General features: G+C 65.3%; 112 protein-coding genes and 1 tRNA gene (1 of these 113 running past the window's edge). 86 read left to right on the top strand and 27 right to left on the bottom strand.

The window, feature by feature from the left end:
* On the bottom strand, nucleotides 1-445 hold the beginning of the coding sequence (locus ACFC25_RS14655) for a multidrug effflux MFS transporter (protein ID WP_376046329.1). 812 nt of this gene lie to the left of the window's left edge; 445 of the gene's 1,257 nt are visible here — the first part of the coding sequence; it begins with the start codon at nucleotides 443-445; its stop codon lies off the left edge, out of view.
* A 145-nt stretch (nucleotides 446-590) separates the two neighbouring features.
* On the opposite strand from ACFC25_RS14655, the gene ACFC25_RS14650 reads away from it, so the two are divergent.
* From ACFC25_RS14650 to ACFC25_RS14620, 7 genes are all read left to right on the top strand, one after another.
* Nucleotides 591-1,445, top strand: coding sequence for a phage holin family protein (locus ACFC25_RS14650; RefSeq protein WP_376046326.1), 855 nt, complete (start codon nucleotides 591-593; stop codon nucleotides 1,443-1,445).
* 45 nt (nucleotides 1,446-1,490) lie between these two features.
* Nucleotides 1,491-2,114, top strand: a complete 624-nt coding sequence (locus tag ACFC25_RS14645; RefSeq protein ID WP_337347544.1) for a CDP-alcohol phosphatidyltransferase family protein — start codon at nucleotides 1,491-1,493, stop codon at nucleotides 2,112-2,114.
* Complete coding sequence (locus ACFC25_RS14640) at nucleotides 2,114-3,022, top strand: DMT family transporter (RefSeq protein WP_337347545.1); 909 nt, start codon at nucleotides 2,114-2,116, stop codon at nucleotides 3,020-3,022. The genes ACFC25_RS14645 and ACFC25_RS14640 overlap by 1 nt, the downstream gene beginning before the upstream one ends.
* Nucleotides 3,023-3,118: 96 nt before the next feature.
* Nucleotides 3,119-4,315, top strand: a complete 1,197-nt coding sequence (locus ACFC25_RS14635) for a glycosyltransferase (RefSeq protein WP_337347546.1) — start codon at nucleotides 3,119-3,121, stop codon at nucleotides 4,313-4,315.
* A 79-nt stretch (nucleotides 4,316-4,394) separates the two neighbouring features.
* Nucleotides 4,395-4,471, top strand: a tRNA-Ile gene (locus ACFC25_RS14630).
* A 312-nt stretch (nucleotides 4,472-4,783) separates the two neighbouring features.
* Entirely contained in the window at nucleotides 4,784-5,677 is an 894-nt protein-coding gene (locus ACFC25_RS14625) for a hypothetical protein (RefSeq protein WP_376046321.1), read from the top strand.
* Between the two features lie 115 nt (nucleotides 5,678-5,792).
* Nucleotides 5,793-6,023: a hypothetical protein gene (locus tag ACFC25_RS14620; protein WP_337347554.1), complete on the top strand. Its 231-nt coding sequence runs from the start codon at nucleotides 5,793-5,795 to the stop codon at nucleotides 6,021-6,023.
* Between the two features lie 301 nt (nucleotides 6,024-6,324).
* Here the strand turns inward: ACFC25_RS14620 and ACFC25_RS14615 are convergent, their stop codons facing one another.
* The gene (locus ACFC25_RS14615) at nucleotides 6,325-6,771 is read right to left on the bottom strand and encodes a hypothetical protein (RefSeq protein ID WP_376046318.1); all 447 of its coding nucleotides are present in this window, start codon (nucleotides 6,769-6,771) and stop codon (nucleotides 6,325-6,327) included.
* A 511-nt stretch (nucleotides 6,772-7,282) separates the two neighbouring features.
* Between ACFC25_RS14615 and ACFC25_RS14610 the strand changes: the two genes are divergently transcribed.
* On the top strand, nucleotides 7,283-8,473 hold the full coding sequence (locus ACFC25_RS14610) for an acyl-CoA dehydrogenase family protein (protein WP_376046315.1): 1,191 nt from the start codon (nucleotides 7,283-7,285) through the stop codon (nucleotides 8,471-8,473).
* A gap of 39 nt (nucleotides 8,474-8,512) precedes the next feature.
* On the opposite strand, the gene ACFC25_RS14605 is transcribed toward ACFC25_RS14610, so the two are convergent.
* Nucleotides 8,513-9,322, bottom strand: a complete 810-nt coding sequence (locus ACFC25_RS14605) for an alpha/beta fold hydrolase (protein WP_376046313.1) — start codon at nucleotides 9,320-9,322, stop codon at nucleotides 8,513-8,515.
* A gap of 100 nt (nucleotides 9,323-9,422) precedes the next feature.
* Between ACFC25_RS14605 and ACFC25_RS14600 the strand changes: the two genes are divergently transcribed.
* The gene (locus ACFC25_RS14600) at nucleotides 9,423-10,160 is read left to right on the top strand and encodes a VOC family protein (RefSeq protein WP_376046310.1); all 738 of its coding nucleotides are present in this window, start codon (nucleotides 9,423-9,425) and stop codon (nucleotides 10,158-10,160) included.
* A 38-nt stretch (nucleotides 10,161-10,198) separates the two neighbouring features.
* Here the strand turns inward: ACFC25_RS14600 and ACFC25_RS14595 are convergent, their stop codons facing one another.
* Nucleotides 10,199-10,774 (bottom strand): M23 family metallopeptidase, encoded by a 576-nt coding sequence (locus ACFC25_RS14595; protein WP_376046307.1) that lies wholly within the window; start codon nucleotides 10,772-10,774, stop codon nucleotides 10,199-10,201.
* 435 nt (nucleotides 10,775-11,209) lie between these two features.
* Here ACFC25_RS14595 and rpsB point away from each other — a divergent pair, with 435 nt between their 5' ends.
* The 6 genes from rpsB (at nucleotide 11,210) to ACFC25_RS14565 (ending at nucleotide 16,211) form a co-directional block, all read left to right on the top strand.
* Nucleotides 11,210-12,091 carry a 30S ribosomal protein S2 gene (rpsB, locus tag ACFC25_RS14590; protein WP_337347560.1) on the top strand — a complete coding sequence of 294 codons (882 nt, stop codon included), beginning with the start codon at nucleotides 11,210-11,212 and terminating at the stop codon, nucleotides 12,089-12,091.
* 129 nt (nucleotides 12,092-12,220) lie between these two features.
* The gene (gene tsf / locus ACFC25_RS14585; protein ID WP_337347561.1) at nucleotides 12,221-13,057 is read left to right on the top strand and encodes a translation elongation factor Ts; all 837 of its coding nucleotides are present in this window, start codon (nucleotides 12,221-12,223) and stop codon (nucleotides 13,055-13,057) included.
* A gap of 129 nt (nucleotides 13,058-13,186) precedes the next feature.
* Nucleotides 13,187-13,924 (top strand): UMP kinase, encoded by a 738-nt coding sequence (gene pyrH, locus ACFC25_RS14580; RefSeq protein WP_337347562.1) that lies wholly within the window; start codon nucleotides 13,187-13,189, stop codon nucleotides 13,922-13,924.
* Between the two features lie 127 nt (nucleotides 13,925-14,051).
* Nucleotides 14,052-14,609 (top strand): ribosome recycling factor, encoded by a 558-nt coding sequence (gene frr / locus ACFC25_RS14575; protein ID WP_337347563.1) that lies wholly within the window; start codon nucleotides 14,052-14,054, stop codon nucleotides 14,607-14,609.
* Nucleotides 14,609-15,532 (top strand): phosphatidate cytidylyltransferase, encoded by a 924-nt coding sequence (locus tag ACFC25_RS14570; RefSeq protein WP_337347564.1) that lies wholly within the window; start codon nucleotides 14,609-14,611, stop codon nucleotides 15,530-15,532. The genes frr and ACFC25_RS14570 overlap by 1 nt, the downstream gene beginning before the upstream one ends.
* A 94-nt stretch (nucleotides 15,533-15,626) precedes the next feature.
* Complete coding sequence (locus ACFC25_RS14565; RefSeq protein ID WP_337347565.1) at nucleotides 15,627-16,211, top strand: DivIVA domain-containing protein; 585 nt, start codon at nucleotides 15,627-15,629, stop codon at nucleotides 16,209-16,211.
* A 25-nt stretch (nucleotides 16,212-16,236) separates the two neighbouring features.
* Here the strand turns inward: ACFC25_RS14565 and ACFC25_RS14560 are convergent, their stop codons facing one another.
* The 5 genes from ACFC25_RS14560 to ACFC25_RS14540 are packed head-to-tail and all read right to left on the bottom strand — an operon-like array spanning nucleotide 16,237 to nucleotide 20,756.
* Nucleotides 16,237-16,926 (bottom strand): hypothetical protein, encoded by a 690-nt coding sequence (locus ACFC25_RS14560; RefSeq protein ID WP_337352587.1) that lies wholly within the window; start codon nucleotides 16,924-16,926, stop codon nucleotides 16,237-16,239.
* A gap of 49 nt (nucleotides 16,927-16,975) precedes the next feature.
* The gene (locus tag ACFC25_RS14555) at nucleotides 16,976-18,442 is read right to left on the bottom strand and encodes a cation acetate symporter (protein WP_376046299.1); all 1,467 of its coding nucleotides are present in this window, start codon (nucleotides 18,440-18,442) and stop codon (nucleotides 16,976-16,978) included.
* Between the two features lie 7 nt (nucleotides 18,443-18,449).
* Nucleotides 18,450-18,800: a DUF485 domain-containing protein gene (locus ACFC25_RS14550; protein WP_337347568.1), complete on the bottom strand. Its 351-nt coding sequence runs from the start codon at nucleotides 18,798-18,800 to the stop codon at nucleotides 18,450-18,452.
* Entirely contained in the window at nucleotides 18,797-19,519 is a 723-nt protein-coding gene (locus tag ACFC25_RS14545; protein WP_337347569.1) for a LytTR family DNA-binding domain-containing protein, read from the bottom strand. The genes ACFC25_RS14550 and ACFC25_RS14545 overlap by 4 nt, the downstream gene beginning before the upstream one ends.
* A 46-nt stretch (nucleotides 19,520-19,565) precedes the next feature.
* On the bottom strand, nucleotides 19,566-20,756 hold the full coding sequence (locus tag ACFC25_RS14540; protein ID WP_376046294.1) for a sensor histidine kinase: 1,191 nt from the start codon (nucleotides 20,754-20,756) through the stop codon (nucleotides 19,566-19,568).
* 178 nt (nucleotides 20,757-20,934) lie between these two features.
* Between ACFC25_RS14540 and ACFC25_RS14535 the strand changes: the two genes are divergently transcribed.
* Complete coding sequence (locus tag ACFC25_RS14535; protein WP_337347571.1) at nucleotides 20,935-21,315, top strand: DUF485 domain-containing protein; 381 nt, start codon at nucleotides 20,935-20,937, stop codon at nucleotides 21,313-21,315.
* A complete protein-coding gene (locus ACFC25_RS14530; RefSeq protein ID WP_337347572.1) occupies nucleotides 21,312-22,928 on the top strand; it encodes a cation acetate symporter in 1,617 nt (538 codons plus the stop codon). The genes ACFC25_RS14535 and ACFC25_RS14530 overlap by 4 nt, the downstream gene beginning before the upstream one ends.
* A 77-nt stretch (nucleotides 22,929-23,005) precedes the next feature.
* Here ACFC25_RS14530 and ACFC25_RS14525 read toward each other — a convergent pair whose 3' ends face one another.
* Both ACFC25_RS14525 and ACFC25_RS14520 read right to left on the bottom strand, forming a co-directional pair.
* Nucleotides 23,006-23,650 carry a hypothetical protein gene (locus tag ACFC25_RS14525; protein ID WP_376046290.1) on the bottom strand — a complete coding sequence of 215 codons (645 nt, stop codon included), beginning with the start codon at nucleotides 23,648-23,650 and terminating at the stop codon, nucleotides 23,006-23,008.
* Between the two features lie 158 nt (nucleotides 23,651-23,808).
* Nucleotides 23,809-24,282, bottom strand: a complete 474-nt coding sequence (locus tag ACFC25_RS14520) for an Lrp/AsnC family transcriptional regulator (RefSeq protein WP_337347574.1) — start codon at nucleotides 24,280-24,282, stop codon at nucleotides 23,809-23,811.
* Nucleotides 24,283-24,478: 196 nt separating this feature from the next.
* Here ACFC25_RS14520 and pdhA point away from each other — a divergent pair, with 196 nt between their 5' ends.
* From pdhA to ACFC25_RS14505, 3 genes are read left to right on the top strand one after another with little or no spacing between them, the layout of a single operon-like run.
* Nucleotides 24,479-25,654 (top strand): pyruvate dehydrogenase (acetyl-transferring) E1 component subunit alpha, encoded by a 1,176-nt coding sequence (gene pdhA, locus ACFC25_RS14515; protein ID WP_376046287.1) that lies wholly within the window; start codon nucleotides 24,479-24,481, stop codon nucleotides 25,652-25,654.
* A complete protein-coding gene (locus tag ACFC25_RS14510; RefSeq protein ID WP_376046284.1) occupies nucleotides 25,654-26,664 on the top strand; it encodes an alpha-ketoacid dehydrogenase subunit beta in 1,011 nt (336 codons plus the stop codon). The genes pdhA and ACFC25_RS14510 overlap by 1 nt, the downstream gene beginning before the upstream one ends.
* A gap of 8 nt (nucleotides 26,665-26,672) precedes the next feature.
* Nucleotides 26,673-28,088: a dihydrolipoamide acetyltransferase family protein gene (locus tag ACFC25_RS14505; RefSeq protein WP_376046281.1), complete on the top strand. Its 1,416-nt coding sequence runs from the start codon at nucleotides 26,673-26,675 to the stop codon at nucleotides 28,086-28,088.
* A gap of 66 nt (nucleotides 28,089-28,154) precedes the next feature.
* On the opposite strand, the gene ACFC25_RS14500 is transcribed toward ACFC25_RS14505, so the two are convergent.
* Nucleotides 28,155-28,781: a TetR/AcrR family transcriptional regulator gene (locus ACFC25_RS14500; protein ID WP_376046279.1), complete on the bottom strand. Its 627-nt coding sequence runs from the start codon at nucleotides 28,779-28,781 to the stop codon at nucleotides 28,155-28,157.
* A gap of 302 nt (nucleotides 28,782-29,083) precedes the next feature.
* Between ACFC25_RS14500 and ACFC25_RS14495 the strand changes: the two genes are divergently transcribed.
* The 7 genes from ACFC25_RS14495 to ACFC25_RS14465 are packed head-to-tail and all read left to right on the top strand — an operon-like array spanning nucleotide 29,084 to nucleotide 37,086.
* The gene (locus tag ACFC25_RS14495) at nucleotides 29,084-30,691 is read left to right on the top strand and encodes a carboxyl transferase domain-containing protein (RefSeq protein ID WP_376046276.1); all 1,608 of its coding nucleotides are present in this window, start codon (nucleotides 29,084-29,086) and stop codon (nucleotides 30,689-30,691) included.
* 7 nt (nucleotides 30,692-30,698) lie between these two features.
* The gene (locus ACFC25_RS14490; protein WP_376046273.1) at nucleotides 30,699-32,954 is read left to right on the top strand and encodes a biotin carboxylase N-terminal domain-containing protein; all 2,256 of its coding nucleotides are present in this window, start codon (nucleotides 30,699-30,701) and stop codon (nucleotides 32,952-32,954) included.
* A 2-nt stretch (nucleotides 32,955-32,956) separates the two neighbouring features.
* Nucleotides 32,957-34,120, top strand: a complete 1,164-nt coding sequence (locus tag ACFC25_RS14485; RefSeq protein WP_376046270.1) for an acyl-CoA dehydrogenase family protein — start codon at nucleotides 32,957-32,959, stop codon at nucleotides 34,118-34,120.
* 23 nt (nucleotides 34,121-34,143) lie between these two features.
* Nucleotides 34,144-34,926, top strand: a complete 783-nt coding sequence (locus ACFC25_RS14480; RefSeq protein WP_337352251.1) for a CoA transferase subunit A — start codon at nucleotides 34,144-34,146, stop codon at nucleotides 34,924-34,926.
* A 2-nt stretch (nucleotides 34,927-34,928) separates the two neighbouring features.
* On the top strand, nucleotides 34,929-35,696 hold the full coding sequence (locus tag ACFC25_RS14475) for a CoA transferase subunit B (RefSeq protein ID WP_337347583.1): 768 nt from the start codon (nucleotides 34,929-34,931) through the stop codon (nucleotides 35,694-35,696).
* Nucleotides 35,693-36,250 (top strand): MaoC family dehydratase, encoded by a 558-nt coding sequence (locus tag ACFC25_RS14470; protein ID WP_337347584.1) that lies wholly within the window; start codon nucleotides 35,693-35,695, stop codon nucleotides 36,248-36,250. Before ACFC25_RS14475 ends, ACFC25_RS14470 begins: the two co-directional genes overlap by 4 nt.
* On the top strand, nucleotides 36,247-37,086 hold the full coding sequence (locus ACFC25_RS14465) for a CoA ester lyase (RefSeq protein ID WP_337352249.1): 840 nt from the start codon (nucleotides 36,247-36,249) through the stop codon (nucleotides 37,084-37,086). Before ACFC25_RS14470 ends, ACFC25_RS14465 begins: the two co-directional genes overlap by 4 nt.
* Nucleotides 37,087-37,105: 19 nt before the next feature.
* Here the strand turns inward: ACFC25_RS14465 and ACFC25_RS14460 are convergent, their stop codons facing one another.
* A complete protein-coding gene (locus ACFC25_RS14460) occupies nucleotides 37,106-38,581 on the bottom strand; it encodes a lipase maturation factor family protein (protein WP_376046266.1) in 1,476 nt (491 codons plus the stop codon).
* A gap of 46 nt (nucleotides 38,582-38,627) precedes the next feature.
* Here ACFC25_RS14460 and ACFC25_RS14455 point away from each other — a divergent pair, with 46 nt between their 5' ends.
* From ACFC25_RS14455 to ACFC25_RS14420, 8 genes are all read left to right on the top strand, one after another.
* Nucleotides 38,628-39,374 carry a sulfite exporter TauE/SafE family protein gene (locus tag ACFC25_RS14455; RefSeq protein WP_337347587.1) on the top strand — a complete coding sequence of 249 codons (747 nt, stop codon included), beginning with the start codon at nucleotides 38,628-38,630 and terminating at the stop codon, nucleotides 39,372-39,374.
* A 35-nt stretch (nucleotides 39,375-39,409) separates the two neighbouring features.
* A complete protein-coding gene (gene dxr, locus ACFC25_RS14450) occupies nucleotides 39,410-40,594 on the top strand; it encodes a 1-deoxy-D-xylulose-5-phosphate reductoisomerase (protein ID WP_376046263.1) in 1,185 nt (394 codons plus the stop codon).
* An 18-nt stretch (nucleotides 40,595-40,612) separates the two neighbouring features.
* The gene (locus ACFC25_RS14445) at nucleotides 40,613-41,944 is read left to right on the top strand and encodes a site-2 protease family protein (protein WP_337347589.1); all 1,332 of its coding nucleotides are present in this window, start codon (nucleotides 40,613-40,615) and stop codon (nucleotides 41,942-41,944) included.
* Between the two features lie 102 nt (nucleotides 41,945-42,046).
* Entirely contained in the window at nucleotides 42,047-42,712 is a 666-nt protein-coding gene (locus ACFC25_RS14440) for a MarR family transcriptional regulator (protein ID WP_376046260.1), read from the top strand.
* Nucleotides 42,709-43,227, top strand: a complete 519-nt coding sequence (locus ACFC25_RS14435; protein WP_337347591.1) for a hypothetical protein — start codon at nucleotides 42,709-42,711, stop codon at nucleotides 43,225-43,227. Before ACFC25_RS14440 ends, ACFC25_RS14435 begins: the two co-directional genes overlap by 4 nt.
* A gap of 77 nt (nucleotides 43,228-43,304) precedes the next feature.
* Entirely contained in the window at nucleotides 43,305-43,598 is a 294-nt protein-coding gene (locus tag ACFC25_RS14430; RefSeq protein WP_337347592.1) for a YciI family protein, read from the top strand.
* A 46-nt stretch (nucleotides 43,599-43,644) separates the two neighbouring features.
* Complete coding sequence (ispG, locus tag ACFC25_RS14425) at nucleotides 43,645-44,811, top strand: flavodoxin-dependent (E)-4-hydroxy-3-methylbut-2-enyl-diphosphate synthase (RefSeq protein ID WP_310166360.1); 1,167 nt, start codon at nucleotides 43,645-43,647, stop codon at nucleotides 44,809-44,811.
* Nucleotides 44,774-45,664, top strand: a complete 891-nt coding sequence (locus ACFC25_RS14420; protein ID WP_376046426.1) for a GNAT family N-acetyltransferase — start codon at nucleotides 44,774-44,776, stop codon at nucleotides 45,662-45,664. The genes ispG and ACFC25_RS14420 overlap by 38 nt, the downstream gene beginning before the upstream one ends.
* A gap of 40 nt (nucleotides 45,665-45,704) precedes the next feature.
* Here ACFC25_RS14420 and ACFC25_RS14415 read toward each other — a convergent pair whose 3' ends face one another.
* From ACFC25_RS14415 to ACFC25_RS14405, 3 genes are read right to left on the bottom strand one after another with little or no spacing between them, the layout of a single operon-like run.
* Nucleotides 45,705-46,340, bottom strand: a complete 636-nt coding sequence (locus tag ACFC25_RS14415; protein WP_376046255.1) for a TetR family transcriptional regulator — start codon at nucleotides 46,338-46,340, stop codon at nucleotides 45,705-45,707.
* Nucleotides 46,337-47,080, bottom strand: a complete 744-nt coding sequence (locus ACFC25_RS14410; protein WP_337347690.1) for an ABC transporter permease — start codon at nucleotides 47,078-47,080, stop codon at nucleotides 46,337-46,339. Before ACFC25_RS14410 ends, ACFC25_RS14415 begins: the two co-directional genes overlap by 4 nt.
* Before the next feature lie 8 nt (nucleotides 47,081-47,088).
* A complete protein-coding gene (locus tag ACFC25_RS14405; RefSeq protein ID WP_376046253.1) occupies nucleotides 47,089-47,925 on the bottom strand; it encodes an ABC transporter ATP-binding protein in 837 nt (278 codons plus the stop codon).
* A gap of 425 nt (nucleotides 47,926-48,350) precedes the next feature.
* On the opposite strand from ACFC25_RS14405, the gene ACFC25_RS14400 reads away from it, so the two are divergent.
* Genes ACFC25_RS14400 through ACFC25_RS14390 form a run of 3 tightly spaced genes read left to right on the top strand, consistent with a single transcriptional unit; the run spans nucleotide 48,351 to nucleotide 52,382 of the window.
* On the top strand, nucleotides 48,351-50,162 hold the full coding sequence (locus ACFC25_RS14400; protein ID WP_376046250.1) for a proline--tRNA ligase: 1,812 nt from the start codon (nucleotides 48,351-48,353) through the stop codon (nucleotides 50,160-50,162).
* 9 nt (nucleotides 50,163-50,171) lie between these two features.
* Nucleotides 50,172-50,972 carry a sulfite exporter TauE/SafE family protein gene (locus ACFC25_RS14395; protein ID WP_376046247.1) on the top strand — a complete coding sequence of 267 codons (801 nt, stop codon included), beginning with the start codon at nucleotides 50,172-50,174 and terminating at the stop codon, nucleotides 50,970-50,972.
* A 9-nt stretch (nucleotides 50,973-50,981) separates the two neighbouring features.
* A complete protein-coding gene (locus tag ACFC25_RS14390) occupies nucleotides 50,982-52,382 on the top strand; it encodes a pyridoxal phosphate-dependent decarboxylase family protein (RefSeq protein WP_376046244.1) in 1,401 nt (466 codons plus the stop codon).
* Between the two features lie 58 nt (nucleotides 52,383-52,440).
* Here the strand turns inward: ACFC25_RS14390 and ACFC25_RS14385 are convergent, their stop codons facing one another.
* From ACFC25_RS14385 to ACFC25_RS14375, 3 genes are all read right to left on the bottom strand, one after another.
* Nucleotides 52,441-53,481: an aminoglycoside phosphotransferase family protein gene (locus tag ACFC25_RS14385; protein ID WP_376046241.1), complete on the bottom strand. Its 1,041-nt coding sequence runs from the start codon at nucleotides 53,479-53,481 to the stop codon at nucleotides 52,441-52,443.
* An 84-nt stretch (nucleotides 53,482-53,565) separates the two neighbouring features.
* Complete coding sequence (locus tag ACFC25_RS14380; RefSeq protein WP_337347598.1) at nucleotides 53,566-54,324, bottom strand: VIT family protein; 759 nt, start codon at nucleotides 54,322-54,324, stop codon at nucleotides 53,566-53,568.
* Between the two features lie 45 nt (nucleotides 54,325-54,369).
* On the bottom strand, nucleotides 54,370-55,536 hold the full coding sequence (locus ACFC25_RS14375; RefSeq protein WP_376046238.1) for a DUF4439 domain-containing protein: 1,167 nt from the start codon (nucleotides 55,534-55,536) through the stop codon (nucleotides 54,370-54,372).
* A 106-nt stretch (nucleotides 55,537-55,642) separates the two neighbouring features.
* On the opposite strand from ACFC25_RS14375, the gene rimP reads away from it, so the two are divergent.
* The 7 genes from rimP to trxA all read left to right on the top strand — a co-directional run bounded on the left by rimP (nucleotide 55,643) and on the right by trxA (nucleotide 62,640).
* Complete coding sequence (rimP, locus tag ACFC25_RS14370) at nucleotides 55,643-56,257, top strand: ribosome maturation factor RimP (RefSeq protein ID WP_376046235.1); 615 nt, start codon at nucleotides 55,643-55,645, stop codon at nucleotides 56,255-56,257.
* Nucleotides 56,257-57,237, top strand: coding sequence for a transcription termination factor NusA (gene nusA, locus ACFC25_RS14365; RefSeq protein ID WP_337347601.1), 981 nt, complete (start codon nucleotides 56,257-56,259; stop codon nucleotides 57,235-57,237). The genes rimP and nusA overlap by 1 nt, the downstream gene beginning before the upstream one ends.
* A gap of 188 nt (nucleotides 57,238-57,425) precedes the next feature.
* Nucleotides 57,426-57,788, top strand: a complete 363-nt coding sequence (locus ACFC25_RS14360; protein ID WP_337347602.1) for a YlxR family protein — start codon at nucleotides 57,426-57,428, stop codon at nucleotides 57,786-57,788.
* 152 nt (nucleotides 57,789-57,940) lie between these two features.
* On the top strand, nucleotides 57,941-60,835 hold the full coding sequence (infB, locus tag ACFC25_RS14355; protein WP_376046231.1) for a translation initiation factor IF-2: 2,895 nt from the start codon (nucleotides 57,941-57,943) through the stop codon (nucleotides 60,833-60,835).
* Nucleotides 60,836-61,080: 245 nt separating this feature from the next.
* Nucleotides 61,081-61,590 (top strand): 30S ribosome-binding factor RbfA, encoded by a 510-nt coding sequence (gene rbfA, locus ACFC25_RS14350; protein WP_337347604.1) that lies wholly within the window; start codon nucleotides 61,081-61,083, stop codon nucleotides 61,588-61,590.
* A gap of 91 nt (nucleotides 61,591-61,681) precedes the next feature.
* Complete coding sequence (locus ACFC25_RS14345; RefSeq protein ID WP_376046227.1) at nucleotides 61,682-62,167, top strand: nucleoside deaminase; 486 nt, start codon at nucleotides 61,682-61,684, stop codon at nucleotides 62,165-62,167.
* Between the two features lie 20 nt (nucleotides 62,168-62,187).
* Nucleotides 62,188-62,640: a thioredoxin gene (trxA, locus tag ACFC25_RS14340; protein WP_337347606.1), complete on the top strand. Its 453-nt coding sequence runs from the start codon at nucleotides 62,188-62,190 to the stop codon at nucleotides 62,638-62,640.
* Nucleotides 62,641-62,650: 10 nt separating this feature from the next.
* On the opposite strand, the gene ACFC25_RS14335 is transcribed toward trxA, so the two are convergent.
* Nucleotides 62,651-63,805, bottom strand: a complete 1,155-nt coding sequence (locus ACFC25_RS14335) for a pyridoxal phosphate-dependent aminotransferase (RefSeq protein WP_376046223.1) — start codon at nucleotides 63,803-63,805, stop codon at nucleotides 62,651-62,653.
* Nucleotides 63,806-63,902: 97 nt separating this feature from the next.
* On the opposite strand from ACFC25_RS14335, the gene truB reads away from it, so the two are divergent.
* From truB to ACFC25_RS14285, 10 genes are all read left to right on the top strand, one after another.
* Nucleotides 63,903-64,838: a tRNA pseudouridine(55) synthase TruB gene (gene truB / locus ACFC25_RS14330; protein WP_376046221.1), complete on the top strand. Its 936-nt coding sequence runs from the start codon at nucleotides 63,903-63,905 to the stop codon at nucleotides 64,836-64,838.
* A gap of 2 nt (nucleotides 64,839-64,840) precedes the next feature.
* Complete coding sequence (locus tag ACFC25_RS14325; protein WP_376046219.1) at nucleotides 64,841-65,194, top strand: hypothetical protein; 354 nt, start codon at nucleotides 64,841-64,843, stop codon at nucleotides 65,192-65,194.
* Nucleotides 65,195-65,213: 19 nt separating this feature from the next.
* On the top strand, nucleotides 65,214-65,672 hold the full coding sequence (locus tag ACFC25_RS14320) for a hypothetical protein (RefSeq protein WP_337347610.1): 459 nt from the start codon (nucleotides 65,214-65,216) through the stop codon (nucleotides 65,670-65,672).
* Nucleotides 65,673-65,815: 143 nt separating this feature from the next.
* Nucleotides 65,816-66,799, top strand: a complete 984-nt coding sequence (locus ACFC25_RS14315; protein ID WP_337347611.1) for a bifunctional riboflavin kinase/FAD synthetase — start codon at nucleotides 65,816-65,818, stop codon at nucleotides 66,797-66,799.
* A gap of 30 nt (nucleotides 66,800-66,829) precedes the next feature.
* Complete coding sequence (kynA, locus tag ACFC25_RS14310) at nucleotides 66,830-67,684, top strand: tryptophan 2,3-dioxygenase (RefSeq protein WP_337347612.1); 855 nt, start codon at nucleotides 66,830-66,832, stop codon at nucleotides 67,682-67,684.
* A gap of 2 nt (nucleotides 67,685-67,686) precedes the next feature.
* Nucleotides 67,687-68,991, top strand: a complete 1,305-nt coding sequence (gene kynU / locus ACFC25_RS14305; RefSeq protein ID WP_376046423.1) for a kynureninase — start codon at nucleotides 67,687-67,689, stop codon at nucleotides 68,989-68,991.
* 140 nt (nucleotides 68,992-69,131) lie between these two features.
* A complete protein-coding gene (gene rpsO / locus ACFC25_RS14300) occupies nucleotides 69,132-69,401 on the top strand; it encodes a 30S ribosomal protein S15 (protein ID WP_310166300.1) in 270 nt (89 codons plus the stop codon).
* Nucleotides 69,402-69,649: 248 nt separating this feature from the next.
* The gene (locus ACFC25_RS14295; RefSeq protein ID WP_337347693.1) at nucleotides 69,650-71,914 is read left to right on the top strand and encodes a polyribonucleotide nucleotidyltransferase; all 2,265 of its coding nucleotides are present in this window, start codon (nucleotides 69,650-69,652) and stop codon (nucleotides 71,912-71,914) included.
* A 109-nt stretch (nucleotides 71,915-72,023) separates the two neighbouring features.
* On the top strand, nucleotides 72,024-73,367 hold the full coding sequence (locus ACFC25_RS14290) for a pitrilysin family protein (protein WP_337347613.1): 1,344 nt from the start codon (nucleotides 72,024-72,026) through the stop codon (nucleotides 73,365-73,367).
* A 34-nt stretch (nucleotides 73,368-73,401) separates the two neighbouring features.
* The gene (locus tag ACFC25_RS14285) at nucleotides 73,402-73,863 is read left to right on the top strand and encodes a DUF1579 domain-containing protein (RefSeq protein WP_376046214.1); all 462 of its coding nucleotides are present in this window, start codon (nucleotides 73,402-73,404) and stop codon (nucleotides 73,861-73,863) included.
* A 155-nt stretch (nucleotides 73,864-74,018) separates the two neighbouring features.
* Here ACFC25_RS14285 and ACFC25_RS14280 read toward each other — a convergent pair whose 3' ends face one another.
* The 3 genes from ACFC25_RS14280 to moaA form a co-directional block, all read right to left on the bottom strand.
* On the bottom strand, nucleotides 74,019-75,698 hold the full coding sequence (locus ACFC25_RS14280) for a DUF222 domain-containing protein (RefSeq protein ID WP_376046211.1): 1,680 nt from the start codon (nucleotides 75,696-75,698) through the stop codon (nucleotides 74,019-74,021).
* A gap of 171 nt (nucleotides 75,699-75,869) precedes the next feature.
* Nucleotides 75,870-76,136 (bottom strand): MoaD/ThiS family protein, encoded by a 267-nt coding sequence (locus ACFC25_RS14275; protein ID WP_337347615.1) that lies wholly within the window; start codon nucleotides 76,134-76,136, stop codon nucleotides 75,870-75,872.
* A 4-nt stretch (nucleotides 76,137-76,140) separates the two neighbouring features.
* A complete protein-coding gene (moaA, locus tag ACFC25_RS14270; RefSeq protein ID WP_376046208.1) occupies nucleotides 76,141-77,268 on the bottom strand; it encodes a GTP 3',8-cyclase MoaA in 1,128 nt (375 codons plus the stop codon).
* A gap of 328 nt (nucleotides 77,269-77,596) precedes the next feature.
* On the opposite strand from moaA, the gene ACFC25_RS14265 reads away from it, so the two are divergent.
* From ACFC25_RS14265 to ACFC25_RS14235, 7 genes are all read left to right on the top strand, one after another.
* Nucleotides 77,597-79,024, top strand: coding sequence for a molybdopterin-dependent oxidoreductase (locus tag ACFC25_RS14265; protein WP_376046420.1), 1,428 nt, complete (start codon nucleotides 77,597-77,599; stop codon nucleotides 79,022-79,024).
* A gap of 24 nt (nucleotides 79,025-79,048) precedes the next feature.
* Nucleotides 79,049-80,338 carry a gephyrin-like molybdotransferase Glp gene (gene glp, locus ACFC25_RS14260; protein WP_376046205.1) on the top strand — a complete coding sequence of 430 codons (1,290 nt, stop codon included), beginning with the start codon at nucleotides 79,049-79,051 and terminating at the stop codon, nucleotides 80,336-80,338.
* On the top strand, nucleotides 80,326-80,820 hold the full coding sequence (gene moaC / locus ACFC25_RS14255; RefSeq protein ID WP_337347618.1) for a cyclic pyranopterin monophosphate synthase MoaC: 495 nt from the start codon (nucleotides 80,326-80,328) through the stop codon (nucleotides 80,818-80,820). The genes glp and moaC overlap by 13 nt, the downstream gene beginning before the upstream one ends.
* Nucleotides 80,817-81,344, top strand: a complete 528-nt coding sequence (locus ACFC25_RS14250; RefSeq protein ID WP_376046201.1) for a MogA/MoaB family molybdenum cofactor biosynthesis protein — start codon at nucleotides 80,817-80,819, stop codon at nucleotides 81,342-81,344. The genes moaC and ACFC25_RS14250 overlap by 4 nt, the downstream gene beginning before the upstream one ends.
* A complete protein-coding gene (locus ACFC25_RS14245) occupies nucleotides 81,334-81,795 on the top strand; it encodes a molybdenum cofactor biosynthesis protein MoaE (RefSeq protein WP_337347620.1) in 462 nt (153 codons plus the stop codon). The genes ACFC25_RS14250 and ACFC25_RS14245 overlap by 11 nt, the downstream gene beginning before the upstream one ends.
* Before the next feature lie 94 nt (nucleotides 81,796-81,889).
* Nucleotides 81,890-82,660 carry a 4-hydroxy-tetrahydrodipicolinate reductase gene (gene dapB, locus ACFC25_RS14240; protein WP_376046198.1) on the top strand — a complete coding sequence of 257 codons (771 nt, stop codon included), beginning with the start codon at nucleotides 81,890-81,892 and terminating at the stop codon, nucleotides 82,658-82,660.
* A 3-nt stretch (nucleotides 82,661-82,663) separates the two neighbouring features.
* Nucleotides 82,664-83,143 carry a hypothetical protein gene (locus ACFC25_RS14235; RefSeq protein ID WP_376046195.1) on the top strand — a complete coding sequence of 160 codons (480 nt, stop codon included), beginning with the start codon at nucleotides 82,664-82,666 and terminating at the stop codon, nucleotides 83,141-83,143.
* 13 nt (nucleotides 83,144-83,156) lie between these two features.
* Here the strand turns inward: ACFC25_RS14235 and ACFC25_RS14230 are convergent, their stop codons facing one another.
* Entirely contained in the window at nucleotides 83,157-84,392 is a 1,236-nt protein-coding gene (locus ACFC25_RS14230) for a heparan-alpha-glucosaminide N-acetyltransferase domain-containing protein (RefSeq protein WP_337352232.1), read from the bottom strand.
* Nucleotides 84,393-84,515: 123 nt separating this feature from the next.
* Between ACFC25_RS14230 and ACFC25_RS14225 the strand changes: the two genes are divergently transcribed.
* The 8 genes from ACFC25_RS14225 to ACFC25_RS14190 all read left to right on the top strand — a co-directional run bounded on the left by ACFC25_RS14225 (nucleotide 84,516) and on the right by ACFC25_RS14190 (nucleotide 93,271).
* The gene (locus ACFC25_RS14225; RefSeq protein ID WP_376046192.1) at nucleotides 84,516-84,938 is read left to right on the top strand and encodes a hypothetical protein; all 423 of its coding nucleotides are present in this window, start codon (nucleotides 84,516-84,518) and stop codon (nucleotides 84,936-84,938) included.
* Nucleotides 84,939-84,986: 48 nt separating this feature from the next.
* Nucleotides 84,987-85,733 (top strand): carbon-nitrogen hydrolase family protein, encoded by a 747-nt coding sequence (locus tag ACFC25_RS14220; protein WP_376046190.1) that lies wholly within the window; start codon nucleotides 84,987-84,989, stop codon nucleotides 85,731-85,733.
* 100 nt (nucleotides 85,734-85,833) lie between these two features.
* The gene (gene dapA, locus ACFC25_RS14215) at nucleotides 85,834-86,742 is read left to right on the top strand and encodes a 4-hydroxy-tetrahydrodipicolinate synthase (RefSeq protein ID WP_337347626.1); all 909 of its coding nucleotides are present in this window, start codon (nucleotides 85,834-85,836) and stop codon (nucleotides 86,740-86,742) included.
* Nucleotides 86,743-86,782: 40 nt separating this feature from the next.
* On the top strand, nucleotides 86,783-88,474 hold the full coding sequence (locus ACFC25_RS14210) for a ribonuclease J (RefSeq protein ID WP_337347627.1): 1,692 nt from the start codon (nucleotides 86,783-86,785) through the stop codon (nucleotides 88,472-88,474).
* Nucleotides 88,475-88,608: 134 nt separating this feature from the next.
* On the top strand, nucleotides 88,609-91,512 hold the full coding sequence (locus ACFC25_RS14205; RefSeq protein WP_376046185.1) for a DNA translocase FtsK: 2,904 nt from the start codon (nucleotides 88,609-88,611) through the stop codon (nucleotides 91,510-91,512).
* A 9-nt stretch (nucleotides 91,513-91,521) separates the two neighbouring features.
* Nucleotides 91,522-92,145 (top strand): CDP-diacylglycerol--glycerol-3-phosphate 3-phosphatidyltransferase, encoded by a 624-nt coding sequence (gene pgsA, locus ACFC25_RS14200; protein WP_337347629.1) that lies wholly within the window; start codon nucleotides 91,522-91,524, stop codon nucleotides 92,143-92,145.
* A 42-nt stretch (nucleotides 92,146-92,187) separates the two neighbouring features.
* Nucleotides 92,188-92,667, top strand: a complete 480-nt coding sequence (locus ACFC25_RS14195; protein ID WP_376046181.1) for a CinA family protein — start codon at nucleotides 92,188-92,190, stop codon at nucleotides 92,665-92,667.
* Between the two features lie 151 nt (nucleotides 92,668-92,818).
* Nucleotides 92,819-93,271 carry a helix-turn-helix transcriptional regulator gene (locus ACFC25_RS14190; RefSeq protein WP_337347631.1) on the top strand — a complete coding sequence of 151 codons (453 nt, stop codon included), beginning with the start codon at nucleotides 92,819-92,821 and terminating at the stop codon, nucleotides 93,269-93,271.
* Nucleotides 93,272-93,324: 53 nt separating this feature from the next.
* On the opposite strand, the gene ACFC25_RS14185 is transcribed toward ACFC25_RS14190, so the two are convergent.
* The gene (locus ACFC25_RS14185; protein WP_376046178.1) at nucleotides 93,325-93,873 is read right to left on the bottom strand and encodes a MarR family winged helix-turn-helix transcriptional regulator; all 549 of its coding nucleotides are present in this window, start codon (nucleotides 93,871-93,873) and stop codon (nucleotides 93,325-93,327) included.
* Nucleotides 93,874-93,914: 41 nt separating this feature from the next.
* On the opposite strand from ACFC25_RS14185, the gene ACFC25_RS14180 reads away from it, so the two are divergent.
* From ACFC25_RS14180 to dapF, 6 genes are all read left to right on the top strand, one after another.
* Nucleotides 93,915-94,139: a DUF3046 domain-containing protein gene (locus ACFC25_RS14180; protein WP_337347633.1), complete on the top strand. Its 225-nt coding sequence runs from the start codon at nucleotides 93,915-93,917 to the stop codon at nucleotides 94,137-94,139.
* A gap of 191 nt (nucleotides 94,140-94,330) precedes the next feature.
* Nucleotides 94,331-95,386, top strand: coding sequence for a recombinase RecA (recA, locus tag ACFC25_RS14175; protein ID WP_337347634.1), 1,056 nt, complete (start codon nucleotides 94,331-94,333; stop codon nucleotides 95,384-95,386).
* A 169-nt stretch (nucleotides 95,387-95,555) separates the two neighbouring features.
* Nucleotides 95,556-96,053 (top strand): regulatory protein RecX, encoded by a 498-nt coding sequence (locus ACFC25_RS14170; protein WP_376046418.1) that lies wholly within the window; start codon nucleotides 95,556-95,558, stop codon nucleotides 96,051-96,053.
* A 92-nt stretch (nucleotides 96,054-96,145) separates the two neighbouring features.
* The gene (miaB, locus tag ACFC25_RS14165) at nucleotides 96,146-97,693 is read left to right on the top strand and encodes a tRNA (N6-isopentenyl adenosine(37)-C2)-methylthiotransferase MiaB (protein ID WP_337347635.1); all 1,548 of its coding nucleotides are present in this window, start codon (nucleotides 96,146-96,148) and stop codon (nucleotides 97,691-97,693) included.
* A gap of 3 nt (nucleotides 97,694-97,696) precedes the next feature.
* Nucleotides 97,697-98,593, top strand: a complete 897-nt coding sequence (gene miaA / locus ACFC25_RS14160; RefSeq protein ID WP_376046173.1) for a tRNA (adenosine(37)-N6)-dimethylallyltransferase MiaA — start codon at nucleotides 97,697-97,699, stop codon at nucleotides 98,591-98,593.
* Between the two features lie 66 nt (nucleotides 98,594-98,659).
* Nucleotides 98,660-99,604, top strand: coding sequence for a diaminopimelate epimerase (dapF, locus tag ACFC25_RS14155; RefSeq protein WP_337352221.1), 945 nt, complete (start codon nucleotides 98,660-98,662; stop codon nucleotides 99,602-99,604).
* Here dapF and ACFC25_RS14150 read toward each other — a convergent pair.
* Nucleotides 99,585-100,199, bottom strand: coding sequence for a class I SAM-dependent methyltransferase (locus ACFC25_RS14150; RefSeq protein ID WP_376046170.1), 615 nt, complete (start codon nucleotides 100,197-100,199; stop codon nucleotides 99,585-99,587). The genes dapF and ACFC25_RS14150 overlap by 20 nt on opposite strands.
* 429 nt (nucleotides 100,200-100,628) lie before the next feature.
* Between ACFC25_RS14150 and hflX the strand changes: the two genes are divergently transcribed.
* Nucleotides 100,629-102,197: a GTPase HflX gene (hflX, locus tag ACFC25_RS14145; RefSeq protein ID WP_376046167.1), complete on the top strand. Its 1,569-nt coding sequence runs from the start codon at nucleotides 100,629-100,631 to the stop codon at nucleotides 102,195-102,197.
* Nucleotides 102,190-104,247, top strand: a complete 2,058-nt coding sequence (locus tag ACFC25_RS14140; RefSeq protein WP_376046164.1) for an ATP-dependent DNA helicase — start codon at nucleotides 102,190-102,192, stop codon at nucleotides 104,245-104,247. The genes hflX and ACFC25_RS14140 overlap by 8 nt, the downstream gene beginning before the upstream one ends.
* Nucleotides 104,248-104,321: 74 nt before the next feature.
* Here ACFC25_RS14140 and lexA read toward each other — a convergent pair whose 3' ends face one another.
* Nucleotides 104,322-105,068 carry a transcriptional repressor LexA gene (lexA, locus tag ACFC25_RS14135; protein ID WP_376046161.1) on the bottom strand — a complete coding sequence of 249 codons (747 nt, stop codon included), beginning with the start codon at nucleotides 105,066-105,068 and terminating at the stop codon, nucleotides 104,322-104,324.
* A gap of 347 nt (nucleotides 105,069-105,415) precedes the next feature.
* On the opposite strand from lexA, the gene ACFC25_RS14130 reads away from it, so the two are divergent.
* From ACFC25_RS14130 to ACFC25_RS14095, 8 genes are all read left to right on the top strand, one after another.
* Nucleotides 105,416-105,826 carry a LysM peptidoglycan-binding domain-containing protein gene (locus tag ACFC25_RS14130; RefSeq protein ID WP_376046158.1) on the top strand — a complete coding sequence of 137 codons (411 nt, stop codon included), beginning with the start codon at nucleotides 105,416-105,418 and terminating at the stop codon, nucleotides 105,824-105,826.
* A gap of 56 nt (nucleotides 105,827-105,882) precedes the next feature.
* Complete coding sequence (locus ACFC25_RS14125; RefSeq protein ID WP_376046155.1) at nucleotides 105,883-107,001, top strand: histidinol-phosphate transaminase; 1,119 nt, start codon at nucleotides 105,883-105,885, stop codon at nucleotides 106,999-107,001.
* 62 nt (nucleotides 107,002-107,063) lie between these two features.
* Complete coding sequence (gene hisB, locus ACFC25_RS14120; RefSeq protein WP_337347644.1) at nucleotides 107,064-107,690, top strand: imidazoleglycerol-phosphate dehydratase HisB; 627 nt, start codon at nucleotides 107,064-107,066, stop codon at nucleotides 107,688-107,690.
* The gene (hisH, locus tag ACFC25_RS14115) at nucleotides 107,687-108,421 is read left to right on the top strand and encodes an imidazole glycerol phosphate synthase subunit HisH (protein ID WP_337347645.1); all 735 of its coding nucleotides are present in this window, start codon (nucleotides 107,687-107,689) and stop codon (nucleotides 108,419-108,421) included. Before hisB ends, hisH begins: the two co-directional genes overlap by 4 nt.
* Entirely contained in the window at nucleotides 108,422-108,580 is a 159-nt protein-coding gene (locus tag ACFC25_RS14110) for a hypothetical protein (protein WP_337347646.1), read from the top strand.
* A 54-nt stretch (nucleotides 108,581-108,634) separates the two neighbouring features.
* A complete protein-coding gene (priA, locus tag ACFC25_RS14105) occupies nucleotides 108,635-109,381 on the top strand; it encodes a bifunctional 1-(5-phosphoribosyl)-5-((5-phosphoribosylamino)methylideneamino)imidazole-4-carboxamide isomerase/phosphoribosylanthranilate isomerase PriA (RefSeq protein ID WP_066285946.1) in 747 nt (248 codons plus the stop codon).
* Between the two features lie 20 nt (nucleotides 109,382-109,401).
* Nucleotides 109,402-110,325: an SseB family protein gene (locus ACFC25_RS14100; RefSeq protein WP_376046150.1), complete on the top strand. Its 924-nt coding sequence runs from the start codon at nucleotides 109,402-109,404 to the stop codon at nucleotides 110,323-110,325.
* 56 nt (nucleotides 110,326-110,381) lie between these two features.
* Nucleotides 110,382-111,674 (top strand): MFS transporter, encoded by a 1,293-nt coding sequence (locus tag ACFC25_RS14095; RefSeq protein ID WP_337347649.1) that lies wholly within the window; start codon nucleotides 110,382-110,384, stop codon nucleotides 111,672-111,674.
* The last annotated feature ends 63 nt before the right edge of the window (nucleotides 111,675-111,737 follow it).

Genomic DNA, 111,737 nt, shown 5'->3' with positions numbered 1-111,737 from the left:
AGCCCGAGAACAGGTCCCGGACCATAGCCATGGCTACCACCCCGCCACCCGCAGCGCCGACCCCCATCAGTACCCGGAAAATTCCCAGTGTGGTGATGTCCGTGGAGAGTGCTGCCCCCACCGAGGCGGCGATGTGCAGGGCAGTGGCGAGAATCAGTGGAAGACGCCGTCCAAACCTGTCGCTGAAGGGACCCACCACCAACTGGCCCAAGGCAAAGCCCACGGTGGTTCCGGCAAGGGTCAGCTGGACCTGCGCCTCAGTGACACCCAGGCTGGCCTCGAGCGCGGGGAAAGCCGGCAAGTACAGGTCTATGGTGAAGGGTCCCAGGGCGGTCAGAGCACCGAGCAGGAGGATGTACAGGAGTTTCCGGCGGCGGGTCAGCAGATCGCCCGGATTGGCGGTTATGGTCACGGAGACCAATCCTAGGCCCGAAGCGTCGTACATTTACAGCGTTGCAGGGCACGCCGCTCCGCATGCCCCGAAGTTCGTCCTGAACCTGAATGATAGTTTTGTGGGCGGGACTGTGCACTTGCACTCTCCGGCAGTACACGGAAGCCGAATCGACCATGCAACCAGTTAGGCGGAACCGATGAGCGGACGTCACAGCGGGCGGACCAGCCAGGGCCTGCGCATCACCGCGCTGCCCAAGACGCTAAAACTCCTTTTCCGTTTGGCCCCCCGCCAGCTTAATGACGAGATCGCCCTCGCCAAGATTGAGATCAAGCGCAAGGGCATCCAGCTGGGAGTCGCCGCAGCGTTCTTCGCCATTGCGTTGATTTTTGTGGCATTCCTCGTGGTGGGACTGATCGTTGCAGCCATCATGGGGCTGGCCACCATCATGCCTGCGTGGCTTGCGGCACTTCTCGTCAGCGCCGCGTTCCTGCTGATCGCCCTGGTGGGCGGCCTGGTGGGGCTCCAGAAGTTCAAGAAGGCCATGCCACTGGTACCGGAGGAAACCATCCGGGGGATCAAGCATGACCTTGGCGTTGCCAAGGAGGGCTCGGACTTCAACGCCGCGCTGCTCGATCCGGCGAGCCCGGAGGCAAAAGCCGCCAAGGCTGCCAAGGCCGAAGCTGCTGCGAAGGCCAAGGCCGAGAAGGAAGCCAAGGCCGAGACGCACGAGAAGGAATTCCCGCACGCGTCCGAACCCGAGCTGCACCGCCGGCTGGACCAGCGCCGTCGCCACCTCACCGAGGTCCGCGACGAGTTGGACACCGAACTGGACATCAAGCCCCAGGTACGCTTCCTCGTGGGCGCCGCCCAACAGAAGCTGCGGGAGGGCCAGGCGCTGATGAACCACGGCCGGGACGTCGCCGCGCAGAAGATTTCCGGTTTGTCAGAAGGCACCGGCGGAACGGCCCTTCGGTGGAAGCCGCTGGCCGCCTTTGCCGGCGCGGCGGCCGTGTTTGTGGTGCTGCTGCGCAAACTGCTGAAAGAACCGTAACCGACACGCTCTGCTGCACATCATGCTTTAGGAAAGGGGGACGGGATGAGGTTCATCGGTGCTGGCTCCCGTCCGGGCCGCCCCCAGGTTGACCACGACCTTGTTTTTACCGTGCCCAACGCCCTCACGGTCCTGCGGTTCATGGGCGTCCCGCTCTTCATTTGGCTGGTCCTCGCGCAGAAAGAGTATGGGTGGGCTGTCCTGGTCCTTGTGGTCATGGCGGGCACCGACTGGGTGGATGGCTATGTGGCACGCCGCTTCGACCAGGCATCCAGGCTGGGCCGGGTCATGGACCCGATCGCAGACAGGCTGGCGCTGATCGCCGTCGCAGTCACACTGGTGATCGCCGGCGTCGTGCACTGGCTCTACCTCGCCGCGCTGGTCATTCCCGACGCCGTCCTGCTCGTCCTGACGCTTTCCTTTTTCGGCGGCCATCCGGACCTTCCGGTGAGCCGGATCGGCAAGATCCGCACCGGGCTGCTGCTCCTCGGCACCCCGATGCTGGTCATGTCGCGGCTGGACGTCCCGCTGGCCGGTGCCCTGCATATTGCTGCCTGGGTGGTGCTGGGACTCGGCCTGGCCGGGCACTGGATTGCCGCCTATAACTACTTCTGGGCCATCCTGCGGAAGGGCAGAATGCAGTCACATCACGACGGCGGCACCACCTGATGGTGTGGGTGGCCGTTCTGCTCGCGGTACTTGGAGCATTCTTCCTGGCCATCGGTGCCCAGAAGCAGGGAAGCGCCGTCAAGGCCGATACCGGCGGGCTGGCACTGAGTTCCAACGGCTTCCTCCGGCTCCTTCGCAACCCGCGCTGGGTGCTCGGGCTGCTCCTGCTCTGCGCCGGGATGGGCATGAACGCTGTTGCCCTGGTTTCCGCACCGCTGACCGTGGTGCAGCCGATCGGGGCTATTGCGCTGGTGATTACTACAGTGGTCAACGCCCGGGACCAGGACCTGACCATCAACAGGGCAACCTGGGTGGCCATCGCTGCCTGTGTCACCGGGTCGGCGCTGTTTGTCCTCCTTGCCGTCAACGTCACGCAGGAGAACCATCACGTCAGTTACGACGACGAGCTCACCATCGTGCTGTTGCTGACCCTCGCGGTGGGCGTTTTCGGTACGCTGGCCGCCATGTTCCGGCACCGGATGAGCGCGTTCGTGTACATCCTGGGTGCCGGTGTCCTGTTCGGCTTCGTGGCCGTCCTGACGCGGATCATCGGCAAGCACCTGCTGGATCCCAACGGGCTGGTCCTGCTCAATGTGCAGTGGTATTCCGTCGTGGCGATCGCGGCTGCCGGTGGATTGGGTTCCTACTTTGTCCAGAACGCCTATTCCGGCGGACCACCTGACCTGGTCATCGCTGGACTGACTGTCATCGACCCGATTGTGGGGATCGCGATCGGCATCGTCATCCTTGGTGAACTCCGCCCGGACGTCCACGCCGTGATGGCGATTGCCATGGGTACGGCTGCTTCCCTTGCTATCGTTGGGGTGATCGCCCTTTCCAGGCACCACCCCGAGGTCACCAAGCGCAAGAAGGATGCGCGGAAGGCCGCGGGTCGGGCGTCCCACTAGATCATTTTCACTAAGAGGCCCGGCACCACCGTGCCAGCGGCCAACCGGTGCTGTCAGCCTCAGCTGCCGGCACCGAGACCATCAGGAGCTCTCCACGTGACAACGCCCGCTGACCAGCCTCCCCTGACCATCCTGATCGCCGCGGACACGTATCCGCCCCACATCAACGGTGCCGCCACTTTCGGCTACCGCCTGGCCAAGGGAATGACCGGACGGGGCCATGACGTGCATGTCCTGGCGTGCCGGGCGGACAACGGGAAGAGCTTCACGGAATTCCGCTCTGAAGCTACGGTGCACCGGCTCCGCTCGCACGGTGTGTGGACCCACGAGTACTTCCGCATCTGCTTTCCGTGGGAAATCAAAAAGGAAATCAGTCTCTTGTTCGATCGGGTGAAGCCCGATGTAGTGCACATCCAGAGCCACTACATGATCGGCGAGCACGTCCTGTACGAAGCCGTGAAGCGCGGCGTGAGGGTTGTGGCAACCAACCACTTCATGCCGGAAAACCTCAATCCCTTCCTGCCGTTCCCGCAGTGGTTCAAGGACATCATTGGCAAGATCTCCTGGAAGGACATGGGCAAGGTCATGGGCCAGGCCGACGTCATCACCACGCCCACGCCGCTGGCCGCCAAGGCGATGCACCAGCATGCCTTCCTCCGCAAGGTGCTGCCGCTCTCCAATGGCATCGATTCGTCGGCTTATGAGCTGCAGCCGGGGGAAGTCATCGAACGCCACGAGCACCCCACGTTGCTGTTCGTGGGGCGGCTGGCCGAGGAAAAACACGTGGACGTGCTGATTGATGCCGTGTCCAAGACACCGGCGGAAATGAACGTCCATCTGGAGGTCATTGGCGGCGGTGAAGTACGTCCCGCGTTGGAGGCACAGGTGGAACGGCTGGGACTGGGGGACCGGGTGAAGTTCCTGGGCCTGGCCAGCGACGAAGATCTCCGTGAGGCGTACATCAAGGCTGACCTGTTCTGCATGCCCGGCACTGCTGAACTGCAGTCGCTCGTCACCCTGGAAGCCATGTCGGCATCCACGCCGGTCTTGCTTGCCGATGCCATGGCTTTGCCGCACCTGGTGCGGGATGGCGAGAACGGGTATCTCTTCACGCCCAACGACAGCGACGACCTCGCTGCGAAGATCAAGCGGGTCCTTCAGCTGCCGGCAGACCAGTTGGCTGAAATGGGCCGGGCCAGCCGTCGAATGGTGGAGCCGCACAGCATGCAGGGAACGCTGCAGACCTTTGAAGATCTCTACCGGGGAGCCGGCTTCGAAGACAAGGTGGTCTAAAGGCATTCCGTGGATTTGCTAGAGTGTTTTTGCCCCGCGGGATCCGAAGTCCGCACGGACGCGGATCCGCGGGGCGCACGGGGCTATAGCTCAGCTGGTTAGAGCGCGGGACTCATAATCCTAAGGTCCTCGGTTCAAGTCCGAGTAGCCCTACCAACCTTAAAGGCCTCCTTCCCTTGCAATAAAGGGAAGGAGGCCTGTTCTGCGCAGGTGGTCAAAAGGGGCTTGACGGCGCACGGCCGCAACTGCCTATCTAAGGCCCTCAGTGGGCGGCCGTACATCCGCCGCCAGCAGGAGCGCCGGCAGGCTATCAGCAGGCCGCGTGTGGCTCATGTGGGGGTAGCCCCTCGATCTTGCGCGAAGCTCTCCCCGGGCGTCACAGCGGCTTTTGTGCTCGGCCCATGGGGGCCGCGCTGGGGCTGGTTCGAGTGGGAGCTAGGGGCTATCCCTCTTCGCTATGGTTGTCGAGTGACCGCGACTGATCGAATCCGGGCAGCGCTCGCCATCGCCGTCCTCGGCGTCCTCGCCTGGGTGTTTGTATCCGACAAGCCCAAGGAGGCCTCGGTGGCCGTGCCGGCTCCTACAGCCGTCGCGACCGAGGGACCCGCTGGTCCTGCTGGTTCGGCGCCGAGCGGCCCGGTTGCCGTGCCGATAACGACTGGCCTTCCCGCAAACGCCGATGGCGAACGGACCGTCATGGCGAGGTTGAACGGCCAGACCGTCCGCATTGACCTGCCGACAGGCGGCGTCCCCGCTGGTACTGCACTGTGGTTCCACGGCCAGGGTGGCGACGCCAACGGCCGTATGAACTCCTCATGGCTGAACTCGATCCGGGCGCAGGGCTGGGCCATCGCATCTTCGGATTACCACCGCAACGCATGGGGCAACGCCGCCGCCGTGCAGGACACGAAAGAGCTGATGGCGTGGGCCCAAGAGAAGTCCGGGCAGCCTGTCAGATTGTTCATCGCGGCGTCGATGGGTTCCACGACGTCACTCAACACCCTGATCGATGGCGCCTCGCCGTCGTGCTGGTACGGCGTTGACCCTGTCGTTGATCTCAGTGCCGTTGGATCCGTGCAGAATTCGGCTAAGCAGATCGCGGAAGCCTACGCGGGGGCGCTGCTATCGTCTGGCAACCCGGCCGCCCACTTAGCGGCCCTACCTAAGAACACTCAGTACCGGATCGTCGCATCGCCCGGTGACACCATGGTCCCCGCCGCCTCGAACGCCAACTCTCTGGCGGCATACCTCTCGACAGCCGGCTTCACCGTTTCATCGATGACTGTCAGCGGAGAACACGGCGACGCCTCCCACTTCAACGGACGCGACCTGGCAGCCTTCGCCGTCGGCTGCACGGCCTAACCAAACAACCAAAGGCGCCCGTCCCATAGAAGTGAAAAGGGCGCGCGCGCGTTCTACCTGCTTTGTTACGTGACGGTCAAGTCAATAATGTCCATCGCGTGGATATACTTCGCTCGTGAGCGTCATGAAACCTGGCCGCCACGTCCCTGGGACGCCTTGGCGGACGGGCTTGGTCGGCGATACAGCCACCAGCCCAACCGAACTGCCTGTGGTCCATCGCATTGCGCGCTGGTTCGAGCAGCGCGGTTCGCTTTGCCTCTACTGCCGGCACATGCCACGACTCGACGGCGGCTTCTGCTCCGAGACTTGCGAGGAGAAGGCCACCGAACGGCAGGCCTTCGGGTAGGTCGTTGACCAGCGGACGCCGTCCAGGGACCGCGGCGTGATGCCACCTTCGGAGACGGCGGTCACGGTTACGGGCCTGCCGCCTGCACCCATGCCTGGCACGGCTCCCGCAGCACTGGGCGAACCCAGACCTCAAAGATTGGCTCTGCTGCCACGGTATTCCAGCACAGAAAGACTGTCGAGCCGTAGGACGCAAACCAGGAAGCAATCGACGCGCAGGTCTGCACGCCAGCGATGCCGCCGTCCAGTAGAGGTGGGGTGGGGTAAGGCTAAAGCAGGCGCGTGCGCACCCAGGGCGAGGCCTACTGTTCCGTCTGCGCCGTTTTCGTCTTCTGGCGCCACATGTAAATTGTTCCGGCTAGGGCCGCAAGGCCAAGAAGCGCAAAAGCGCCCTGGCCAAAAGCGTCGGTATCCTCGTATTTCAGCCAGTCTGAGAACACTATCGCCCCGGCGAACCACAGGCCCACAGCTCCCGCGACCCACAGAACTGGATACATGACGGAGTCACCCTCGCTCTTTTCTTCGCCTACCATCAGCTTGGCGATCATAAGGAGAATGGCAGCGACGATTATCGCCATAAAGGCGCCGAAGTAAATGATCACCGCAGTGGCTCCCACGTAGAAGCCGGCCTTCTGCAGGCTGAAATCGTCACCGGTCGAGATGGACAGGAGCGTCTTGATCGTCCCCAAGACTGCGATGGCTGCACCTATAAGGCCCCAGATGAGACCGGCATGCTCCTTCATTTTCATGACGTCGCACCGAGCCATATTGAGCTTGGGATGACAAAAGTGTCCCGGACTATCATGGCGGCTCCCGCTCGGTGGTGTCTTCGTACTATTGCACTCCTCCCGGGTGGTCAGGGCAATACCTGAACCAGGGCCAGAGTGAACAGCTTTCCCCAGGTTGACTGGACGGCCACCTCGCGCCGCTCTAAAGGGCTTGCCTACCTTGACGCCGCATGACCTCCTGCCCACTGCTGTTAGCCTGCATGTCCGCGTAGGCTCAAATGTGGACGTTGTGCAGCGGATAGCGGGCCATGCCACAGCAGTTCTTACGCTGGATACTTACGCGGGGCTCTTTGATGATGATCTACATGAGAGCGCGGCATGGCTGGATGCAGCCGAAGGGCCGTGGCCACATCAGGCCGCGGTTTCTTTTGTTTAAGGCCGACAATGCGGTATGTTACTCACCAGTAACTTACTCCGGGGACATCCATCCCTAAGAGCCCTTCCGCCAGCACTGATCCCCAGCGAGGAAAACATGTCCAGGAAATCCATTGACATCAACGACCTTCCCTACGCCGACGGTGACTTTTTCGCTTTTGAACAGCTCCTCACCGGCAAGGAGCAGGACCGGCTCGCGGAAGTGCGGGACTTCCTGGCCCGCGAAGTCCGCCCGATCGCCGTGGACTGCTGGAACAGGGGCGAATTCCCGATGGAACTCATTCCCAGGCTGGCCGAGATCGACTTGGTCAGCCCGGTCAGGCGCCAAGGGCACTCCAATCTCTTCGCTGGCCTGATGCACGCGGAAGTCACCCGGGCCGACACCTCCATCTCGACGTTTATGGGAGTCCACGATGGCCTCTTCACCGGTTCCATTGAGGCGCTGGCCTCTCAGGAACAGCAGGATGCCTGGCTTCCCGACATCTATTCGCTGAAGAAGATCGGGGCCTTCGGCCTGACTGAGCCGCTGGGTGGTTCGGACGTGGCCGGAGGGACCCGCACCACAGCCCGGCGCGAAGGCGACTCGTGGATCCTCAATGGCGCCAAGCGGTGGATCGGCAACGCTACTTTTTCGGACTGGGTTGTCATCTACGCACGGGACCTCGCCGACAACCAGGTCAAGGGCTTCCTGGTGGATACAAAGCTCCCCGGCTTCACTGCCACCAAGATCGAAAACAAGATCTCGCTGCGCACCGTCCAGAACGCCGACATCAGCCTGGACAGCGTGGTGGTGCCGGACTTCTTCAAGCTCGCCAACGCCAACAGCTTCCGTGACACCAACAAGGTCCTCAAGGTCACCCGCCTCGGTGTTGCCTGGCAGGCCGTTGGCCAGCAGTTGGCCGCTTTTGACGTAGCCCGCCGCTACGCCGTGGAGCGCCACCAGTTCGGCCGCCCCCTGGCATCGTTCCAGCTGGTCCAGAGCCAGCTGGTGCAGATCCTGGGGAACGCCGTCAGCTCCCTGGGCATGATGGTCCGGCTCTCCCAGCTCGAGGACGCCGGCCAGGCCAAGGACGAGCAGTCGGCGCTGGCCAAGGCCTTTACGACGGCCAGGATGCGCGAAAGCGTAGGGATCGGGCGGAGCCTCCTGGGCGGAAACGGGATCGTCACTGACTTCGAGATGGCCAAGATCTTCGCAGACGCGGAGGCCATCTACTCGTACGAGGGCACGCATGAGGTCAATACCCTGGTAACCGGACGCGCCATCACGGGCATTTCCGCAATCGTCTAGGCTCCGGCCAGGCAAAGCCTGAAGCAGGCTGGCTGCCGGTCAAAGCCTGGTGGGCCCGCTGAGCGAACGAAGGAACGTCCTTACCGCGAGGTTGAAGGCGTCGGCGGCCTCTATGTTGCTCAGGTGCCCGACGCCGGGGAGTACGACGAACTGCGATGCGGGGATCTTCGTGTGCAGTTCTTTCCCGACAGCCAGCGGCGATCGCTCGTCGAGTTCGCCATGAAGCACCAGCGTCGGGACATCAATGGCAGGGAGTATGCCTCGAAGATCGGCATCCGCCATGGCTCGGAGCATCGTCAGACTGGCACGCGGATGGATATCGGACATCAGCGCGAGTGTCTGTTCGGCCATTTCTCGAGGGGCAGACGCGGTGAGCATGCCCGGCAGGTACTTCGGCAGCCATTCCTCGGGTGGCTGGGCAACTTCCTCGCTGATCCGCTGGACTCGCCGCTGCACCTCGTCAGGCGGCAGGGAGCCGGCCCACCCGGCGTACGCCCCGGCCAGGATCAGGCTCCTGGGCAGGGCGGGATGTCGCGCATAGAGGGCCAGGGCGAGCGCGCCACCGAACGAAAGGCCAAGGACGTGCGGGCGTGTCAGGCCGATCGCCCTCACGAACTCGGCAAGGCTGTCCGCGTAGTGATCCATGGAGAAGGACTCAGGCGGATCCGCGGATCCTCCACAGCCCGGAGCGTCCCAAGCGATGACGTCAAACTCGTCATCGAGGCCGTCGAGCTGCGGGCCCCAGGATCGGCTGTCGAATCCAAAGCCGCCATGGAGAAGGATGAGTGGTTCCCCTGATCCTGCTCGCTGGTAGGTAATCTCGAGGCCCGTCACCGTAACTGCGCCCACCTACGCATTGTGGCATCCGCTCAACAGGCCGGCAACGCTCGGCGGCAGTCAAGGGTGCCAGAAACTGGGCCAGGTTGCCTCGGTACTAGGATCGGGAGTTATGGCACTGCGACTTGTTCAGGTGAATTTCAAGGCTCGGGATGATTCGTCCCTCGGCCGGTTTTGGGCGGAGGCGCTTGGCTGGGGTGTTTCCAGCGAGGGGCCCGGCGTGACCAATGTGGAGCCTGTGGGCTTCGCCTGGCCGGACCCCGCCGCGGTCTGTGTCGATGTGGTCACAGTCCCGGACCCTGAGACGGTGAGGTACCGCACTCACATCGATCTCGCCACCACCTCGGTGGCGCATCAGAAGGAGCTTGTCTCGCGCCTGCTTGAACTCGGCGCAACGCCTGCGGATATTGGTCAGGGTGATGTGCCGTGGAAGGTCCTGGCCGACCCGGAGGGCAATGTGTTCTGCGTGCTGGAGCCTCGGGAGCTCTACCGGGACACCGGGCCGATCGCCACGGTGGTGGTCAACTGCGCGGATCCGCGGGCCATGGCCCGGTTTTGGAGAGAAGCTACGGACTGGACCCTGCACGAAGTAAACGACGACCACGCGAGGCTGCGTTCGGCCGAGGGTGTGGGGCCGTACTTGGAGTTGCTTCGTACGACCGGCGAGGAGACGGTGTGGAACCGTGTTCATCTCGACCTGATGCCGTACTCCGGTGACGATCAAGCGGCGGAGGTGGCCCGGCTGAGGGCCCTGGGTGCCACCGAGGCCGACCTCGGCCAGGGCGATGTGCCCTGGGTCTGCCTCGCCGACCCGGAGGGCAACGAGTTCTGCGTCCTCACCCCGGGCTAAGGCAAAGCCCCGACTCCTGACCACGCGGCCCAGGCTCCTCAAGGCGTTCCTTGGCCAGGGGCCAGGGGAAGCAGGACGGATGGCCTGAGGTCCACAACGAAGCGAAGTGGATTGAGGTATTCCTCCCCGCGCCGGACGCCCCAATGGACACACGGCCGGGTGCCACAGTGTCCCGGCAGCAGGGTGCCGATCGTGTCCCCTTTGGCCACCGCGTCTCCGGCCCGCAGCGAGCTGTCCACGGGTTCGAAACTGCTGCGGAGTCCGTTCCCGTGATCTATGGTGACCACCGGCCGGTCCACCACCACGCCCACAAAACTGACGGTGCCCGACTCGGGCGTGGTGACCGGAACGCCGTCGTGCGCGGCTCCGAGGTCCACCCCGCGATGCCCGCTCATCCATGGCTTGTCCGGAGGATCAAACGCGCGCAGCACCCGGGGCCTTGGCGCGAGGGGCCACTCCCAGGCCGGCTCGGCCGGCATTCGTCCGGCAGATGCCGGAAGAACCGGAAACCGGCCTCCCGGAATGGAGGCCGGGCCTGCGGTGAGAACCTCTCCGGATGGCGCGATGGATGCCGGAAGCAGCAGGACCGCGGCGAGCAATGCTGGAGCTTTCATCCGCCCAGCATGCCGCTGCATTTCAACCTACGGCAGGGACCGCTTTGGCTATGTGGAAAACGCTCTGCGGTGGCCTCCACGATGTCCGGAGGATCGGGGTGCCTGTAGTACACTTGGTGGAGCAGTTTGCTGTGCCCTCAACGTTTGTCGTGTCAGCGGGAAATCCGTGTGTCCGCTATGCGTCAGCACGTCTCATTCAGAGGTGCGGGGGAGCAGCAGCTGACTACGCGCATCCAGCCCTCCTCATCTGTCGCCCCCGGCTTCGTGTGAGGAGGCTTGTGCCTCCCGCGGTCAGGGCCCCATGGTCCTGATGGGAAGTGCAAGGGATGCCAGGAGCACGGTCCGTCCCGGACTACGCTAACAACCGTCAACTATTGGCAGGGTAAGAGGGCTTCAGGGCCTTCTCATGAATGACCTGCCGGAAGGAGCGCCGGCATGCCCGTCGTAACTATGCGCCAGCTGCTTGACAGCGGCGTCCACTTTGGACACCAGACCCGCCGTTGGAACCCGAAGATGAAGCGATTCATCTTCACGGAACGCAATGGCATCTACATCATTGACCTCCAGCAGTCGCTGTCCTACATCGACCGCGCCTACGAGTTCGTCAAGGCCACCGTTGCACACGGCGGCACCGTACTCTTCGTCGGCACCAAGAAGCAGGCCCAGGAAGCAATTGCTGAGCAGGCTACGCGCGTTGGCCAGCCCTACGTGAACCAGCGCTGGCTCGGCGGTATGCTGACCAACTTCCAGACCGTCTCCAAGCGCATCCAGCGCATGAAGGAACTGGAAGAGATCGACTTCGACGACGTCGCCGGCTCTGCATACACCAAGAAGGAACTGCTGCTCCTTCGCCGCGAACTCACCAAGCTTGAGACCAACCTCGGCGGTATCCGCAACCTGACCAAGGCACCCTCCGTGCTCTGGATCGTGGACACCAAGAAGGAACACCTTGCTGTTGACGAAGCCAAGAAGCTGAACATCCCGGTTGTGGCCATCCTGGACACCAACTGCGACCCGGACGAAGTCGACTTCCCGATCCCGGGCAACGACGACGCCATCCGCTCCGTGAACCTGCTGACCCGCGTTGTCGCCGACGCCGTTGCTGAGGGCCTCATCGCCCGCAACCAGCGCGCCACCGGCACCACGGAGGCTCCGGAAGAGCCGCTGGCTGAGTGGGAGCGCGAACTCCTCGAAGGCAGCAAGGCTGAAGAGGCTGCCGCTCCGGCCGCCCCGGAAGCACCGGCAACTGCCGAGGCTCCCGCAGCTGAGGAAGCACCGGCCGCTGCCGAGGCTCCCGCCGCCGACGCCGACAAGTAACACAAGTAAATCCGGATTACCGGCGCTGCCAGCAGCACCGGAACTGCTGACAGGACGGCGGCCCACTCTCGTGGGCTGCTGTCCTGTCGGTCCGTACACCACATACATTTTCTAGACAGAGGGGTTCACATGGCGAACTACACTGCCGCTGATATCAAGGCTCTGCGCGAGCGCACCGGCGCCGGCATGATGGATGTCAAGAAGGCTCTTGACGAAGCCAACGGTGACGCCGAGAAGGCCATCGAGATCATCCGCATCAAGGGCCTCAAGGGCGCGACCAAGCGTGAAGGCCGCTCCACCGCTGAAGGCCTGGTTGCCGCGAAGGTCACCAACGGCGTCGGCGTAATGATCGAGGTCAACTGCGAGACCGACTTCGTTGCCAAGGCTGACAAGTTCATCCAGCTTGCCGACAAGGTCCTGGCCGTGGCTGTGGAGTCCGGCGCAGCCGACCTCGACACCCTGCTGGCCACCGACGTCGATGGCAAGCCGCTGTCCGAGGTCGTCGTCGAAGAAGGCGCTGTCCTGGGCGAAAAGGTTGTTGTCCGCCGCATCTCCCGCATCGAGGGCGCAACGGTCGACGCGTACCTGCACAAGACGTCCAAGGACCTCCCGGCCCAGGTCGGCGTCCTGTTCGCTGTCGACGGTGAAGGCGAAGCCGCCACCACCGCCGCACACGACGTCGCTGTCCACGTTGCCGCCATGGCCCCGAACTACCTGACCCGCGAGGACGTTCCGTCCGAGCTGGTTGAGTCCGAGCGCCGCATCGCCGAAGAGACTGCCAAGGCTGAAGGCAAGCCTGAAGCTGCCCTCACCAAGATTGTCGAAGGCCGCGTTACGGGCTTCTACAAGGGCGAGGTCCTGGTTGACCAGGCATTCGCCAAGGATGCCAAGAAGTCCGTGGCACAGGTCCTCGAAGAGGCCGGCGTCAAGGCTACTGCCTTCACGCGTTTCCGCGTCGGCTCCTAGTCGAACCTGCAAGGGGGTGGCCACTTCGGTGGCCGCCCCTTTTGCATGCGCCGGGCCAAACGCCGGATGAGACCTTTGGCCGCCCGGCAGGATAACCTTTTTTCAGAGTTCACGAACGGGAAGGCACCCATGGAAGCCGTCAAAACGTCCAACGAGTCGGAGAAGAGCAGGCGCCGCGTCCTCCTGAAGCTCTCAGGTGAGGTCTTCGGCGGCGGAAAGCTGGGCGTTGATCCCGAAACCGTCCGCGACGTCGCCAAGCAGATCGCAGCGGCGGTCCCTGACGTGGAAGTAGCCATCGTCGTCGGCGGCGGTAACTTCTTCCGCGGCGCGGAACTGTCCCAAAGCGGCATGGACCGATCGCGGGCCGACTACATGGGCATGCTCGGCACGGTCATGAACTGCCTGGCCCTGCAGGACTTCCTGGAGCAGGCCGGCGTTGAGACGCGCGTCCAAAGCGCCATCACCATGGGCCAGGTGGCTGAGGCCTATATTCCCCGCCGCGCCATCCGGCACATGGAAAAGGGCCGCGTGGTCATTTTCGGTGCGGGCGCAGGCCTCCCTTACTTCTCCACCGATACGGTGGCGGCCCAGCGGGCACTCGAAGTCCATGCGGATGTGGTGCTGATGGCCAAGAGCGGGGTGGATGCCGTCTACACCGCCGACCCCAAGAAGGACCCCGCGGCCGAGCGCCTGGAGACCTTGAGCTACGACGACGCCCTGCGCCGCGACATCAGGGTCATGGACCAGACGGCCATGACCATGTGCAAGGACAATAACCTCTCCATGGTGGTCTTTGGTATGGAAGGCGAAGGCAACGTCACGCGCGCCATCCTCGGCGAAAAGCTGGGCACCCTGGTGACCGCCTAGCAACGGCTAGGATGTTTTCAGGACAGATCCATCCCCGCTGGCGGGACCCACGATGGAACCAGCAGCACTGAACCAAGCTTGTGCAGGAAACCGGCACCCGGACTGCACTGATTTCTGAGGAGAGACCGTGATCGAAGAAACCTTGCTCGAAGCCGAAGAGAAAATGGACAAGGCCGTTGAGGTAGCCAAGGAAGACTTCGCCTCGATCCGCACCGGCAGGGCAAACCCCGGCCTCTACAACAAGGTCCTGGTGGACTACTACGGCTCACCCACGCCGCTGCAACAGCTCGCCTCCTTCGCGATCCCGGACGCGCGCACCATCCTCATCACCCCGTTCGACAAAACCGCACTCCGGGACATCGAACGCGCACTGAGCGACTCCGAGGTGGGCGCCAACCCGTCCAACGACGGCAACGTCATCCGCATCACCATCCCGGACCTGACACAGGAGCGCCGCAAGGAATACGTCAAGATCGTCAAAACCAAGGGCGAGGACGCCAAGGTTTCCATTCGCAACATCCGCCGCAAGGCCAAGGAAACCCTGGACAAGCTGGTCAAGGACGGCGAGGCCGGCGAAGACGAAGGCACCCGCGCCGAGAAGGAACTCGACGCCCTGACCAAGGCCCACGTTGACGGCATCGACGAGCTGCTCAAGCGCAAGGAAGCAGAGCTGCTCGAAGTCTGATGGGCCAGGCAGAGCAGGCTCCCGCACAACGGGCGCACATGAAAGGCAGGCTTGCCCGGGCCAACCCCACCCCCAAAGCCGGGCGGAACCTCCCGGCAGCCACGGCTGTGGGGCTGGCCATGCTGATTGCCGTCCTGGGCGGGCTGCTCTTTCTTCCCTTGGGGTTCGTGGCGGTAACCACTACGTTCGCGATCTTCGGAGTGTGGGAGATCTTCCGCGCCCTCGAGGCCAACGGCACCAGGATGCCCATTGTTCCGGTCATGACGGGGACGGTGGCCATGCCTTTTGTCGCCTACTTCGGTGGACTCGAGAGCCTGCTCTTTGCCATGCTCCTGAGCTGTATCGCCGTGCTGCTGTGGCGTTCGATCGAAAGTGCTGCCGGCTCGGCCAACAGCATCTTCGCCGGCGTCTTCACCCTCGGCTGGGTGCCGTTTTTCATCAGCTTTGCCGCGTTGCCGCTGCACGCTGCTGGCGGTGTGACGCCCCTGGGGCTGTGGCCCGGTGGCACGGTTCCCCAAGGCGCCTGGCAGGTGGCCGTCATGCTGCTTCTGGTGGTCTCCAACGACACGTTCGGCTACTTGGTGGGGGCATCACTGGGCAAACATCCCATGGCCCCGAAAATCAGCCCCAAGAAGTCGTGGGAGGGTTTTGCCGGCTCCATTGCGGGCGCCATGCTGATCGGTGTGCTGGCCAGCATCTTCCTGCTGGACAAACCGTGGTGGGTGGGCCTTGTCCTGGCGGTGGGCGTGGTGGCTGCCTCGACGGCAGGGGACCTCGCCGAATCCATGGTCAAACGCGAGCTGGGCATCAAGGACATGAGCAGCATCCTTCCTGGCCACGGCGGTGTTATGGATCGCCTTGATTCCATAGTCTTTGCATGTCCCCTGGCTTTCGTCCTGTACGTCCTGGTGGCAGGCGCCTGACCGGGAATCCCCAATTCGAAAAACCATGCCGGCCCGGAGGCGCCCTTAGACTGGTACCCAACCGATCCGGCTGAACAGCATTGAAGGAAACATAGTGGCATTGGACTTTCACCGGCACATCCCCGCGTCCTTTGAACGCGTGCCGCGCAGCGAATACGGGTACAACGCCAAGCAGGTGGACCAGTTCCTCCAGCGGGCGCGCGTGTCACTGGAAACGCCGAAGGCCGCCACCCACGTCGTCAAAAGCGGAGACGTCCGCGCCGTGTCCTTCGACCCCGTCAAGGGCGGTTACTCTGCCGCCGTGGTGGATGCCGCATTGGACAGGCTCGAAGATGCGTTTGCCCGTCGTGAACGGGATGAACTGATTGCCGCCAGCGGCGAAGAAGCCTGGCTGCGCGAGATCGGGAACCTGTCCGGAATCCTCCGCGGCCGCCTGCACAGGCCCGACGGCGAGCGGTTCCGCCGGCCGTCCAAAAACAAGGCCCGCAGCTACAGCACGGTGGATGTGGATCGGCTCTGCCGTGAGCTGATCGGTTACCTGGAAGAGGACAAGCCGCTCAGCGTGGACAACGTCCGCCGCGCAGTCTTCCGTCCCGCCGTCGGCAAGGACGGCTACGAAGAAAGCCAGGTGGACGCCTTCCTGGACCGGGTGGTTGAACTGATGGCCGCCATCGACTGAATCCGTCCGGGCTGACTGCCTGGCTTCAGTCGCCGCCCGGTGGAGTGGGGGACAGCGGCGTGAACGCCGGCCACACGTCGCGGTACTGCCGGTAGCCGTACACCATTGAAGCCCCGGCAAAGACGAGTCCGCTGGCCGACCCCAGCAGGACCGCCGTCGGTGTTGGCCAGCCCAGAAGGGTGACGGACGTGCCCAGCAGGATGGCCGTCAGGGCGGCGTTGGCCATGATGATAAAGACCATGCTGCTCCCGGCAACGTGGCTCCACGTACTCCGGCCGCTGAGGAAGTAATAGGTCCGGTCCATGCCCGGTTGGTCGTCGTGTGTGCCCGCCAGCATATATTTCGCAATGCCGGGATCCAGGTCCACGTAGGCCGCCCTCAGCCGGTTCATGGCCAGGACATACATCAGGTCCTCCATGGCAACGTTCAGGACACGGACCTGCGTGAGGAGGCCGATCAGCAGATCGGTGGACAGGACGATCATGGCCAGCATGACAAACGTGTCCGAGAACCTGGTTGCCTGGCCCACGAGCGCAAGGCTGACCAGGCTCGCGGAGGTGAACATCAGGAACATGCTGATCCGGGTCAGCACTTCACCCTGGGTGGTGCTCCGGGAAGCCAGCAGGCTCCAGTGTTCGGTGGCGAGCAGCTGCGCCCGGACCGACGGCGGGACACCTTCGGACTCGGCGGGTGTTCGTTCGTCCTGCGTGGACATGCCGTAATTGTCCACCCTGGGCAGTTCCCGCGCGAGGGGCAGCCGGTTTTCAGCGTTCGGTGACCAATGGCCTTTCCGGGGTGTGCAGCCGGGTCATGAGCCGTGACATGGTCCGTGGCACGCGCCCTTTGGTGGCGCGCGAGACGAGCACCATCACGGCGAACGCGGCCGGAACCGTCCAGGCCGCCGGCTGGGCCAGCCAGAAAGGGGTGCCCGCGGCGCCCAGGACGGAACCGGACACCATGGCGCCGCCGCAGAGAAGGCCGCCGGTCACCATCCCGGCAATGGCGCCGGTGTCGGTAAGGCCCCGCCACCAGATGCCCAGGAGGAGGACAGGACAGACCGTGGACGCGGTGAAGGCGAACACCAGGCCCACGCTGCCTGCCAGGGCCAGGGAGTCGGTGGCTAAGGCAAAGCCCAAGGGGACCAGCGACGAGATGACGGCGGCAAGCCTGAAACCGCGGACACTGCCGCCCAGGACGTCCTGGCTGATCACACCGGCGAGCGAGACCACCAGTCCTGATGTAGTGGAGAGGAAAGCCGCAAACGCTCCGGCCACCACCAGGGCCGAGAGCAGGTCTCCCGCTGTTCCGCCGATCAGCTGCCCCGGCAGGAGCAGTACCACCGCATCTGCCTGTCCTGAGCGCGCGAGCTCGGGCCTGAACATCCGTCCCAGCAGCCCGTACGCGGTGGGAAACAGGTAAAACACCGAAAGCAGCCCGAGCACGATCAGCGTGGTCCGGCGCGCTGAGTGCCCATCAGGGTTGGTGTAGAAGCGGACCAGGACGTGGGGCAGGCCCAGGGTGCCGAACAGCAGTGCCACCAGCAATGAAATGTTCTGGTACGGGCCGGCGGGAGCAAGCCCGGTGGGGTTCACGACGGCGGGAGCAACGGCGGTGCTTCCGTTGCCCAGGAGGGTGAACACGATGAAGAGGACAGGGACGGCAAGTGCAGTGAGCTTTAGCCAGTATTGGAAGGCCTGGACAAAGGTAATGGACCGCATCCCGCCGGCCACCACAGTCAGGCACACCACGATCACCACGCACACGGATCCCACCCAGCCCGGAAGCCCGGTGGTGATCCTGATGGTCAGTGCCGCACCATGGAGTTGCGGCACGATGTACAGCCACCCCACCACAACCACCACAACGCTGGTCACGCGCCGGACTGCCCGTGAATCCAGCCGGGCTTCCGTGAAGTCCGGGATGGTGTACGCGCCCGAGCGGCGCAGCGGGGCGGCCACGAAGAGCAACAGCATCAGGTACCCGGCCGTGTAGCCCACCGGAAACCACAGGGCGTCCGTCCCCGAGAGGAGGATCAGGCCGGCCACGCCCAGGAAGCTCGCCGCGGACAGGTACTCGCCCCCGATCGCCGAGGCGTTCCACCACGGACGGACCGTCCGGGAGGCAACATAGAAATCGCCCGTCGTGCGGGAGATCCGGAGGCCATAGAACCCGATGACCGCAGTGGCCACGGAAACTACCACAAGGGCCACCAGTCCGACGGCGGGACTCACGGGAGGATCACTTGTCCTCGGCCAGGTCGCGGTACCGGGACTCGTTCCGGGCCGCGCTGCGGATGTACAGCCACGCGCTGAGCCCGGTCACCGGGTAGATGCCGGCGCCCAACAGCAGCCAGTCGAAAGGGATGCCGGCCACCCGGATCTCGGCCAGGCCCGGTGCGGCCGCCAGCAGCAACGGAAACGAGCACAGGACCAGCAGGAATCCGCCGGCCACTACCAGCGCCAGCCGGAGCTGGGTGCGGATCAGTGACCTGACAAAAAGCTGCCCCACCTCCGATTCCTCGGCGGCCTCCCGCGACTGCATCGCCGGCCTGGCTGCGGAGTGCGGGGCCGTGACCCGGACCCGCGTCATGATTGCGGCCGTATGCGGGTGGCTTCCAGCTTCTCCCGGACAGTGGGCAGGTGCCGGCGGCTGATGGGGAGGTTGGCCCCGGCGACTGTGACGCTTGGTCCGTCCGCGGCCAGCTTCATCGAGGCCACGTGCTTCAGGGCCACCAGGTAGGACCGGTGCGTACGGATAAATCCCGCAGCCGCCCATTGCTGCTCCAAGTCGGCCAGGGGAACCCTGATCAGGTAGCTCGCATCAACTGTGTGAAGCCGTGCGTAGTCTCCCTGGGCCTGGACGTACGTGACGTCGTCGCGCCTGATCATCCGGGTGGTGCCGCCCTGGTCCACGGTGATCATCTCCGGAGCCGGGCCGCCGCCCTCGCGCAGCAGTTCGCTGATCCGTCCCACTGACCGGGACAGCCGTTCGGCGCGGACCGGCTTCAGCAGGTAGTCCACGGCGGCCAGCTCGAATGCCTCCAGGGCGCAGTCCTCGTCCGCAGTGACAAAGACCACCGCCGGCGGATGGCTGCTGCGCGCGATGGCCCTGGCAATGTCCAGCCCGGACACTGCCGGCATGTGGATGTCCAGGAAGACAGCGTCCACGGATTGAGTGGTGAGGGCCCTCAGCGCTTCTGAGCCGGAGGTGGCGCGGTGGATGGTGCCGATCCGGTCGTCACGGCCCAGGAGGTAGGCCAGTTCTTCCACTGCGGGCAGCTCGTCATCGGCGACGAGGACATTAATCATGGTCCTACATTATCCGCCGGGGGCGGCTGGAATCAGATTGGGTGGCTCAGGCGTCGTGGTCGGGCTGGGACTTGGGCACGCGCATGGTGATCAGGGTCCCCTCCCCGGGCGCCGTCTCGATCACGAGGCCGTGGTCATCGCCATAGACCTGCCGGAGGCGGGCATCGACGTTGCGCAGCCCCACGTGTTCGCCGTCGGTGTGGCCGGCAAGCATCGACTGGAGCTGGGCAGGGTCCATGCCCACGCCGTCGTCCTCGATGGTGACCTCCGCGAAAGCGCCGGAATCATTGGCGGTGATGCTGATGTGCCCCGGCCCTTCCTTGGCCTCAAGCCCGTGCCGCACCGCGTTCTCCACGAGGGGCTGCAAGCTCAGGAACGGGATCACGGTGCCCAGCACTTCCGGGGCTATTCGGAGGCTGACCTGAACCCGTTCGCCGAAGCGGGCACGTTCAAGGAGCAGGTACCTGTCGATGCAGCGGAGTTCCTCGGCGAGGGTTGTGAAATCGCCGTGGCGGCGAAAGGAGTACCGGGTGAAGTCCGCGAACTCCACCACCAGTTCGCGGGCCCGCGCCGGGTCGGTATTGATGAACGACGCGATCGCGTTGAGCGAGTTGTAGATAAAGTGCGGGCTGATCTGCGCCCGCAGTGCACGAACCTCCGCTTCCATCAGCAGCGTCCGGGAAGCATCCAGCTCGGCCAGTTCCACCTGGACCGCCACCCAGTCCGCCACTTCACTGGTGGCGCGGACCAGCCCGGCCCCTGCAAGGGGGGCAAAGGCGGCCACCACCCCCACCACCCGTGATCCGGCACGCACCGGCGCGATGACGGCGGCGAGGTTGCCAGCGGCAGGATCCGCAGCCAGGTCACGCGCCTGGAGCACAGTAGTCCGGCCGCCGATCAGGACGTCTGCGGCCAGGTCCATCAAGCGGGGTTTCAGTTCCTCGGCGACACCGTCCCAGGCGAGCACGCCGGCAGTATCGGTGATCGCCAGCGCACTGCAGCCCAGGAGGGTCCGCAACTGCCGGCACGCCTTCGCGGCGCCCGCCGGATTGAGCCCGGTGCGCAGGTGCTGCCCGGCACGGGACGCGGCGTGGAGGGTGTTGTAGGTGGCACGCTCGGCGTCGGTGCCGAGTTCACGGAAGGACCGCAGCACTTTAGCTCCCACGCCGACGACGACGGCGATCGCCAAAACAATCACCGCAACTGCTGCGGCGGTCAGGAGAGGGGAGTCCGGCATGGTGCCCAGCGTAGCGGCGGGTGCCGTTTGTCGCAGCATCGCGACCGTTGAGCGAGCGTTCCGCCGCTGCCCCTGTTGTGCCGTGCCGCCACGGCGCAGAGTGATTGCAGTCACATCAGCGGAATGGTGCTGGGGCGCCCGCCGGTGTGAACCAGGCAAGACTCAAGGAGGAGGAACGATGGGTAACGATGCCCACACTCCGGACGCAGCGGCGTCCGTGGACTTCGAACAGGTCCAGTCGACGGAGCGGTTCCAGGAACTGCGCAAACGTCACCGCAGCTTTGTATTCCCGATGGCCGTCGCTTTTCTGCTGTGGTACTTCGCGTATGTCCTGCTGGCTGACTACGCCGTCGAGTTTATGTCCACCAAGGTGTGGGGCAACATCAACGTCGGCCTGATCCTAGGCCTGTTGCAGTTTGTCTCCACGTTCGCCATCACCGGCTGGTATGTCAGCTACTCCAACCGGAGGCTGGATCCCATCGCTGCGGAGATCCGCCACGAAATCGAAGGCCATGAGTTTGATAAAGACGGCAACGTCGTGAGCGGAGTAGCCAAATGATCGGGATTGCCACGGCGGTCGACGTCGCCGACCTCAAGGAAACCACGCTGCTCAACATGGGCATCTTCGGCCTGTTTGTGGCCGTGACCATGGTGATCGTGCTGCGGGCCAGCCGGAACAACAAGACCGCGGCCGACTACTACGCTGCGGGCCGGTCGTTCACCGGGTCCCAGAACGGAACGGCCATCGCCGGCGATTACCTGTCGGCCGCCTCGTTCCTGGGGATCACCGGCGCAATTGCCATCAACGGCTACGACGGCTTTATGTACTCGATCGGCTTCCTCGTGGCCTGGCTGGTTGCCCTGCTGCTGGTGGCGGAGCTGCTCCGGAATACCGGGAAGTTCACCATGGCGGACGTCCTTTCCTTCAGGCTCAAGCAGCGTCCGGTCCGGATCGCGGCTGCCATTTCCACCCTGGCCGTCTGCTTCTTCTACCTGCTGGCGCAGATGGCAGGCGCCGGCAGCCTGATCTCCCTGCTGCTCGGTATCAGCGACTGGGGCGGACAGGCCCTGGTGATCATCGTCGTCGGCGCCTTGATGATCATGTATGTACTGATCGGCGGGATGAAGGGCACCACCTGGGTCCAGATCATCAAGGCCATCCTGCTGATCGCCGGCGCGGCCGTGATGACCTTCTGGGTCCTGGCCATCTACGGCTTCAACCTCTCCAGCCTGCTCGGCGCGGCCGTGGAGACCTCCAACAACCCGGCGGTACTGAACCCGGGCCTGCAGTACGGCAAGACCGAGACCTCGAAGCTGGACTTCATGTCATTGGGCCTGGCCCTGGTCCTGGGCACCGCAGCCCTGCCGCACGTCCTGATGCGCTTCTACACCGTGCCCACGGCCAAGGAAGCCCGCAAGTCCGTGGTTTGGTCCATCTGGCTGATCGGCCTGTTCTATCTGTTCACCCTCGTGCTGGGTTACGGCGCAGCAGCCCTCGTGGGTGCCGAAACCATTAAAACCGCACCGGGTGGCGTGAACTCAGCTGCACCCCTGCTGGCCTTCCACCTGGGCGGACCATTGCTGCTGGGCTTCATCTCGGCGGTGGCGTTCGCCACCATCCTGGCGGTAGTGGCAGGCCTGACCATCACAGCCGCGGCGTCCTTCGCCCACGACATCTACGCGAGCGTCATCTCCAAGGGCAAGGCCGACGCCGACACCGAGGTCAAGGTTGCGCGGCGGACCGTAGTGGTCATCGGTGTTATGGCCATCCTGGGTGGCATCTTCGCCAACGGCCAGAATGTGGCCTTCCTGGTGGCGCTCGCCTTCGCCGTCGCGGCGTCGGCGAACCTCCCGACGATCGTCTACTCGCTGTTCTGGCGCAGGTTCACCACACAGGGCGCAGTGTGGAGCATGTACGGCGGCCTGGGCTCGGCCATCATCCTGATCATCTTCTCCCCGGTGGTTTCCGGGGCCAAGACGTCCATGATTCCCGGCGCCAACTTTGCCTTCTTCCCGCTGAGCAATCCGGGCATTGTGTCCATTCCACTGGCCTTCCTGCTGGGCTGGCTGGGCACGGTCCTGGACAAGAAGCGTGAAGACAGCGCCAAGCAGGCCGAAATGGAAGTCCGCTCGCTCACCGGCGTCGGCGCCGAGAAGGCCGTGGACCACTGACGGCAGCCAACACACAACACCCTTAACGTGAAGAGCCCCGTGCCAGCAGCACGGGGCTCTTCGCGTGGGCAGTCCGGTTATGCCTTCGGCCGGAGCTTAATGTTGGTCATTTTCAGCTCGTCAGTGCCTTCGAAACGGTAGGCCAGGTCAACCTGCCGTCCGTCGCAGGTGATCACGCCTGCGATGTCGGCGGCGTTGTTGCCGTTTTCCGAACTGACCTTCAGATCGTTGTAGGCCGGCTCGCAGGTCTCGTCCATTTCCAGGCTTTCGACGCCGGCGATGAAGTCTTCCTTCGACAGCTGTTCCTGGAGTGCGGGGTCAAGGTAGTCGTCGTAGGCCTGGGAGGAGTCACCGGCAATGACCAGCTTGGTGAAGCCGTCCGCGAGTCCACGGGCCTGGTTGGTGGCACCGCCGAGGACATTGAACAGGACGATGATGCCGACGATGGCCAGTAGCACCACGCCACCGACGATGCCAAGGATGATCCACAGCTTCTTCCGGTCCTTGGCAGGCGGCTGGCCCGGAAGGCCGAAGGGCGTGGGATCCGGGTACTGCCCGGGCGCGCCAAACTGCCCCGGGTACTGCCCGGGCTGCTGCCCGGGCGCACCAAACTGCCCGGCGTACTGCCCGGGCTGCTGCGCAGGTGGCTGCCGCGGCGGGGCAGCCGGCCGCGCGCCGGCGTCGGCATGACCCGGCTGGTACGGTTCCTGAGGATTGCTCAAGATGGAGCCTTTCCGGCAGTGTGCAGCCTGCACTGGGACTGCCTCGTTGCGGGAGCCGGTGACCGGCACCCCATTCGATTCAACTTCGACCAGCCTATAGCCCGGCCTGTCCCGCCCCGGCATCCGCAGGACCGAAAGACGAAGCGAACGCTCGGATCCTAGGCCTCCGCCGGGCCGCGTTCGAGCAGCGGCTGGATGCGGAAGGGAATCAGCTCACCCATAGCCAACGCGGTATCCGTGCGCTCCACTCCGTCGCAGGCCAGGATCTTGCCGTTGATCCTGAACAGGTCCTCGGCGTCCAGGGCCACCACGCGCAGCAGGAGGTCAGCGGATCCGGTGAGGCCGTAGCCCTCCAGGATCTCCGGGATGCTGGCCAGGTCATGGGCCAACTGCCCCAGCTTTTGCTGCTGCACGTGGACGGAGATGAAGGCCATCAGCGGATAGCCCAAAGATGCCGGATTGATCCGCCGTTCAAAGGACAGGAAGACGTGCTTCTTCTCCAGTTGGGCCATCCGGGCCTGAACCGTGTTGCGCGACAGGCCCAGCTTCTGGGCAAGGGCCACCACCGTCCGGCGGGGGTCCTTGGCCATGGCCGAAAGCAGCCGGGTGTCGGTGCCATCCAAAGCTTGCATAATGCGCAACGCTAGCACGGTCCGGTGCTCCCAGACAGGGCATTATGCTCAGTTATTTGCGCGGTGGTTGTACCCATTGAGCATTGTGAGTAGGGTCACAATTATCCGGGGCAACGGCGCCCGGGAGGCCGGACGGCGGCAGGACCACGAGTCCCTAAGCCCCGGTCAAACGACGTGAGAAGGTTGCGGGGCGATCGTGTCTACAGACGAAACGGGCCATGGCGGAACAACCCCGGAAGGCCCGGGCAACAGTGCAGGAATCCCTGGATCCGGGCGGTACCTGATCCAGCTGATCAATCCCGCGGGGGAGCGGATCAGTCATCCGGAATTCGATCCATGGGTGCAGGACATCACCGATGAGCGGTTGTGTTCCCTCTACGAGGACATGGCCGTGGTGCGGCGGATCGACGTCGAAGCCACAGCTCTCCAGCGCCAGGGCGAACTGGCCCTGTGGCCGCCGCTGCTGGGGCAGGAAGCCTCGCAGGTCGGCGCGGGCAGGGCACTGCGGGACGACGATTTTGTGTTCTCCAGTTACCGCGAAAACGGTGTCGCCTATTGCCGTGGCGTGGACCTGACGGGCATCATCCGGGTATGGCGGGGAAATGCGTCAGCGGGCTGGGATCCGTACACGATCAACATGGCCACACCGCAAATCATCATCGGCGCACAGACGCTTCACGCCACCGGGTACGCCATGGGCATCCAGAACGACGGCGCCGACTCCGTAGCGGTGACATTCTTCGGCGACGGTGCCACGAGTGAAGGCGACGTCAACGAAGCCATGGTGTTCGCCGCCAGCTTCCAGGCGCCCGTGGTCTTCTTCTGCCAGAACAACCACTGGGCCATCTCGGAACCGGTCAGGCTGCAGTCCCACATCCACCTGGCGGACAGGGCCACCGGTTTTGGCATCCCCAGCCTCCGGGTTGACGGCAATGACGTCCTCGCCGTGATGGCAGCCACCCGGGTCGCCCTGGACAGGGCGCGGAATGGTGGCGGACCCACCTTCATCGAAGCCGTCACATACCGCATGGGCCCGCACACGACAGCGGATGACCCCACACGGTATCGGGACCCCAACGAACTGGAGGACTGGGCCGCGAAGGATCCCCTCGACAGGGTCAAGTCGCTTTTGGACCGCAAGGGACTCCTGACCAGTGACCTGCAGCAGCATGTCAAGGACAAGGCCGACGCCGTGGCACGCGAGATGCGTGCCGGCTGCACCAACATGCCCGACCCCGAGCCCCTGGACATCTTCAAGCACGTCTACAGCTCGCCCAACTCCTGGCTTGACCGTCAGCAGGACCACTACTCCCGCTACCTGGCTTCCTTCGGTGATCCCGCCGGAGCCACTTCCCAAGAAGGTGCACGCTGATGACCCAGATGACCTTTGCCCGCGCCATCAACGCAGGCTTGCGCAAATCCCTCGAGAACGACCCCAAAGTCATCCTCATGGGGGAGGACATCGGAACCCTCGGCGGCGTCTTCCGGGTGACGGACGGCCTGCAGAAGGACTTCGGCAAACACCGGGTCGTGGACACGCCGCTCGCCGAATCCGGCATCATGGGCACCGCCGTCGGCCTGGCCTACCGCGGTTACCGGCCAGTGGTGGAGATACAGTTCGACGGCTTCATCTACCCCGCGTTCGACCAGATCGTGAGCCAGGTGGCCAAGCTGCACTACCGCACGCAGGGTGCCGTCAAGATGCCCATCACCGTCCGTGTGCCTTTCGGCGGCGGCATCGGCTCACCCGAGCACCATTCGGAATCACCCGAGGCCTATTTCACCCACACCTCCGGGCTCCGCGTGGTGACGGTGTCCAACCCGCAGGATGCCCACACCGTCATCCAGCAGGCAATTGCCAGCGATGACCCCGTCCTGTATTTCGAACCCAAGCGCCGCTACCACGACAAAGGCGAAGTGGACGAGGCCGTCGACCTCTCCACAGCCCTGCCCATGGACCGCGCCCGTGTAGTCACAGAGGGGACCGACGTAACGCTCGTGGCCTACGGGCCGCTGGCTAAGACGGCACGCGATGCCGCCACTGCGGCGTCAGATGAAGGCGTGTCCATCGAAGTCATCGACCTGCGCTCGCTGGCGCCGGTGGACTACGCGACGGTGGAGGCGTCCGTCCGCAAGACCGGGCGGCTGGTGATCACCCATGAGGCGGGCCAGTCCTGCGGACTGGGCGCAGAGGTCGCGGCGAGCATCACCGAGCGGTGCTTCTACCACCTAGAGGCCGCCCCGGTCCGGATCACTGGCTTCGATATTCCGTACCCGTATTCCAAGCTGGAGATGCACCATTTGCCTGGCCTGGACAGGATCCTCGACGGCGTTGACCGGGCCCTGGGCCGGCCGAACTCCCTGAGCGGGCTGGAAGGATGAGCGCCACCATGATCAAGGAATTCAGGCTCCCGGACCTCGGCGAAGGACTGACCGAGTCCGAAATCCTCAGTTGGAAGGTCGGGGTGGGGGACACCGTAGCCCTCAACCAGGTCATTGCCGAGGTGGAAACCGCCAAGGCCGTGGTGGAACTGCCTTCACCTTTCGCCGGCGTCATCAAGGAGCTTCACGAGCAGCCAGGCACGATTGTCGAGGTGGGCAAGCCGATCGTCTCCTTCGAAGTACCGGACGACGGCGGCGCGGCGCCATCGGTGGACACATCCACCGGCGGTGCCCCGGAGGCAATTGATGCCGGCAGCGCGGCGGCCGCGGGCAAAAGGGAACCGAACCTCGTGGGGTACGGCGCCGTCGTCGAAAGTTCCGGCCGCCCAGCCCGCCGTCAACGCAACCTGGCGTTGGTCGAGAATCCCGCGGAGCCGCCGGCTGAGCCGGCGGCCGCGGCCGCAGGGTTCCCTGGCCGGCCCCGCGAGGCCAGGGAGCGGGTGGTGACTTCCGAACGCCCCCGCTCCACGCCGCCCGTGCGGAAACTCGCCAAGGACCTTGGCGTCGACCTGGCGGAGGTTGCCGGCACGGGCCCCGGGGGGCTGATTAGCCGTGACGACGTCCGCAACTTCGTGGGAGGCGGGGACCTCCCGGCGGCCGCCCAGCATCTGCAGGCAGTGCCTGATGACCGGCATGGCGAGCCCTCCGGGGCCAGCCAGCCCGAACGCGAGACACGTACGCCGATCAAGGGGGTCCGGAAGTTCACGGCCGCCGCGATGGTGGCCAGCGCTTTTACCGCCCCGCACGTGACCGAATTCCTGACGGTTGATGTCACCCCCACCATGGACCTGCTCGCAAGGCTGAAGGCCAACCGGGCTTTTGCCGGGTACAAACTCACGCCGCTGACGATCGTGGCCAAGGCTGTCCTCATTGCGCTGCGGCGGAACCCGTCGCTGAACTCCCGCTGGGACGAAGCCAGCCAGGAGATTGTCCAGTTCAATTACGTCAACCTTGGCATCGCGGCAGCTACACCGCGCGGCCTCACGGTGCCGAACATCAAGGATGCGGACACGTTGTCCCTCACCGGGCTGTCCGAAGCGCTGACGGCTCTGACTGAGTCGGCCCGGGCCGGAAAGACCACGCCGGCCGAGTTGAGCGGCGGCACTATCTCCATCACCAATATCGGGGTCTTCGGTATTGACGCCGGCACACCGATCCTTAATCCCGGCGAGGCTGCGATCCTGGCCGTGGGGGCTGTCCGGAACATGCCGTGGGAGTACCAAGGGGAGGTGGCCCTGCGCCAGGTCATGACGTTGAGCCTGTCCTTCGACCATCGCGTGGTGGACGGGGAACAGGGCTCCCGGTTCCTTGCCGACGTCGGCGCGATCCTGGCCGAACCCGGCATGGTGCTGGCTATGGTCTAAAGCAGGAGCCGTGCGACTCCCCGCACAAGCGGCCCTGACCCGTAAACCGTTGCTGGCCCGCACGGGTCAAGCGGGCTGGGGCCGCTCTTGGGGTGCTGTCTGGGAAGTGTCCACGGTCAGGGCAGCCAAGGCCATGCCCTCCAGCAGGGGGCGGGCGGACTTCACGGCGATCTTCCGGCCATGGCTGCGTACCGAGTGCGGGGTGGAGTTGATCAGGCCAAAAGTTGCGTGGGCCCGCATCCGCAGTTCGGCGGCATCGGTGTCAGGATGCAGCCGGGTGAGGACGTCCACCCAAAGCTCAACGTAGTTCCGCTGCAGCGTACGCACCTCGGACTGGTCTTTCTCCGTGAGGTTGCTGAAGTCGCGGTCCTGCACGCGGATCACGTCAGGCTTGCCCAGGGCGAAATCAACCTGGAACGCCACGAGCCGGCGCAGCGCCGCGAATGGATCAGTGGTTTCAGCCACCACCCTGAGTCCGCCGTCCAGGAGTTCCCGGCTGACGGTGAGCAACAAATCGCCCAGGACGGCCTGTTTACCGCGGAAATGGCGGTAGACGGCCGGGCCGCTCACTCCTGCGGCGGCGCCCAGGTCCTCCAGGGACACCCGGTTGAACCCGTTCTTGGCGAACAGCGAGGCAGCAGCGGTCAGCAAGGCCTGGCGTCTCAACTCTTTAGCCTGGCTGCGCTGGGTCACGGGAGCTGCCTGGCTTCCTGTAGCAGTCTGGGCTGCTGGAACTGGCCTAGCTGCAGGACTTCCGTTGATGGCAGAGCCGCTGGTTGCTGGAACGGATGGGGTTGACAGGGCCTGCTGGGTTGGCTGCACCGGCCGGGTAGTGGGCACATTTCCTCCTCGGACCAGCAAATTCTAGCAACGCCTCCATATGTTGGACATCACAGTTAATAAAGACTAACCTAATCTCAGTTACACAGCACTAACCGAGTTGGCCTTTGCGGTCTATGAAGCTGGCTCTTAACAGAACAGGAACGGACCAGTCGATGGAGACTCTCGCCACCCGGCTTGATACCGGAAGCGATGCCTTTGCCGCCAATAACTCGGCGCAGCTTGCGCTCGCCGCCGAACTCCGGTCCAGGCTCGCTGAGGCCGCCCTGGGTGGTCCGGAAAAATCCCGCGAACGCCATGTGGCCAGGGGGAAGCTCCTCCCGCGCGAACGCATCGACCAGCTGCTGGATGACGGCAGCCCGTTCCTGGAGATCGCTCCGCTCGCCGCCAACGGCATGTACAACGATGAGTCGCCCGGCGCCGGGGTCATCGCCGGCATCGGCCTGGTCCATGGCCGGCAGGTCCTGGTGATCTCCAACGACGCCACCGTCAAGGGCGGCACCTACTATCCCATGACGGTCAAGAAGCACCTCCGGGCCCAGGAAATCGCCCTCGAAAACCGGCTGCCCTGCATCTATCTGGTGGACTCGGGCGGGGCCTTCCTGCCGAAACAGGACGAGGTGTTCCCGGACAAGGAGCACTTCGGCAGGATTTTCTACAACCAGGCCCGGCTGTCCGCCGCCAAGATCCCGCAGATAGCGTCCGTCATGGGCTCATGCACCGCCGGCGGCGCCTACGTCCCAGCCATGAGCGACGAAACGGTGATCGTCAGGAACCAGGGAACCATCTTCCTGGGCGGCCCGCCCCTGGTGAAAGCGGCCATCGGCGAGATCGTCACCGCCGAGGAGCTCGGCGGTGGCGATGTCCACTCGAGGATTTCCGGCGTCACCGACCACCTGGCCGAGAACGACGAACACGCCCTGCAGATCATCCGCGACATCGTGGCCACCCTTTCCAGGCCGGCGGCCCCCGCATGGGACGTGGACACCGCCGTCGAACCCGTTGCGGACCCCGCAGGGCTCTATGGTGCTGTGCCAACTGACGTCAACGCCCAGTATGACGTCCACGAGGTGATAGCGCGGCTGGTTGACGGGAGCCGGTTCCATGAGTTCAAGAAGGAATACGGCGCTACCCTGGTCACCGGCTTCGCGAGGCTGCACGGACACCCGGTGGGAATCGTAGCCAACAACGGCGTGCTGTTCAGCGAGTCCTCGCTCAAGGGCGCACACTTCATCGAGCTGTGCGACCAGCGCGGAATTCCCCTGGTCTTCCTGCAGAACATTTCCGGCTTCATGGTGGGCAAGGACTCCGAGCAGGGCGGCATCGCCAAGAACGGCGCCAAGATGGTCACGGCGGTGGCCACGGCGCGCGTGCCCAAGCTGACCGTGGTGATCGGCGGGTCCTTCGGTGCAGGGAACTACTCCATGTGCGGCCGGGCGTACTCACCGCGCTTCCTCTGGATGTGGCCGGCTAGCCGGATTTCCGTCATGGGCGGAAACCAGGCCTCCAGCGTGCTTGCCACCGTGAAACGGGACCAGTACGAGGCCGCCGGGCAGGAATGGTCCGCCGAGGACGAGGAAGCGTTCAAGGCCCCCATCAAGGCACAGTACGAGGACCAGGGCAGCCCTTACTATTCCACCGCCCGCCTCTGGGATGACGGCGTGATCGACCCCGCGGACACCCGCACCGTCCTGGGACTGGCGCTCGACGTCGTCTCCCGTAGCCCGCTGCCGGAGACGTCCTTCGGCCTCTTTCGGATGTGAGCCAGCAATGACCGTCCCTTCCCCACCCACTGCTCCCTCTCAGAGCACCACGTCGGGCCCCCGGAGACCCCTCTTTGGTATCGTGCTCGTTGCCAACCGCGGTGAGATCGCCTGCCGGGTGATCCGTACCCTGCGTGCCTTGGGCATCCGTTCGGTGGCCGTCTACAGCGATGCCGACGCCGGCGCCCGGCATGTGCGCGAAGCGGACCGTGCCGTGCGGATCGGCCCGGCAGCCGCAGCGGAGAGCTACCTGAACATCGAAGCCATCATCCAGGCCTGCCGGGACACCGGCGCCGAGGCGGTCCACCCCGGGTACGGCTTCCTGAGCGAAAATGTGGACTTTGCCCGTGCCCTCGAGGCCGCAGGGATCACCTTTATCGGCCCGGGTGTCGAGTCCCTGAACGTCATGGGCGACAAGATCCGGTCCAAGAATCACGTCGCGGGCTATGGGGTTCCCGTGGTGCCGGGGATTGCCGAGCCTGGCATGACGGACGGCCAGCTCATCGAGGCGGCAGCCGCCGTCGGCTTCCCGCTGCTCATCAAACCTTCCGCCGGCGGCGGCGGGAAGGGCATGCACATCGTGGAGGGCCCGGAGGAGCTCGCGGCTACGCTGGCCACGGCCCGCCGTGTTGCCGCGAGCGCCTTTGGCGACGACACCCTTTTCCTGGAGCGGCTGGTCCGCACGCCCCGCCACATCGAGGTCCAGGTCCTGGCCGACCACTATGGCAACGTCATCCATCTGGGGGAGCGCGAGTGCTCCCTTCAGCGCCGCCACCAGAAAGTCATCGAAGAAGCACCGTCGCCACTGCTGGATTCGCTGGACGACGGCGGCGCCACCCGGGTGCGCATTGGTGAGGCCGCCTGCCAGGCAGCCCGCAGCGTCCACTACAGCGGCGCGGGCACCGTGGAATTCCTCGTTTCCGACGAAGCCCCGGACGAGTTCTTCTTTATGGAGATGAACACCCGCCTCCAGGTGGAGCACCCGGTCACCGAAATGGTCACCGGCGTGGACCTCGTCGAATGGCAGGTGCGGATCGCCGCCGGTGAGGAACTGACCGTCCGCCAGGCCGACGTCGAACTCACCGGCCATGCCGTCGAAGCCCGCGTCTACGCGGAAATCCCGGAGCGCAATTTCCTTCCCTCTACGGGAACGGTCCTGCTGCTCGACGAACTTCCAGGGCCAGCCCCGCGGCCAAGCGCCCCTCCCCGCGGCGAAGTGGCTGCAAGCCACGGCCGCGTCCGGGTCGATTCCTCCCTGCGCGAGGGGCTTGAACTCTCCTCGAATTACGACCCCATGATGTCCAAGGTCATTGCCTGGGGCCAGGACCGCAGGGCCGCCCTGGACACGCTCGATGAAGCGCTCGCCGGGTACACCGCCCTTGGGCTGGACACCAACGTGGAGTACCTTCGGCTGCTGATCAACGACGACGACGTCCGCGCCGGGCGCCTCGACACCGGCCTGATCGAGCGGAAGCTGCCGGGCTTTGCCTTCCGGCGCGTGGAGGATGCCGAATTGGTTGCCGCAGCGCTGTACGCCTCGGCCGACGCGGAACGAAACCACCCTGTCCCGGCCTCCGGTCCGTGGCAGGCCCGCGACGGCTGGCGCCTCGGCGAACCCGCGCCGCGCCGGATCAGCCTGGGAACACCCGACGGCGGCATCGCAACAGTGCAGGTGTCCGGCCGTACCAGCGACGGGCCTGTTCTTGTCAGCATCAACGGCGGACACCAACAGACGGCGTCGCTGGAATGGCGCTCGCCGAGGGCGGCTGTTCTGTCCCTCGACGGCGAAGACACACACTATTCCATCGCGCCGGTGTACACCGGTCCCGTCACGCCCACCTGGGACAATCCCACCCCCGCCGTGCCCACGGAACTCTTCCTGGGAAACGGCGGCTGGTCCTGCCGGCTGGAGGTACTCACGCGTGAGTCCAGGCTCGCCCGGGTGCTGGCCGCCGTCGAGCGGGAGGAAGGGACGGCAGACCCTGAGGTCCGTTCGCCCATGCCGGGCACGGTGGTTTCGGTGGCCGTCAGCAGCGGCGACGCCGTTGTGGCCGGCCAGGTTCTCCTCGCGGTGGAAGCCATGAAGATGGAACACCAACTGCTGGCGGAGGTGGCGGGCACAGTCCATCTCACCGTCACGCCCGGTCAGCCCGTCAGGGCCGGCCAGGTGCTGGCCACTATCCATGCCAACGCCCACACAGAAGGCCCGGCACAGCCGGGGCACAACATCGAAGACACACTCAACACAGGCGAGGGAGCCTAGCCATGCCGGATTTTGAACTCAGTGAGGAATACCAGGACCTCAGCGACACCGTACGGGACTTCGCGGACCACGCGGTGGCCCCCGTGTCGGCCAAGCACGACGAGGAGCACAGTTTCCCGTACGAAATCGTTAAGCAAATGGCCGACATGGGCCTGTTCGGGCTGCCCTTCCCAGAGGAGTACGGCGGGATGGGCGGCGACTATTTCGCCCTGGCGCTGGCCCTCGAACAGCTGGGCCGGGTGGACCAGTCCGTGGCCATCACCCTGGAGGCAGGGGTCTCCCTTGGCGCCATGCCGGTCTACCGGTTCGGCACCGACGCGCAGAAGGAGGAATGGCTGCCCGTCCTGGCCTCTGGTGAGGCGCTCGCCGGCTTCGGCCTCACGGAGCCGGAAGCCGGTTCGGATGCCGGCGGCACCAAGACCCACGCCCGGCGAGAGGGTGGCGAGTGGGTCATCAACGGCAATAAGGAGTTCATCACCAACTCCGGAACGGACATCACCCGCCTGGTCACGGTCACTGCCGTCACAGGCCAGAAGGAACGCAAGGACGGGAGCATCAAGAAGGAGATTTCCACCATCCTGGTCCCCACCAACACGCCCGGGTTCACGGCTGAAAAGGCGTACAACAAGGTGGGCTGGAACGCCTCCGACACGCATCCGCTGACTCTGAAGGACGTCCGGGTGCCGGAGGAAAACCTGCTGGGTGCAGAGGGTCGCGGTTACGCAAACTTCCTCTCCATCCTCGACGAAGGCCGGATCGCCATCGCCGCACTGGCCACGGGGGCGGCGCAGGGCTGCGTGGACCTGTCGGTGAAGTACGCCAAGGAGCGCAGCGCGTTTGGCCACTACATCGGCAAGCACCAGGCCATCGCGTTCAAGATCGCCCGCATGCAGGCCCGCGCGCATACTGCACGGCTGGCCTACTACGACGCCGCCGCCCGGATGCTCGCAGGCAAGCCATTCAAGACGCAGGCAGCCATCGCTAAGATGGTCGCAGGCGAGGCGGCCATGGACAACGCGCGGGATGCCACCCAGGTATTCGGCGGCTATGGCTTCATCAACGAATTCACTGTGGCACGCCACTACCGCGACTCCAAGATCCTTGAAGTGGGGGAGGGCACCACGGAGGTCCAGCTGATGCTGATCGCCCGCGAACTCGGACTGTAATAGCCGGCCGGAGAGGATCACTGATGATTAACAAGGTTGTTGCCAGCGCCGAGGAAGCCATAGCGGACATCCCCGACGGCGCCTCCCTCGCGGTGGGAGGGTTCGGCCTGTGCGGAATCCCCGTGGCCCTGATCGACGCCTTGCACCGGCATGGCACCACGGACCTGGAGACCGTCAGTAACAACTGCGGCGTGGACGATTGGGGGCTGGGCGTCCTGCTCCGCGACGGCCGGATCCGTCGGACCATCAGTTCCTACGTTGGAGAAAACAAGGAGTTCGCGCGCCAGTACCTCTCCGGTGAACTGGAAGTTGTGCTGACGCCGCAGGGGACCCTCGCGGAGAAACTCCGGGCCGGCGGCGCCGGTATCCCTGCCTTTTACACCAAGGCGGGGGTAGGCACGCAGGTGTCCGACGGCGGCCTGCCGCAAAAATACGACGCCGACGGTGGCATCCTCATCGCCTCCGCCGCGAAGGAGGTCCGTCCCTTCAACGGGGTCGATTACGTCCTCGAGGAGTCCCTGACTCCGGACTACGGCCTGGTCCACGCCTGGAAGGGCGACCGCCACGGCAACCTGGTCTTCCACGCAACGGCCATGAACTTCAACCCGCTCTGCGCCATGGCCGGCAGGATCACCATCGCTGAGGTGGAGGAGCTGGTGGAACCGGGGGAACTCGATCCGGAGCATGTCCACACCCCAGGTATCTTCGTCCAGCGGGTGGTGGTTGTTCCGGCCGGCGAGAAACGGATCGAAAAGCGGACCGTGGCCCTCAACCGGCCGGCGGCCACGGAACAGGCAGGAGTGTAGCCATGGAGTCCAACCGACCGCAGGGAGCGCCTCCCCGCCCCGAAGCCGTGCGCCCGGAATACCGGCGCGCCGCCGTCGGCCACCCGGACGCCGCGAACCCGGAGACCAAAGGGTGGACACGCAATGAACTGGCCGCCCGGGTGGCCCAGGAACTCAGCAATGGGCAGTACGTGAACTTGGGCATCGGCATGCCGACGCTCATCCCCAACTACATCCCGGCCGGTGTGGAAGTTGTGCTGCATTCTGAGAACGGGATCCTGGGCGTGGGACCGTATCCCACCGAGGATGCCGTGGACCCCGACCTCATCAACGCAGGGAAGGAGACCGTCACGGTCAACAAGGGTGCGGCGTTCTTCGATTCAGCCTCGTCCTTTGGGATGATCCGCGGTGGACACGTCGACGTGGCCGTGCTCGGCGCGATGGAAGTGGCCCAAAACGGCGACCTCGCCAACTGGATGATCCCGGGCAAGATGGTCAAGGGGATGGGTGGAGCCATGGACCTGGTCTTTGGCGCCAAGAAGGTGATTGTGATGATGGAGCACGTGGACCGCAACGGCCGCCCCAAAATCGTGGAGCAGTGCACTCTGCCCCTAACCGGTAAAGCCTGCGTTGACCGGATCATCACCGACCTCGCCGTGATCGACGTCGTCACCGAAGGGGGGTCCTCACGGCTGGTGCTGCGCGAGTTGGCCCCCAACGTGTCGGTCGAGGAAGTGGCTGCGGCCACCGGCGCCGAACTCTTCGAAGAGGACCAGGAACTTACCGTATGACGGCGGACAATCCCCCTGCCGTTGAACAGCCTGCCGTTGAACCGCGCGTCGTTGAACAGCGCGGCCTGTACTTCGACGAACTGGAGGAGGGCGTCCTGTATGCGCACAGGCCGGGCCGCACCGTAACGGAAACGGACAATGTCCTGTTCACTACCCTCACCATGAACACCCAGGCGCTGCACCTTGACGCAGCGTGGAGCGCCGGCCAGCCGTTCGGCCAGCGGCTGGTCAACTCCATGTTCACGCTGTCCACTGTGGTGGGGCAGTCGGTGTCGCAGCTGACCCAGGGCACCATCGTCGCCCAGCTGGGCCTGACCGATGTGTCCTTTCCCCACCCGCTGTATCACGGCGACACGCTGTATACCGAGACCGTGATCACCGGGAAGCGGCTCTCGGGCTCCCGGCCCGGACAGGGGATTGTGACCATGCAGCACACCGGCCGCAACCAGGACGGCACCGTGGTGGCGTTGGCCACGAGGAGTTGCCTGATGTGGACGCGGGAGGCTCATGCCGGGCAGCAAACCGGGGGCCAAAAGGGGACAATGGCTGTATGACCTTTGTGATGGGGCCAGCCCTCCTCTTTTGCCCTGCAGACCGGCCCGAGCGGTACCAGAAAGCCTCCGACCGTGCAGACGCCGTCATCCTCGACCTCGAGGATGCGGTGGCGCCCGCGGACAAGCAAAGGGCCCGCGGCGCGATCCTCGCCCAGCTGGGCGCCGGCGGCGAAGTACCCGAACTGGACCCGAGCCGGACCATCGTCCGGATCAATCCTGCCGGCACCGAAGAGTTCGAGAAGGACCTGCACTGCCTGGCGCACACGCCGTACAAGACGGTCATGTTGGCCAAAGCGGAGAGTGCCGAACAGCTCAGACAGCTTGAGGACTTCCATGTGATTGCCCTCTGCGAGACAGCGGCCGGCGTCCTGAATGCCCCCGCGATCGCCGCTGAGCCGAACGTGGTGGCGCTGATGTGGGGTGCCGAAGACCTGTTGGCATCCCTGGGCGGCACGTCCAGCAGGAAGGACGACGGCGGATACCGCGCCGTAGCCCTGCACGCCCGCTCAAGCGTTCTCCTGGCCGCCGGCGCCTTCGGAAAGGCCGCGGTAGACGCCGTGTACGTCAACATCCCGGACCTGGAGGGTCTTGCCGTGGAGGCCGCCGATGCCGTCGCATCCGGGTTCAGCTCCAAGGCCTGCATCCATCCCACCCAGGCGGCCGTTGTCCGTGGCGCCTATGCCCCGTCCGAGGCCGATGTTTCTGCCGCGACGGAGCTGCTGCAGGCGGCAGCCTCCGCTGGGTCAGGCGTCTTCCAATACAACGGCAGGATGATCGACGGCCCCATCCTCAAGCATGCCGAATCCACCATCCGCCGGGCGGGCATCCACAGCTAGCGATCCCTCGCCCGATCGCTCAGCTTGTCGGCCGACGTCCCGGAGTCCGGCGGAGGGATAGAGGCGGAATGGCCTCATACAGTGGCGTCCGGACCCACCGTTCGCCGGTGTCACGGAACTCAGCCCGGGTGGCGAACCGGTACAGGTAGCTGCGGGCGCGCACCCACCGCGGGCGGCCGCCGTCGAACGGGTCGTGGCGGAGCAGCCGCAGCACCTGGCGGTCGGCTTCGAGCAGCTTGGCGAGGAAGGCATAGAACCATTCCTCATGGACTGTCCGGAGCGGGAGGAACCACATCAGCCAGTCCAGCCGGAGGTGGTAGGGGGCCCACTGGCGCGGCAGCCGGCGCACGTCCCCGGGCTTTCCCTTGAAGCCGTACTCCCGCCAATCGGCGGATTCGTCCGGATCCTCATCCAGGGTGCCCTCGACAACGATCTCGATCCGCTGTTTGGTGACCGTGCCGAACGCGCCGTAGGTATTGACGAGCTGCCAGCGGTTGAAGCTAGCGTTCATCAGCTGCCGCTTGGAGAACAGGTTGCGCACCGGCCAATAGCTCAGCACCACAAGGAGCAGGGTCGCGGCGAGGGTGATGGCGAGCCACCACACCGGTGTCTCCCCGCCGCCTGCCGAGCCTTCGTGCCACTCCAGCGGCAGGAAGGGCAGAACGGCGTGGGCGACGGGGTCGCTCACGGCGGCGAAGGCCAGCACAATGGCGATCCAGTTCAGCCACGCGAAGTTGCCGCTGGCCACAAGCCACAACTGGGTGAAGATGATGATACCGGCGGCGGCACTGGCCACGGGCTGCGGCGCGAAGAGGAAGAACGGCACCACAAGCTGCGCGAAGTGGTTCCCCAGGACCTCCAGCCGATGGAACGGCCTGGGCAGCAAATGCGCCTGCCGGCTCAGGGGTCCGGGCATCGGCTGCGTTTCGTGGTGGTAGTAGAGCGCAGTCAGGTCGCGCCATTCCCGGCCGCCCCGGATCTTGATCATCCCTGCCCCGAATTCCAGGCGGAACACCAGCCAGGCCACCAGGATCAGGATGGTGCGCGGCGGGTCAGTCTGGTCCGATCCGAGGAAAGCCACGGTGAACCCGGCCTCCAGGAGCAGCATCTCCCAGCCGAAGCCATAGAACGTTTGGCCCACGTTGACGATGGACATGTACAGCAGCCACAGGGCCAGGAAGGCGATCAGGGGCAGCCACGGCGGCCCGAGCTGGGGAAGGCCTGCCACCAGGAGCGCCGCGATTGCCATCCCGGCGACGCACACTGCGCGCAGCAGCCGGTCCGAATACCGCCAGCGGAACAGGGTGGGCCGCCTCATAGCTCTGAATCCCTCAAGATAGTCGGACACCGGCAGCAGCCCGCGCGCACCCAGCAGTGCCGGGAACTGGTTGAAGGAGGAGAGGAATGCAATAAGGAAGAGTGCTGCGACGCCGCGTTGCAGCACCTGCCGGGCGAATTCGTACTCCGGCGCATCGAACCAGGAAACCCAGTCCACGGTGTCCACGTTACGCCCGCCCCCAGGTTCCGCGCACTAGGATCGGATGGTGTTTGCACTGGTGCTGATTGCCGTCATTGCGGGGGCACTGGCCCAGCGGCTGGCCGGCCTCGGATTCGGCCTCCTCGTTTCCCCGGTCCTGGTGGTACTCCTGGGGCCGTTCGACGGCGTGATGATCATCAACCTCTGCGGGGCCGCTTCGTCGCTGCTGATCCTGTCCAGGGTGTGGCGGCACGTTCAGTGGCGACGCTACTTCGGCCTGGCGCTCGCCGCCGTGGCAGGGGTTTTGCCGGGCGCCTGGCTGGCCAGCAACGTGCCGGAAGCACCGCTGGAAATCTGTATCGGCGTCCTGCTCATCGTCGCCTTGCTTGCTTCGCAGCGGCTGACCCGCAGCTCATGGCGCGCCAGCGGTCCGGTCCCCATGGCATCACTCGGCTTTTCCAGCGGACTGATGAATGCGGCCGCCGGCGTGGGCGGCCCTGCCATTACCGCCTACGCCATCGCCACCCGCTGGGACCAAAAGAGCTTCGGCGCCACACTGCAGCCGTATTTCGTGACCACGGGGCTGACGTCCCTGGTGAGCAAATATGTTCTCTCCGGCGGGCACCTTCCCGGCCTGGAGGGATGGCAGTGGCTCAGCATTCTGGCTGCCATGGTGGTCGGAATCGTTGCCGGCGACTTGCTGTCCGGCAAGGTCAAGCCTGCCTCCGTCCGGCGGATCGTGGTGGCCATCGCCTACCTCGGAGCCGCGTCCACACTGACCAAGGGTTTCGTGGAACTGGCTTTTGGGTGAGCGGGCACAGCCTGCCGGTGCGGGATACTTAAGCAATGCAGCCTCGCAGAATCGTCATCCTCGGATCCACCGGTTCCATCGGCACCCAGGCGATTGACGTCGTCGACGGCGCCCCGCACCTTTTTGAAGTGGTGGCGCTCAGCGCCGGGGGCGGAAACCTGGAACTGCTGGCCCGCCAGGCCGTCCACACGGGGGCCGCCGCCGTCGGCATCGCGTCCGGGGATCCGCGGCAGCTGCAAAACCTGATCAACGACGCCGCCCGCCAATCAGGACGGCAAGACTACCGGCCGGAGATTATCTCCGGCCCCGACGCCTCCACCCGGATTGCCGAAATCCCCGCCGACGTGGTGCTCAACGGAATTACCGGCTCGATCGGACTCGCCCCGACGCTGGCGGCCCTGAAATCCGGGGCCTTATTGGCTTTGGCCAATAAGGAGTCCCTCATTGTTGGTGGAGAGCTGGTCAAGGCAGCCGCCCGGGAGGGGCAGATTGTGCCTGTGGACTCCGAACATTCCGCCATCGCCCAGTGCCTGCGCTCCGGCTCCGCCAACGAAGTGGACAAACTGATCCTGACGGCCTCCGGCGGACCCTTCCGCGGCCGGACCAGGGAGCAGTTGCACAACGTTTCGCCCCGGGAAGCGCTGGCACACCCCACGTGGGATATGGGGCTGATGGTCACCACCAATTCGGCCACCCTGGTCAACAAGGGCCTTGAGGTCATCGAAGCCCACCTGCTCTTCGACATCCCGCTGGACCGGATCGACGTTGTGGTCCACCCGCAATCCGTGGTGCACTCCATGGTCCAGTTTGTCGACGGGTCCATCATCGCCCAGGCTTCGCCGCCGGACATGCGCCTGCCCATTGCGCTGGGGCTGGGCTGGCCCGACAGGGTGCCCAAGGCTGCGTCCCCCTGCGACTGGACCCAAGCCACCAGTTGGACGTTCGAACCGCTGGACTCGCAGGCCTTCCCGGCTGTGGAGCTCGCCAAGGACGCAGCCAAGCAGGGAAGCACCTTTCCTGCGGTGTTCAACGCCGCCAACGAGGAAGCCGTCACAGCCTTCCACGAAGGGTCCATCCGCTTCACCGACATCGTGGACACCGTGGCTGCCGTACTCAGCGAACACCCAGGATCCTCCGGGCTGACAGTGGAGTCCGTGCTGGAAGCTGAAAGCTGGGCACGGGCGCGGGCCCACGAACGTTTAGCAGTCAGCAGTCTCTAGGAAGCAGTCAATCCACCCATGAGTCCCGTACTCCTCTTTATCCTCGGTGTCGTGTTTGTGGCGATCGGCATTGCCGTGTCCATTGCGCTGCACGAAGTCGGCCACCTGGTGCCCGCCAAGCTGTTCAAGGTCCGTGTCACCAAGTACATGATCGGTTTCGGCCCCACCCTGTGGTCAAAGCGCAAGGGCGAAACCGAATATGGGGTCAAGGCCATCCCCCTGGGCGGCTACGTCTCCATGATCGGCATGTATCCGCCGAACAAGGACGACGGAACAGTCAGGCCATCGAGCACCGGCATGTTCCAGACCCTGGCCACGGAAGCGCGGTCCCTTGCCCACGAGGAGGTGGGTCCGGATGACAAGGACCGGGTGTTCTACCGGCTCCCGGTGTGGAAGAAAGTCATTGTGATGCTCGGCGGCCCGGCGATGAACCTGCTTATCGGCCTGGCCCTTACGGCGGTCCTCCTCATGGGCTTCGGCATTTCCACGCCCACCACCACCATCGCCGATGTTTCCAAGTGCCAGGTCGCCGCCGGCGAGACCGTGGATCCTGATTCTGCAGACTGCGAACTGACGCCAGCGGCCGCCGCCGGCCTCCTGCCCAATGACCGGGTCACCTCCTTTGATGGGAAGGCAGTGACCAGTTGGGACCAGCTGACGGAGTGGATCCGTACGTCCGCCGGGAAGGAAGTCAGCATCACCGTAGAGCGCGACGGCGGCACGGTCACCACCACCGTGACTCCTGTGCTGTCCGCCCGCCCTGTTGTCGGTGTCGACGGACGCCAGGCCAAGGATGACGCCGGCAACCTCCTGTACCAGGACGTCGGCTTCCTGGGCATTGGTGCACAGAGTGAACTGGTGCCACAGCCGGCGTCGACTGTCCTGCCTATGGCGGGGGAGAACATCCGGCAAGTGGCCGGTGTTGTCCTCAACCTTCCGGCGCGTGTAGTCGGGGTTGCGCAGGCGGCCTTCAGCGAGGAGCCCCGTGATCCCAACGGACCCATCAGCGTAGTGGGTGTGGGGCGCGTGGCCGGAGAGATATCGGCCATGGAGGAGGTGCCGCTCCAGTCAAGGCTGGGGGCCCTGGTTGGGCTGCTCGCCGGGCTGAACTTCGCCTTGGCCGTTTTCAACCTGGTTCCGCTGCTGCCGCTCGATGGCGGCCATATCGCCGGTGCACTGTATGAAGGGGTCCGGCGCCGGGTGGCGAAGCTCTTCGGCAGGCCCGACCCCGGCGCCTTCGATATCGCCAAGCTCTTGCCCGCGACGTACGTCGTGGCCGCCCTGCTGATGGGGATGAGCGCGCTGTTGATCTATGCGGACATCGTAAAGCCCATCAACCTGTTCGGCTAAGCCGCTTTCGGCTGATATTCGAGAATCAGCCATATTAGGCTTATTTTGTATAATCAGCTGCAAACGATTGATTATCTGAAATCAGCCACCTACGGTTAAGCCATGTACATCCTCACCATCGACCAGCGCGGCAGCAGCGAGGACGTCGACCGGGTTCCGGAGCTGATCTCCGAACTGGCCGGCCTTACTTCGGGGGCGTTCGAGCGCTCTGTGGGCGACGAACTCCAAGGACTCGTAGCCGACCCGGCCGAGGTAGTGGACATTGCCCTGCACGCGCTGCGCAGTGGCCACTGGTACGTGGGGATCGGCATCGGCTCAGTGGTGCTCGCTCCCGGGGCCAGCCCCCGGGAAGGTACCGGAACGGGCTTCGTGGCCGCCCGTAAGGCCGTTGATCTCGCCAAGACCGCAGCCGGACAGGTCCCGTTGTCGGTGGTGTCCGGCAGTATCGGACGGACAGCGGAAGTACCGCAGCATGCCCGGGAAGGAGCCGTGGCCTGCGCCCATGCCGAGGCGGTGCTCCGCCTGATCGGCCGCCTGGTTCAGGAACGGACTCCAGCCCAATGGCGGGTGGTGGACCGGCTCCGGCTCCTGCAGGGCGGTGGCGGCCGGCATGGCAGCCAGAAGGAGGTGGCCAAGGAGTTGGGAATTACGGAACAGTCGGTGAGCCGTGCCGTGCTCAGGTCCGGCTGGCAGGAAGAATGGGCGGCTAGGCCCGCCGCGGCAATGCTCCTGGCGCACGCTCATTCCCAGATAGAAGGAGACCGGTGAACGCACTCTGGATAACCGCGGCCCTGCTGGTGGCCGGATTCGCCGGCTGGCCAGTGACCGCGCTGGTCTTTCGGCTGGCCAGGACCATCGATGACAAGGCGGATGCGGCCAGTGCAGCGGACCGGGCGCTCGAGGACCCGTCAGCCGACGTTACGGTGGACACCTTTCCCGCAGTCCCGCAGCCCCGCCCAGGACAATCCGTGGACGGCGAGCTGACAGCGGACGGCGGGAGGCCGTCGTCGGACGTTCCCTCTCCGGCGCCACCCGCTGCGGCCCAGCGGATCCTGCGTGGTGGGGCGATCATCGGCGTGCTGGAGCGCCTTGCGGTTTGCCTGGCCATCCTGGCCGGCCAGCCGGTGGCCATCGCGTACGTGGTGGCGATCAAAGGACTGGGAAGGTTCGCCGAGCTGAAGGAAACACCCGTGGCCGCGGAGCGGTTCATTATCGGGACCCTCACCTCCATGCTGTGGGCCGCCGGGATTGCGGCTATCGTCAAAGTGCTGTTTCTGTCCTAAGCCACCGGCCCGGCATGTGGGGTTTTGCGGCATTGCCCGGATCGGCGAAGGCCCGCCGCGGGGGATAGGGTGTCCTTATGACTGTTTTTGCTGTTGAGTACGTTTACGCTGCCAATTCCTCTGCCGCCCGCGATGAGAGCCGTCCCGCACACCGTGCCTGGCTGTCCACCCTTGCCGAGGACGGCCGGCTCCTGACCAGCGGACCCTATGGCGACGGCGCCGGTGCCCTGCTGATCTTCAAGGTCCAGGACGAGGCGGAGTTGAACGAACTGCTCAAGCAGGATCCCTTCGCGCTGGCAGGCACCATCGCCGGGATCCGAACCACCGAATGGACCCCCGTGATCGGCATCCTGGCCGCCCACGCGTCCTGATATCTGACCTCCCTCCTCTTTCGATCCACCTACCCAAGGAGTCCACGTGACCTCGGTCAGCCTGGGAATGCCGTCAGCACCGCCGCCCGTTCTTGCCCCGCGCCGGAAGACGCGCCAGATCAAGGTCGGATCCGTGGGGGTCGGCTCGGACAGCCCCATCAGCGTGCAGTCCATGACCACCACACCCACCACGGACATCAACGCCACCCTGCAGCAGATCGCCGAGCTCACGGCGTCCGGCTGCGACATCGTTCGGGTGGCCTGCCCGTCCGCGGACGACGCCGAGGCGCTGCCCATCATTGCCCGCAAGTCCCAAATTCCGGTCATCGCGGACATCCACTTCCAGCCCAAGTACGTTTTCGCGGCCATCGAGGCAGGCTGCGCCGCGGTCCGCGTGAACCCGGGGAACATCCGCAAGTTCGATGACCAGGTCAAAGAAATCGCGAAGGCGGCCAAGGACCACGGCACGTCCATCCGGATCGGCGTCAACGCGGGCTCCCTGGAGCCGGGCATCATGAAGAAATACGGGAAAGCCACCCCTGAGGCACTCGTGGAATCGGCAGTCTGGGAAGCGTCCCTGTTCGAGGAGCACGGCTTCCATGATTTCAAGATTTCGGTTAAGCACAACGATCCCGTGATCATGGTGGCGGCCTACGAGATGCTGGCCGAAAAGGGAGACTGGCCCCTCCACCTCGGCGTCACGGAGGCCGGGCCGGCCTTCCAGGGAACCATCAAGTCCGCCACCGCCTTCGGCGCACTGCTGTCCAGGGGCATCGGCGACACCATCCGGGTCTCACTTTCCGCCCCGCCGGTGGAGGAAATCAAGGTCGGCAACCAGATCCTGCAATCCCTCAACCTGCGCCCGCGCAAACTGGAGATCGTCTCCTGCCCGTCCTGCGGCCGCGCGCAGGTGGATGTCTACACCCTGGCCGAACAGGTCACCGCAGGCCTGGAAGGCATGGAAATCCCGCTGCGCGTGGCAGTGATGGGCTGTGTCGTCAACGGACCTGGCGAGGCCCGTGAGGCTGACCTCGGCGTGGCATCGGGCAACGGCAAAGGCCAGATCTTTGTGAAGGGTGAAGTCATTAAGACTGTCCCCGAGGACCAGATTGTTGAGACACTGATCGAAGAGGCCATGCGTATCGCCGAAGAGATGGGGGAGGCCGATGGCGAAGATGCTGTCAAGGGTAGCCCCGTGGTTAGCGTCTCATAAGGACGGCACCGCGCCGGCAGGGATCTCCGTTCGAACCCTGACCGGTGCGGACACGTCGGCACTGCGGCGCCTGGCCCAGCAGGATCCGGTAGCCAACGTCTTCATCCTTGCCCACTTGCGCTCGGCCGGGACCGCCGCACCCACCACGGGTGGCGCATCGGTCCTTGGCGTGTTCGACGACGGCATGCTGGTGGGTGCCTGCTGGACGGGAGCCAACCTGGTTCCGGTTGAGCTGGATCCCGCCTATGCCGGGCTGGTTGCCGCGGCGGCCAACCGTTCGGGCCGCCGGTATGCCTCGGCTTTTGGCCCCGCGGAACCCGTCCTCGCCCTGCATGCTGAGCTGGAGCTGTTGGGCCACACGGCCCACGAGGTGCGCTCCGAGCAGCCGCTCCTGACCCTCGCGGGCCCGCCTTCGGTGGAACCAAACACGGAACTCACCCTGGGCAGGCTCGCGGACTTTGACCGCATCCTCCCTGCCTGCGCCGCCATGTTTGAGGAAGAAGTGGGCTATTCGCCTTTCCTGGGGGGCCGCGAGTTCTACAGCCGGCGGGTGGAAGGGCTGATCCGGCAAGGACATTCGCTGGTACACCTCAACCCCGCCGGCGACGTCGTCTTCAAGGCCGAACTTGGAGCCGTGACAGCGGAGGTAACGCAGGTGCAGGGTGTGTGGATGAACCCTCAATATCGGGGCCAGGGCCTCAGCGCGGGCTACATGGCCGCCGTTGTCGACCACGCCCGGAAGATCGCACCGGTCACCAGCCTGTACGTGAATGGCTTCAATTCCCGCGCCAGATCCACGTATGAGCGCGTCGGGTTCACCCAGCGGGGAACCTTTGCCACTGTGCTGTTCTAAGCCAGTATCTTGAGGGGGCCGTGCTTTTCATGGGCGCGTGTCAGTTGTCCAGTCCGTCCAGTTCTCCCGTGAGGTAATGCTGGACGTTCGGAGCCAGCAGCCGAACCACATCCTCAGGTGAGGCAGAGGCAAGCGGCTCCAACTTGACCACGTAGCGGACCAGCATGAGGCCCACCATCTGCGTGGCTACCAGGTTGCCTCGCAAGGCCACTTCCTCGGGTGGGCCGGGAATGCCGGCCATGATGCGGCTGATGATCGTCCGGGTCACCACCTCCCGCAGCAACAACGTCTTGGACTTGGAGCCAATGGTGCCCCGGATGAACGCCACCAGGCTGTGCTGGGCCGGGCTCTCCCACAGCCGCAGTACCGCCCGCACAATTGCTTCCGCCCGATGCTCGGGGTCGTGCTGGTCCACGCCCTCCAGGACCTGTGCCGGGTCGGCCGGGAGTGCCACGCTCAGCGCGAAGAGCTCATCCTTTCCCTTGAAGAAATGATGGATCATGGCGGGGTCAACACCGGCCTCCCGTGCCACCTGCCGAAGGCTTGTGCCCTCGAAGCCATGCTCGGCGAAGAGGTGGCGGGCCGAGGCCAGGATGTGTTCCCGGGACTCGCTTGCTCCTTCGCGCCGCCCCCTCCTGCCCGATCCTGGCTTTCGGACCTCCTGCGTGCCGCTCATGCAGTCTGCCGCCGGAGCGTGAGGGACGCCAGTACCAGGACCCCCAGGACGATGGCCAGCATGGTGGTGGCATCCGACCACAGTTGGTCCGTGGCCTCGGTGTTCGCAGCGATCTCCTGCAGGGCATCCACCGAAAATGTGAGGGGCAGGACGTTCGAGATGGATTCGAGGACCTCGTTCATCCGGTCACGGGCAACGAACAATCCGCACAGCAGAATCTGGGGCACCACCACAACCGGCATGAACTGGACGGCCTGGAATTCGGTCCGGGCGAACGCAGAGCAGAGCAGTCCCAGGGCCACACCCAGTACGGCGTTGATCACCGCAATCATGACCACCAGGCCGGGGCTGCCCTTGATATCCAGGTCGAAGATCCAGTAGGCGACGGCCGTGGCAACCAATGACTGCAGGGCGGCCATGATGGAAAACGCGAGCCCGTAACCGAACAGCAGATCGGCCTTGTGGATGGGCGTGGTCAGGAGCCGCTCCAGCGTCCCGGACGTCCGTTCCCGCAGCATGGTGATGGAGGTGACCAGGAACATGACCACAAACGGGAAAATGGCCAGCATCATCAGGCCCACCCGGTCGAACGTCCTGGGCATCCCCGGCGGGAGCGTCTCATTCTCGAAAAGGAAATACACCGCCGTCAGCAGCAGCGCCGGGACCACCAGGATCAGGGCGACGCTGCGGTGGTCGTGCCGCAATTGGTCCAGGACCCTTCGGGTTGTGGCCAGCATCATCAACAGGTTCATGACCGCACCGTCCTTTTCGGGGTTGTGCTGCTTTCCGGGGAGGGTGTGCCGTCGCGGGTGACGGCGACTTCGGTTGCCGCCGTTCCTTCCGCTTCCCGGATCATATGCAGGAACGCCCTCTCAAGGTCTGTGCTGTGACCGCGCCTGCTGAGTTCGGCCGGCGTCAGCTGGGCCAGGAGCCTGCCTTCGCGCAGCAGCAGCAGGGAACCGCAGTGGCTTGCCTCCTCCATCACATGGCTGGAGACCAGGAGCGTGGTCCCCGCCTCCGCCATGGACCGGAAGCGGTCCCAGAGGTCGGCCCGAAGAACAGGGTCAAGGCCCACTGTGGGCTCGTCGAGGACCAGCAGGCGGGGACGGGCAACCAAGGCGCACGCCAGCGAAACCCGGCTGAGCTGGCCGCCGGAGAGGTCGGCTGTTTTTTGCCGTGACTGCTGTTCAAGCCCGACGGCGGCAATTGCCTCGGCGGCATCGCGTCGCCCTTTCCGGTGCATCGCTCCGAAATAGCGGACATTGGCTTCCACGGTCAGGTCCGGGTAGACGCTGGGGGACTGGGTTACGTAGCCCACCCGGTGCCGTAGTGACGGATGGCCGGCCGGAAGGCCCAGTACCGTCACGGATCCCGAGCTCAGCCGCTGTACTCCGACGATGGCCCTCATCAGGGTGGTCTTTCCGCTCCCTGACGGGCCCAGCAGGCCGGTGATCCTTCCGGCCGGGATGGCAAAATCCAGGCCCTGAAGGACGGGAATCTTTCCCCGGACCACATGCAGGGACCTGGTGGCCACCGCGACGTCATCTCCGGGCCTGGCCAGGGCCGCTGCTGCTGAGTGGGACATGAGTGCCTCCGGGTGATGGTGACTGTACGCTGGCAAAAATCTATAAATTCACCACTTGATGAATTAAAAATAGACCCCCATTGGAGGCTCGTCAACAACTTCGAATGGAACAAACCCTTGTCAAGGTGTCGGCGATCACATAAGTTCGATCTAGCTGCGCTGGAGTGTGGGTGGGCGGTCTCACCAGTCCTCACCAGTACCAAGCGTCAACGCCGTGGAGCCACGCCCGGATGCAATGACCAGCCGTTTACGGCCAGGGGCTTTGCATCGCCGGGCGTGGCTCTATCGCGTCCTGGCCGATGACCTGAGTGGCCCGCAAGGAGTCCTGCCGCAGGGGAAGGGCAGGCTTTGCCGGTAGATTAGTACCCAGACGAATTGCCCGGCCCTGCATCCAGCAGCCATTCCCCAGAAACGGATACCGCCCCGTGGTCACAAGACTGTCCCAGCTTTTCCTGCGCACCCTGCGTGAAGATCCCGTCGACGCCGAGGTGGCCAGCCACCGGCTTCTGGTCCGGGCCGGCTACATCCGGCGCGCGGCGCCCGGCATCTACACCTGGCTGCCGCTCGGGCTCAGTGTGCTGCGCAAGGTCGAAGCCGTCATCCGCGAGGAAATGGCGTCGATCGGGGCCCAGGAAGTTCACTTTCCGGCGCTGCTGCCGCGGGAACCCTACGAGGCCACCAACCGCTGGACCGAATACGGTGAGGGCCTGTTCCGGCTCCAGGACCGCAAGGGCGCGGATTACCTGCTGGCACCCACGCACGAGGAAATGTTCACGCTCCTGGTCAAGGACCTGTACTCCTCGTACAAGGACCTTCCCCTAAGCCTCTACCAGATCCAGAACAAGTACCGCGACGAGGCGCGCCCCCGCGCGGGCCTGCTGCGCGGACGCGAGTTCATCATGAAGGACTCCTACTCCTTCGACGTGGACGACGCCGGCCTGGACGCGAGCTACATGGCCCACCGTGGCGCCTACCTCAGGATCTTCGAGCGCCTGGGCCTGGAGGTTGTTCCGGTTGCGGCCACCGCGGGCGCCATGGGCGGATCCAAGAGCGAGGAATTCCTGCACCCCACCGAGATCGGCGAGGACACGTTTGTGCGCTCCGCCGGCGGTTACGCGGCAAACGTGGAGGCAGTCACCACCGTGGTCCCTGAGGACATTGATTTCACGGATGCCCCGGCCGCGGAAGTCCTGGACACTCCGAACACCCCCACGATCGACACGCTGGTTGCCGCCTCCAACGAGCTTGCTCCCCGCAGCGAGGCCGACGGCGGCCCCTGGACGGCCGCCGACACCCTCAAGAACGTTGTCCTGGCAGTCACCCTGCCCACCGGAGAACGCCAGCTTGTGGTTATCGGCCTGCCCGGTGACCGCGGCGTTGACCTGAAGCGCGTGGAAGCCAACATTGGTTCGTTCCTGCCCATCGCAGGCGAGATCGGACTGGAAGCCGCCAACGACGACGACCTCAAGAAGCAGCCCCTCATCGTCAAGGGCTACCTGGGCCCCGGCCTGACCCTGGACGAACCCCTGCTGGGCAGCGAAAGCTCCACCAACCTCCTGTACCTGGTTGATCCCCGCGTTGTCAGCGGCTCCGCCTGGATCACCGGAGCCAATGAGGCCGGCAAGCACGTGTACGGCCTCGTCGCAGGACGCGACTTCGGCTGGGACGGCGTGATCGAATGCACCGACGTCCGCGAAGGCGATCCTGCCCCGGACGGCTCCGGCCCGCTGGAGATTGCCCGCGGCATCGAGATGGGCCATATTTTCCAGCTTGGCCGCAAGTATGCCGAAGCCCTTGAACTGAAGGTCCTGGACCAGAACGGCAAGCAGGTAGTGGTCACCATGGGTTCCTACGGCGTGGGCGTCACCCGCGCCGTCGCCGCCCTTGCTGAGTCCAACCATGACGACAAGGGCCTGACCTGGCCCCGCGCCGTCGCTCCCGCGGATGTCCACGTGGTGGCTGTAGGCAAGGGCGAAGAGATCTTCGCCGCAGCCGAAAAACTGGCCCTGGATCTTGAGGCCGCAGGCCTGGACGTCATCTATGACGACCGGCCCAAGGTGTCCCCGGGCGTCAAGTTCGGCGATGCCGAACTTGTAGGCGTCCCCACGATCCTGGCTGTTGGCCGCGGCCTGGTGGACGGCGTTGTGGAGATCAAGGACCGCCGCAGCGGCGAAGCGGAGAACGTTGCAGTGGACAAGGCGGTTGACTACGTGGTCACTGCCGTCCGCAACAGCTGACCCGCAGCGTTGATCTCTGGTTTCGAATCGATCCAGCTCACCACCCTCATTTTGATTGTGGTGGCTGGATTCGCTGCCGGCTGGGTGGATGCAGTGGTGGGCGGCGGGGGACTGATCCAGCTTCCGGCGCTGCTCCTGGTGCCTGGCATTACCCCCGTCCAGGCGCTGGCCACCAACAAGATGGGCTCGATTTTCGGGACCACAACCAGCGCTGTCACCTACTACGGGCGGGTCAAACCGGACCTGAAGACCGCACTGCCCATGGCGGTGATCGCCCTCGGCGGCAGTTTCGGCGGGGCGGTCCTGGCGGCCACCCTGCCGGCAAGCGTGTTCAAGCCCATCATCGTGGTAGCACTTGTCGCCGTCGCGCTTTTTACTGCCCTCAAGCCCAACGTCGGGGACATCACGGTGCTGCGCCACGACGGACACACGCACTACGTAGTGGCGTGCCTGATTGGGGCGGTGATCGGCTTCTACGACGGCCTCATCGGGCCGGGCACCGGCTCGTTCCTGGTCATCGCCCTGGTCTCAGCCATGGGGTACGCCTTCCTGGAAGCCAGTGCCAAGGCGAAGATCGTCAATATGGCCACCAATGCCGGTGCGCTGCTGTTCTTCCTGCCCCACGGCTCCCTGCTGTGGGGCGTCGGGTTGCTGTTGGGCGCGGCCAACATGGCGGGTGGATACCTCGGCGCCCGCACCGCGGTCAGCCAGGGGAGCCGCTTCGTCCGGATCGTGTTCCTGGTGGTGGTAGGTGCCTTGATCATCAAACTCGGCTACGACGTCTGGCAGGAGAACTTCGCGGAGGCGTAGCATGCTCCTATGTCAGCAGGCGCTGGGCAATATTCCGAGGCACTTGAGGCCGCCGCACGCCACGCCCAGGAGTGGCTGGCGAGCCTGCCGGACCGGCACGTTGGTCCGGGCGTGGCAGCCCACGATCTCGTGGACGTCTTCGCCGGACCGTTGCCACAACAGGGCATGCCCGCAGCAGAAGTGGTGGACTACCTCGCGCTCAAGGCGGAGCCGGGCCTGATGGCCATGCCGTCCGGCCGGTTTTTTGGTTGGGTGATCGGCGGGACGCTGCCTGCTGCACTGGCTGCCGACTGGCTTGTCAGCGCCTGGGACCAGAACTCCGGCCTGCGTTACGCCACCCCGGCGATAGCGGCCATTGAAGAAGCCGCCGGCCACTGGCTGCTGCAGCTGTTGCACCTGCCCGGGGACGCCGACGTCGGCTTTGCCACCGGTGCCACCATGGCAAACTTCACCGGGTTGGCCGCCGCGAGGTGGCGCCTTATGGCGGACGCCGGCTGGGACCTGGACGCCCACGGCCTGGCGGGCGGACCCCGGATCAGGTGCTTCGTGGGACAGGAGCGTCACGAGACTATTGACCTGGGCCTGCGCTACCTTGGGCTGGGCCGCCCCGCTGAGGTCCCCGCAGACGCCCAAGGCAGGCTGATCCCCGGGGAGTTGGACCGCATGCTGGCCGAAGGTTCCGGACCCGCCTTGGTGTGCCTCCAGGCCGGAAACCTCCACTCGGGCTCTTTCGATCCGTTTGAGGACGCCATCCGCGTTGCCCGGCAGCATGGTGCCTGGGTGCATGTCGATGGTGCCTTCGGGCTGTGGGCCGCGGCGGTACCGGAACTTGGTCACCTCACCAACGGTATGGAACTCGCCGATTCCTGGGGGACGGACGCACACAAGACCCTGAACGTACCGTATGACTGTGGCATCGCCGTCGTACGGGATTCCAACGCGCTGCGCAGCGCGATGGGGCTGCAGCACACGAGCTACCTGATCCACGACGCCGAAGGTCCGGGTGACCCGTTCGAAAAGGCCCCGGAGCTGTCGCGCCGGGGCCGCGGAGTACCGGTCTGGGCGGCCCTCCGCTCTCTGGGCAGCGACGGCGTGGCCGCGCAGGTCAGGGGCCTGGTGGAGGCGGCTTCCGGGATTGCAGCGGCATTGGCCTCCGTGGACGGCATCGAGGTGCTCAACGATGTTGAGTACACCCAGGTCTCGCTCGCCTTCGGCGATGACGCCACCACGAGGGCGGTGACGGCCCGGGTGATCGAGGACGGCAAGGTCTGGATGTCCGGATCGCGGTGGCAGGGCAGGGACGTCCTGCGTGTGTCAGTGAGCAATTGGAGCACGGACGCGGACGACGTCGGCACCGCGGTTGATGCGGTCACTTCGGCCTTTGCGGCGGTCCGGGCGGCCAAGGCCTGACATCGCCCTACCCCCAAGAGCCACGGTTTTTGTCAAGATCGGGGGACGTGGCCACCGTTTATCCCGCTGCCTCTGGACAAAAACTTCCAGCCTGTCCCGGTTCCGGCAGGGAATGCGCGGGCGGCAACACGTCCAGGGTCCGGCCGGCCAGGGTGCTGGCCACCCACAGCGAGCGTGCCAAGTCCCCTTCGTGGTGCGGGCGGCCGGCGTAGGAGAGGGCGTTCTCCACTTCGCGGGCAACACCCCACTGGCGTGCCACTTCACTGTCCAGGCCAGCTGCCTCGCTGAAGTCACAGCAGCGTTCCCGCAGCCCCGCCTGCGGGTCGCTGCGGGGGAGGTCCTGGATCCGGTTCCAGAGCAACGGTGCCACCGCGAATTCCGGTTCGCCGATCATGGGCTGCGGGTCGATGGCCGCGAAGCCTGGTCTGTCCTGCCATGTGGGACGGGCCAGGATGTTCAGGAAGTGGAAGTCGGTGTGCACCAGCACGTCGTGTCCGGAGCGGCGCCCCACGGCACCGCGGGTCTGGCAGACTTCCAGGGCGGCTTCCAGCAGCCACCGGGGGAACGGCCGGCCCTGCTGCTCCCAGTCCGCGGGCAGGTCGTCGCTCCACTGCTCGGCCCGCCCGGCGATGTGGTCGAACTCCAGCCATTGTGGCCGGTGGTCAGGCTCCAGGCTCAGCTGGCGGAGCAGGCCGCCCCACACGGTTACGGCGTCATCCATTGGGACATCCTGCAGCGAGGTGTCCGCGTCCAGCCGTTCCAGCAGCATGGAGCACGTTCCGGCGTCGGAGTCCAGCAACCGTACTGCGCCGTGCCCCGCCCACAGCTCCAGGGCGTGCCGTTCGACGCGGGCTTCATCATGCGGAAAGGCAACCTTGAGGGCGGCCGGTGTTCCGTCGTTGCGGCGAACCGGGACGACAATTCCGCCGTGTCCGTTCCATGGCACGCCACCGGGAGCCAGGTCGATGCCAAGGTCCCAATGCTCCATCCGGCCGCTCAACAGGGCAGGCAGTGCGGCCAGCCAGGCCCGTCCTGCGCTGTTTCTGCTGTATCTTCTGGCGAGGTCTACGGGGATCGGCACCTGAATCTGCTGGCTCATCGATTCCAGCGTAGTTGACCCAGGCTTCCAGGGGCGGGGATGCCGACGCGTCCTCATCCGGCACATTGCGCCGGGATGACAGCGTTAGACCATTCCGCTGGCCCCGAGCAGGTTGCCAATGGTGAAAGTTGCCGCCAGGGCCAGCGCTCCGCCCACCACCACCCGGACTGCCGCGCGTGTTTTGGAACCGCCCCCGATCCAGGCTCCCAGCGCGCCGGTCAGGGCAAGTGCCACCAGCACGGTGCCAAAGGTCAGCGGAACCCGGGTCCCCGGCGGCGGCAGGAGGATGGCCAGCATCGGCAGGACCGCGCCGAGGGTGAAGGCCACAGCCGAAGCGAAGGCGGCGTGCCAAGGACTGACGATGTCCTCTTCGTCGATGTTGAGTTCAGCCGAGAGATGCGCTGCAAGGGCATTGTGTTCGGTCAGTTCCACCGCTACCCGGTGGGCGGTTTCGGGGGTGAGGCCCTTGTCCTGGTAAATGGCGGCCAGTTCCGCGAGTTCCTCTTCCGGCTCTTCGGCGAGCTCGCGCCGCTCCTTTTCGATCAGTGCTTTCTGGCTGTCGCTTTGGCTGCTGACGGAGACATACTCACCCAACGCCATGGACACGGCGCCGCCCACCAAGCCGGCAGCGCCCGCTGCCAGGATAGGTCCAGTGTTCGCGGTTGCACCTGCCACGCCCACCACGATGGCGGCTACGGAGACGATGCCGTCGTTGGCGCCCAGCACTCCGGCGCGCAGCCAGTTCAGGCGCTGGGCCACGTCGTTGTCGTGAGGCTCGGTTTCGAGGTGGCGCTGCAGGTCCTTCTTGTCCGCCGGAACGCCGGCTGGCTCCTGGGAATCCATAAAATCAGCAAACCACCACTTGGGCCTGCTTGCCAGCATCAGGAACTACGTGGCTGGCTCAGATGTGGTGGGGACGGCGTTCCCGGGCATGTCCGGCAAGGGGGGAAGCTGTGCCTCGTCCAGTTCAAGGCCGGGAATGGCTCCCGGGTCCCCGCCCCAAACGATGGTCCGCTTCGCGGCGGACACGAGGGCCGACACCGCCCAGCCACGGGTTGGAGCCGTGCTGAACGCCACAACGTCCCCATAGGCCGGCAGGGTGCCGGACTCAAGGTGTGACAACCCTGCGGCGGGCGCACTCAGGAATGCACTGTCGAGTACGTATCCGGGCGGCGTTGGCGGCACCGCTTCGCAGTGCATGGTGGCGTAGGCCTCAGCCTGCTCGGCGAGGTCCAGGTGTTCCGCCAACAGGGCGGACGCCTGGGCCGCGGCTGCCGGGTCGAGGCGCGTCAGCGCAGCCTGGTAGCCATAGATAGTCTCACGTTCGGAGTCCAGCGCGGCAGTGAGTGCCGCGTCCTCCCCAACACCACCACGATCGTCGTCCCCTTCGCCTGACGGTCCGGAAGTGGGGCACTCGGCCGGGGTGCGGGTGGCCTGGCCGGCGGGAGCGTCGGGCTCCTGCCAGCCAGGCAGTTCCTCAGCCGGAATGCCGGCGGAAGCGGCTACGTCCCGGGCCACGAGTAACTGCGCGGCACCGGCGCCGGCGAGGACGCGGGCCATGCCGCCGTCGGCTTCCAGCGCATCGATGAGGCGCCTCGCCCCGCTGGCGGACAGGGCAGCCGCGAGCTCGGCCGCGGTAGATGGAACGGCCGACGTCGGACCCCCGGGAGAGGCGGCCTGGCCGGCGGAAGAGTCAGGGGAGGCGGCCTGCCCCGCATCTGACCGGGTGGGGGAGGTGGGGGTGTCACCGGGCAGCAGCAGGGCCCGGGCCTGGATGGTCAGCAAAGTCACAACGCGGTCCAGCACTGCGGTGTCGTCGGGCGCACCCGATCCCGCGCCGGCTTCAGTCAGGTCCCTCCCGGCAGCCCGCAGAGCCAGGGCGTCGGCCAGTGCAGCAGCCCGGGCACGCTCGGAAAAAGGCGTTTCCGCAGGTGCAGGGGGCTGATGGGGGATGAGGACCATGCCCAGGCTCATCACGAGCAGGGCTGTGAGCGAAAAAACGGCATACCGGAAATACCGCGTTCGGGCGCTGATTTCGGTGCTGTCGGCTTTCACAACAGACCATGTTGTCACGCCGGAAGGCAAACCCGGTGCACCACTGTGCCCGGAAAATCGCTAGGCTAGTAGTCACAACATCATCTATCGGGAGGCGGCCGGCATCGTGAGTAATGCAGAAGCCACGACTTCATCAGACCGTACCGGAACGGGTAGGGCTGACGTTGCGCCTGCCTACAATCCGGAAGCTGCCCGGCTTCGGGCCTTACTTGAACCCTCGGTCCAGGCCAACCGCCTGTACCTTGAGGACGTCTCCATCATCCCCGGCTCGCACCGGGTGGTCCACGTGGTGGTGGACCTGCCGCAGGAGGAGACCGGCGGCGTCAATTTGGACGTCATCGCCGATATCTCCAAAGTCCTGTCCGACGTCCTGGACAACGACCCCGGCGACGACGGCCGACCCTATGACCTCGAAGTTTCCTCTCCCGGCGTGGGCCGGCCCCTGACGGAAGAGCGTCACTGGCGCCGGGCCCGCGGGCGCCTGGTCAAGGTCAACGTCATCCAAGGCGACAACATCACCGGCAGGGTCAAAGCCGTGGACGAATCCGGCGTGACCCTCGTCCCGGAGATCGCCGTCAAAAAGGGTATGAAGCCCAAGCAGGGCGAACCCGTAAAACTTCCTTTCGACAGGATCCGCAACGGAAAAGTCGAGATCGAATTCAGCCACCTCGACGAGGCCGGTCTGGAACCTGAGCACAATGGACCTTCTGAGGAGGCCTGATGGATATTGACATGAGCGCACTGAGACTTCTGGAGCGTGAGCGTGAAATCCCGCTGGACCTCCTGATCCCCACCATTGAGCAGGCGCTCCTGGTGGCCTACCACAAGTCGCCCGGCGCCTTCGAGAAGGCCCGCGCCGAACTGGACCGCAAGAGCGGACACGTGACCATCTGGGCTGTGGAGATCGACGACGACGGTGCCCCCATCGGCGAGTTCGAGGACACCCCGGCCGGGTTCGGCCGCATTGCGGCAAGCACGGCACGGCAGATCATCCTGCAGCGCCTCCGGGACGTCGAGGACGACGCCGTCCTGGGCGAGTTCAAGGGCCGCGAGGGTGAACTCGTTGCCGGGCTGATCCAGCAGGGCAACAATCCGCACATGATCCAGGTCAACCTGGGCACCGTGGAAGCGCTGCTCCCGCCGCCCGAGCAGGTGCCGGGGGAGAAGTACACCCACGGCAACCGGCTCCGCGCCCTGGTTATCGACGTCCACCGCGGTACTAAGGGCCCGTCCGTCACACTGTCCCGGTCGCACCCGGGCCTTGTCCGGAAGCTCTTCGAACTGGAGGTGCCGGAAATCGCGGACAGGTCCGTGGAGATCGTTGCACTGGCCCGCGAAGCTGGCCACCGCACCAAGATCGCCGTCAAGGCGAACACCCCTGGCATCAACGCCAAAGGTGCGTGCATCGGTGAAATGGGCTCACGCGTGCGGGCGGTCATGACTGAACTGAACGACGAGAAGATCGATATCGTCGATTTCAGCGAGGACCCAGCGACCTTCATTGCCAGCGCCTTGTCCCCGTCGCGTGTGAATTCCGTCACGATCATCGACGAAGCCACCCGTTCGGCCCGGGTTGTCGTCCCGGACTATCAGCTGTCGCTGGCCATTGGCAAAGAGGGCCAAAACGCCCGCCTGGCAGCGAAGCTGACCGGCTGGCGGATCGACATCGTCTCTGACGCCGCGTCGCCGCGCGAAAACTGAACCTCACCAGGTCCGGCAGCCGACGGCGGATACCCTCCGTCGGCACGCCGGTTTCCGGCAGAATGGCCCCGAGGGGCTAGAATAGACAATGACCGCGCCTAACGGCCGGTATTCGTGCGCCCTTGCGTGCCCTCCCTGCAGTTTGCTGTGGCGGGCTGGCATGGGCTGGCAGCTAGTACGTCAGGAAGATGCTCACCGTGGCAGAAGTGCTTCACAGCGAGAATCAACCGCAGCGTACCTGCATCGGATGCCGGAAGAAGGGTCCGCGGTCGGAGCTCCTCCGGCTCGTGGCTGATGCCAGCGGTTCGTCCGCTGTCATAGTCGATGAACGACGCCGGATGGCTGGCCGGGGTGCATGGCTGCACCCCAGCGAATCGTGCCTGGCCCTGGCGGTCAAGCGGCGAGCATTCGGACGTGCCCTTAACGGCGCGACCGGGACCGCCGACGTCGAACGCCGGATCAAGGCAGGCGCGGGCGCTGAAGGCCCGCTGCGGTTACCTCCGGTAGCTGCAGCAACAACCGTCCAACCTGAAAGCGGGTCAGAAAACTGATGGAAACCCGATGAGTTCCCAGCGATGAGTGCGCAACGATGACAACTTTGTTGCGCTCTGCAATGGGCCCTGCAGCCGCAGCCGCGGTGAGGGCCCGCAGTAAGAAGTAGACGGTTCGTGCCTGGCTCGGTGCGGACCGAGACAGGAGAAATGTGGCCAAGGTCCGCGTACACGAGCTCGCTAAAGAGCTCGGTATTACTTCCAAAGATGCAGTGACAAAACTGCAGGAACTGGGCGAATTCGTTCGCTCCGCCTCTTCCACCATTGAGGCCCCGGTGGTGCGGAAACTCCGCAACGCCTATCCCGACGCCGCGGCTAAGGCCGCAGCTCCGGCAGCCGCGCCCAAGGCGCCTGCCCCGTCGGCAGAATCACGTCCGGCAGCACCTGCTCCTGGTCCAGCAGCCCCCAAAGCTCCGGCGCCTGCCGCTGCAGCGCCCGCAGCCCCGGCTGCGCCCGTTGCCGCTTCTGCAGCTCCGGCTGCACCAGCCCCGGCTGCTTCGGCTCCGGCAGCAAGCGCTCCGTCCACCGGAGCCAAGCCGGGCGCCCGTCCCGCCCCCAAGGCAGAGACTCCGGCAGCACCCACCCGCTCAGGCGGAGCTGCACAGGGCGGCTCTGCGCCGCGTCCCGGCGGCCCCCGTCCGGGCAACAACCCGTTCGCTACGTCCCAGGGCATGCCCCGCGGCCGCGGCGATGGTGAGCGCGCTCCGCGTCCGGGTAACAACCCGTTCGCTACCTCCCAGGGCATGCCCCGCGCCGGTGGCCGTACCGACGGCGAACGCCCCGGTGGTCCCCGTCCGGCAGCCGGTGCCGGTGGCCCCCGTCCCGGTGGTCCGCGTCCGGCAGCCGGTGCGGGCGGTCCCCGTCCCGCAGCAGGTGCCGGTGGTCCGCGACCCGGGGCACCGCGTCCCGGTGGTGCCGGTGGAAACCGTCCTACTCCGGGCATGATGCCTAACCGCACTGAGCGTCCCGCACCGGCTGGTGCAGGCCGTCCGGGTGCCGGTGGCCGTGGTCCGGGACGTCCGGGTGGCGCACCAGGTACCGGTGCTCCCGGTGCCGGTGGCGGCGCTCCGGCCGGAGGCGGCTTTGGCAAGGGTGGCCGCGGACGCGGTGGCACCCAGGGTGCTTTCGGTAAGGGCGGCGCAGGCCGTGGCAAGCAGCGCAAGTCGAAGCGTGCCAAGCGCCAGGAACTTGAGCAGATGAGTGCCCCGTCGCTGGGTGGCGTGAGCGTACCCCGCGGCGATGGCAACACCGTAGTACGGCTCCGCCGCGGTTCGTCCATCACGGACTTTGCCGACAAGATCGAGGCAAACCCCGCAGCGCTGGTCACCGTTCTCTTCCACCTGGGTGAAATGGCCACGGCCACCCAGTCACTGGATGAGGAAACCTTCGCACTGCTCGGCGAGGAGCTTGGCTACAAGCTCCAGGTTGTGTCGCCGGAGGATGAGGAGCGCGAGCTGCTCTCCACCTTCGACATCGACTTCGAAGCAGAGCTGGAAGCCGAAGGCGACGAAGACCTCGAGGCACGTCCTCCGGTTGTCACCGTCATGGGCCACGTTGACCACGGTAAGACCCGCCTGCTCGACGCCATCCGCAAGTCGGACGTCATGGCCGGCGAGCACGGTGGCATTACGCAGCACATCGGTGCTTACCAGGTCACGCACAACCACGAAGGCACCGATCGCAAGATCACCTTCATTGATACTCCGGGCCACGAGGCGTTCACCGCCATGCGTGCCCGTGGTGCCAAGGTCACTGACATCGCCATCCTGGTGGTCGCAGCGGACGACGGCGTAATGCCGCAGACCGTTGAAGCGCTCAACCACGCACAGGCAGCGAATGTGCCGATCGTGGTGGCCGTGAACAAGATCGACAAGGAAGGCGCCAACCCGGACAAGGTCCGCGGCCAGCTGACCGAGTACGGCCTGGTTCCCGAAGAATACGGTGGCGATACCATGTTCGTGGAGGTCTCTGCCCGCCAGAACCTCAACATCGACGAGCTGCTCGAGGCCGTCCTGCTCACCGCAGACGCCGCCCTGGACATGCGCGCCAACCCGAACAAGGACGCACGCGGTATCGCGATCGAAGCCAACCTGGACAAGGGCCGCGGTTCCGTGGCCACCGTCCTGGTGCAGTCCGGTTCACTGCGCGTCGGCGACACCATCGTTGCAGGCACGGCCCACGGCCGCGTCCGCGCCATGTTCGACGACGACGGCAGCGCCTTGACCGAGGCCGGCCCGTCCCGCCCCGTGCAGGTCCTGGGTCTGTCCAACGTGCCGCGCGCCGGTGACACCTTCTTTGTGACCGCTGACGAGCGCACCGCCCGCCAGATCGCCGAGAAGCGTGAAGCAGCCGACCGCAACGCCGCCCTGGCGAAGCGCCGCAAGCGCATCAGCCTGGAAGACTTCGACCAGGCCGTGGCCGACGGCAAGATCGACACCCTCAACCTCATCCTCAAGGGTGACGTGTCCGGTGCCGTGGAAGCCCTCGAAGACGCGCTGCTCAAGATCGACGTCGGCGAAGGCGTGCAGCTGCGCGTCATCCACCGCGGCGTTGGTGCCATCACGCAGAACGACGTCAACCTGGCGACGGTCGACAGCGCCGTCATCATCGGCTTCAACGTCAAGCCTGCCGAGCGTGTTGCCGAACTGGCAGACCGCGAAGGCGTGGACATGCGCTTCTACTCCGTCATCTACTCGGCAATCGATGACATCGAGATGGCCCTCAAGGGCATGCTCAAGCCCGAGTACGAAGAGGTCCAGCTGGGCACCGCCGAGGTCCGCGAAGTGTTCCGTTCCTCCAAGTTCGGCAACATCGCAGGTTCCATCGTTCGCTCGGGCATCATCCGACGCAACACCAAGGCGCGCATCAGCCGCGACGGCAAGATCATCGGTGACAACCTCACCGTTGAGACGCTCAAGCGCTTCAAGGACGACGCCACCGAGGTCCGTACGGACTTCGAGTGTGGTATCGGTCTTGGCTCGTTCAACGACATCACCGAAGGCGACATCATTGAGACCTTCGAGATGCGCGAGAAGCCGCGCGTCTAAGTCGGTTTAGTTCCACAGGGTCGGGGTCGTTGGGTTTTCCCGGCGGCCCCGCCCCTTCGCCGGACGGCTGGCGATCTGCGATCGCAAGCCGCCCGGCTCCGACAGGCCCGATGCCACTCCCAGGCCGCCGGAAAAACCCAAACGCGGGTCCGTCGTAGGCTCGCCTAAGGCGCGTGGCATCCAAACTAAACGTGCGACGCAGCCGCCAAGCCGCCGTCGTACATCCAAATTTTTAGGAGTTGTTCATGGCTGATCCCGCACGGGCTGCCAAGTTGGCGCAGCGGATTAAGGTTGTTGTTGCCGAGGCCCTGGGCCGGAAGGTTAAGGATCCTCGGCTTGAAGGCATCACTATTACCGATGCCCGGGTGACCAACGACCTGCAGCACGCCACCCTCTACTACACCGTGTTTGGTGACCAGGCTGTCCAGGCTGATGCTGCCAAGGGTCTTGAGAAGGCCAAAGGCGTGCTTCGCCAGGAAGTGGGCCGGAACGTAACGGTCCGGCTGACTCCCAGCCTTGAATTCGTGGCCGACCAGATTCCCGTGGTTGCCTCCAACCTCGAGGAACTCCTCCGGGCCGCGAAGAAGCGCGACGCCGAGGTTGCCGCCCTCGCCGAGAAGGCCAAGCACGCCGGCGACGCCGATCCCTACAAGCGTGATGTGCCTGCCGATGTGGAGATCGACGAGGACGATTTCGACGAAGAGGACCTTGACGTCACCGACGACGAAGAACTCGACGAAGACGGCAACAAGTAGGCCTCTGACGCACCACAGCGTGGCTTACAGGAAGGCCCGGACTGCAACTGCAGTCCGGGCCTTCCTGCGTCTGCCGGGCTAGGATCTAGCTATGACCCTGGCGAGCGAGAACCATGAAGCTTCCCGATACCTGGAACAGGCCGTTGAACTGGCCGTGAAGAACGTTGCCGACGGCGGTGGTCCCTTCGGTGCGCTGGTGGTGACAGTGGACGGACGCGTCCATCAAGGCATCAACCGCGTCACCCGGGACAACGACCCCACGGCACACGCGGAAGTCGTAGCGATCCGGACGGCCGCGGCGGCCACAGCGAAGTTTGACCTGCGCGGGGCTGTTCTCTACACCAGTTGTGAGCCATGCCCGTTGTGCCTGGCGGCCGCCCTCTGGGCCCGCATCGACCGTGTCTACTTCGCCGCCGACCGGCACGGAGCCGCCGCAGCAGGCTTCGACGACGCCGTGTTCTATGACTATTTCAGCGGCACCCGGCCGGAACTGTTGCCGGTCGCCCAGGCTGATGTGTCGGCGTCGGACGCCCCGTTTGAAGCGTGGCGGCGCAATAGGCACCGCACACACTACTGACCCGGAAGGCAGAATGCGCAGTGGAGCCCAGCGCAGCGGAACCAACGCTCATCAAGTGCCCCAACTGCGGGAAGACCAACAGGGTTCCCGCCGACGCTGGCGGCCGTCCACGCTGCGGCAGTTGCCGGTTGGACCTGCCTTGGATCGTTACCGCTGGCGATCACAACTTCGCCTTGATTGCAGAACGGTCCCCGGTTCCCGCACTCATCGATTTCTGGGCTGCCTGGTGCGGTCCTTGCCGGATGGTGAGCCCGGTGCTGGACAAACTTGCCGTGGAACGGGCCGGCCGGATCAAGCTCGTTAAGGTGGACGTTGACCGTTCCCCGCAGCTTTCCCGGCGGTTCGACGTGCAGGCCATCCCCACGCTGATGGTTATCGTCGACGGAAGAGTGGTAGCCCGGCAGGCGGGGGCGGCTCCTGCGGCGGCGCTTCGCTCCTGGCTGGATGGGGCGTTGGCCGACAGCCGCAGTTAGGGTTCTTGACTCAAGTGCGCTCGGGCAACCGGCCAACGCCCTCCACCAACTCGTCCAGACTGCCGCACAGTGCAATCCGCACCCAACCCTCGCCGATCGAGCCGAAAGCCGTTCCCGGCGCCAGCGCCACCCCCGAGCCGGCGAGGAACCGGCGGACCCAACCTCGGACGTCGCCCTCGGTCACGTGGGAAACGTCGGCCCAGAGATAGAAGGCCCCTTGCGCGCTCAAGTACGGAATCCCCTTGGCGTCGAGGACGGCCGAAGCCGCATCCCGGTTGGCCCGGTAGTGGGCGTGGGTGTCCCGGACGTAGTCCTGTGGTCCGGTGAGGGCCGCGAGCGCCGCATACTGCGAGGGCGACGCAACGCAGGAGACAATCGCCTCCATCACGTTGTTCATCTTCTGCTCCAGCCCGGGCGGGCAGACCAGGGCACCGATCCGGAGGCCGGTCAGGCCGTACGTCTTGGACAGCGTCAGGGACGTGAAGACGCGCGCCTCACCGGGCTCGTCGCTGTCGAACCGCGCCGGGCTGACGTGGGGAACATCGTAGGTGAAAGCCTCGTAGCATTCATCGGAAATGATCCAGAGGTCGTGCCGGCGGGCGAGTTCCACGAGTTGCCGCGTTAGTTCCTCGCCGAGGACTGCGCCCAAGGGATTGGAGGGCGAGTTCAGCACGAGCACGCGCGTCCGGTCCGTGATGAGGGCCTCGATGTCCTGGATCCGGGGCTGGAAGTCCTCCTCGGGATACAGCGGATACCCCACCGGGATGGCGCTGAGGAGCCGGCTGGTCATGGCGAACGTTGGGTAGCCCGGGTTGGGGATCAGGATCTCATCGCCAGGGGAGAGCAGCAGGCTCATGGCAAGGTGCAGGCCCTGCTGCGCGCCGGCCACTACGTACACCCGCTCGGCGCCGATGCCATGGCTGACGCCGGCGCTAAACCTGGCAGCAAACGCTTCGCGGAGTGCCGGGATGCCGGCGTTGGGTGTGTAGTTGGTTTCGTCCCTGTCCAGGCATGCCATTCCGGCTTCGAGGACGTGGCGGGGGAGTGCGAAGCCCGGCTCGCCGATACTCAACACGATCGCCCCGGGACTGCGCCAGGCGGCCTCTGTGATTTCGCGGATCTGGTTGACGGGTACGTCACGCGCGTGCGCGGCAAGCTCAGGCATGATTGCCATCCTAGCCGTGGCCAGGATCCGGGCAGGCCCGGATCTGGCCTGAGGGGTGTGGGCCGGGGCCGCCGTCGGCGCCGATATACTGGGAGGCGTGCTTTCTGGACTGGTGATAGTGGACAAACCGCAAGGATGGACCAGCCATGATGTGGTTGGTCGGATGCGGCGCATCGCCGGAACCCGGAAAGTAGGGCATGCAGGGACGCTGGATCCCATGGCCACGGGCGTTCTGGTGGTGGGCATTAACAAGGCCACGCGACTGCTCACCTACATCGTGGGCACCTCCAAGACGTACACCGCCACCATCCGGCTGGGCCAGTCAACCGTCACTGACGATGCCGAGGGCGACGTCGTTTCCTCCACCAGCGCTGCCGCGGTTACGGATGAGGCCATTCACGACGGCGTGGCGGCCCTTACGGGGCTGATCCAGCAGGTGCCCAGCAGCGTCAGTGCGATCAAGGTCAACGGCGAACGGGCGTACGCCCGGGTTCGCTCCGGCGAAGAGGTCAAGCTCGCTGCCCGGCCGGTCACGATTCACCGCTTCGAAGTGCACAACATCCACCGGGAACACGGCGCCGGGCCGGAGGGCTCCGCGGTAGTGGACATCGACGTCACCGTGGAGTGCTCTTCCGGCACCTACATCCGCGCCCTGGCAAGGGACTTGGGAAACGCGCTGGGTGTCGGCGGGCACTTGACGGCGCTCCGCCGTACCCACGTTGGCCCCTACTCGCTGGAGCAGGCACGGACGTTGGAACAGTTGGCCGAGGAACTCCAGGTCCTGGAGATGTCCGAGGCCGCCAGGGCTCTGATGCCCAACAGGGAGCTCACCGCCGAGGAAACCACGGAGATCTCCTTCGGCCGCAGGATCGCAGCTGGCGCCGAGGCAGGCAGTCCCAAGGCCGCCACCGCTGATCATCCAGCCGCAGCGTTTGCCCCTGATGGCAGCCTTGTGGCGCTCCTGGCGGATTCGGGCAACTTTGCCAAACCTGTGCTGGTTTTCGCGCCCGGCAATGGCGCCCGGGAGTCCTAGGCATGGACGCATATTTCTATATCATCCTGGCTGTCGGCCTCCTCTCCAGCGGCATCTGCCTGGTGGCCGGAATCCTCAAGAAGGCCCCCAACGACCTCACCATCCTGTCCGTTGCCGGCGTCGAACTGGCCCTCGTGGTCTACCTCGTGGGCTCCATTGTCAGGGTGGTGGCCGGCGAACCAATCGCAGGCGAAGCCTGGGAGTTCTGGGGCTACCTGGTTACAGCCATGCTCCTGCCACCCGCCGCCGTCTACTGGTCCATCCTCGAACGGACCCGCTGGAGCAACTTTGTCCTGGCCGCCGTCGGGGTGACCGCCCTGGTGATGGCCGCCCGAATGAACCAGATCTGGTACTGAAGTGGAAGAAGCCCGCAACGTGAAATCACCTCGCTCCGAAGCGACGCCGGACAAGGCAAACCCATCTGCCAAGGACACGCGGAACACCGGCCCCGGCAGGCTCCTGATCGCCGTCTATGCTGTGTTCGCCATCTCCGCCACCGCCCGGGCCGGCTACCAGATCCTGACGAAATTCTCCGAGGCGCCGCTGGCCTACCTGCTCTCAGCATTTGCCGCCCTCGTGTACGTGGTGGCTACCGTCTCCCTGGCCAAGCCCGGAAGTACCTGGTTCAAGGTCTCGCTGGCTGCGGTGCTGGTGGAATTGGTGGGCGTGGTGGTAGTGGGAGCACTGAGCGTGTTTGACCCGGTGCAGTTCCCGCACGAAACCGTCTGGTCTTTGTTTGGCCGGGGGTATGCCTTTATTCCGCTGGTGCTGCCGATCCTTGGCCTGGCCTGGCTGTACAGGCGGCGCCCGGGCAAACGCCAAGCAGCGGCTTGATCGTTTTCCGCTCCCGGCCCGGCCGGCCGCCCACGTCCGCGGCGCCGTCCTGGTGCGCCCGTGATACCGGGTAATCTTAGAGAGTTCCGGCGCCGGTCAGGCGCCGCGTACATGTCAGTTGCAGGCAGTAAAAGGCGAGGGTGATGGTCTACATCTGGAACGATCCGTCCGAGGTCCCGGCGGACTTCGGTCCATCCGTTGTCACTTTCGGCAACTTCGACGGCGTCCATCGCGGCCACCAGCAGGTGCTGTCCCAGCTGATCCGGTCCGCCCGCCGCAACGGCACCAAAGCCGTGGCTGTGACCTTCGATCCCCACCCCGCAGTGATCCACCGTCCGGAGTCGGCGCCCGAGATGATCATGGGCCTGCACGACAAACTCGAAGCCCTGGGGGAACTGGGCCTGGACGCCATCCTGGTGATGAAATACTCCCTGAACCTGGCGGCCCTTACGGCCGAGGAGTTCGTCGGCCAGGTACTCGTTGACAGCCTCCACGCCAGCCACGTGGTGATCGGCCACGACGCCCGTTTTGGCCGCGGCAACTCCGGCGACCTGGACACCATGAAGCAGCTTGGCGAGAAGTTCGGTTTCGACGTCCAGGTCATCAGCGAGTTCGGCTCGGAGGGCTACCCCCTGCATGACGACGACGGCAAGGACCGCCGCTGCTCCTCCACCTGGGTGCGTGAGGCACTGCGGGAGGGCGACGTCGCCACGGCCGCTGCCGTGCTCGGCCGCCCGCACCGGATGCGCGGCGAGGTGGTCCACGGTGCTGCCCGGGGACGGGCGCTTGGGTTCCCCACGGCCAACCTCGCCCATGAAGCAACCGGACTCATCCCTGCTGACGGAATCTACGCCGGGTGGCTCGTTGACCAGGCCGGCACCCGCTGGCCTGCGGCCATTTCAGTTGGTTCCAACCCCACATTTGACGGCGTCAGCCGCCAGGTCGAAGCCCATGTGATCGACCGTCCGGACGAGTCCGTGGAGGACTTCGATCTGTACGGCCAGACAGTAGTGGTGGAATTCGTGGCCAGGCTCCGGGGGATGGTGGCCTATCGTGGGCCTGAGGCACTGGTGGACCAGATGCGCCTGGACGTGGTCCAGGCCCATGATCTCCTGGTCCGCCGCTGATCGGAGCACCCGCCAGGAAAGGCAGCCGAAGTGACCATTGAAAAGAACACCAGGAAACTGGACAAGGGCATTGTCCGCGATTTCAGTTCCCGCATGAGCTACGCCTCGTACCTGCAGCTGCCCACCCTCCTCAGCGCCCAACAGCCCGTCAGCAAACCTGAACACCACGACGAACTGCTGTTTATCATCCAGCACCAGACCACCGAGCTGTGGCTAAAGCTGGTTCTTCATGAACTCCGCAGCGCCGCGGCCTGGCTCCGCGCCGACGACCTCGGCTCCGCGCTGAAGGGAATCGCCAGGGTCAAGCACATCCAGAAGACGCTCACGGAACAGTGGTCGGTCCTGGCCACGCTCACGCCCACGGAGTACTCCCAGTTCCGCGGCTTCCTCGGCAACTCATCAGGCTTCCAGTCCAGCCAGTACCGGGCCGTCGAATTTATCCTCGGCAACAAGAACCGCAAGATGCTGCCGGTGTTCGAATCCGATCCCGAAGCCCACTCCATGCTGGAGGAGTTGCTCACTGCCCCCAGCATCTACGACGAATTCCTGTCCTACCTCGCAAGGCAGGGCTTCGACGTGCCCCTCTCCGTCCTGGAGCGCGACGTCACGCGCGCCCACGAATTCTGCCCGGAACTGGTGCCGCTGTTCAAGCACATCTATGAAAACGCTGCCGATAACTGGGGAGCCTACGAGGCCTGCGAGGAGCTCGTGGACCTTGAGGACAACTTCCAGCTATGGCGTTTCCGGCACCTCCGCACCGTGCAACGAACCATCGGCATGAAGTCCGGAACAGGAGGCTCCAGCGGCGCCGCGTTCCTGCAGAAAGCACTTGAGCTGACCTTCTTCCCCGAACTCTTCGCCGTCCGGACGGAGATCGGCCAGTGAGCATGGATGCCGGGAAGGTGAACGGACAGGAAACAAAACAGGATCACGACGGCGGCGCCCTGCTCCGGCGGGCGGCAGAGCTGGATGCCGCGGACCCGTTGGCTCCCTACCGGGACCTCTTCATCGGCACCGACACGCCACTTTCCTACTTGGACGGCAACTCGCTGGGCCGCCCGCTCAAGCGCACGCCGCAGGACATCAGTGACTTCATCCGGGACAGCTGGGGCGGACGCCTGATCCGTGGCTGGGACGAGGAATGGCTTGAACTCCCGCACACCATTGGCGACCAACTGGGCCGCGCCGTCCTCGGCGCCGCCCCGGGCCAGACTGTCATCGCAGACTCAACAACAGTGGTGCTCTACAAGCTCATCCGCGCGGCCGTGGCAGCAGTGGGCGACCCTGAGCGCACCGAAATTGTCCTGGACACCGATAACTTCCCCACTGACCGTTACCTCGTGGAGGGCATCGCCCGCGAGGAAGGGCTGACCCTGCGGTGGATCGAATCCGATCCCTCGTCCGGGGTGACCGTCGCACAGGTGAGGGAGGCAACCGGCCCTGCCACCGCCGTCGTACTTTTGAGCCACGTGGCCTACCGCTCAGGGTTCCTTGCCGACCTGGAAGCCATTACTGCCGCCGTCCATGACGCCGGTGCCGTAGTGGTCTGGGATCTCTGCCATTCCGCAGGCTCGGTGGAGATCGACCTGGACGGCGCCGGCGTCGATTTCGCGGCCGGGTGCACGTACAAGTACCTCAATGGCGGCCCGGGTTCACCGGCCTTCGCGTACGTCAACAGCCGGCACCTGTCGGGGCTTCAGCAGCCGATCTGGGGCTGGATGGGCCGCAAAGACTCGTTTGAGATGGCCGCCGGCTACGAGCCCGCGCCCGGGATCCGGAGTTTCCTCAGCGGCACACCGGCCATTTTTGGGATGCTCGCGATGCGCGGCACCTTGGACCTCATCGAAGAAGCCGGCATGGCGGCAATTCGGGAAAAGTCGCTCAAGCTCACCGGCTTTGCCGTGGAACTGTTCGAAGCATGGCTGGAACCCCTTGGCGTCAGATTGACATCACCGCGCGACCCGCAGCAGCGGGGGAGCCACATCACGGTGGACCATCCGGCGTTCCGCGACGTGACGGCTGAACTGTGGGAGCAGGACGTCATCCCTGACTTCCGCGCACCCGAAGGAATCCGGATCGGTTTGTCGCCGCTGAGCACGTCCTTCGAGGAAGTCCACCGCGGCGTGGCCGCCATCCGGGAACGGCTGGAGGGCCGCGGTTTCGACAACCCGCGCGGCATGCCGGTAAACTAAACGTTGGATCCGGCTGCAGTCCGTGGCGGCTGGTTCTTGTTATGTGCAGGGACTCCGGGAATTTCCCAGGGATTCCCGCGCTGGCACACCCGGCAGTGAATTACTGATTCGGGCCTCACGGCACATCTCTAGGAGTTATTGTGGCACTTGACGCCGCTGTAAAGCAGTCCATCATCAAGGAATACGCAACCGGCGAAGGCGACACCGGTTCACCGGAGGTCCAGGTTGCAGTCCTGACTCAGCGGATCAAAGATCTCACTGAGCACATGAAGGAGCACAAGCACGACTTCCACACCCAGCGCGGTCTGCTGGCCATGGTTGGTCGTCGCAAGCGCATGCTCACCTACCTCAAGAAGACTGACATCGCCCGCTACCGCGCGCTCATCGAGCGTCTCGGCCTGCGCCGCTAGTCTGATTTAGGGGCGGCCCTTTCCTTTGCCGGAACGGGCCGCCTTCTTCAGTAGAAAAACTAAACAGGAGGATCAACCGCATCACGCATTCGCGGTCCTCGGTAGTGATCCCCGGGAAGCTTCGTTGACTGAAGCCCGGCCCGTGGGTCTCGATCGATGACCGGGTGCAGTGCAGGCCAGTAGACAGATGCTGGGCTGGGTTGATGCGGCTGGACTTCCGTTCAAATCAAGAAACGGAGGTGACTCTCTTGGAGGGTCCCGAAATCCAGTTCTCAGAAGCAGTCATTGACAATGGCCGCTTTGGCAAGCGTGTAATCCGCTTTGAAACCGGCCGCCTTGCCAAGCAGGCAGCCGGCGCAGCCATGGTGTACATCGACGAAGACACCGCGCTGCTGTCCGCAACCACTGCCGGCAAGCACCCGCGCGAAGGCTTCGACTTCTTCCCCCTGACGGTCGACGTCGAAGAGCGCATGTACGCTGCCGGCCGCATCCCGGGTTCGTTCTTCCGCCGCGAAGGCCGCCCGTCCACCGAAGCCATCCTGGCCTGCCGCCTGATGGACCGGCCGCTGCGCCCCGCCTTCATCAAGGGCCTGCGCAACGAGGTCCAGATCGTGGTCACCGTCCTGGCGATCAACCCGGACGAGCTCTACGACGTTGTGGCCATCAATGCTTCCTCCATGTCCACCCAGCTCTCCGGCCTGCCTTTCTCCGGCCCGATCGGCGGCGTCCGCGTTGCCCTCGTCGCTGACGAGAACGGCTCGCAGTGGGTTGCTTTCCCGAAGCACTCCCAGCTTGAGAACTCCGTGTTCAACATGGTTGTGGCCGGCCGCATCGCCGGTGACGACGTCGCCATCATGATGGTCGAAGCCGAGGCCACGGACAACTCCTGGAACCTCATCAAGGAACAGGGCGCCACCGCTCCCACCGAAGAGGTTGTCTCCGAAGGCCTCGAGGCTGCCAAGCCGTTCATCAAGGCACTGTGCGACGCCCAGGCCGACCTCGCTGCCCGTGCTGCCAAGCCGACCGTCGAGTTCCCGGTCTTCCTCGACTACGAGGACGACGTCTACGCCGCTGTTGAGGCTGCTGCCGCCGAGAAGCTCGCCGCTGTCTTCCAGATCGCTGACAAGCAGGAGCGCGACACCGCTTCGGACGCACTGAAGGACGAGGTCACCTCTTCCCTGGCCGGCCAGTTCGAAGGCCGCGAGAAGGAGCTGTCCGCAGCGTTCCGCTCGGTCACCAAGCACGTTGTGCGCCAGCGCATCCTCAAGGACCAGATCCGCATCGACGGCCGTGGCCTGACGGACATCCGCCAGCTCACCGCCGAGGTCGAGGTTCTGCCCCGCGTTCACGGTTCCGCCATCTTCGAGCGCGGCGAGACCCAGATCATGGGTGTCACCACGCTGAACATGCTGAAGATGGAACAGCAGATCGACTCGCTGTCTCCCGTAACGCGCAAGCGCTACATGCACAACTACAACTTCCCGCCGTACTCCACCGGTGAGACCGGCCGCGTGGGCTCGCCCAAGCGCCGCGAAATCGGCCACGGTGCCTTGGCAGAGCGCGCACTCGTGCCGGTGCTTCCGTCCCGCGAGGAATTCCCGTACGCCATCCGCCAGGTGTCGGAGGCCCTCAGCTCCAACGGTTCGACGTCGATGGGTTCGGTCTGCGCCTCCACGCTGTCCATGCTCAACGCAGGTGTGCCGCTGAAGGCAGCAGTTGCAGGTATCGCCATGGGCCTGGTCTCCGACCAGGTTGACGGCCAGACCCGCTACGCAGCCCTCACGGACATCCTGGGTGCCGAAGATGCTTTCGGCGACATGGACTTCAAGGTTGCCGGTACTTCCGAGTTCGTCACGGCCATCCAGCTGGACACCAAGCTCGACGGCATCCCCGCCTCCGTGCTGGCAGCAGCACTGAAGCAGGCCCGCGAAGCCCGCCTGCACATCCTGGATGTCATCAACTCCGCGATCGACACCCCGGATGAACTCTCCGAGTTCGCGCCGCGCGTCATCGCGGTCAAGATCCCGGTTGACAAGATCGGCGAGGTCATTGGGCCCAAGGGCAAGATGATCAACCAGATCCAGGAAGACACCGGCGCCGACATCTCCATCGAGGACGACGGCACGGTCTACATTGGCGCCACGAACGGTCCGTCTGCCGACGCAGCACGCTCCGCCATCAACGCCATTGCCAACCCGCAGGTCCCGGAAATCGGCGAGCGTTACCTGGGTACGGTCGTCAAGACCACCACCTTCGGTGCCTTCATTTCCCTGACTCCGGGCAAGGACGGCCTGCTGCACATCTCCGAGCTGCGCAAGCTGGCCAGCGGCAAGCGCGTGGACAACGTTGATGACGTTGTGTCCGTGGGCCAGAAGATCCAGGTGGAAATCACCAAGATCGACGACCGCGGAAAGCTGTCGCTCTCACCCGTTGTGGCTGAAGAAGAAGGCGCCGGCGAGCCCGAGCGCGTTCACGCTTCCGCCGGGGCAGAGGGCTCTGCAGACTCCGAGTAATCGGCTCCTGCACCACACAGCATGAATCGGCGGGGCCGGTGGATGATCCACCGGCCCCGCCGCTGTTACGATGGCAGCCAGATCCGGCTGCCGCTCCCGAAAGGCTTCAATGACTGTTGTACCCCTGCCGCTTGAGCAGAACCAGCCCGGTGACACCTTCGTCCACGGAACCGACGGCGGCTCCGTCGTCAGGCGTTCGGTGCTCCCCGGCGGCGTTCGGGTGCTCACCGAGGCGATGCCGGGCCAGCGCTCGGCAACGATCGGTTTCTGGGTGGGTGTCGGGTCGCGCGACGAGGCCCCGGGACAGCACGGTTCAACGCACTTCCTCGAACACCTGCTGTTCAAGGGAACCAAGCGGCGCACGGCCCTGGAAATCGCCTCGGCATTCGACGAGGTGGGCGGGGAATCCAACGCGGCCACCGCCAAGGAGAGCACCTGCTACTTCGCACGCGTGCTGGACTCCGATCTGCCTATGGCCATTGACGTCATTGCCGACATGATCACCGGCGCCGTCCTGGATCCCGCCGAAATGGAGCAGGAACGCGACGTCATCCTCGAAGAAATCGCCATGGACAGCGACGACCCCACGGACGTGGCACACGAAAACTTTGTGGCTGCCGTGCTGGGCACGCATCCGCTCGGCCGCCCCATCGGCGGCACCCCCGCAGCCATCCGGGCGGTTGCCCGCGACTCCGTCTGGGAGCATTACCGCCGCTACTACCGCCCGGACGAGCTGGTCATCACCGCCGCTGGAGGCCTTGAGCACGACGTCGTCTGCGGCCTGGTGGTGGAGGCGCTCCACGCTGCCGGTTGGTCGCTTGAGCCAGATGCAGCCCCCGTGGAGCGGCGCTCCACTGAGCGCGCGGACATCACCGGCACTGCCGGCCTGCATGTGGTCAAGCGTGCGGTGGAACAGGCAAACATCATCATGGGCTGCCCCACCATAGTGGCCACGGATGACCGCCGCTACGTCATGAGCGTACTCAACGCTGTTCTGGGCGGCGGCATGTCCTCGCGCCTCTTCCAGGAAATCCGCGAGAAGCGCGGCCTGGTGTACTCCACCTACTCTTTCGCTTCCTCCTACGCCGACGCCGGCTACTTCGGGATGTATGCCGGATGCACACCATCGAAGGTCCGCCAGGTGCTGGATCTCCTCGGCGCCGAGCTGGACAAGCTCGCCGAAGGCGGGATTTCCGACGACGAACTCCGCAAGGCCGTGGGCCAGCTCTGTGGCGGGATTGTCCTTGCCCTGGAGGACACCGGGTCACGCATGTCCCGGCTGGGCCGCGCCGAACTGGTGTCCGGCGAGTACCAGGACATCGATGAGACCCTGCGGCTGATCAAGTCCGTTACGGCCGAGGAAGTCCAGGATCTTGCGAAGGAGCTCGCCGCAGCGCCCCGCACGGTGACAGTGGTTGGCCCGTTTGAAGAAACCGAGACTTTCGGGCTCTGAGCGGGATGTTGCTGCGCCCCGACATAATGGAGCTATGAACCGGCCGCAGAGTGGCACCGTGCACGCTGTACTCGAGGACTTCCTGGGACACTGGCGCGGAACCACGCGGCTTGCGGCGTCCGCGTGGGGCCCCGAACGCACCGCCGAAGCGGAAGTGAATTACACCCGGGCGGCCGGTGGCTACGCGGTGGTGCAGAGCTACCGGCATACGGAAGCGGACGGCACCCATTTCGAAGGACACGGCGTCTTCACGGTCGACCCCGATCATGACGACGTTCTTTGGTATTACGTGGACAGTCTGGGGCTGCCTCCGGGGGCTCCGGTCCGCTGCACGTGGGTTGAGGGGGTCCTTCGCGTGGAGCGCCATAGTGACCGGGGGACCGCACGCCATACATTCCGGGTGGACAACGGGGTGCTCACGCACACCGCAGAGCTGCGCCTCGGGGACGCACCCCATTTCGTGCCTTTTATGACTTCGGAGTGCCGCCGGGCCTGAATAGCGCGGCTCACGGCACTGGCGCAACTCACGGCGCGAACGTACGCTCGGCGCCCCAAGAGCGGCTCCCAGCCGGCATATTTCAATCATGCGGCACCGGGCGATGACGCTGCTGCACCGGGCGGATGAGTCCCTGCGGCACGTGTCCAGGGTTGTTACCAGTCCGGGCCCCGAACACTGGCCATAGCCGGGTGCGGATCCGGGGCCGGCTCGCTGTCCGGATCCAGGACACGGTTCCTATTCCGGGCAGGTGTGCGGTCCAGGGCGTGCAACGCATCCTGCACCGCAGCAGGCAGTTGGGGTGGTTCCCAGTCGTGGTGTTCGCTCGGGTAGTGCCTGCCCGTGGGTGATGTCCAGCCGGGTGGTTTGTCCTTGCAGGCGCCGGTGGGGGCCCAGGTTGTGGTGTGCTTGAGCCGATGGTGTTTGCGGCAAAGTTGCCCGAGGTTGGATGCGCCGGTGGTCCCGCCGTGAGCCCAAGCCAGAATGTGGTCCGCTTCGTTGTCCAAGGACTGGTTGTTGCAGCCAGGAAACGGGCATTTGCCGTCGCGCATCCTCAGCCATTGGCGCATCGCGGCGGGGATCCGGTAGCTTTGGCGGCCGATCTCCAGTGGCGCCCCATCCCGGGGGTCAACCAGTATTCGGCGGAATGAGGACGACCCGTCAGCGACCAGCTTCCGGGCCATGGACGCCGGGATCGGCCCGTACCCGTCAAGATCGGCAGGTTCGTCCGTCAGCCCCATCAGCGCGAACACCGGCACCGTCACCAGGACCTGCGCAGCCGGCGACGGTACTTGGCCCGCCGCGACATCACTGGCGTTGGCCGAGTCGGCGGCCGGAACGCCACCAGCCACGACATCGTTGGAGCTGGTGGCAGTTCCGTCGCTGAAGCCGGTGCTCGTTCTGGTGCCGTCGCTGGTGCTGCGGGCCACACCACCATTGACGCTCACACTGCAGGTGCCGGCGCTGTTGCCGGGGGCAGTGTCGGTGCTGCCAGCTGCCGGGCTGCTGGGGGTGAAGCCGGCGCTGAGGAGCAGTTGGGCGGCGATGTCGGCGCGGAGCTGGGTCATGGTGCGGGTCTCGGCCGGGCCCTGGAGGGTGCGGGCGGTGGCGGTGGTGCGGTTCCAGATCCCGGCCGCCTGGTCCGCGGGAAGGTAGGCCGAAAGCCAGGCCATGCCGTCCCGGTCCGGGACGTACTCCAGCCGCCGGTCCAACACACTCCTGGCGTGGCGCTTTTCAATACTCACCGGGTGGTGCCGTTCCCGCCAGGTCCGGGCCTTGGCCCGGAATCGGGACGGGACCAGGTCACCGGCCGGGCACCTCTTGGCTGCGTCCGGCACGTCCGGGCCCAGGAAACGGGCCTCCAACGCCGCCGCCCCGGCCGCATCCAGCCCGGTGGTTTCATCGACCATGACCCGCGAATGCTGCCACGACAGATCCCCGGACTGCAGCGCAGCCAGCGTCAGCGGCAGGGCAGTGGTCAGCTCATGGGCCTGCGCCAGCAACGCCGAGGCCGAGCGTTCGCTCACCGTCATCACACACGCGAGTTCCGAGACGATGCCCATCTCCTGCGCGAGGCGCTGGTGCGGCTGCTCATCCGGACGGGACATCGCCCGGGTTGCGTCGGCGAACCCGGCAGCGGCGTGAACGATAAAGGCAGCCGTGGCAGCCTGCAGCCGGCACGCCTCCTGAAGGGAGTCCAGCCAGCCATCGGCCTGAGTCCGCAGCGGATCCGGAACGCAGGCACCAGCGGATTCCGGACCTGGGACAACGACGACAAGCGCAGCGGCAGAAGCCATAAGGGCCTCCAAGGCACCGTCCGCTGTCGACCTCTCCATACCCCCATCATCGAGCGACCCGCCAACAAAAACAGCACATCAACCACGCTATGTGGATAACCTCCCGGCCCCGTCCAAGACCACATTCGCAGCGGGCTTTGGCCGCGCCCGCGAAGCCAGCAAGCATGCGTTCGCGCGAGTGTAAACAGAACGAGTGTAAACGGAAGTTGCCTAGCCCCCGGCGAACGGCGGGAGGACGTCCACCACATCTCCTGGCTGAAGTGCCACACCCCGGTCCCGCACAGCCACCTCGTTGAGCAGGAAGCTGCTCCGTGAAAGGATGCGCGGCAGAGGAGGAGTTCCCGCCGGCGGTTCGGGGCGCTGCACAGCCAGCACGGCCTCGAGCAGCGACTCAACCGTGGCGCCAACGGGCAGCTCGAATTGCTCCTCTTCCACACCTGCAGCGGCGCGCGCGGCAGCGAAGTATCGTACGTTCAAGAATTCAGCCTCCGATGGCGCTCATGCTGCGGTCAGGCTGGACGAAATCCGGGGCGTCCAGTCCCACGTGGTCCATGCCGTGTGCCTTGGGTTTGACCCACATGGCGTCCTGCCACCGTTCGGCCAGGGCGTCATCGCTGGCCCCCTCCCGCAGGAGCCCCAGGAGGTCAAACTCTTCCCTGGAGAAAAGGCAGCTCATGATCTTGCCTTCGGCGGTGATCCGGGTCCTGCGGCAATCAGAACAGAACGGCTCAGTGACGGAGGCGATGATTCCCACGGTGCCCAGCACGGGCCCGTGCGCGTCCTCAGACCCGGCCACCCGGCGTCGTACTTCAAAACGTTCCGCGGGGGCACCGTCGCGGGCACGCGGATCCGGGCTCAGGACGTAGTCCACGGAAAGCAGGGAACGGATCTCGGCAGCAGTGATCATGTTCCGCCGGGTCCAGCCGTGATCGGCGTCCAGGGGCATCTGCTCGATGAAGCGCAACTCGTAACCTCGGTCCAGTGCCCATGCCAGCAGCGACGGCGACTCCGCGTCGTTGATGCCCCGCATGAGTACGGCGTTGAGTTTGACCGGCCCCAGGCCGGCAGCCCACGCAGCATCCACCCCGGCCAGCACCTGGTCCAGGAATGGCCTGCGGGTCAGCTTGGTGAAGGTCTCCTCATGCAGCGAGTCCAGGGAGACATTGATGCGGGTTAGCCCGGCCGCCTTCAGCGCGGCGGCCTTTTTGGTCAGGCCCACCCCGTTGGTTGTCATGGAGATCGGCAAGTCGGGGTGGTTGTTCCGGAGCGCGGCGATTATATCCACGAGGTCATGCCGGACAAGAGGTTCGCCGCCGGTCAGCCGAAGCTCCCTGACCCCCAGCCTGTCGACGCCGATTCGGACAATCCGAACGATCTCCTCAGCTGACATGACCGCCTGCTTGGCCAGCCACTCCAGGCCCTCGGCAGGCATGCAGTACGTGCACCTCAGGTTGCACTTGTCCGTCAGCGACAGCCTCATGTCCGTTGCCCTGCGGCCGTAGCGGTCCACCAGCCCCGCAGGGGCATCGGCAGGGCGCGCGGCAGGCCTGGGCGGCAGGGAGGCGCCTGCGGCGTCCCGTGGCTGCGGCATGCCAAGCTGAACACTCATGAATTCAGGCTACGCCAACTTTCGCCCGGGCAGGACGTCCGTGACGCATTGAACCGCGACTGACATACCAGTCTCCGCAAATCAGCGAAGCCTTCGCGCCCTGGCCAGTGCCGCCGGGGGCGGGCGAACCTATGCTGGAGTTGTGGACAAACCCGAGCGCAGTGAGGGAACGGCCGACGGCGGCACTCGACCCCCGGCAACGCCAGGAACCGCCGGTGCAGGCAACCGGAGCGCCCGCTGGGCCGCGGCTTCCGGAATGGTGGCGGTGGGCGGCGGGGTGGTGTTCGGAGAGCTGGTCGCCGGCCTGGTGAGCCCGGCTGTATCTCCCATGACCGCGGTCGGCGGAGCCGTGATTGACGCCGTGCCGCCCGCAGTGAAGGACTGGGCCATCGCGGTGTTCGGCACGTCCGACAAAGTGGCGTTGCTGGTGGGGATGGCACTCGTCATCGCCGCGTTGGCTGCCCTGGCGGGAGTCCTCGAATACCGCAGGCGTTTTGCCGGCGCGCTGGTGATTGCTGTCTTTGGGCTCGCCGGAGCGGCCGCTGTGCTGACCAGGCAGCAGGCGACCCCTGCCGCCGTCGCGGTTCCGTTGCTGGTAGTGCTGGCAGCGGTGATTCTGCTGCGTGTTTTGACCGGCAGGCTGCACAGGTGGCTGGACAACCCGGCTAATGCCGAAGTCGCAGGGCAGCCCCGGCGAAGCTTCCTGCAGTTCCTGGCCGGCGGGGCGGCGGTCACCGCGCTGGGCGGAGCCCTCGCCACGGTGTGGCGGGGTGCGGCCACCCTTGTGAACGAAGCCCGCCAGCAGCTTCGGCTCCCTGCCGCGGGATCGGCCGCGCCGCCCATTCCGTCCGGCGCGGAGGTAGGGCTTGACGGCATGGAACCGTTGGTGACGCCCAACATCGACTTCTACCGAATCGACACAGCCCTCGCCGTGCCCGCGATTGATCCCGGGAAATGGGTCCTGCGCGTCACCGGCCTCGTGGCTGAGGAAGTCGAACTGACCTTCGACGAACTGCTGGCCAAGCCCCTGATCGAACGGCACGTGACCATCGCCTGCGTGTCCAATGAGGTGGGCGGCGATTTGATCGGCAATGCCCGCTGGCTGGGCTGGCCGGTCCGCGAACTCCTTGCCTTGGCCCGGCCGCGGCCGGACGCGGACATGGTCCTCTCCAGGAGCACCGACGGCTGGACGGCGAGCACGCCCCTGGACGTCCTCACTGACAGCCGGGACGCCATCCTGGCCATCGGAATGAACGGTGAGCCGCTGCCGCTGGAGCATGGGTTTCCCGTGCGTCTCGTGGTCCCCGGGCTCTACGGTTACGTATCAGCCACCAAATGGCTCACGGAACTGAAGGTCACCAGGTTCGCGGACGACGTCGCCTACTGGACAACCCGTGGCTGGTCGGACCACGGCCCCATCAAAACGTCGTCCCGGATCGACGTGCCGCGCAGCGGCCGGGCGGTCGCCACGGGCACGGTCATGTTCGGCGGAGTGGCTTGGGCCCAGCACACCGGGATCGGCAAGGTGGAGGTGCGTGTCAACAGGGGTGCCTGGCAGGAGGCCAAGCTTGCCCCCGGGATCTCGGTGGACACCTGGTATCAGTGGAAGTGCGGGATCGAACTGAGTCCCGGCCAGTATGAGGTCCAAGTGCGCGCCACCGACCTGGATGGCGAACCGCAGGCAGAGGAACGCCGGGCCGTTGCGCCCGACGGAGCCACCGGCTTCCACACCATTAGAGTTGACGTGAACCCGTAACTGGCCGCAACCGAAAGCAGTCACATGCCCAGTGTCCCGCATCCGCACGGCCACGCGCCCGCCCACGACGGCGTTCCCTCCGGCGGCTCGCACCGCACAGGCAACCACAGCGCCAGGTCGGTGGAGGAGCACCGAACGGCTGTCGTGGAGCTGCTGGCACCGCTGCGAGCTGCGGGCCGCACTGAACGGGTGGCCTTGCGGGATGCCCTGGGCAGGGGGCTGGCGGACGAGGTGACGGCGCCGGTCAGCCTGCCGCCGTTCGCCAACTCGCAAATGGACGGTTTTGCCGTCAACAGCGCAGCAATGCCCGACGGCGGCGCGGAGCTCCGTGTGGCTGCCCCCGTTCCGGCCGGTGCCATGCCGGCGCCATTGGAGCCGGGCTGGGCCGCCCCGATCATGACCGGCGCCATGATCCCGGCCGGCGCGGACGCCGTCGTCCCCGTCGAGAAAGCAGTACCGGACCGGTTCCCGGACCCGGAAACGGACAGCACTGTGTGGCTGCCATCCACGGCGTCTGGAACGTTTGTGCGGTCCGTCGGCAGCGACCTCGCCGCGGGAGAGCAGGCGCTGGCTACAGGGACCTTCCTCGGACCGGCCCAACTGGGGCTCCTGGCAGGGCTGGGTATCGACGAAGTGACCGTGCACAAGGGGTTGACAGTCCTTTTGGTCACCACGGGCGATGAAGTGGTGGAACCCGGCCAGCCGCTGCCAGCCGGCAAAATCTACAACTCCAATGGAACCCTGCTGGAGAGCGCCATGCGCCAGGCAGGACTGACGGTGGTGCGCACGCGGATTGCCACGGACAGCCCCGGTGAACTGCAGGCGCTGCTGGCCAGCCAAGCGTCTTCGGTGGACCTGATCGTCACTACGGGCGGCGTGAGCATGGGGGCTTACGAGGTGGTACGCCAGGTGCTTGAGGGGCAGGGCGCCGACTTCGTTCACGTCGCCATGCAGCCGGGAGGCCCGCAGGGGATTGGCACGTTCGAGGGCGTGCCCTTCCTCGGGTTTCCTGGGAATCCGGTGAGCTGCCTGGTGTCTTTCGAAATGTTCCTGCGGCCGGTTTTGTCCGAGCTCTTTGGAACGCCCGCGCACCGGACATCTGTCCGGGCCCGGCTGGCGCACGGCCTCACCTCACCCGCCCACAAGCACCAGGTCCGCCGCGGAAGCCTCCACAACGATGGCACAGTCCGGCTGGAAGGCGGCGAAAGTTCCCACCTGATGCACGCACTGGCAGGATCCAACGCCCTGGTGCACGTCCCTGTTGGGCTCTCGGCTCTCGTGGAGGGTGACGAGGTGGAAGTATGGATGTTGTGAATTCAGAACAAAGCCCCCCTGTGCTGACGCATTTGCGCCAGGACGGCAGTGCGCAGATGGTGGACGTGTCGGAGAAAGCCGAAACCACCCGGGAAGCCACCGCCACGGCCACCGTCAACACCACTGCGGAAGTCCTGGGCCTGCTCGGATCGGGCGGATTGCCCAAGGGGGACGCCCTGGCGGTGGCCCGCGTCGCCGGCATCATGGCTGCCAAGAAGACCCCCGACCTCATCCCGCTGTGCCATCCACTGCCACTGTCCAAGGTGACCGTGGATTTCGAGCTGGGGGCGGATTCGGTCGCCATCCTGGCCACGGTCAAGACCCGGGGAGTCACGGGCGTGGAGATGGAGGCCCTCACGGCGGCCTCTGTTGCCGCCCTCAGTGTGTACGACATGATCAAGGCCGTGGACAAGCACGCTGTACTGACGGACATCAAGGTGCTGGCGAAAAGCGGCGGCAAGAGCGGGGATTGGAAACTGTGAGCACTGAAAGTACTTTCCTGCCGGAGCCGCACCGGCATGGCGACGTCCAGGGCCGGAAGGCCGGCGTGGTCATTGCGTCCACACGCGCCGCGGCCGGGATCTACCAGGACGAAACCGGCCCGGTCATCATCGACTGGCTCACCGAGCACGGCTTCGAGGCGTTCCCTGCCATGGTGGTGCCTGACGGCGAGCCCGTCGGCGCGGCGATCAGGGCGCTGCTCACCCAGCGTCCCGCCGTCGTGATTACCAGCGGCGGCACCGGGCTCAGCCCGGACGACCGCACGCCCGACGTCACGCTGCCCCTGCTGGACCGGGAAATCCCGGGCATCATGGAGGCCATCCGGCGGGCAGGGGCGGCCAAAACACCGCTGGCAGCGCTCAGCCGCGGTCATGCCGGCGCGCACGGCGGCACGTTCATCGTCAACCTGCCCGGTTCACCCAAGGGCGTCATGGACGGACTGTCCGTCCTGGACCCCGTGATCGGGCACCTTTGCGACCAGTTGGAGGGCGGCCATGGGCACTGAATCCATGTTCGAGGTAGTCCACGCAGTCCTGAGCTCCGAGCCCATCTCCGTGGACCAGGCCATCGCGGCCGTCGAATCGGATACCGCCGGGGCAGTGGTCAGCTTCAGCGGTGTGGTGAGGAACCACGACGGCGGCAAGCAAGTCGAGCGGCTCAGTTACAGCGCCCACCCCACGGCCCACCAGGTGATGGCCGACGTCGTCGCCCGGCTCGTTGCCGAACACGCGGGCGAGGGCTCCTCCACCCAGCCGGTGCGGATCTGGGCTGCCCACCGCATCGGCATGCTGGAAATCGGCGATCCCGCGCTGGTGTGCGCGGTTTCGGCGGCGCACCGGGGCCAGGCTTTTGCGGTCTGCTCCGAACTGGTGGACCGAATCAAGGAGCAGGTGCCCATCTGGAAGGAACAGTTCTTCGCCGACGGCACGGTTGAGTGGGTGGGCGCGGGCAGCTGAGCTACCGGTTGCTCCTGCCTGCCGGCCCACAGTGGGAGGTAACGCACAGCCTTCGGTTCCATCCCGCGGCCGGCCCGACGGTAGGGTTAACGGCATGACCCAACAACTTTCCGCTCCCCGGCACGTCGCCGTCCTGGGCGCCAACGGACGCATGGGCGCCGAAGCCGTCAAGGCCGTTGAAGCCGCCTCAGACCTGGAGCTGGTCGCAGCGCTCGGGCGTCGCGACTCCCTGGAGCAGCTGACCGCATCGGGTGCCGAAGTCGTGGTGGACCTGACGGTTCCGGAGAGCACCGAAGCGAACATCCGGTTCGCCGTCGAGCACGGAATGCATGCCGTAGTGGGCACCACCGGCTGGGACACTGGCCGTCTCGCCGCCCTGGAATCACTTCTCGCGGAGCACCCGGAAACCGGTGTGCTGATCGCCCCCAACTTTGCACTCGGCTCCGTGCTGGCCTCCGCGTTCGCGGCCAAGGCCTCCAAGTACTTCGAGTCAGTGGAAATCATCGAACTGCACCACCCGGACAAGGTGGATGCGCCGTCGGGCACCGCCGTGCGCACCGCCCAGCTCATTGCCGCCGAGCGACAAGCTGCTGATGTGCCGCCCAGCCCCGATGCCACCACCAGCGAACTCGCCGGTGCCAGGGGCTGCGAAGTGGATGGTGTCCGCGTCCACAGCGTCCGCCTCCGGGGGCTGGTAGCCCACCAGGAAGTGCTCCTTGGCGGACCGGGGGAGCAGCTGACGTTCCGTCACGACTCCTTTGACCGCGCCTCCTTTATGCCTGGCGTACTGCTCGGTGTCCGCAATGTTTCCTCCCGCCCGGGCCTCACAGTAGGCCTTGACGGCTACCTCGATCTGGGGCTCTGAACCGTGGCTGACGTGGTGGCCGCCTTCCGGAAGAACCGCACCAAGATCTGGGTGGGTGCCATAACGCTCCTGTTGGTGTTCTACCTGGTGGTGTCCTTCCAGCGGTCCGTCCTGCTGTTGCTGGACAGCAACGCCGCCGCCAAGGCGATCGGCGCCGCGTACCTGGTCCTGCCCATCATTGGCGCGTGGGCCATGGTCCGTGAACTTCTCTTCGGTGCCCGCACTGAACAGATGGCGAAGGTCTTGGAGGCCGAAGGTGGGCTCCCCGTGGATGAACTGCCGCGAACCCCTGCCGGGCGCATTGTCCGTTCAGCGGCGGACGCGGAGTTCGAAAAGTACCGGGCAGAGGCTGAGGCAGCTCCTGAGGACTGGCGTTCCTGGTTCCGGCTTAGCTGCGCTTACGACGCCGCGGGCGACCGCAAGCGTGCCCGGGCGTCCATGCGTGACGCCGTGAAGCTGTTCCGCGGCAAGGTTCCCGCATAGCCGCTGCGCAGAATCAGCGGCCGGTGTCCCGCTCCATGCGGCCAAGCCGGTTGGCGCCATGGCCCAGCCATTCCAGGGGGCCCCGCCACTTCAGCAGGACAAAAACCATGCCAACAATAATGGCGGTGGCAGCATGGGCGAAGTACATCCCGTCTTCGGTCCATCCAGCAGGGAGCGGCTTCAGGTAGAAGCCCGCCACCACCCAGACGTGGACGGTATAAAGGGTCAGCGTCATGGCACCCGCGCCCCGGAGTGGCAGCAGCAGGTCCAGGTCCAGCCAGTCCGCGAGCCTGCCCAGCAGCAGGCAGGCGCCCACCACAGCGGCCGCCACTGCGGACGTGTGCGCCAGATCAAGGGCGGTGCCCGAGTGGGGCGCAGCAGAAGCCAGCCACCACCAGGAGCCCTCCTGAGGCACGCCGGTGAGGTTGACCTGGAGGACGCTGTCCAAAGGATAGTTGGGCGCATTCAGCACGTCCTCGAGGGCGGCCCTGCCTCCCCAGCTTTCCATCGCCGCAATACCCAAGGACTTGGTGAGGACGGCCAGCAACGTCCCGCCCGCGAGCAGCAGCCATGGCACCAAGGCCTTGGTCAGGGGAAGGCGTCCGATCAGCAGGCCCACCAAAAGGTAGGACATCCACTGCAGGACGGGGTAGTAACCGGTGAAGAACAGATCGCCCAACAAGGGTCCTGGCGTGGATAGGTCCTCCCAGGAGGGATTGTGCCCAAGGTGCAGGGGCGGGTTGGACGCCAGCAGCCAAGGCCGGAGCAGGTAGGCAAGGACCGGCGAAACCAGGATCCATCCTGCCGCCCAGGCGCACAGCGCCTTCGGCCGAAGGCCCAGGAACGGAAGTACGCACAGGAACAGCAGCGCGTAGTGGACCAGGATGATAGCCAGGTTCACTTCCAGCCCGCCCAGCGTCAGTCCGACGGCGGCAATCACCGCCGCGCGCAGCGCAATCCCGCGGCGCGCCGCCCCCAGCCTGGCCCCCTCCGCCGGTACCTGCTTTCCCGTTGACAGGGCGAGGCCGATTCCCGCCAGCACGGCGAAGAGGGCGGCTGCGCGGCCCGAAAATGTCAGCCCGATCCACGTTGGCGTGAGGTCGGCATTGGACTCGAATGTGGGGAGCAGGTGGGTGGCCATCATGCCAAGGAGGGCCAGCCCCCGGGCCGCGTCAATGCCGCGGAGCCGTTCCGTGGCCGATGAGCTTCGGGGCGCCCTGGATGGTTTTGCCGTGGCGCGGGAGGTCATGAGCCGATCGTCTCACACGTTGCCGGGCCCAGGCAGTCACGCGCCCGCGGGCAGCGCTGTAACAGGCAGGACACTGACCTCGAGTCCTTGTATTCGAATATATGTTCGAATAGCATGGTGGGCATGCACACCCCATCGCAGCCACAGCCCCCGTCGGCCATTCCGGCGGGGAAGGGATCGAACCGGACCACCAGGAGCCTGGATGGCCCAGTGGCGCCCGCAGGTCTGATGAAGGCCATGAGCCCGGGCGTTGTGGACTATCTGTTCCGCCAGCTCGTCGCCGGCGAATCGCCTGAGGACGTCCAGTGGCAGCAGGAAGGCATTGCCCTGGCTGCGCAGCCGGCCGGAGCGGAGCTGGCGCGCCGGCTGGCGGAGACGGATCTGGATGCCCTGACGCCCACGGAACTTTTCCACTACGTCAGGGCTGCCCAGCGCCTCGCTACCTGGGCGGAGGGCCTGCGGGAGGCTGCCGTTGGGCGGTACTGCGGCCCGGACATGCCGCCCGCGGACCAGGGCCGCCAGCGGGGCGGAGTTTCCTCGCCCTGACACGGCCCTGCGCTGACACGGTCCCGGCCTGTTCCCTAGGATGAAGTGGTGACACTAGCCCTGACTGTTTCCGCCATCCAGTACCAGGCCCTCGACGGCGGAGTTCTGCCCAACGTTATGGAGCACGTCCGGCTGATCGAGGATGCGGAATCCCACGGCGCCCGCTTGGCTGTATTTCCGGAACTTTCCCTGACCGGCTACAACCTGGCCCTCCTGGAATCCCCGGAATCGTGGCTGGTCCAGGATGACAACCGGCTCGAGGATCTCCGTGAAATCTGCCGCCGCACTGGGATTACCGCCGTCGTGGGAGGCGCCTACCGGGAGCCCGGGGGTACCCCGAGGCTGGCTTCGCTGGCCATCCATCCGGAAGGCACCGCCCAGGCCGCGTTCAAGACGCACCTGCACGGCCAGGAAAAGGACATTTTCGTCGCTGGCAGCGGTGCCAGCCTCCTGGACCTTGACGGGTGGAGGATCGGCCTGGCCATCTGCTTCGATGCCGCCGTGCCGGAACATTCCACCGGGGCAGGCGAGGCCGGCGCGGACGCATATGCCGTCTCTGCCGCCTACGCCCAGGACGAAGACCACAGGCTTGAGCTGCACTTGGGCGCCCGTGCCATGGACAACAGGATGTTCGGCATCCTGGCCAACCTTGGCGGAACTACCCCACTGGGCTCCTCCTGTGGCCTGAGCGGCTTCTGGGGCCCGGACGGACTGCGGATGAAGAAAGCGGCAGGAAGGGGCACGGAAGTGGTCACGGCAACCCTTCAGCGGAGCGCGCTGCAGGAATTCCGCTGAGCCGCCGGCCGCAACAACGTGACACCGCAGGGCGCTATTTGACGTTCATCACGTCTCCGCCATTGTCCTAACCAGCCGCAGACAGGGTAACGTTTTTGCCATGCCTCACACCTCCGCGAACATTCCTGCCCTCGGTACCCTCCTGACCGCCATGGTCACGCCGTTCACCAAGGACGGCGCAGTGGACTACGCGCAGGCGGCAGAGTTGGCTACCAAGCTCGTGGATGACGGCTGCGACGGCCTGGTGGTCACCGGAACCACTGGCGAGACCTCCACCCTCACAGATGAGGAAAACCTCGGCATGTTCCGTGCTGTCAAGGAGGCTGTCGGCGATCGCGCCGCCATCATTGCCGGAACCGGAACGAATGATACGGCGCACTCAGTGCACCTTTCCCAGCAGGCGGCCGCGCTGGGCGTGGACGGGCTCCTGCTCGTCACGCCCTACTACAACAAGCCGAGCCAGGCGGGCGTCCGGGCACACTTCGAGGCCATCGCATCATCCACCGATGTGCCCGTGATGCTCTACGACATTCCGGGCCGCTCGTCCATTCCGATCGAGCCCGAGACCATGATCCGCCTCGCGCAGCACCCGAACATCGTCGCCGTCAAGGATGCCAAAGCCGATTTCACCGCAGCCACGCGCGTCCTGGCGGAAACCGATCTTTACTTCTACTCCGGGGATGACGGACTGACGCTTCCCTGGATGGCCTTGGGCGCCGTCGGCCTCGTCGGAGTCACCACGCACGTCGCGACCCGCCGATTCCGCGAACTGATCGACGCCGTCAACGCGAACGACCTCACAACGGCCCGGAAGATCAACTTCGAGCTCCACCCGGTCATTCGGGCCACGATGACCCGCGTCCAGGGAGCCGTTGCGGCCAAACAAATTCTTAAATGGCAGGGAGTCCTGCCCAACTCGATTGTCCGTTTGCCCCTCGTGGAGCCGGACGAAGCCGAGATCGAAACCATCCGCGAGGACTTGGCTGAAGGAGGGCTGGTCTTTTCCTAAGGCTAAGACCGGCACCCTTCCGCCTGGAAAGTAGTGCACTATGACCCAAATCGCCCTTCCCGGCCTTGTTACCCCTCCCGCCCTGCCGCAAGGCACCCTTCGGATCGTTCCGTTGGGCGGGCTCGGGGAGATCGGCCGGAACATGGCCGTGTTCGAAATCGACGGCAAGCTCCTCGTGGTGGACTGCGGTGTCCTGTTCCCTGAAGAAACGCAGCCCGGCGTCGACCTGATCCTGCCCGATTTCTCGTATATCGAGGATCGGATCAATGACATTGTGGCTGTCGTCCTGACACACGGCCACGAGGACCACATCGGGGCCGTCCCGTACCTGCTGCGCTTGCGGGCGGACATCCCCCTGGTAGGTTCCCAGCTGACCCTCGCGTTGATCGAGGCCAAGCTGCAGGAACACCGCATCCGTCCTTACACCCTGACGGTTGAAGAGGGCCAGGTGGAGAAGTTCGGCCCCTTCGAATGCGAATTCGTCGCGGTCAACCACTCCATTCCGGATGCCCTGGCAGTCTTCATCCGCACGGCCGGTGGCACAGTCCTGCACACCGGTGACTTCAAGATGGACCAGCTGCCGCTGGACGGACGCATCACTGACCTCCGCCACTTTGCCAAGCTGGGCGAAGAAGGCGTGGATCTCTTTATGTCCGACTCCACCAATGCGGACGTTCCCGGCTTCACCACGGCCGAGAAGGAAATCGGTCCCACCCTGGAACGGCTCTTCGGCCAGGCCACCAAGCGCATCATCGTGGCCTCATTCTCTTCGCACGTGCACCGCGTGCAGCAGGTCTTGGATGCCGCGGCCAAGCACAACCGCAAAGTTGCCTTTGTGGGCCGGTCGATGGTGCGCAACATGGCCATCGCGGCGAAGCTTGGCTACCTGGACGTTCCTGAAGGCCTCATCGTCGACATCAAGAACATCGACAACCTGCCCGATAACCGCGTGGTCCTGATGTCCACGGGTTCCCAGGGAGAGCCGATGGCTGCCCTGTCCAGGATGGCCAACGGCGACCACCGCGTGGTGGTGGGCGACGGCGACACCGTCATCCTGGCCTCCAGCCTCATCCCCGGCAACGAGAATGCGGTCTTCCGGATCATCAACGGCCTGCTCAAGCTGGGCGCAGACGTGATCCACAAGGGCAACGCCAAGGTGCACGTATCCGGGCACGCCGCCGCGGGGGAGCTGCTGTACTGCTACAACATCCTGGAACCGCTCAACGCCATGCCGGTGCACGGCGAGACCCGCCACCTGATCGCGAACGGCAAAATCGCCATCGAATCCGGCGTACCCACGGCCAGCGTCATCCTGGCGGACAACGGAACTGTCATCGACCTCAAGGACCACCGCGCCGACGTCGTTGGCCAGGTTGAAGTGGGCTTTGTCTATGTGGACGGCTCCAGCGTAGGCGAAATCACGGATGCCGACCTCAAGGACCGCCGGGTCCTGGGGGACGAGGGCTTCATTTCCATCATCACGGTGATCAACCGTGCCACGGGGAAGGTGGTCTCCGGACCGGAGATCCACGCCCGTGGCGTCGCCGAGGATGATTCTGTCTTCGACGACATCATCCCCAAGATCAACGCCGCGTTGGAAGAGGCGGTGCTGAACCACTCCGACCACACCAGCCACCAGCTGCAGCAGGTTGTCCGCAGGGTGGTGGGCACCTGGGTCAACCGGAAGCTCCGCCGTCGCCCCATGATCATCCCCGTGGTGCTTGAGGCGTAACAACCCGAGCCGCCAGTGGGGTAACTGAAGGGCCCGGTTCTTCGGAACCGGGCCCTTTCCCTTTGGGCAACATGAGGGCCGGAACAGGCCGGAAATCCGCGGAATTCCGCCGCGGTTCGGGTAGCGTGGCAACTATGGCCACTCGTACTACTTCCGCGCCCAAGGGCCCCGCCAGAGGCACCGCCGGTGCCAAATCCGGCACCAGCACTGGCCGCGGGGCCGGCTCCACGGCGTCAAAAACCGGCCGGACCTCCAGCACTGCCCGGACGCGCCAGTTGCCTGCCGTCGAAGAGCGCCAGCCGTGGCCGGTGCGCGTGGTGGGCGGTGCGTGGCTGGGCATTGGCCACCTGGTGGGAGGCGGCGTCCGCAGGATCGGCCACGACGTCAGCGACCTGCCGGCAGAGGACCGCCGGGACGGCGCGGCACTGTTCAACCTTGGGCTCGGCGTCTTCATCGCCACCTTTGCGTGGTGGGGCCTCACCGGGTGGTTCCCCGATGCCGTCTACAGCGTGGTCAACGGCACGTTCGGCTGGATGTCACTGCTGCTGCCCCTGATGCTTTTTGTTTGTGCGTTCCGTCTCTTCCGGCAGCCGTCCGACGGGCGGGGCAACAACCGGGTGGGCATCGGTTTCCTCATTATGACTTTCGCCGGCTGCGGCCTGGCCCATATCGTTGGCGGCCAGCCCACTGTTGCTGACGGGTTCGACGGACTTCGCCAGGCCGGTGGCATGCTGGGTTTCCTGGCCGCTTCTCCGCTTGCTGCCATTCACGCGGCCGTTCCGGTGGCCCTTTATGGGCTGCTGGCATTTGTTTCGCTGCTTATCATTACGGCCACGCCGTTCGGTGCGATTCCGCGGCGCCTCCGGGCAGCCTACGAGCACCTGATGGGAATTGACCTGCAGGATCCGGACGAGGCCGGGGATGGCCACGATCGCAGCTACCTGGAGCAGACGGCGGCTGCGGCGGCGCCCAAAAAGAAGAAGCGGCGTCTGTTTGGAAAAGACGAGGACCCCGACGCCGGCCTTGAGGGTTACGTCGGGGACGAAGCGTTCGAGCATGCCGTCATCGACGACGACGACCCCGCCAACGACTCCAAGCCGGGCTCGGGGCCGCGTCTGGCCCCCGGCGTTCGCCGCCCCACCCAGGCGGAAATCGCCGTCGAAAAAATCAAGGCCGCCCAGGGCTTGGGAACGGCATCATCTGCGCCCTCGGCTGCGGAGAACGCCACCGAGGCAATTCCGCTGGTGACGCCCGGCATGGTTGCCGCGGGCTCATTGTACCCGGTCAAGGTGCCCGCCAACCCGGTCGCGCCGGCTCCGTTGCCCACACCGATTCCGCAGCGGACGGAACAGCTCTCGCTGGCCGGCGACGTCACCTACACACTTCCATCCTCGGATGTCCTGACGCCCGGCTCCATTCCCAAGGAGCGCACCGAGGCCAACGATGCCATCGTGGCGTCCCTGACTGAAACCCTCAACCAGTTCAACGTCGAGGCGCAGGTGACAGGCTTCAGCCGTGGCCCCACGGTCACCAGGTACGAAATCGAGTTGTCGCCCGGCACCAAGGTGGAACGCGTCACGGCGCTTTCGAAGAACATCTCCTACGCCGTGGCCAGCTCGGACGTCCGGATCCTCAGCCCCATCCCCGGCAAGTCGGCTATCGGCATCGAGATCCCCAACACGGACCGCGAAACCGTCTCGCTCGGCGATGTGCTCCGCAGCCAGAACGCCCGCCGTACGGACCACCCCATGGTGATGGGCGTGGGCAAGGACGTTGAAGGCGGCTACGTCGTGGCCAACCTCGCCAAGATGCCCCACCTGCTCGTCGCAGGTGCCACCGGTGCGGGTAAGTCCTCATTCGTGAACTCCATGATCACCTCCATCCTCATGCGCGCCACCCCGGACGAGGTCCGCATGGTCATGGTGGACCCCAAGCGCGTGGAGCTCACGGCTTACGAAGGCGTTCCGCACCTCATCACGCCCATCATCACCAACCCCAAGAAAGCGGCGGAAGCCCTGCAGTGGGTGGTCCGTGAGATGGATGCCCGCTACGACGACCTCGCCAACTACGGTTTCAAGCACATCGACGACTTCAACAAGGCAGTCCGCGCCGGTAAGGTCCACCCGCCGGTCGACTCCAAGCGCGTCATCCGCCCCTATCCGTACCTGCTGGTGATCGTGGACGAACTCGCCGACCTCATGATGGTGGCACCGCGTGACGTGGAAGATTCCATTGTCCGCATCACCCAGCTTGCCCGCGCCGCCGGCATCCACCTGGTCCTTGCCACCCAGCGTCCGTCCGTGGATGTTGTCACCGGTTTGATTAAGGCCAACGTCCCGTCGCGGATGGCTTTCGCCACGTCCTCGGTGACCGACTCCCGCGTTGTCCTGGACCAGCCTGGCGCCGAGAAGCTCATCGGCCAGGGCGATGCCCTCTTCCTGCCCATGGGTGCGTCCAAGGCCATGCGCGTCCAAGGCGCGTGGGTCACAGAGTCCGAGATCCACAAGGTTGTTGAGCACGTCAAGGGCCAGTTGAAGGCCGTGTATCGCGACGACGTCGCTCCTGAGGCGCAGAAAAAGCAGATCGACGACGACATCGGGGATGACCTCGAGGTCCTGCTGCAGGCCACGGAGCTCGTGGTCACCACACAGTTTGGCTCCACCTCCATGCTGCAGCGCAAGCTCCGGGTCGGCTTCGCGAAAGCCGGGCGCCTCATGGACCTGCTCGAGTCCAGGGGAGTGGTTGGCCCGTCAGAAGGCTCCAAGGCCCGCGACGTCCTGGTGAAACCGGATGACCTGGCCGCTGTCCTGGCCGCCATGAAGGGCCAGGATGCCCCCGCGGCCCCGGATTCCCAGACTGCTGCCCTGAGCGACAACGCTAACGCCAATATTGCCCAGGGAGGCTACGCCGAGGACCTCGTTGCCAAGGACCTGGACCAGCGCAGCCAGAACGTTGAATACTTCGATGGGGCCGACACCAGTTCGTATAACGACGACGAGGACGGTTCCGAAGACGCCTGGTCACTCACCGGGCGGTAGCCTAGGAAGGTGACTAGCACCGAAGCAACCGCCGCCGGCTCCAGCAGTTCAGGAATCTGGAATCTACCCAACATCCTGACCATGCTGCGCATCGCGCTCGTGCCGTTCTTCATCTGGTTCCTCGTGGCCGATGCGCCCGGACTGCGCAGTGAGTCGGGGCTGTGGCGCTGGGCGGCCGTGCTGGCGTTCGCCGTCGCGATCTACACTGACAAGCTCGACGGCGACATCGCCAGGAGCCGCGGCCTCGTCACAGACTTCGGCAAGATTGCCGATCCCATCGCCGATAAACTGCTCATCGGCTCCGCGCTGGTCATGCTTTCCGTCCTTGGGGAACTGCCGTGGTGGGTCACTATCGTGATCCTTGTCCGTGAGTGGGGCATCACGGCCTTGCGTTTCTTTGTGATCCGCTACGGTGTTATCCCGGCATCGCGCGGCGGCAAGCTCAAGACGGTGGTTCAGACCGCCGCGATTTTCCTCTACCTCTTGCCACTGGCCGCCCTCGCCCCGTGGCTGGCTTGGGTGGCTTTCGCCGTGATGATGGCGGCCGTGCTGATCACGGTCTGGACCGGCGTCGAATATGTAGTTGAAGCTTTGCGGCTCCGTTCGCAGGGCAAACGCGCTGCCAGCCAGTAGGCGGCTCTTGATCCGGCACGCCATTGTAGACAAGGAGCAGGCATGACAAACCTTCACCACCTCGCACGGGAAACAGTCAAGAATGCCCTGGGCCGGGGGCTGACCGTAGCTACCGCAGAATCCCTGACCGCCGGAATGGTGTCAGCCATCCTGGCAGACACCGCTGGTGCCTCCGGAATGTTGCAGGGCGGAGTGGTGGCCTACCAGAACTCCGTCAAGGTGGACGTCCTGGGTGTCTCGCCAGAGCTGCTTGCGTCCGCCGGGTCCGTGGACGGTGACGTAGCCGCTGCCATGGCTGCCGGCGTCCGCACGGCTTTGGGCTCGGACATCGGCGTTGCCACCACGGGTGTAGCCGGCCCCGACGAACACGACGGAAAGGCGGTGGGGACGGTGTACATCGGGATCGCGACCGCGGACGGCACCGAGTCCTTCGACTACGGCTTTTCCGGCAACCGCGCGGAGATCCGGGGCCAAGCCTGCGGCGCTGCGCTGGAGCGCCTCCTCGCGGCCCTATCTTCCTGAAGTTACCGGGGGTAAAGTAGCCGGGAACAAATCCTGGTACCCATTAGTTATTACATTGTGTCGCTTCCGGATAGCGGAGGCGCCTAGGATGAATACACCACCACGGTTCGCTCCACGGCGAACCGGACTTATAAGGAGCAAGGCGATACAGATGGTAAAGCAGCCCGTATCCGTAAACGGCGTTGTCCGCTGGAAGGATGTGGGCCTCGCCGATCAGGGCAAGAGCGAACAGAAGGAGCGCAAGATGGTTGTACTTCGTCACGAAATTGGTGATGTTCTGCGCGATGTCCGCCAGCGTCAGGGGCGTACTCTCCGCGAAGTTTCGCACAGTGCCCGTGTTTCCCTGGGATACCTCAGTGAAGTGGAGCGCGGCCAGAAGGAAGCTTCGTCAGAGCTTCTGTCCTCGATCTGCTCTGCTCTGGACGTACCCCTGTCCAGCATGCTCCGTGAAGTCAGCGACCGCGTTGCCGTCGCAGAGGGCGTGGCTGTTCCGGACACCGTTCCCCAGGAGTTCTCGCAGCGCTACGGCCGCGATCTTGACCGCGACCTGAACGCCGAACTCACCAACGAACTTTCCAAGGGACTGCTTTCCGGCGCACGGTAAGCACCCTGAACCATTAACAGTAGCCTCCGGCACCAGCCGGAGGCTTTCTGTGTTTAAAGGCTTTCGGTGTCTCGTGGCTGGGGCTCCGTTTTGGCGGGCGCCACGTCCTGGGGGAAGCCATCGCGTTCATAGGTGGCGTTGAGCTTGGCCATGTATTTCGCCAGTGCCTGCAGATCCTCAAGCGGCCATTCCCCCAGCCTTTCGCGGAAGACTTCACGCCGGGCGTCCTGGACCTGGTGCATTTTTTCTTCGCCCTTGGGCGTCAGCCGGATCGCCTGCGCGCGGCCGTCCAGGGGGTCAGCCTCCTTGGAGATGAGTCCAATGCTCTCCAGGAACGCGATCTGCCGGCTGACCGAGGGTTTCCCGACGCCGATACTCAGGGCAAGGTCAGTGAGTCGGATGGGTCCTTCCCGCCGGATAACCGTCAGCAGCCCGTAGGCGGCAGGTTCCATGTCGGGATGGACCTGGCGGGACAGCTGATGGGAGACGGACCGTGCCCTTCGCCAAAAGACGCTGATCTGGTGCTCCACAGTCTTCAACGCCGCGTCAACGGTGTTATCTGCAGGGTCGGCAGGAGCGGAAACGTCAGGGGAGTTGCTCATGGCAACAATTCTAGGGTCCCGCTCCATGAGAGACTCTATTGGTGCGAATCAGTGACTACTGGCGTCTGATGGACGACGAATTCGGTTCCGGCTACTCCCGGGTCCTGAGCAGTACCCTGATCCTGGCCGGGGTCGGCGGGCGTACCGCGGACCAGGCACTCGCCGCGGGAGTGAGTCCCCGGCAGGTCTGGCTGGCGATGTGTGACGTCCAGGACGTCCCGCCGGAACGCCGCCTGGGCCGGGACATCAAGCCGGCCCGCGACTGACCGCCATCAACCTGACACGCCGCCGGATTGTTCGAATATCTGTTCGGGTAAAGCTATGCTTTTCGTAGTGGGTTATCCACATAGCCGATGTCATCCGGCGAGAATGTCTGTGGGTGCCATTAGCGTCAGAGATGACCAAGAAACGGCCGCTGAGGCCACTCCACAATGAGAAAGCATTAGAGGTGTGAACCATGGCGGCAGCCCCGGATCGTCAAAAGGCGCTCGACGCAGCGCTGGCACAGATTGACAAGCAGTTCGGCAAGGGCTCGGTTATGCGGCTGGGCGACGAAGTCCGCGCCCCCATCGAGGTCATCCCCACCGGATCCATCGCGCTGGACGTCGCCCTCGGAATTGGCGGGCTTCCCCGCGGCCGCGTTGTGGAGATCTACGGACCGGAATCCTCAGGTAAGACCACCGTTGCGCTCCACGCCGTGGCCAACGCCCAGCGCCAGGGCGGTATTGCCGCCTTCATCGACGCCGAGCACGCCCTGGACCCGGAGTACGCCGCCAAGCTGGGCGTGGACACGGACGCCCTTCTGGTCTCACAGCCGGATACCGGCGAGCAGGCCCTGGAAATCATGGACATGCTTATCGGCTCAGGCTCGCTTGACGTCATCGTCATCGACTCCGTGGCGGCGCTGGTGCCCCGGGCGGAAATCGAAGGAGACATGGGCGACAGCCACGTTGGCCTGCAGGCGCGCCTGATGAGCCAGGCGCTGCGTAAGATCACCGGCCGCCTGAGCCAGACCAAAACCACAGCAATCTTCATCAACCAGCTCCGCGAAAAGATCGGCGTCTTCTTCGGTTCCCCCGAGACCACCACCGGTGGTAAGGCCTTGAAGTTCTACGCCTCCATCCGCATCGACGTACGCCGCATCCAGACGCTCAAGGAAGGCGCCGATTCCGTCGGTAACCGCACCAAGGCCAAGATCGTCAAGAACAAAATGGCACCGCCCTTCAAGATCGCCGAATTCGACATCATCTACGGCCAGGGCATCTCCCGCGAGGGAGGCATCATCGACATGGGTGTGGAACACGGCATCATCAAGAAGTCCGGTTCATGGTTTACGTACGACGGCGACCAACTGGGCCAAGGTATGGAGAACTCCCGTCGGTTCCTGCGTGACAACCCGGAACTCGCTGCCGAGCTTGAGCGCTTGATCAAGGAAAAGCTTGGGGTTGGCGTCAAGCCTGCCGAGGCGGATTCCAAGGACACACCGAAGCTGAAGGCTGTTGACGGCTTCTAGGGATACCCCGGACTTCGTGGACGGGCAGGGCCCGGGCGTTGGCACCGGCCCAGGTCGACGCCGGAGGGGCCGGGGCGGCGGACGCTCCGGCTTCGGATCGGACGGGCCAAGCCCGGATTCCTCAGTTGCATCAGACCCGGAACCGGATCCTGCCTCGGTTGCGCGGGCGATAGTGCTGCGGCAGCTGACCAGTTCGGCCAAGAGCCGGCTGCAGCTGTCGCGAAAGCTGGCGGAGCGGAACATCCCCGAGGACGTTGCCGAGTCCGTGCTGGACCGATTCCAGGAAGTGCGGCTCATCGACGACGCCGAGTTTGCGGACATGTGGGTGCGCAGCCGGGCCCAGTCGCGGAAACTGGCCAAGGGCGCTCTTCGCCGCGAGCTTGCCGACAAGGGGATCGATTCTGATACGGCCGCCGCAGCGTTGGAACAACTCTCCGATGAGGACGAGGAAGCCGCGGCCCGCGTGCTTGTGGAGCGGAAGCTCCATCCGGGCACGGACCTGGCGGACCGGTCAGAGCGGGATAAGACCACGCGGCGGCTCGCGTCCATGCTTGCGCGCAAGGGATACCAGCCATCGCAGGCATTCAGGATCGTGGGTGAGGTGCTGGCCTCGCGCGCCGGCTACGCGGGTGAGGACGGTCCGGCGGATGGTCTGCCCTACGACTAGCCCGTCCGCGTCGTGGGCGCCCCGGTTTGGGTAATCGGTTGTGTAGGTTTGCCAGCGAAGCGGCGCTTCCGCCGACCCGGTACCCTTAACAGGTGAGTTTGACCATTCCTTCCCCCGCATCCGGTACCGTCCCGTCAGCCGACCCTGCCGTGCAGCCGCGTACCTATCAGGTGCGCACCTTCGGCTGCCAGATGAACGTGCACGACTCCGAACGGATGGCGGGCATGCTCGAGGACGCCGGCTACGTGCCGGCAGACGGTGACCACGCCGACGTGGTGGTCTTCAACACGTGCGCGGTCCGGGAGAACGCCGACAACAAGCTGTACGGCAACCTCGGCATGCTGGCTCCGGTGAAGGCGGCCAACCCTGGCATGCAGATCGCCGTCGGCGGGTGCCTGGCCCAGAAGGACCGCGAAACGATCCTCAAGAAGGCACCGTGGGTGGACGCCGTCTTCGGAACCCACAACGTGGGCGCTCTGCCCGCCCTTCTTGACCGCGCGCGCCACAACAACGAAGCGCAGCTGGAGATTCTCGAATCCCTTGACGTGTTCCCCTCCACTTTGCCCACCAAGAGGGACTCGGTCTACTCCGGCTGGGTATCCATCTCAGTCGGCTGCAACAACACGTGTACCTTCTGCATCGTTCCAGCCCTGCGCGGCAAGGAGAAGGACCGCCGCCCGGGCGACATCCTGGCCGAAATCCAGGCCCTCGTGGATGACGGCGCCATTGAAGTCACCCTGCTCGGCCAGAATGTGAACTCCTACGGTGTTGAGTTCGGCGACCGGCAGGCCTTTTCCAAACTCCTGCGTGCCTGCGGAGAGATCGAAGGCCTGGAACGGGTGCGGTTTACGAGCCCCCATCCGGCGGCTTTTACCGACGACGTCATCGACGCCATGGCCGAAACGCCCAACGTCATGCCACAGCTGCACATGCCGCTGCAGTCCGGCTCGGATAAAGTCCTGCGCGACATGAAGCGGTCCTACCGGTCCACCAAGTTCCTCGGCATCCTGGACAAGGTCCGAGAGAAAATCCCGCACGCCGCCATTTCCACTGACATCATCGTGGGCTTCCCCGGCGAATCCGAGGAGGACTTCCAGGCCACCCTGGATGTCGTGGAGAAATCCCGCTTTGCCACTGCCTTTACGTTCCAGTACTCCAAGCGCCCGGGCACCCCGGCGGCCGACCTTCCGGACCAGCTGCCCAAAGCCATCGTCCAGGAACGATTCGAGCGCCTTACCGCCCTGCAGGACAGAATCGCGGCGGAGGAAAACGCCAAACAGCTGGGCCGCAGGGTGGAAGTCATGGTCACCGCACAGTCCGGACGCAAAGCCGGGGAAACCCACCGGCTCTCCGGTCGCTCCCAGGACCAGCGGCTGGTGCATTTCTCAGTCCCGGTCGGGGCGCCGTCGCCCCGCCCCGGTGACCTCGTGACGGTTACCATTACCGAAGCCGCAGCTTTCCACCTCGTGGCCGATCCCACTGTGGAGGACTACAGCCTTCGGCGTTCACGAGCTGGTGACGCCTGGGACAGGTCGCAGGCCGACTCCTGCGGCGCACCGGCACCGGGCTCGGCAAAGACCGGAGCCGGCCGCACCGGGGTTTCGCTTGGCATGCCGTCCCTGCCGGTCCGCAGCGCCTGACCGGTGGCACCCCCACCGGTCATAGCCGTTGTTGGCCCCACCGGGTCCGGTAAGTCCGACCTCGCTGTCAACCTGGCCCTGGCCCTGGATGGCGAGGTGGTCAACGCCGACGCCATGCAGTTCTACCGCGGTATGGACATTGGCACGGCGAAAATCACCACCGCCGAACGCAGGGGAGTTCCCCACCACCTGCTCGACACCCTGGACGTCACCGAGGAAGCGAGCGTCTCGGACTTCCAGCGGCAGGCCCGCGCCATCATCGCGGACATCCACCAACGTGGTAAGCGTGCCATCCTGGCCGGCGGTTCCGGACTCTATGTCCGTGCGGCGCTGGACGTCCTGGAGTTCCCGGGAACCGACCCTGACGTACGCGGCCAGCTGGAAGCGGACTATGCGGCCGAAGGTTCGGGGCCGCTCCTTGCCCGGCTCCGTGTCGTCGACCCCATTTCGGCCGACCGTGTCTCAGATGCCCGGCGTATCATCAGGGCGCTGGAAGTCCACCAGCTCACTGGGCGGCCCTTCAGTTCTTTCATGCCCCGGCGGGAGTATTTCCAGCCCGCCCTCCAGATCGGACTGGCCGTAGACCGGGATCAGCTGCGCGAACGGCTGGCGCAGCGCGTTCATAGCATGGTGGATAAGGGGCTGCTGGAAGAGGTCCGCCGACTGGACGCGGCAGGCCTGCGCCGCGGCAAGACGGCCCCGCGGGCTTTGGGCTACTCCCAGTTCCTCAAAGTCCTCGACGGCGGCGCCACCGTCGAGGAAGCCGTCGAGGAGACCATCGTGGCGACCCGGCAGTTTGCCAGGCGGCAGCTGACCTGGTTCCGTGCCGATCCCCGGATCAGCTGGCTGGACTGGCAGGATCCCGACCTTGAAACCCGCGCGGCGGCGCTCTGCACCTGAACCCACGCAGTTCCCTGGCCGGGGGCGGGTTTCTGTGGCCCTGCCTTTGGCCGGTAGCCTTGGAGCATGGACGCTACCCCTGCTGTGACTCTCGAGCCCGCCTTCGCCGCCTTGGGCGGACTCCGCTTCTCTAAAGGGCACGGTACAGGAAACGATTTTGTCCTGGTCGCTGACCCTGACGGTGTCCACACTATTGCCGCAGACCAGGTGGCCGCGCTGTGCGACAGGCACCGCGGCATAGGCGGCGACGGACTCATCCGCGCCGTGCCATCGCGATACCTGCCCGAGGGCCGGGAACTGCTCGAAGGAACACCGGACGCGGAATGGTTCATGGACTACCGCAACGGAGACGGCTCCCTGTCTGAGATGTGCGGCAACGGCGTCCGTGTGTTCGTCCACTTCCTCCGGGCCGAGGGCCTGGTTGACCTGCCCGACGGCGGGGCCCTGACCATCGGAACCCGCGGCGGGGTCAAGACTGTCGTCCGCACGGGCGAGGACTACGCCGTCGACATGGGCCCCTGGCAGTTCATCTTCCCCGGCGCGGCCACCGCCAAAGCCATGGACTCCCTGGTCACGGCCGATGGCCTGGAAGTACCCCGCCCCGCCATCTCCGTCAGCATGGGCAACCCGCACACCGTGGTGGCCCTCGCCGAGCTTTCCGAGCTGGAAGCCACCCGGCTCTTCACCGCGCCGCATGTCGATCCTACACCCGTCAACGGAACCAACGTCGAATTCGTGGTCCCCGCGGAGCCGCTGGTGCACGACGGCGTAGGCACCATCACCATGAGGGTCCACGAACGCGGTGTCGGCGAAACGCAATCCTGCGGCACAGGCGCCTGCGCCGCTGCCGTGGCAATCCGGCATTGGGCCGGGGCCGGCGCACCAGACGCCTGGAACGTCAAGGTGCCAGGCGGCGTCGTCGGCGTTAAATTCTTTGCCGGAGCCGGTGGGCACGAGCACGTCGAACTCAGCGGCCCGGCCGTGATTGTGGCTAGCGGGACGCTTTCCTGACCCGCAGGATCCTGAAGGATTTGGCCGTGGCTTCCCGGGTGACGGTGAACGAGGCGTCCAGCTCCTGGGACAGCCAGCGCTGAAGGGAATCGGAGCCGAGGTTCTTTTGCACCACCAGCCATGCTGAGCCGCCAGGCGCCAGCCTCGGAATCCACAGCTTCAGCAGCGAGTGGAGTTCCTCCTTACCGATCCGGATCGGCGGGTTGGACCAGATCGTGTCAAAGCGGAGTTCCGGGTCCACGGCCTCCGGCATGCTGGCCGTCACGTTGCCCAGGCCGAGCGAAGCCGCATTTTCGTTTGTCAGCGTGATGCAGCGTTCGTTGACGTCCACGGCGTAGACATGGGCTGCCGGCGACTTCAGGGCCATCGTGAGCGCAATCGGACCCCAGCCGCAGCCGATGTCCAGCAGGTTTCCCGACGGCGACGGCGCCGGGACTTCGGCGAGCAAGACGGCGGTGCCCTTGTCTATCCCGTCAGGGCTGAAGATGCCACCGGATGTCTGCAGTGTGCGCGTTTCCCCAGCGAGATCCACCGTGAGCGGCTTGCGGGTAAAGGGCCCTGCGGGCGATGCGCTGAAATAGTGTGCGGACTCCATAACTGGCCAGATTAGTTGGCCCTGAAGCGTAAGGGAAACCGCGGGGGACCGGGTCTGCTAATCTGGAAGGCATGTTCCTGATCTTCGAGTAGCCGGCACGGGTTGAACCCGTCCCGCAGCCATGTCCCGCAGCGATGCAGGTTTCCTACCTTCCGCAGATGCGTCATCGACCAAGCTTTCGCCGGCTGGTCCGACCGCCGGGCAATACTCGAAGCCAGCTTCCCGCTGCGCCCCTCCTGACGTTGCCTGCGCATACCACTTCGTCCACCCTTTCGAAGGCGTGGATCCTACGCTGCACGCCATCGCTTGTACGGTGTGCGCAACAGACAGGAGTCCTGGATGACCGCCAGCCGTCAGCCCAGCGCGAATACGTCCCCACTCACCAGCAATCGGCACTATTCTGGAAATGCCGAATCTTCAAAGGAGACCATGACCAGCCAGCCCAACACCGGATCCGATCCAGCAGCCCAGGATATGAGCCCGGAGGAAATCCAAGCTGTCATCGACCGGATTCTTTCCAAGGATGTTCCGGCAAAACGAGGCCCCGCCACAGAAGGCGACGGCAGGGCGGTGTTCGGCAAAGCCCAGGCGATCTCCCGCCTCGAAGAAGAACACAGCGCCTACGACGGCGACCAGCAGGACCTCGAAGAGCGCCGGGCACTCCGCCGCACGGCAGGGTTGTCCACGGAACTCGAAGACGTCACCGAAGTCGAATACCGTCAGTTGCGCCTGGAGCGCGTGGTCCTGGCTGGCCTGTGGGCCGAAGGAACGCTCGCGGACGCTGAGAACTCACTTCGTGAGCTTGCAGCGTTGGCCGAGACCGCCGGTTCGGAAGTCCTGGACGGCATGGTCCAGCGCCGAGCCAAACCGGACCCCGGAACGTTCCTAGGGTCAGGCAAAGCCCTGGAACTCAAGGAAATCGTGATGTCCACCGGCGCGGATACCGTAGTGGTTGACGCCGAACTGGCTCCCTCCCAGCGGCGCGGGCTGGAGGACATCGTCAAGGTCAAGGTCATTGACCGTACGGCCCTGATCCTGGACATTTTCGCCCAGCACGCCAAGAGCCGTGAGGGCAAGGCCCAGGTGGAACTGGCTCAGCTCGAATACTTGCTGCCACGCCTGCGCGGCTGGGGCGAATCCATGTCCCGCCAGGCTGGTGGCCAGGTGGGCGGCGCTGGCGCCGGTATGGGTTCGCGTGGTCCCGGTGAGACGAAAATCGAACTGGACCGTCGCCGGATCCGTACCCGCATGGCTAAGCTGCGGCGCGAGATCGCCGCGATGAAGCCGGCCCGGGAAACCAAACGGGCCAACCGGCGTCGTAATTCAGTGCCGTCCGTTGCCATAGCCGGCTACACCAACGCCGGGAAATCGTCGTTGCTGAACCGGCTGACGGACGCTGGCGTTCTGGTGGAGAACGCGTTGTTCGCCACCTTGGATCCGACCGTGCGCAAGGCGGAGACCGCGGATGGCCTGGGCTATACCCTGGCGGACACCGTGGGCTTTGTCCGCTCCCTTCCCACCCAGCTCGTGGAGGCATTCCGTTCCACACTGGAGGAAGTAGCGGACGCGGACCTCATCCTGCATGTGGTGGATGCCTCGCACCCGGACCCGGAAGGCCAGATCGCCGCAGTCCGCAAGGTGTTCAGCGAAGTCGATGCCCGCAAGGTGCCGGAAATCATCGTCCTGAACAAGGCAGACGCCGCGGATCCGTTTGTGATCGAACGCCTCAAGCAGCGCGAACCCCGCCATGTGGTGGTGTCGGCGCGGACCGGCGAAGGGATCGCGGAGCTGCTGCGCGAGATCAGCAGCTCGATCCCGCGGCCCAGCGTCAAGCTTGAACTCCTCATTCCCTACAATCGTGGCGACGTAATCAGCAAACTGCATGACACCGACGCGGAAATCCTCAGCCTTGACCATGGCGAGGACGGAACGCGGGCAGTGGTGATGGTCCGGGAAGGCCTCGCGGCTGAACTGGAATCATTCGTCAGCAATGGCTGAACCGGTGGCAGGTGAGCCTTCAGGCACGGCCGGCGAGCAGTTCGTGATCGAACTGCTCGACCGTGCCGTGGCCGGAATGGGCGGACAAAGCCGCAGCGGCCAGCACGAGATGGCCAGGCAGGTGGCCCGTGCCATCGAAACCGGCGACCACCTCCTGGTCCAGGCCGGCACTGGAACGGGAAAGTCGCTGGCTTACCTGATTCCGCTCATTGCGCACTCGCTGGTGAGCAACAAGCCCACCTTGGTTTCCACCGCAACATTGGCCCTGCAGACACAGATTGTGGGCCGCGACCTGCCGCGGCTGCTGAAGACCATCACCCCGGCCCTGGACCGCCCCGTCAAGGTGGCGCTGGTGAAGGGTCGCTCCAACTACGTCTGCCGGCACAAGCTTGAAGGCGGGTTTCCCTCGGAGGAACCCTCCGAAGGCCAGCTTTTTTCCCTTGGCGAGGACACCAGCGTGCCGCACTTCGCAGCCGCTCTCGGGGGACCGGCGTCGCAGTTGGGCAAAGAGGTAGTGCGGCTGCGCGACTGGGCGCAAAAAACCACTACCGGCGACCGTGACGAACTCCTCCCGGGTGTCACGGACCGTGCCTGGCGGCAGGTTTCGGTGACGTCGATGGAATGCCTGGGGGCGCAGAAGTGCCCGATGGCCGCTGAATGCTTCAGCGAACTCGCCCGCCAGGACGCGGCCGACGCCGATGTTGTGGTCACCAACCACGCGATGCTCGCCGTCAGCGCGTTCGAGGGGCTGGCTGTCCTGCCCGAATACGACGTCGTGGTGGTTGACGAGGCGCACGAGCTACAGGACCGGGTGACCGGTGCGGTGTCCGGGCAGCTGTCCGTAGCGATGGTCCATGCGGCGGCTGCCGGAGCGCGGAAGCACACGGCCATTACGGTGGACGCCCTCAACGCTGCGGCCGCCAACCTGGAACTGGCATTGGCAGGGGTTCCCAACGGGCTCCTTCCCAACGGACTTAATGACGAGCAGCTGGACTGCATCGACCAGCTGCGTGACGCCTGCAGGGCTGCCCTGTCCGACTCGAAGGGGGACAGCAGCCAGGCGGCCGACGGCGGGCGGCAGCTCGCGCGCTCACGTCTGATGCTCATCCTGGAACTGTGTGAACGGCTGATCGTGGCCCGGGAGAACCGGGAAGTGGTGTGGTTCTCGCGTGCCAGCACCTTCGATCCGCAGCAAGGCTATGCGCAGCCCGACGACGCCGCACCGGCACTGATAAACATCGCACCGCTCAGCGTCGCAGGGAAGCTGCGCGAGGGACTGTTCGAAGGCCACACCGTAGTGCTGACCTCGGCCACACTGGCCATCGGCTCCGCTTTCGAGCCGGCCGCCGGCGGGCTGGGCCTTGTGGGCCCGGGCGCCCCGAGCTGGACGGGCATTGACGTCGGTTCCCCGTTTGACTACCCAAAGCAGGGAATACTGTACGTTGCCGGGCACCTGCCCAAGCCCGGGCGCGGTGTGTCCGCGGAGGCGCTGGAGGAGCTCGAGGCGCTGATCAGGGCCTCAGGCGGCGGTGCACTGTGCCTGTTCTCCTCACGCCGCGCCGCAGAAGAAGCAGCCGACGCCTTGCGGCCCCGTCTGGGACTGAGCATCCTCTGCCAGGGCGATTCCACGATGACCGCCTTGGTCAAGCAGTTCGCCGACGAGCCTGACACATGCCTCTTCGGAACCATGTCCCTGTGGCAGGGAGTGGACGTACCCGGCGGCTCCTGTCGGCTGGTGGTGATTGACCGCATTCCGTTCCCTCGGCCGGACGACCCCCTTATGACTGCCCGTTCCCGGGCCGTCGCCCAGGCCGGCGGCAACGGCTTTATGTCGGTCTCCGCCACTCATGCCGCCATCCGTCTTGCCCAGGGTGCCGGCCGGCTGATCCGGTCCACCGGGGACAAAGGTGTGGTGGCGGTGCTTGATTCACGGCTGGCAACCGAGAGGTACGCCGGGTTCCTCCGGGGTGCGCTGCCGCCCTTCTGGCCCACCACAGATCGAAAGATTGCGTTTGCGGCGCTGGAACGGCTGTCCAAAGAGCACGCCTGAGTTAACTGCGAAGATCAGCTGAGCCAGCCCTTGTGGACGGGCTCAGCTGATCTTTTTGCTGCTGGGCAATGTACCTAGAGTGAACGCAGAACCGAAACGACCTTGCCCATGATGGTGGCGTGGTCGCCCAGGATGGGTTCGTACTGCGTGTTCTGCGGCAACAGCCACGTGTGGCCGTCCCGCTGGCGGAACGTCTTGACGGTTGCTTCGTCGTCCAGGAGGGCTGCGACGATGTCCCCGTTCACGGCGTCGGCCTGGCGCCTCACCACCACCCAGTCGCCATCGCAGATGGCCGCGTCCACCATGGAGTCTCCGGCCACCCTGAGCATAAAGAGCTCGCCCTGACCGACCAGTTGGCGGGGGAGGGGCATCACGTCTTCAACCACCTGGTCCGCAAGGATCGGCCCGCCGGCTGCGATCCGGCCTACCAGGGGAACCATGGCCGTATCCATGGCAGTGGAAAGCTCCGTTACCTTCCCGCCGCTGATGCCCCGCAGGGTTGCCGGTGCGGCGGAGCCGGGAGCCTTGGCAGTCCCGCCGTCCAGGGTGAGCGGCATCAGGACCTCCATGGCCCGTGGCCGCTTAGGGTCCCGGCGCAGGTATCCCAACTTCTCCAGCTGCGAGAGTTGATGCGTCACGCTGGAGAGGCTGGCCAGCCCCACGGTGTCGCCAATTTCGCGCATGGACGGGGGGTATCCGTTGTCATTGACTGAACGCTGGATCGTTTCCAGGATCTTCTTCTGACGGGCAGTCAGCCCCTTGGGAGTCCTCTGGGGCTGTGGACCCCGCGGGGTCGCCCTGCCGCCGGCTGCTGCTGCCATGTTAGCCAATGCCTTTCCGTTGCCCCGGTGCCTCCGGCGCCGGGTGCCGGGAGCCTCCGGCATTGATTGTCAGACCCTGCTGATCAACTACAGAGGTGGCTGTACTTCGGGTGGTTGATCCTTGGTTCAAACGTAGGCCAGCCGCAACACTTTTTCAAACATTTGTTCTAGCGAGTCTCGACAATGTTCGTTGATAAGTGCTAAAACAGAAGAAGCAAAGTTCGAACATGTGTTCTATTCGCATCCGGAAGCGTTCGAAGATTCGAATACTTCGGGAACGTCCGCTTCGCCGGACAAGCGGAAGGAACACTCCGGGCAGCAAAGCATGGTCCAGGAGGGCTCATTTCATGTCAGCGTTTTCAGCATCGCAGGACTCCCGTCCGCAGTTCGTCTCGGTACAGCACCTCACGTCAGTCCCGCAGGTCCGCCCCGGCAAGGAGCAGTTGCCGCCCCTTCGCCTGACGCGACGCGGACGGGTGGTCCTGATCGGCATCCCGCTGGTCCTGCTCGCTGTCCTGATCTTCCTGCTGGCGGGATTCTTGAACGCCCCCGCCAAGGCAGCAGACTCCGCAGCCGATCTCTCAATCACACCGACAGTGTCCGTCACCGTACAGTCCGGGGAGTCACTGTGGGCGATCGCGGCAGCGGTTGCACCCGAGCGCGATCCCCGCGACGTGATAGCGGACATCGTCCAGCTCAACAACCTCACTGCCGGCGCTGTCGTGCCAGGCCAGCAGCTGTTTGTACCTGTGAAGTGACGCTGCCGCTGACCGTCACATTTTCGGGGTCCATGCTTCGGCACTAAACTGTTCAGGTGAATGACCAGCTAGAGCGTCTGAACCGCCTTCCCCTCCGCAGCAACCTCCGTGGCCTGACCCCGTACGGGGCTCCCCAGTTGGATGTTCCCATTCTGCTGAACGTCAACGAAAACACCCACGGCGTTCCTGCGGACGTACGGGCCGCGATCAGCGCAGCAGTCACCGAGGCAGCCGCCGGCCTGAACCGCTACCCGGACCGTGAATTTTCCGATCTCCGCGTTGCGCTGGCCGAGTACCTTGGCCACGGTCTTGACGCAACCAACATCTGGGCAGCCAACGGCTCTAACGAAGTGCTTCAGCAGATCCTCCAGGCGTTTGGCGGACCCGGCCGCACGGCCCTGGGCTTCCCTCCCACGTACTCCATGTACCCCCTACTGGCCAGCGGCACCGACACAAAGTACGTTGCCGGCCAGCGTGCGCTCGGCTACGGCCTCAGCGCCGAATCAGCCGCCCTGCAGGTGAAGGAACTCCAGCCGAACATCGTTTTCCTGAGTTCGCCCAACAACCCCACCGGCACAGGGCTGGGGCTGGATGTTGTGGAGGCCGTGTACGCCGCCGGCGAGGACAGCCAGACCATCGTGATTGTGGATGAGGCGTACCACGAATTTGCCCACGACGGTACGCCGAGCGCCCTGACCCTGCTGCCGGGCCGGGAACGCCTCATCGTCACCCGGACCATGAGCAAGGCCTTTGCCCTCGCCGGAGCCCGGCTGGGCTACATGGCTGCCGCCCCCGAAGTGACGGACGCCCTGCGCCTCGTGCGGCTGCCCTACCACCTGTCCGCCGTCACGCAAGCCACGGCCTTGGCCGCCCTCCAGCACCGCGAGGCGCTGATGGCCGATGTTGAGGACATCAAGAAGCAGCGTGACCGCATCGTCTCGGAGCTCACACGGATGGGCCTCAAACCCGCCGCTTCGGACTCGAACTTCGTCTTCTTCGGCGGACTGGACCGGCCCCACGACGTCTGGCAGCAGCTGCTGGACTCCGGCGTCCTGATCAGGGACGTCGGAATCCCCGGCCATTTGCGCGTCACAGCCGGGACTGAGACAGAAACCACTGCCTTCCTCACATCCCTGGAAGCCATCCTGGCGAGCCAGGCAAAGCTGCCCGCCTAAACTTGAGTTAGCCGCGCTGCGCGCGCCGGCAATCACTCCTTCTTCGCAAAGGACATATGACCATGAGTTCCACCGGATCCAGCACTGCCGCGTCCCGCATCGCACGCATGGAGCGTGCCACCAGCGAATCGTCAGTACTCGTGGAGATCAACCTCGACGGAACCGGCGTCTCAAACATCGACACCTCGGTCCCGTTCTATGACCACATGCTCACGGCACTGTGCAAGCACTCGCTCATTGACATGACAGTAAAGGCCACCGGCGACACCCACATCGATGTCCACCACACCGTGGAAGACGTCGCCATTACCTTCGGTGAAGTCCTGCGCACAGCCCTCGGCAACAAGGCCGGCATCCGCCGCTTCGGCGAAGCCACCGTGCCGCTGGATGAGGCCCTGGCGCACGCGGTAGTTGATGTCTCCGGCCGGCCCTACCTGGTCCACGGCGGCGAGCCTGCCGGCCAGGAGTACCACCTGATCGGCGGCCACTTCACCGGGTCGCTGACACGGCACGTCTTCGAGGCGATCACGCTGCACGCAGGCATCTGCCTGCACATGAACGTCATCGCCGGCCGGGACCCGCACCACATCGTCGAGGCACAGTTCAAGGCATTCGCCCGTGCATTGCGTGCAGCCGTGGAGCCCGATCCCCGTGTAGAAGGCATTCCGTCCACCAAGGGTGCCCTGTGAGCGGCCAGATCCTCCGCGACGGCGCCGTGATCGACCCGGCTTCCCTGAAGAAGCCGGAATCGCCCGAAGGCAAGCCCACCGTCACCGTGCTCGACTACGGGTCCGGTAACGTCCGTTCCGCCGTGCGCGCCCTCGAACGGGCCGGGGCAGAAGTCATCCTCAGCTCCAAGCCCGAGGACGTACTGAACGCCGACGGCCTCGTGGTCCCCGGCGTCGGCGCTTTCGAAACGGTCATGCGCGAACTGAAAGCCGTGGACGGCATCCGCCTCATCGGCCGGCGCGTCGCCGGCGGGCGTCCAGTGCTGGGTATCTGTGTAGGCCTCCAGGTCCTGTTCGAGGCTGGTGTGGAACACGGCACCGAGGCCGAAGGCATGGGGGAGTGGCCCGGAAAGGTGGAACTCCTTCCGGCGGAGGTCGTACCGCACATGGGCTGGAACACCGTCAAAGTGCCGGAAGGGTCCAAGTTGTTCGCAGGCGTCGAGGACCAGCGTTTTTACTTCGTGCACTCCTACGGCGTCCAGGAATGGAACTTTGACGTGGTGCAGCCGCGCATGGCACCGCCCAAGGTCACCTGGTCCGAGCACGGCGCGCCGTTCATCGCTGCCGTGGAGAACGGACCGCTTTGCGCCACCCAGTTCCACCCGGAAAAATCCGGCGACGCCGGAGCCCGCCTCCTGCGCAACTGGGTGGACGCCCTGCGGAAGCCTGCACCCGCGGATGGCAACGCCTAGATGTGGTCCATTGTCCTGATGGGGCTCGCCGGCCTCCTGGTGGGCGGTGCCCTGTCCTTCCGGCAGCAGCACAAGCCGCTTTGGACCCAAATTGGCTTCTACGTCCTGGCCGGCATGTCCCTGCTGGCTGCCGCCCTGCTGACCTTTCCCGGAAGCTAGCCCGCACCGGGCCACCTCCCACTAACAGCTGCACACCTACCTGAGGATTCTGAGATGACCACCGCAAACGATCTGCCGGTTCTTGAACTGCTCCCCGCCGTCGACGTCGTGAACGGCCAGGCCGTCCGGCTGGTGCAGGGTGAGGCCGGCAGCGAAACGAGTTACGGCACTCCGTTGGAAGCCGCCCTCAACTGGCAGCAGCAGGGCGCCGAATGGGTACACCTGGTGGACCTCGACGCCGCGTTCGGCCGCGGCTCCAATGCAGAACTCCTCCGCGAAGTGGTGGGCCGCCTGGACATCAAGGTGGAGCTCTCCGGCGGACTTCGGGACGATGAATCACTGGAAGCTGCCTTGGACCTCGGCGTGGCACGAGTGAACCTTGGCACCGCGGCCCTGGAAAACCCGGAATGGACAGCCCGGGCCATCGACCGCTTTGGCGACAAAATCGCCGTCGGCCTCGACGTCCGCGGAACCACGCTGGCAGGCCGCGGCTGGACCAAGGAGGGCGGTGACCTCTGGGAGGTCCTCGGCCGCCTGGAGGAGGCCGGCTGCGCCCGGTACGTTGTCACCGACGTCACCAAGGACGGCACCCTGCAAGGGCCCAATGTGGAATTGCTGCGCCAGATGGTGGAGAAGACCGGCAAGCCCGTGGTGGCCTCCGGCGGCATTTCCAGCCTCGATGACCTCAAGGTGCTCCGTTCCCTTGTCCCGCTGGGCGTCGAAGGCGCCATCGTGGGCAAGGCCCTCTACGCCGGAGCCTTCACGCTGCCCGAAGCCCTCGACGTCGCTGGCCGCCGCTAAGCCCCGGTCAGCCTGACAGGATGGAACCGAACGGCACTGCACCTGGCCTGGACGGCGCGTCCGGCAGCATTTCCGGCACGGCCGGACCGGCGCAGCGGCACCTGCCCGGCCACATCGCAGCAGCCCTCGCCGGAGCCGGTGGAGCGGCAGACTCGGCGGGCCGGCCGTGGCAGGGCCGAAGCCTGGCCGGGGACGACGGGAAGATCCACAACTTCGAGGACGACGACGGAACGGCCGACGCCGGATACCTCGCCGCGGTTGCGGCGCTTCGGAACGGAAGCGGAGACGAGGCGGCCGTCGTCGCCTCGCTGGCGACAGCAAGGGTCTTTATCCCCATTATTGCCCAGCTCGCGGAAGAAGCCGAAGGCGAAGACGGCCTGACGGCTGACAAGCAAGCGGACATGGCGCTCGTGATGCTGAAGGCAGCCGACGGCAGGACCGCAATGCCCGCCTTCACATCCGCCCAGGCGCTGTCCAACTGGCACCCGGATGCCCGGCCGGTGGCTGTGTACGCCGCGAGGGCTGCCCTCTCCGCGGTGTCGGAACAGGCCGAACTCCTGGTGCTGGATCCCGGTTCTGAGGTCACGTTTGTGGTCCGTCGTCCTGCCGTGTGGGCACTGGCCCAGCAACGCACCTGGGTGCCCTCCTACCTTGACCGCGAAGTGGCCGCCACCATAGCGGAGGCTGCTACCGGATTCCCCGCCGTCCGGAATATCGGACTCCTGCCTGGGGCCGGCGTCGCCTCAACTACTGGGACCGGTGACACGTTGCCGGGTGGGGGCGCGGGTCCCGAACTGCAGATGGTGCTTTACCTTGAGGACGGCCTTGACGCCGCCGCGGTCCAGGAGCTTGTGGCCGGCCTCCAATCCGCCTGGTCCAGGAATGTATTGTTTGGGGAGCGGGTTGACTCGATCGAAATCAAGTTGAGGCGCGCTTTTCAATAGCTGACGGTCAGCGGGGAGACCCCTCGGGCTGCCCGCGGCAGACCAAAGGAATTTCCGTGAATTTCGCCCTATATCGGGAGCTGCTCTCCGTTCGCCCCATTAGGCGGCTGCTGCTCGTAGGCATGATTGCCCGTATCCCGCACTCCGCCGCCGGCGTCCTGCTGACCCTGCACATCGTCCTGACGCTGGACAAAGGCTACGCTGCCGCCGGGGCGGCCGCGGCCGTGATGACCATCGGCATAGCGCTCGGGGCGCCGTGGCGCGGCCGGCGCGTGGACACAGTGGGCTTGCGCAGGGCCCTCATCCCGTCGGTGGTTTCCGAAACAGTCATCTGGTCTGCCGTGCCCCACGTGACGTACGAATGGCTGCTGCCGCTGGTCTTCATCGGCGGGCTGCTGACGCTCCCGATCTTCAGCGTCCTCCGCCAGTCCCTGGGCGTCCTGGCAGACGGCGACCAGCGGCGGACCGCCTTCGCCCTGGACTCCATCACCACCGAGATGGTGTTCATGATCGGCCCCGCCGTCGGAGCCGTGGTGGCTACCAGTGGTTACTCCGTACTGGGGCTGACCATCGTTGGCGTCTCCACCTCACTGGCAGGGCTGTTCCTGATGTGGTTCAACCCGCCCACCCGGAGCGTCGCCCAGACCGAGGAATGTGAGGCGGACCAACGCCACGCAGCGGAAGTTGCCGTGGTCTCCGCCGCACCAGCCCACGTCCAGGAGGCGGCGGCAGACCTGATGCCCGCCGCTACCCATGGCGGACCCGGTCTCCGGGGAAGGGTGGCCCACAACTTCGCGTGGTTCACGGCCACTGTCGCGGCCGTCTTTGCGGTTGCGGCGGGCGCCGGGATGGTGCTCAGCGGCACGGACGTCGGCATCGTCGCAGCTCTCGAAACAGGCGGACACCAAAGTGAGATCGGTATTGTGTTCCTTTTCTGGTGTGCTGCGTCCGTGGTTGGCGGCCTCGTTTATGGCGCCATGCACCGCCCGGTTTCGCCGATTGTCCTTCTTCTGGGGATGGCCGCCCTGACCATCCCGATGGGCTTCGCGCACGATACGTGGACTTTGGCGTTCGTCTCGATCCTGCCCGGCCTCCTGTGCGCTCCGGTGTTGTCCGCCGCGTCCGAGAAAGTGGCGGACCTGGTGGCTGAGGAACGTCGCGGAGAGGCAATGGGCTGGTACGGTTCCGCGCTGACTGCCGGCGTGGCACTCGGCGCACCGCTCGCGGGAATTTTTATTGACGGTATGGGGTCCTCCGGCGGGTTCGTGTCCGTCGGCGTCGCCGGCGTTGTGCTGTGCCTCGTGGGACTGGTGCTCCAGCAGCGCCGGCGCAGCCGCACCGCTGCCTGACGACACCCGCATGACGACCCGCAAAATTGACGACGGCGGCGGGCTGACCACCATGGTCAGCCC

The sequence above is a fragment of the Pseudarthrobacter sp. NPDC055928 genome, assembly GCF_042270935.1.
Lineage (GTDB): Bacteria > Actinomycetota > Actinomycetes > Actinomycetales > Micrococcaceae > Arthrobacter.
The sequence above is the reverse complement of the archived record's forward strand: the minus strand, read 5'-3'. Positions and strand labels throughout refer to the sequence as shown.

What these genes read in the sequence shown, in the direction of transcription:
- ACFC25_RS14650 (WP_376046326.1), top strand. Translation starts at nt 591, where the DNA reads ATGAGCGGACGTCACAGCGGGCGGACCAGCCAGGGCCTGCGCATCACC.
- ACFC25_RS14645 (WP_337347544.1), top strand. Translation starts at nt 1,491, where the DNA reads ATGAGGTTCATCGGTGCTGGCTCCCGTCCGGGCCGCCCCCAGGTTGAC.
- ACFC25_RS14640 (WP_337347545.1), top strand. Translation starts at nt 2,114, where the DNA reads ATGGTGTGGGTGGCCGTTCTGCTCGCGGTACTTGGAGCATTCTTCCTG.
- ACFC25_RS14615 (WP_376046318.1), bottom strand. Translation starts at nt 6,771, where the DNA reads ATGAAAATGAAGGAGCATGCCGGTCTCATCTGGGGCCTTATAGGTGCA.
- ACFC25_RS14610 (WP_376046315.1), top strand. Translation starts at nt 7,283, where the DNA reads ATGTCCAGGAAATCCATTGACATCAACGACCTTCCCTACGCCGACGGT.
- ACFC25_RS14600 (WP_376046310.1), top strand. Translation starts at nt 9,423, where the DNA reads ATGGCACTGCGACTTGTTCAGGTGAATTTCAAGGCTCGGGATGATTCG.
- ACFC25_RS14595 (WP_376046307.1), bottom strand. Translation starts at nt 10,774, where the DNA reads ATGAAAGCTCCAGCATTGCTCGCCGCGGTCCTGCTGCTTCCGGCATCC.
- rpsB (WP_337347560.1), top strand. Translation starts at nt 11,210, where the DNA reads ATGCCCGTCGTAACTATGCGCCAGCTGCTTGACAGCGGCGTCCACTTT.
- tsf (WP_337347561.1), top strand. Translation starts at nt 12,221, where the DNA reads ATGGCGAACTACACTGCCGCTGATATCAAGGCTCTGCGCGAGCGCACC.
- pyrH (WP_337347562.1), top strand. Translation starts at nt 13,187, where the DNA reads ATGGAAGCCGTCAAAACGTCCAACGAGTCGGAGAAGAGCAGGCGCCGC.
- ACFC25_RS14570 (WP_337347564.1), top strand. Translation starts at nt 14,609, where the DNA reads ATGGGCCAGGCAGAGCAGGCTCCCGCACAACGGGCGCACATGAAAGGC.
- ACFC25_RS14560 (WP_337352587.1), bottom strand. Translation starts at nt 16,926, where the DNA reads ATGTCCACGCAGGACGAACGAACACCCGCCGAGTCCGAAGGTGTCCCG.
- ACFC25_RS14550 (WP_337347568.1), bottom strand. Translation starts at nt 18,800, where the DNA reads ATGACGCGGGTCCGGGTCACGGCCCCGCACTCCGCAGCCAGGCCGGCG.
- ACFC25_RS14545 (WP_337347569.1), bottom strand. Translation starts at nt 19,519, where the DNA reads ATGATTAATGTCCTCGTCGCCGATGACGAGCTGCCCGCAGTGGAAGAA.
- ACFC25_RS14540 (WP_376046294.1), bottom strand. Translation starts at nt 20,756, where the DNA reads ATGCCGGACTCCCCTCTCCTGACCGCCGCAGCAGTTGCGGTGATTGTT.
- ACFC25_RS14535 (WP_337347571.1), top strand. Translation starts at nt 20,935, where the DNA reads ATGGGTAACGATGCCCACACTCCGGACGCAGCGGCGTCCGTGGACTTC.
- ACFC25_RS14530 (WP_337347572.1), top strand. Translation starts at nt 21,312, where the DNA reads ATGATCGGGATTGCCACGGCGGTCGACGTCGCCGACCTCAAGGAAACC.
- ACFC25_RS14520 (WP_337347574.1), bottom strand. Translation starts at nt 24,282, where the DNA reads ATGCAAGCTTTGGATGGCACCGACACCCGGCTGCTTTCGGCCATGGCC.
- ACFC25_RS14510 (WP_376046284.1), top strand. Translation starts at nt 25,654, where the DNA reads ATGACCCAGATGACCTTTGCCCGCGCCATCAACGCAGGCTTGCGCAAA.
- ACFC25_RS14505 (WP_376046281.1), top strand. Translation starts at nt 26,673, where the DNA reads ATGATCAAGGAATTCAGGCTCCCGGACCTCGGCGAAGGACTGACCGAG.
- ACFC25_RS14495 (WP_376046276.1), top strand. Translation starts at nt 29,084, where the DNA reads ATGGAGACTCTCGCCACCCGGCTTGATACCGGAAGCGATGCCTTTGCC.
- ACFC25_RS14490 (WP_376046273.1), top strand. Translation starts at nt 30,699, where the DNA reads ATGACCGTCCCTTCCCCACCCACTGCTCCCTCTCAGAGCACCACGTCG.
- ACFC25_RS14485 (WP_376046270.1), top strand. Translation starts at nt 32,957, where the DNA reads ATGCCGGATTTTGAACTCAGTGAGGAATACCAGGACCTCAGCGACACC.
- ACFC25_RS14480 (WP_337352251.1), top strand. Translation starts at nt 34,144, where the DNA reads ATGATTAACAAGGTTGTTGCCAGCGCCGAGGAAGCCATAGCGGACATC.
- ACFC25_RS14475 (WP_337347583.1), top strand. Translation starts at nt 34,929, where the DNA reads ATGGAGTCCAACCGACCGCAGGGAGCGCCTCCCCGCCCCGAAGCCGTG.
- ACFC25_RS14470 (WP_337347584.1), top strand. Translation starts at nt 35,693, where the DNA reads ATGACGGCGGACAATCCCCCTGCCGTTGAACAGCCTGCCGTTGAACCG.
- ACFC25_RS14465 (WP_337352249.1), top strand. Translation starts at nt 36,247, where the DNA reads ATGACCTTTGTGATGGGGCCAGCCCTCCTCTTTTGCCCTGCAGACCGG.
- ACFC25_RS14455 (WP_337347587.1), top strand. Translation starts at nt 38,628, where the DNA reads ATGGTGTTTGCACTGGTGCTGATTGCCGTCATTGCGGGGGCACTGGCC.
- dxr (WP_376046263.1), top strand. Translation starts at nt 39,410, where the DNA reads ATGCAGCCTCGCAGAATCGTCATCCTCGGATCCACCGGTTCCATCGGC.
- ACFC25_RS14445 (WP_337347589.1), top strand. Translation starts at nt 40,613, where the DNA reads ATGAGTCCCGTACTCCTCTTTATCCTCGGTGTCGTGTTTGTGGCGATC.
- ACFC25_RS14440 (WP_376046260.1), top strand. Translation starts at nt 42,047, where the DNA reads ATGTACATCCTCACCATCGACCAGCGCGGCAGCAGCGAGGACGTCGAC.
- ACFC25_RS14430 (WP_337347592.1), top strand. Translation starts at nt 43,305, where the DNA reads ATGACTGTTTTTGCTGTTGAGTACGTTTACGCTGCCAATTCCTCTGCC.
- ACFC25_RS14420 (WP_376046426.1), top strand. Translation starts at nt 44,774, where the DNA reads ATGCTGTCAAGGGTAGCCCCGTGGTTAGCGTCTCATAAGGACGGCACC.
- ACFC25_RS14415 (WP_376046255.1), bottom strand. Translation starts at nt 46,340, where the DNA reads ATGAGCGGCACGCAGGAGGTCCGAAAGCCAGGATCGGGCAGGAGGGGG.
- ACFC25_RS14410 (WP_337347690.1), bottom strand. Translation starts at nt 47,080, where the DNA reads ATGATGCTGGCCACAACCCGAAGGGTCCTGGACCAATTGCGGCACGAC.
- ACFC25_RS14405 (WP_376046253.1), bottom strand. Translation starts at nt 47,925, where the DNA reads ATGTCCCACTCAGCAGCAGCGGCCCTGGCCAGGCCCGGAGATGACGTC.
- ACFC25_RS14390 (WP_376046244.1), top strand. Translation starts at nt 50,982, where the DNA reads ATGTCAGCAGGCGCTGGGCAATATTCCGAGGCACTTGAGGCCGCCGCA.
- ACFC25_RS14385 (WP_376046241.1), bottom strand. Translation starts at nt 53,481, where the DNA reads ATGAGCCAGCAGATTCAGGTGCCGATCCCCGTAGACCTCGCCAGAAGA.
- ACFC25_RS14380 (WP_337347598.1), bottom strand. Translation starts at nt 54,324, where the DNA reads ATGGATTCCCAGGAGCCAGCCGGCGTTCCGGCGGACAAGAAGGACCTG.
- nusA (WP_337347601.1), top strand. Translation starts at nt 56,257, where the DNA reads ATGGATATTGACATGAGCGCACTGAGACTTCTGGAGCGTGAGCGTGAA.
- ACFC25_RS14360 (WP_337347602.1), top strand. Translation starts at nt 57,426, where the DNA reads ATGCTCACCGTGGCAGAAGTGCTTCACAGCGAGAATCAACCGCAGCGT.
- rbfA (WP_337347604.1), top strand. Translation starts at nt 61,081, where the DNA reads ATGGCTGATCCCGCACGGGCTGCCAAGTTGGCGCAGCGGATTAAGGTT.
- ACFC25_RS14345 (WP_376046227.1), top strand. Translation starts at nt 61,682, where the DNA reads ATGACCCTGGCGAGCGAGAACCATGAAGCTTCCCGATACCTGGAACAG.
- ACFC25_RS14335 (WP_376046223.1), bottom strand. Translation starts at nt 63,805, where the DNA reads ATGCCTGAGCTTGCCGCGCACGCGCGTGACGTACCCGTCAACCAGATC.
- ACFC25_RS14325 (WP_376046219.1), top strand. Translation starts at nt 64,841, where the DNA reads ATGGACGCATATTTCTATATCATCCTGGCTGTCGGCCTCCTCTCCAGC.
- ACFC25_RS14315 (WP_337347611.1), top strand. Translation starts at nt 65,816, where the DNA reads ATGGTCTACATCTGGAACGATCCGTCCGAGGTCCCGGCGGACTTCGGT.
- kynU (WP_376046423.1), top strand. Translation starts at nt 67,687, where the DNA reads ATGGATGCCGGGAAGGTGAACGGACAGGAAACAAAACAGGATCACGAC.
- ACFC25_RS14290 (WP_337347613.1), top strand. Translation starts at nt 72,024, where the DNA reads ATGACTGTTGTACCCCTGCCGCTTGAGCAGAACCAGCCCGGTGACACC.
- ACFC25_RS14285 (WP_376046214.1), top strand. Translation starts at nt 73,402, where the DNA reads ATGAACCGGCCGCAGAGTGGCACCGTGCACGCTGTACTCGAGGACTTC.
- ACFC25_RS14280 (WP_376046211.1), bottom strand. Translation starts at nt 75,698, where the DNA reads ATGGAGAGGTCGACAGCGGACGGTGCCTTGGAGGCCCTTATGGCTTCT.
- moaA (WP_376046208.1), bottom strand. Translation starts at nt 77,268, where the DNA reads ATGAGTGTTCAGCTTGGCATGCCGCAGCCACGGGACGCCGCAGGCGCC.
- ACFC25_RS14265 (WP_376046420.1), top strand. Translation starts at nt 77,597, where the DNA reads ATGACCGCGGTCGGCGGAGCCGTGATTGACGCCGTGCCGCCCGCAGTG.
- glp (WP_376046205.1), top strand. Translation starts at nt 79,049, where the DNA reads ATGCCCAGTGTCCCGCATCCGCACGGCCACGCGCCCGCCCACGACGGC.
- moaC (WP_337347618.1), top strand. Translation starts at nt 80,326, where the DNA reads ATGGATGTTGTGAATTCAGAACAAAGCCCCCCTGTGCTGACGCATTTG.
- ACFC25_RS14245 (WP_337347620.1), top strand. Translation starts at nt 81,334, where the DNA reads ATGGGCACTGAATCCATGTTCGAGGTAGTCCACGCAGTCCTGAGCTCC.
- dapB (WP_376046198.1), top strand. Translation starts at nt 81,890, where the DNA reads ATGACCCAACAACTTTCCGCTCCCCGGCACGTCGCCGTCCTGGGCGCC.
- ACFC25_RS14230 (WP_337352232.1), bottom strand. Translation starts at nt 84,392, where the DNA reads ATGACCTCCCGCGCCACGGCAAAACCATCCAGGGCGCCCCGAAGCTCA.
- ACFC25_RS14225 (WP_376046192.1), top strand. Translation starts at nt 84,516, where the DNA reads ATGCACACCCCATCGCAGCCACAGCCCCCGTCGGCCATTCCGGCGGGG.
- dapA (WP_337347626.1), top strand. Translation starts at nt 85,834, where the DNA reads ATGCCTCACACCTCCGCGAACATTCCTGCCCTCGGTACCCTCCTGACC.
- ACFC25_RS14210 (WP_337347627.1), top strand. Translation starts at nt 86,783, where the DNA reads ATGACCCAAATCGCCCTTCCCGGCCTTGTTACCCCTCCCGCCCTGCCG.
- ACFC25_RS14205 (WP_376046185.1), top strand. Translation starts at nt 88,609, where the DNA reads ATGGCCACTCGTACTACTTCCGCGCCCAAGGGCCCCGCCAGAGGCACC.
- ACFC25_RS14195 (WP_376046181.1), top strand. Translation starts at nt 92,188, where the DNA reads ATGACAAACCTTCACCACCTCGCACGGGAAACAGTCAAGAATGCCCTG.
- ACFC25_RS14190 (WP_337347631.1), top strand. Translation starts at nt 92,819, where the DNA reads ATGGTAAAGCAGCCCGTATCCGTAAACGGCGTTGTCCGCTGGAAGGAT.
- ACFC25_RS14185 (WP_376046178.1), bottom strand. Translation starts at nt 93,873, where the DNA reads ATGAGCAACTCCCCTGACGTTTCCGCTCCTGCCGACCCTGCAGATAAC.
- recA (WP_337347634.1), top strand. Translation starts at nt 94,331, where the DNA reads ATGGCGGCAGCCCCGGATCGTCAAAAGGCGCTCGACGCAGCGCTGGCA.
- dapF (WP_337352221.1), top strand. Translation starts at nt 98,660, where the DNA reads ATGGACGCTACCCCTGCTGTGACTCTCGAGCCCGCCTTCGCCGCCTTG.
- ACFC25_RS14150 (WP_376046170.1), bottom strand. Translation starts at nt 100,199, where the DNA reads ATGGAGTCCGCACACTATTTCAGCGCATCGCCCGCAGGGCCCTTTACC.
- hflX (WP_376046167.1), top strand. Translation starts at nt 100,629, where the DNA reads ATGACCAGCCAGCCCAACACCGGATCCGATCCAGCAGCCCAGGATATG.
- ACFC25_RS14140 (WP_376046164.1), top strand. Translation starts at nt 102,190, where the DNA reads ATGGCTGAACCGGTGGCAGGTGAGCCTTCAGGCACGGCCGGCGAGCAG.
- lexA (WP_376046161.1), bottom strand. Translation starts at nt 105,068, where the DNA reads ATGGCAGCAGCAGCCGGCGGCAGGGCGACCCCGCGGGGTCCACAGCCC.
- ACFC25_RS14130 (WP_376046158.1), top strand. Translation starts at nt 105,416, where the DNA reads ATGTCAGCGTTTTCAGCATCGCAGGACTCCCGTCCGCAGTTCGTCTCG.
- hisB (WP_337347644.1), top strand. Translation starts at nt 107,064, where the DNA reads ATGAGTTCCACCGGATCCAGCACTGCCGCGTCCCGCATCGCACGCATG.
- ACFC25_RS14110 (WP_337347646.1), top strand. Translation starts at nt 108,422, where the DNA reads ATGTGGTCCATTGTCCTGATGGGGCTCGCCGGCCTCCTGGTGGGCGGT.
- priA (WP_066285946.1), top strand. Translation starts at nt 108,635, where the DNA reads ATGACCACCGCAAACGATCTGCCGGTTCTTGAACTGCTCCCCGCCGTC.
- ACFC25_RS14100 (WP_376046150.1), top strand. Translation starts at nt 109,402, where the DNA reads ATGGAACCGAACGGCACTGCACCTGGCCTGGACGGCGCGTCCGGCAGC.